The organism is Limnobaculum eriocheiris (assembly GCF_021010575.1).
Classification (GTDB): Bacteria; Pseudomonadota; Gammaproteobacteria; order Enterobacterales; family Enterobacteriaceae; genus Limnobaculum; species Limnobaculum eriocheiris.
Window position 1 is genome coordinate 57672 of sequence record NZ_JAJNAG010000001.1, and the last position, 115343, is coordinate 173014.

The window sequence follows — 115343 nt, forward strand, 5'->3', positions numbered from 1 at the left end:
GTGGATTGCTGGTTTAAGCCTGCTGGAAAAGCCGTTATTACAACTCCATACCCAATACAGTAATGAAATCCCATGGGGCACCATTGATATGGATTTCATGAACCTGAGCCAAACCGCTCACGGTGGTCGTGAGTTTGGTTTTATTGGCGCTCGTATGCGTAATGAGTACACCGCCGTTGTGGGCTCATGGAAAGATAAAGAAGTGCATCACAAGCTGGATCGCTGGATGCGCGTTGCTGCCGGTATTTATGAAAGCAAAAACCTGAAAGTTGCACGTTTTGGCGACAATATGCGTGAAGTAGCGGTCACTGAAGGTAACAAAGTTTCTGCACAGATCAAATTTGGTTATGCGGTAAACGGCTACGGCTTAGGTGATTTAGTCTCAGTCGTGGATGCCGTTTCTAAAGGTGAGATTGATGCGCTGGTTGAAGAGTACGAAGCTACTTATCGTCTGACTGATGTGGTGAAAGTTAATGGCGCTAAACGTAGCAATCTGCTGGAAGCAGCCCGTATTGAACTGGGCCTGAAAAAATTCCTGGAGCAGGGCAAGTTTGGTGCTTTCACCACGACCTTTGAAAACCTGTATGGCTTAAAACAACTGCCGGGATTATCAGTACAACGCTTAATGCAACAGGGTTATGGCTTTGGTGCTGAAGGCGACTGGAAAACTGCTGCACTGCTGCGCATTATGAAAGTAATGGCAGGCGGTATGAAAGGCGGCACTTCCTTTATGGAAGACTACACCTACAACTTTGCTGCGGGTAACGATCTGGTTTTAGGTTCTCACATGCTGGAAGTTTGTCCATCTATCGCCAGTGAAGAGAAACCACTGCTGGATGTGCAACATTTGGGAATTGGTGGCAAAGACGATCCGGCTCGTCTGATTTTCTCGGCGCCGGCAGGGCCAGCACTAAATGCCAGCCTGATTGATATGGGCGGCCGTTTCCGTCTGCTGGTGAATACGGTTGATACCGTTAAGCCACCACACGATTTGCCTAAGCTTCCGGTTGCGCATGCAGTCTGGAAAACGCATCCATCACTGGACGTAGCGGTTGAAGCCTGGATTCTGGCGGGGGCGCGCACCATACGGTGTTCACTCAGGCGCTGGATGTTGAGCATCTGCGTATCTATGCTGAAATGTGCGGTATTGAGATGCTGGTTATTGACCAGAGTACCGAGATTCCGGCGTTTAAGAACGAAATTCGCTGGAATGAGGTTTACTACAAGCTGTGTCGCTAAGACATAGAGATAACCTGAATGTCGTCGCTGATAGTATCGTACCAGAACAGGCACGGTGCTAACGATGAACTCTAAGCCTCTGGCATTGATGTCAGAGGCTCTCCTCTTTCAGTTATCGGTTAATTCTAACGGTTTATTGAGAAAGAAAAGATGAGAAGGCAAAACACTATGTACCAGCAACTGAAAAAACAGGTTTTAGAAGCTAATCTGGCTTTGCCCCGTTACCATTTAGTGACCTTTACCTGGGGAAATGTCAGCGGAGTCGATCGTGAGCGCGGTGTGATTGTGATTAAGCCGTCAGGTGTTGAGTATGAACATATGACGGCTGACGATATGGTGGTAGTGAGTCTGGAAACCGGAAAGGTTGTTGAAGGTAACAAAAAGCCGTCATCGGATACCGAAACTCATCTGGCGCTGTATCGGGCATTCCCTGAGATTGGTGGGATTGTGCATACTCATTCTCGTCATGCCACTATTTGGGCGCAGGCCGGGCGCGATTTATCTGCATGGGGAACTACCCACGCAGACTATTTCTATGGCCCCATTCCTTGTACCCGAAGAATGACACCGGCAGAAATAGCCGGAGAGTATGAACTGGAAACCGGTAATGTGATTATCGAAACGTTTAAAGTTCTGGGTATCAACGCTAAAGATGTGCCGGCTGTATTGGTTAATTCTCACGGTCCTTTTGCCTGGGGAACCGATCCGGATAATGCCGTGCATAACGCCGTAGTGCTGGAAGAGATCGCCTATATGAATCTGTTTACCCGCCAGCTAACGCCAGATTTAGGTGAAATGCAGCAGGAGCTATTGGATAAACACTATTTGCGTAAGCATGGTAAGAATGCTTATTAGGGGCAGTAACCGCATTATCAGCGCAATTAAAAAGAGCTGTCATTGATATGACAGCTCTTTCTGTTAATTTCTTACTTCAATCTCTAACTAACGGATTTCAATTGCGCTTTCCTGATTGAATAATAATCCAACCAGCAGCCTATCAAGATACCCATCAGACACAGCAGCCCGCCAATATTTAACAGCGCTTCTTTTATATAGTAGAGCGTACTGAACTCAGTTGCGGACCAGAGCAGTAATATCAGCCATATACCCAACATGCTTGCACCGGCGATAACTAATCGGATAGCCGACTGGTACTGACGGGAAAAATGTATTCTGGGCATAAAGCTGTTTGTTTGTTGGGTATATTCCAGAGTCTGACGGCATAGTGCCAGCAACAGCAATCCGGGAATCGCCATTACAATGGTAAACAGATAGAACATAGGCCAGTTGTAATGTTCAACAAACCAACCGGCAACCGGGCCAACGTAAACACGACCAACGGCAGACAATGCTGAGAGCAGGGCAAATTGGGTTGCAGAGAATGATTTATTACACAGGGTCATCAGCAGGGCAACAAAGGCTGCGGTACCCATTCCTCCACACAGATTTTCGAAGAAAATTGCGCTGCCCATGGTGATAATATTTTTGTCGGTTACCGCCAGAATCCAGTGACCAAAGTTGGATACCGCCTGCAAAATACCGAACAGCATCAGCGAGCGAAACAGCGTTAGCTTTTGCATCAAAATGCCGCCGATCAGTACGCCAATAATGGTGGCGAACAGGCCCAGCGTTTTATTTACCAGACCTACTTCACCGGCGTTAAAGCCTACGCCGCGAATCAGGAAAGTGGTACTCAGGCTACCTGCAAAAGCATCACCCATTTTATACAGTACGATCAGCAACAGAATCAGCCAGGCATTATTACGGCCAAAGAAATCTTTTAGCGGTTCAACTACCGCCTGTTCAATGGTTCTGGGCGTTGACGCCATGGTTTCAGGCTCTTTTGCCCATAAGGTGGCGATAATACCGATAACCATCAACAGCGCCATTAGCCAGTAGGTCGCGCGCCAGCCCAAATAGTAATGGGCAATCCACAGCGCCAGACCACCAGAAACTAACATGGCTAAACGATAGCCTAATACTGAAATAGCAGCACCGTTTCCCCGCTGGTCCGCCGTCAGTACATCGGTTTTATAAGCATCAAACACAATATCCTGGGAGGCGGAGAAGAAGGCAATCATTACCGCCAGTGCTGCCATGAGCCATAAATCGTGTTGAGGGTTCAGGCAGCCAATAGCAAAAATCAAAATAACCAGTGCAACCTGGGTTAACAGCATCCAGCCACGACGGCGGCCAAGAAATGGCAGACTGTAGCGGTCCATCAACGGTGACCAGAGAAACTTGAAAACGTAGGCTTGCCCAACTAAAGAGAAGAAACCAATGGTGGTTAGATCCAGACCCGCTACGGTCATCCAGGCTTGCAGGGTTCCGGAAGTTAAAGCCAGAGGCAGCCCGGATGCAAAACCAAGCAGTAACAATACCGCGGTATTACGTTGAGTAAACGCTTTAAAATAGTGATTAGTCATAGGCTCAGAAACCCCTGCCGGTTTGAGCAGGGGTTAATACTGGATTAATTACGTGCATTTTGACGGATAAAGTCGCTGATGCTGGTATCCTGCGCCATTTCATTAATGGTGTCGGTTAACGCCGCATTGATAACATCTTCGATGTTTTTGTTGCTGGCGGTGAAGGCACCTTTAGTATTGTGGGTGGTGCGGAAGTTTTTAGTTTGCTGCTGGCCATTTTTGGCCTGGCTGATAATCGAAATATTAACTTTGGTGACGATGTTATAGCGTAAGTCACCTTCCTGAACGTCCGCGTACAGGTTATTGATAATAATCTGTACGTTAACGCTGCCTTCCGGGCCTACCATATAACCACGGGCACGCAGTTGCTTCTCCAGGGCCTCCTGTAGCAGGAAACGCACATCCCGCGATGGGGTCAGCGTTAACAGTTGACCGTCACGATTTACTTTAGCTAAAGCACTATCCTGACGCTGGTCTGCACTGGTGAGGCTGATGGTTGCTCCCATCAGCGATGGATCTTGCTGAGGAAGGTTCATGGTTGGGTTGATATTTAATGTCGTATCCGGGCGGGCACAACCGGCCAGAATAAATAACGCCATTAAGGGAAAAAAAATACGCTGTGGCAGAGTCATTTTAATCACGGTAAACCTTTAAATTCAATTTATTATCCATGTACCGCCTCGATGATGGCATCATCAACGAATACCTGATCCTAATCAGAGGTCAGAGCGGCTTGTGTGTTGGTTTAGTCACCTGCATTGTTAATTATATTGCCGAGATAAACCGTGGTACAAATAAGACCGGCACCTATCATATCATTGCTCTGGTGATGGGGAAGAGGGGAAATGATAATATCGTACAGGTTAATGTGTTTTTTATAGGGATTGCCCGTCGTCGGTTTTTGATCGCTCATTCGGGCTCAACTCAGTTAATCTACCGCGTTGATTTATTTTTAAATAAAAGTGCGCTTTTCTCAGGCAAAACCATTGATGCTGTACTTTAATTGCATGGGTAATAAAATGTTGATGCTGAACAGAGCAAGAATTAATCATCAGGAAGCCGGTTGGATAACTAAATCATGATGCAAGAGATTATTAAAAATAAGTTAGCGGTGCTGGAGCCGGTATTTATTGGTGTGGTGAACGAAAGCGATCAACACAATGTGCCAGCGGGTTCAGAAAGCCACTTTAAAGTTGTTATCGCTTCAAGTCACTTTGAAGGGCAGCGCCTACTGGCGCGTCATCGTATAATTTATCAGCTGTTAGAACAGGAGATGCAACAACCAATTCATGCGCTGGCATTGCATACCTATACGCCTGACGAGTGGCAGAAACAGCAGGACTCAGTGCCGGATTCACCCGAGTGCCGTGGCGGTAGCCGTTTTTCATAGTTATTGAATCAGGATGAAAATCGGGCCTGATATCCATAAAAATAGGCTAATAACCATCGGTTGGGTAAAGTTTCGGGAACTGAATCACGATTTATCTGGTACTAACTCCCTCTCTTTTCTCGACTCATCATCAATGCGCGGCTATAATGCTGCGTCTAATTTTCCGGACTTTATTCGGGATGCTTCCGACAATAAGGGATAGGGTACCGTAAGCGCGGCCGTCCCGGTCTTAAGAAACGTTTTCAAATTTGCCTGGTGCAACATTGAAAATCGCTTCTGGAGTTGACCGAGCACTGTGATTTTTTGAGGTAACAAGATGCAAGTTTCCGTTGAAACAACTCAAGGCCTAGGGCGCCGTCTATCAATCGCTGTTGCGGCTGACGTGATTGAAGAAGCAGTAAAAAAAGAGCTGGTAGATATTGCCAAGAAAGTACGTATCGACGGCTTCCGTAAAGGAAAAGTACCAATGAATATTATCGCTCAGCGTTATGGTGCTTCTGCGCGCCAGGACGTGCTGGGTGAGCTGATGCAGCGTCATTTTATTGATGCCATCATCAAAGAAAAAATCAATCCGGCTGGCGCACCGAAGTATGTACCGGGCGAATACAAGCTGGGTGAAGACTTCAACTATGCGGTAGAGTTTGAAGTGTATCCGGAAGTAGAACTGAAAGACTTAAACACCATCGAAGTTGAAAAGCCAGTGGTTAACGTGGGTGAAGCCGACGTTGAAACCATGCTGGATACGTTACGCAAGCAGCAGGCAACCTGGAAAGAAACTGATGGCCAGGCTAAAGCTGAAGATCGCGTAACGGTAGATTTCACCGGTTCTATCGACGGTGAAGAGTTCGAAGGTGGTAAAGCCTCTGATTTCGTTCTGGCCATGGGCCAGGGCCGTATGATTCCAGGCTTTGAAGAAGGCATTCTGGGTCATAAGAAAGGTGAAGAGTTTACTATCGATGTTAACTTCCCTGACGATTACCATGCAGAAAACCTGAAAGGTAAAGCGGCTAAGTTTGCTATCGTTCTGAAGAAAGTTGAAGAGCGTGAACTGCCAGAATTTACACCAGAATTCATTTCTCGCTTTGGCGTAGCTGACGGTACGCTGGATGGCTTAAAAGCGGAAGTTCGTAAAAATATGGAACGTGAGCTGAAAGGCGCTATCCGTAATCGCGTTAAGACTCAGGTTATCGATGGTCTGATCAAAACGAATGAGGTGGATGTTCCTGCTTCACTGGTTGACAGTGAGATCGACGTGCTGCGTCAACAAGCGGCACAGCGTTTTGGTGGCAAACAACAGCAAGCGATGGAATTACCTCGCGAACTGTTCGAAGAGCAAGCTAAACGTCGTGTTGTCGTGGGTTTACTGTTAGGTGAAGTCATTCGTAAGAATGAACTGAAAGCTGACCAGACTCGCGTTAATGCACTGATTGAAGAAATGGCTTCTGCGTATGAAGATCCACAAGAAGTAATTGAGTTCTATAATAAGAACAGTGAACTGATGAACAACATGCGCAACGTTGCTATGGAAGAAGAAGCAGTAGAAACACTGCTGGCTAACGCTAAAGTAACTGAGAAGGCTATGTCATTCAGCGAGCTAATGAATCAGACTCCAGCTGCATGATAATGCTTTGAGAGCAGACAGAAAGTTGACTTAGTCGCTATTCTTCTGCAAATATGGCTCGGAGGCTCTGTTTCCGGGCCATTTTTCTATCAGGAGACCCCAATGTCCTACAGTGGCAAGTTAGATAATTTTTCATCAGATATGGAACAGCCTATGGCACCTCACATGGCGTTAGTACCAATGGTGGTTGAGCAGACTTCCCGTGGAGAGCGTTCTTACGATATTTTCTCTCGTCTGTTAAAGGAGCGTATCGTTTTCCTTAACGGTCAGATTGAAGATCATATGGCGAATCTGATTGTGGCTCAGTTGCTGTTTCTGGAAGCTGAAAACCCGGAAAAAGATATTTTCATGTATATCAACTCACCGGGTGGCGTGATCACTTCTGGTATGTCTATTTATGACACCATGCAGTTTATCAAACCTGATGTTAGCACTATGTGTTTAGGTCAGGCTTGTTCAATGGGTGCGTTTCTGTTGACCGCTGGTGCTGCGGGTAAACGTTTATGTTTACCGAATGCTCGCGTCATGATCCACCAACCATTAGGTGGTTACAGAGGCCAGGCTTCAGACATTCAGATTCATGCGGAAGAGATCCTGAAGATCAAAGCTAAAATGAATCAACTGATGTCCCACCATAGCGGAAAACCACTTGAAGATATCGAGCGTGATACTGACCGTGACAGATTCCTGTCCGCTCAGGAAGCGTTGGAGTACGGTTTGATCGATGAAATCGTTACCTCAAGGGTATAATCATTATCCCTGACATTGAGTCTGTTTAGCGCCTACACTTATAGAAACAGGTAGGCGTCAGGGGAAGTGAAGCAGGATGCGCAAAGAAAGTTTAAATTTATGAGGTTTACTGATGACAGATAAGGGCAAAGACGGTTCAGGAAAGCTGCTGTACTGTACCTTCTGTGGTAAAAGCCAGCACGAAGTTCGCAAGTTAATCGCTGGTCCGTCAGTGTATATCTGCGATGAATGTGTCGACTTATGTAACGATATTATTCGCGAAGAGATTAAAGAATTAATCCCACACAGAGAGCGCAATGCACTGCCTACACCACACGAAATTCGTCAGCATCTTGATGACTATGTGATCGGACAAGAGCAGGCTAAAAAGGTTCTGGCGGTTGCGGTTTACAATCACTATAAGCGTTTACGTAATAGCGATAGCAGCCACGATGTTGAATTAGGTAAAAGTAATATTTTGCTGATTGGCCCAACGGGTAGCGGTAAAACATTACTGGCGGAAACGCTGGCGCGTTTTCTGGATGTGCCATTTACTATGGCGGATGCAACCACATTAACGGAAGCGGGATATGTGGGTGAAGATGTTGAAAACATCATCCAAAAACTGCTGCAAAAATGTGATTACGATGTTGAGAAGGCTCAACGCGGTATCGTTTATATCGATGAAATCGATAAGATTTCCCGTAAGTCAGACAATCCGTCTATCACCCGTGATGTATCCGGTGAAGGGGTGCAGCAAGCACTGTTGAAGCTGATTGAAGGTACTATTGCTGCCGTTCCTCCGCAGGGTGGACGTAAGCATCCACAGCAAGAGTTCTTACAGGTAGATACCTCTAAGATCCTGTTTATTTGTGGTGGTGCGTTTGCCGGGTTGGATAAAGTTATCGGCATGCGTATTGAAACAGGTACCGGTATCGGCTTTGGCGCAACGGTGAAAAAAGCATCGGATAAAGCCACCGAAGGCGAGCTGTTTAAGCAGGTTGAACCGGGTGATTTGATCAAGTACGGTTTGATTCCGGAGTTTATTGGTCGTCTGCCGGTAGTGGCTACGCTGGGTGAACTGGATGAGCAAGCGCTGATTCAGATTCTGAAAGAGCCTAAAAATGCGTTAACTAAACAGTATCAGGCGCTATTCCACCTTGAAAATGTTGAGCTGGAATTCCGTGATGAAGCGCTGGAAGCCATCGCTAAAAAAGCGATGTCACGCAAAACTGGTGCTCGTGGTCTGCGTTCAATCGTTGAGGCGGCATTGCTTAACACCATGTATGACATTCCTTCAATGGAAAATGTGGACAAAGTGGTGATCGATGCTTCGGTTATTGAAAATAATACCGATCCACTACTGATTTACAGCCAGGCTGAAGCTCAGGCATCAGGTGAGTAATCAATAAAACCATCGCCAGATTTTAATAAAATACGGTTAAAAGTGGCGTTGTAATCAGTGATAAAAGCAGGGGGATAATATCCTCCTGTTTTTTTATCTTTATCTACCGTTGAATGTAATTGAATAGTCCCCATATACTCTTTCATGTACTACGTTAATAACGTATCCCCCATTTCCGTTAATGTTTTTGGTTGGCGGAAAACGAACAAAGAGAGAGCTCTATGAATGCTGAGCGTTCCGAACGCATTGAAATCCCTGCGCTGCCCTTAAGAGACGTGGTGGTTTATCCACACATGGTTATTCCACTGTTTGTTGGAAGGGAGAAATCTATTCGTTGCCTTGAGGCGGCGATGGATCAGGATAAAAAGGTTCTGATGGTCGCGCAGAAAGACGCCACCATGGATGATCCTGGTGTTAACGATCTGTTTTCGGTGGGAACCGTTGCCTCTATTTTACAAATGCTGAAGCTGCCTGACGGTACGGTAAAAGTACTGGTAGAAGGGTTACAGCGTGCTCGTATTACCATGCTGGCCGATAACGGCGAGCATTTCTCTGCACAGGCAGAATATATGCCGAGTGCCACTATTGATGAGCAGGAGCAGGAAGTTCTTATCCGCACCGCTATCAATCAGTTTGATGGTTACATCAAATTAAATAAAAAGATTCCACCAGAAGTCCTGACTTCCCTGAATGGCATCGAAGATCCTGCTCGTCTGGCGGATACCATTGCTGCACATATGTCTCTGAAGTTAAGCGACAAGCAAACCGTGCTGGAAATGGTGGATGTGGGTGAGCGTCTGGAATTCCTGATGGCGATGATGGAGTCTGAAATTGACCTGCTACAGGTTGAGAAGCGCATCCGTAATCGTGTTAAAAAGCAGATGGAAAAAAGCCAGCGTGAGTACTATCTGAATGAGCAAATGAAAGCCATTCAGAAAGAGCTGGGGGAGATGGACGATGCGCCGGACGAGATAGAAACCCTTAAGCGCAAAATTGAAGCGGCAAAAATGCCAAAAGATGCGCGGGAGAAAACCGAAGCTGAATTGCAGAAGCTGAAGATGATGTCTCCGATGTCCGCTGAAGCCACGGTAGTGCGCGGTTATATTGAGTGGATGCTTCAGGTGCCATGGAATTCCCGTAGCAAAGTGAAAAAAGATCTGAACAAAGCACAAGAGACTCTGGATACCGATCACTACGGTCTTGACCGGGTGAAAGATCGTATTCTTGAGTATTTAGCGGTTCAGAGCCGGGTCAGCAAAATTAAAGGGCCGATTCTGTGCCTGGTTGGGCCTCCGGGCGTAGGTAAAACCTCCCTGGGCCAATCCATTGCTAATGCGACCGGGCGTAAATATGTCCGTATGGCACTGGGTGGCGTGCGTGATGAAGCCGAAATTCGAGGCCACCGTCGTACCTATATCGGTTCAATGCCGGGCAAACTGATTCAGAAAATGGCCAAGGTTGGAGTGAAAAACCCGCTGTTCCTGCTGGATGAGATTGACAAGATGTCCTCCGACATGCGCGGTGACCCGGCTTCAGCGCTGTTAGAGGTACTGGATCCGGAACAAAACGTGGCGTTTAACGACCACTATCTGGAAGTGGATTACGATTTGTCCGATGTCATGTTTGTTGCCACATCGAACTCCATGAATATTCCTGCGCCGCTATTGGACCGTATGGAAGTGATCCGCTTATCGGGTTATACCGAAGATGAAAAACTGAATATTGCTAAACAGCACCTGTTGCCAAAACAGCTTGAGCGTAATGCGTTGAAGAAAGGTGAGTTAACGCTAGATGATTCAGCGATTGTTTCTATGATTCGCTATTACACCCGTGAGGCTGGCGTTCGTAGCTTAGAGCGTGAAATCTCTAAAGTTTGTCGCAAGGCAGTTAAAACCTTGCTGATGAACAAGAACGTGAAACACATTACGGTGAATGCGGATAACCTGAAAGAGTTCCTGGGGGTTCAGCGCTTTGACTATGGTCGTGCGGATAATGAAAATCGTGTAGGCCAGGTAACCGGTTTGGCGTGGACGGAAGTCGGCGGTGACTTACTGACGATTGAAACCGCCTGTGTACCGGGTAAAGGCAAGCTGACTTACACCGGTTCATTAGGTGAGGTTATGCAAGAGTCTATTCAGGCTGCTCTTACCGTTGTGCGTGCTCGCGCAGAGAAACTGGGTATTAACGGTGATTTTTACGAAAAACGTGATATTCACGTTCACGTACCGGAAGGGGCTACACCAAAAGATGGCCCAAGTGCTGGTACCGCCATGTGTACCGCGTTGGTTTCCTGTTTAACCGGTAACCCGGTGCGTGCCGATGTTGCCATGACGGGCGAAATTACATTGCGCGGTCAGGTTCTGCCAATTGGTGGTCTGAAAGAGAAGTTACTGGCAGCGCATCGTGGTGGTATTAAGACGGTACTGATTCCGGCAGAAAATAAACGCGATTTGGAAGATATTCCGGAAAACGTGATTGCCGATCTGGATATTCATCCGGTAGAGCGCATCGAAGAAGTGCTTGCACTTGCGCTGCAAAATCCACCGTTTGGCGCTGCGCCAGTGATAGTAAAGAAGCCAACAGCGGCGATAAAAGCATCAAAAAAGTGATGTAGAGCAAATATTCTTGATAAAACTAGGGCTGGCAAGGGATTTCTCTCTTGCCACTTTTTTTATGTACCGTTAAATTAGTGCCCAGGCTGACTTGCTATCGCTTGTTTTGCTTGATATAACGGCAGTGGCGTCGTATCCCTATCGATGATCAGGGACGACAATTTATCGTAAAGGGGATTTTATAGTGAATAAATCGCAACTGATCGACCGAATTGCTGCGGGAGCAGATATTTCTAAGGCCGCAGCTGGCCGCTCATTAGACGCAATCATTGATGCAGTAACTGACGCTCTGAAAAATGGCGATCAAGTTTCTCTGGTTGGTTTTGGTTCATTTGTTGTTCGTGAGCGTGCTGCCCGTACCGGCCGTAACCCACAAACTGGCAAAGAAATCAAAATTGCAGCAGCAAAAGTTCCGGCATTCCGCGCAGGTAAAGCGCTGAAAGATGCCGTTAACTAAGATTTTTTTGGTTTTTGCCATGTAAGGTATTACCTTAAGGCAATGAACTGATAGAATAGAGGCGCATCGGATGATGCGCTTTTTTTACGCCTTTTTTTGAAGGTTAATATAAACTTATAGCCATCTGTCAGATAAGCACCAATTCTGGCGGTAAACATATAGACCCGTTGGTAAATCGTCAGATGGCGGTCAACCATATCTATGTTTCATGGTTTAGCTCTATTACAGCGGAGAGTTGTCACCCTATGATGGACAATCTACGCGCGGCCTCGAATAGTGTCGTGCTTAAAGTTATCCTTGCTTTGATTATGCTATCGTTTGTTTTGACCGGCGTGGGTAGTTACCTGGTTGGCGGTTCAAAGTCTTACGTTGCCGAAGTAAACGGACAAGAAATTGATCGCGCCCGGTTTGAGCAGTCGGTCATGAATGAACGTGCTCGTTTACAACAACAGCTTGGCGAACAGTTCTCTCAACTGGCAGGCAATGAAGCATACGTGAAGCAGATGCGTCAGCAGGTGCTTAACCGCATGATTAACGATCTGTTACTTGACCAATATGCCGCTAAGATTGGCATGGCGATTGGTGACGATCAGGTTAAACTTTCTATTCAGACATCACCAGAGTTTGCTACCGACGGCAAGTTCGATAACAGTAAGTATCGTGACTTACTCAATCGCTTCCAGATAGCGCCTGAACAATATGCAGAAATGACGCGTAAACAATTGCTGAGTCAGCAGCTGTTAGCGGCATTTGCCGGCACCAATTTCTCTCTGCCGGCTGAAACCGAATCTGTTGTCGCATTGATTCAACAGCAGCGCAATGTTCGTGTTGCCAATATCGATATGAAAGCGCTGGAAGCCAAGCCTGAAGTTACTCCGACGGCAGAACAGGTCAAAACCTTCTACGATCAGAATAAGAGCCGCTTTACCGCACCAGAAATGGCTCGCGTTAAATATATTGAAGTCGATGCCGCAAAACTGACAGATGATATCCGCGTTAGCGATCAGGAAGTTGCCGATTTCTATACCAAGAATAAGCCGCTCTATGTTCAGGCACCCCGCAGCAATTACAGTATTATCGTACTGTCTAAAGAAAGCGATGCTAAAGATGTACTGGCACAGCTGAAAAGTGGTGGTGATTTTGCCGCATTAGCGAAAGAGAAATCACTGGAAAAAGATTCCGGCGCTAAAGGCGGCGAATTAGGCTGGTTGGAAGCCGCAGCGGTTCCTGATGATATTGCAAAAGCGAAATTAATCGAAAAAGGCCAGTTGTCTGATGTGATCCACTCTGATATGGGTTATCTGGTCGTTCGTCTGAATGATATTCAGGCGGCAAAAGAGAAACCTCTGGAAGAGGTGAAAGCTGAAATTACTAAAAACCTGTTACAGGATAAATCTTATAACAAGTTTGAAGATATTCAGACCAGGTTAATGGATGGCGCAGCCAGCAATAACCTGTCTCTGGATGCAGCAGAAAAATCATCAGGTCTGAAAGCCGCTGAAAGTGGCTGGTTATCTCGCGATAATATGCCGAAAGAGCTGGCTTATCCTGAAGTGGTTCAGGCCATTTTCAGTGGGGATCTGCTGGGTGTGAAGGGTGCTCCGGGTCCTAACTCCGATCTGATTACGGTAGAAGGCGATCGTGCATTTGTTCTGCGTATTGTTGAGCATCGTCCGGAAGCCGTACAGCCGTTTGAAGAAGTCTCTGCGGATATTACCGAGTTGCTAAAACGCCAGAACGTTATCAAGCTGGCGCGCGAGCAAGCTGAACAACTGGTTGCTGCACTAAAAACGGATAAAGGTGATGAAGCACTTCAGGCTGCCAAAATTAAGTTTGGTGACAAGAAAGTAATTACCCGTATGTCTGAAGATGCACAACTGGCTGAAAGCGTATTTGCGTTACCTCTGCCAAACGATGGCAAACCTTCATACGGTGTATCCAGCGATAAGAGTGATAATATCGTTTTAGTTGCTCTGGACTCGGTTGAACCGGGCAAAATGGATGCTGCTGCATTAAAAGCATTTAGTGCCCAAATGGCTAATCAGGATAGCGGTGTAGTACTGGATGCCCTGATCAGCAACCTGCGTCAGCAGGCAAAAATCAAAATGGGTGATTTAGCCAACGTTCAGTAATACGTGCGGCATACATCGCATTTAGATGTAACATCTCATCATAATCAAAGGCCGCTTTCGCGGCCTTTTGCATATCTGAAAAACCTGAATTTAACTGAATCACAGAGACGGGCAATCTGTTATGGCTGTGACCATAAGGCACAGTTTAATAACCAAAGGATATGCATATGAAAGAATCAGTTCTGACTTTACGCCACTGCCTGTTCCTCGGCGCATTGTTGCTACCACTTAGCGGTCCGGTTTTTGCCGATAAAGCGCCGTTAAAAGAGAGTATTCCGCCAGCAGCGGCAGTAGCTGTACCAGCACCCGAAGCGGTGTCGGTTACCAGTAAAGGGAAAAAAGCGTCAGATAACGTTCAGGTGAATATTAATCAGGCTACTGCGGAGCAACTGGCAGAGGTCATGTTGGGAATAGGGCTGAAAAAGGCCCAAAGCATAGTGAGTTATCGGGAACAGCACGGGCCCTTTGTCAGCATTGAGCGGCTTCAGGATGTACCCGGTATTGGCGCCGCAACAGTTGAACGTAACTTAACGCGTCTGCAACTTTGAGTTCTGGTAAACGTTGATAAAACCCATAATGACACCACGCCGGTATGGCGTGGTGTTTATCAGAAGAGCTTAACTTAATACCAGTTTACTTTTTAACTGAGCCATAACCTGCTGGCGGTTATTCTGATAAGTATTTAGCCCATTAGTACGCAAATGGCAGGCCGGACACTCTCCGCAACCATCGCCCTGAATACCGTTGTAGCAGGTTAATGTCTGGTGGCGGATTAATTCCAGCTTGCCGTAATAGTCGGCCAGAGCCCAGGTTTCGGCTTTATTTAGCCACATCAGAGGGGTTTCAAAGTTCACCGGGTAATCCATGCCTAACGCAACCGCATGGTTTAGCGCTTTGACAAATTCATCACGACAATCCGGATAGCCAGAAAAGTCGGTTTCACATACGCCGGTAATCACGGCCTGTGCTTTGATCTGATAGGCATAAATCGCTGCCAGAGTCAGAAACAGGATATTTCTACCGGGTACGAAGGTATTCGGAATGCCATCGTCAACGTCGGTAGGGACGGGAATATTGTCGCGGGTTAAACTGCTGATAGCCAATTGATTTAATAAACCGACATCCATCACTTTATGAGCGGTAGCTCCAAGCTGTTTAGCAAGGGTTCTGGCAACCTCAATTTCAGCCTGATGGCGTTGACCGTAATCGAAGGTCACGCAATGAACTTCATCATACTGAGTCAGAGCCTGAATCAGACAGGTTGTTGAGTCCTGGCCACCGCTAAAAACAACCACTGCACGCTTCATAATCACTCCATCAACTGTTTCTGTCTGATATCGCCGTTATCGGGGGAAATAGCATATACATTCGGGGTATTCTTCATTACATTGTTCTGAATTGTCTGACTGACAATATGGCAAATATAGTGATATCAGGGATACCCATAATCGGCAAAGCAGCTAATAATAGTGATTCACCGGTGATGTTGCCATGTTTATTATGGAAGCCTTCAATCCGAACCAACGATTTCTGCTGAGGCGGAACAGATAAGAGAAAAATAACGTGAAAATACTGGCTGATGAAAATATGCCTTATGCCCGTGAACTTTTCGGGCAGTTGGGAGAGGTAAGTCTGGTTGCCGGACGGCAGTTAAATACCGAACGATTAGCGGATACTGACGTGTTAATGGTACGTTCAGTCACCAAAGTTAACGCTGAGCTGTTAAGCGGTTCTCAGATTCGCTTTGTGGGTACAGCTACGGCGGGTACTGATCATGTTGATGATGTCTGGCTTAAACAGCACGGCATTGGTTTTTCAGGCGCGCCGGGTTGCAACGCTATCGCCGTTGTTGAGTATGTTTTTTCTGCGCTGTTAATGCTGGCTGAACGTGATGGTTTTCAACTCAGAGATAAAACCGTCGGTATTGTTGGCATCGGAAACGTTGGTTCACGTTTAAATCACCGGCTAAAAGCATTAGGTATCAAAACCCTGTTATGCGATCCACCCAGAGCACGCAAAGAAAAAAACGCGGAGTTTTTACCGCTGGAAACGCTGGTGCAGCAGGCTGATATTTTGACTTTCCACACGCCGTTGCATAAAGATGGGGAGGATAAAACTTTCCATATGGTGGATGATTCCGTACTGGCCGCCATCGCGCCGGGACGTATTTTAATTAATGCCAGTCGTGGTGCGGTAGTCGATAATATTGCTTTACTGCGGGCGTTGGAGAAAGGAAAACCGCTGAGTACTATCCTTGACGTCTGGGAACCTGAGCCGGATTTACTCCTGCCGTTGTTGGCGAGGGTCGATATTGGTACTCCACATATTGCGGGTTATTCGCTGGAGGGTAAGGCGCGCGGCACCACCCAGATTTATCACGCACTGAGCGAATATATGGGGCAGCCGAAAAGTATCGAGCTTTCCTCCTTGCTGCCACAGGCGGAGTTTAACCATATTACTTTTAATGGTGAATTGGACGAACACAGGTTAAAACGATTAGTGCATCTGGTGTATGATGTGCGCCGGGATGATGCGCCGCTAAGAAAAGTAGCAGGCCAGCGCGGTGAGTTTGACCGTTTACGTAAAGAGTATGTCGAACGCAGAGAGTGGTCCTCTCTGACCGTTGAGTGTGACAATGCGGATACTGCCGCTCAGCTTCAACAGCTTGGTTTTAGCGTCAGATATCGATAACACCTGATTTAAAATGATTTTACAGCCCGCTCTTTTTTCAAAGGAAGACAGAGCGAGCTGTGATGCGCATATATGTAATGATTTGGAGAGTTCAGCATGACTGATGGTTGGCAAGTTGCGGTACTTGGGGCGACAGGGGCAGTAGGTGAAGCCCTGCTTGAGCTATTACAGGATCGCAATTTCCCCGTAGGAGAACTGTATCTTTTAGCCAGTGAACGTACAGCCGGTGAAACGCTGCGTTTTAATGGTAAAAGCATTGTGGTACAGAATGCGGCTGAATTTGACTGGTCGCAGGCCCAACTGGCTTTCTTTATTGCCGGAACCGAAGCGGCAGTACGTTATGCAGATGAAGCGGCGAACAGTGGATGTCTGGTCATTGATAACAGCGGGGCATTCTCCCTTGAGCCGGAAGTGCCTTTAGTGGTGCCGGGAGTGAATAATCATGTGCTGTCTGAATACCGTAATCGTAATATTGTGGTCGTGGCGGATAGCTTAACCAGTCAGTTACTGACGGCTATTAAGCCGCTTTCTGAAGCGGCTGGTCTGTCGCGACTTCAGGTCACCGCCATGTTATCCGCCTCTGCACATGGTAAAGCGGCTGTGGACGATCTGGCCGGTCAAAGTGCCCGTTTGCTTAATGGATTACCGGTAGAAGAGGGTTTCTTTAATAAGCAACTGGCGTTTAACCTGCTGCCATTGTTACCCGACGCAGAAGGAAGCGTGCGGGAAGAGCGCCGTATGGTGGATGAGACCCGTAAGGTGTTGCAGGATGATGGGCTGGCGATTTCTATTTCTTGCATTCAGTCACCGGTGTTTTACGGTAATGCGCAGGTGGTGCATATGGAAGGGCTGCGTCCACTGTCGGCTGAAGAGGCTTATGATGAACTATCTAATGCTGAAGATATTCAACTGAGTGAGAATGACGATTATCCCACTCAGGTTGGTGACGCTACCGGTAATCCTCACTTAAGCGTTGGTTGTTTACGTAATGATTATGGAATTCCTGAGCAGATTCAGTTCTGGTCAGTAGCGGATAATATCCGTTTTGGCGGTGCATTAATGATGGTTAAAACGGCGGAGAGCCTGACTCAGGAGTATTTTTACTGATGTCAGAAGCGGGAAAAACCAGGGTTGCATTAGGTATTGAGTATGATGGCAGCGCTTATTATGGCTGGCAGCGCCAACAGGAAGTTGCCAGCGTTCAGGGGCATCTGGAGCAGGCATTAACTCAAGTAGCTAACCAGCCAATATCCGTTTTTTGTGCCGGGCGCACCGATGCTGGCGTGCATGCTACTGGTCAGGTAGTTCATTTTGAAACGGATGTTCAACGACAGGATGTTGCATGGACAATGGGCGTAAATGCCAATTTACCAAAGAATATTGCTGTACGTTGGGTAAAACGCGTTGATGAGGGTTTCCATGCTCGTTTCAGTGCAACCGCTCGTCGATACCGCTATATTATTTATAACCATCGTTTTCGCCCTGCCATTTTAAGCAGTGGCGTTACCCATTTTCATTTGCCGCTGGACGAAGCTCGTATGCATCGTGCCGGTCAGTATTTACTGGGTGAAAATGATTTTACCTCTTTCCGGGCAGTGCAGTGTCAATCGCGCACTCCGTGGCGGAATGTAAATCATTTAAATGTCACGCGACAAGGGGCTTATGTAGTGGTAGATATAAAGGCCAATGCGTTTGTGCATCATATGGTTAGAAATATTGTTGGCAGTCTGTTGGAAGTCGGTTGTGGCAATCAAGGTGAGCGCTGGATGGCAGAGCTGCTGGTTGCGAAAGACCGAACGCTGGCTGCTGCAACGGCAAAAGCGGAAGGTTTGTATCTGGTATCCGTGGATTACCCGGAGCGCTTTGCATTACCAGACTTACCCTTAGGCCCGCTTTTTTTAGATAACAACCTTTGTGGATGAATAACACCTACTATGGATTACATTACTTATATAATTGATTTCATTCTCCATATCGATGTGCATTTAGCGCAGATTTTTGAAAATTATGGTATGTGGGTGTATGGCATCCTGTTTTTGATTCTGTTTTGTGAAACAGGCCTGGTGGTAACACCTTTCCTGCCGGGGGATTCACTACTGTTCGTTGCCGGTGCGCTATCTGCTCTGCCGGGGAACGATATTAATGTGCATGCCATGGTGGCATTGATGATTACTGCCGCTATTTTAGGCGATGCGGTAAACTACACCATTGGTAAACTGTTCGGCGAACAACTATTTAGAAATCCGGATTCTAAAATATTTCGTCGAAGCTATCTGGTGAAAACCCATGAGTTTTATGAACGTCATGGTGGAAAAACCATTATTTTGGCTCGATTTGTTCCGATCGTCAGGACATTTGCCCCCTTTGTTGCCGGTATGGGGCATATGAGCTATCGCCATTTTGCCGCTTATAATGTTATTGGAGCACTGCTCTGGGTTGTGCTGTTCACCTATGCAGGATATATTTTCGGCGATTTAAAGATCGTGCAAGATAACTTAAAGTTATTGATAGTAGCGATTATTATTATTTCCATTATGCCTGGTGTGATTGAGGTTATTCGCCACCGTCGTGCGGCAGCAAAAAATAAAAATACCTGATAATTCATATCATTATAATTTTTGCTGCACAGAATGAAGGGTTCCGATAAGTTTTTAGTCCACTCTATCGGAGCGTTATGGTTTAATGGGCGATTATTTGTGTCATATACCTGTGTCAGACAGTGGCTGTCATTATCACGGGAAGATATCCGTCTGAATAACAGACCAGCAGTATGCTCGGTTTAAACAGAAAGGTCATCAATGAGCTGGATTGAAAGAATTTTAAGTAAGAGCAGCGCTCCAACGCGCAAAGCTAGCATCCCTGAAGGGGTTTGGACCAAGTGCGATAGCTGTGGTCAGGTGCTTTACCGCGCTGAACTGGATCGTAATCTGGACGTTTGTCCTAAGTGCGACCACCATATGCGTATGAGCGCTCGGGTACGTCTGCATAGCTTCCTGGATAAAGGCAGCGAAGTGGAGCTGGGTAGTGAGCTTGAACCTAAAGACCTGCTGAAGTTTAAAGACTCTAAAAAATATAAAGACCGTCTGTCCACAGCTCAAAAAGAGACTGATGAAAAAGATGCGCTGGTAGTAATGAAAGGCACTCTGTGTGGAATGCCGGTCGTGGTTGCATCATTTGAATTCTCTTTTATGGGTGGTTCAATGGCGTCAGTGGTTGGTGCCCGTTTCGTTCGTGGTGTTGAACAGGCGCTGGAAGATAATTGTCCACTGGTTTGTTTCTCTGCCAGCGGCGGTGCTCGTATGCAGGAAGCGCTGTTCTCCCTGATGCAGATGGCTAAAACCAGTGCTGCATTAGCTAAAATGCAAGAGCGCGGTTTGCCTTATATTTCGGTATTAACTGACCCAACCATGGGCGGAGTTTCTGCCAGTCTGGCAATGCTGGGCGACATTAACGTGGCGGAACCAAAAGCCCTGATTGGTTTTGCGGGTCCACGGGTAATTGAACAAACGGTACGTGAAAAATTACCGCCTGGCTTCCAACGCAGTGAGTTCCTGATTGAGAAAGGGGCAATTGATATGATTGTCCGCCGTCCTGAAATGCGTCAGCGTTTAGCTGGCCTGCTGGCAAAAATGACCGGTCAGCCTTTACCTCCTGAGGGTGAAATTCAGGGCGAACCTTCAGAGCCCGTGCAAGACGCGGAAGAGTAGCTCTGAACGGCGATTTACTAATGATATATTGCACAATCCGGCCTTTTGGCCGGTTTGTGCAAAATAACACCGTAGCTAAGTGAACGGGAATCATGAAAGATCTGGAAATACCACAAGCCACGTCGCCTCTTGCCTCGTGGCTTTATTATCTCGAGCACCTGCATAGTAAGGCTATTGAATTAGGTCTGGAACGGGTTCGTTCCGTTGCTGAACGCCTTGAACTGCTTAAGCCGGCCCCCTATGTGTTTACCGTTGCCGGAACTAACGGCAAAGGAACGACCTGTCGAACTCTGGAAGCTATCCTGATGGCTGAAGGCTATCGCGTTGGTGTTTACAGCTCCCCCCATTTAATTCGTTATACCGAACGGGTACGTATTCAGGGACAAGAACTGACTGAAACTGACCATACGCAGGCTTTTTCTCTGGTAGAGCAGGGAAGGGGAGAAATCTCTCTGACCTATTTTGAGTTTGGTACGCTGTCCGCGTTCCAACTGTTTAAGCAAGCTAAACTGGATGTGGTCATTCTGGAGGTTGGACTGGGTGGTCGTCTGGATGCAACAAACATCGTTGATGCCGATGTAGCGGTAGTCACCAGTATTGCGCTGGACCATACCGACTGGCTGGGTTTTGATCGCGAAAGTATTGGCCGTGAAAAAGCGGGCATTTTCCGTTCTGCGCGTCCTGCGGTGGTTGGCGAACCGGATATGCCGCAAAGTATTGCCGATGTTGCCCGTCAGCTTAATGCACCGATCTATCGTCGCGGCTATGAATGGTCATTTGATCTGAATCCCGCGGGTGATAGCTGGAGCTGGCAGACCAATGGGGAACAATTAACCTCTTTGCCATTACCTAACGTGCCATTAGCGAATGCAGCTACAGCGATGGCAGCCCTGCATTACTCTTCCCTGAATCTGGGCGATGACGCCATTCATCAGGGGCTAAAACAGGCCTCCCTGCCTGGGCGTTTTCAGACGATTGGTCAGTCGCCGCTAAGAATTCTGGATGTAGCCCATAACCCTCATGCAGCAGGCTATTTAGCCGGGCGTCTGGCAGCATTACCTAAGCAGGGGGGGAAAGTATATGCAGTGGTCGGTATGCTGTCGGATAAAGATATTGAAGGCACTTTAGCATTACTGAAACCTCAAGTAGATATATGGTATTGCGCCCCTCTGGAAGGGCCTCGCGGCGCAACAGCAGAACAGCTGGCGCAATATTTACCGCAACCACATATCTTTTCTGATGTTAAACAGGCCTGGAATCAAGCGTTGCAGGATGCAGGTAGTCAGGACACCATTATTGTCTGTGGTTCCTTCCATACGGTTGCACAGGTGATGGAAGTGCTGGAGTTATGCACAGGAGAACAGGATGGCTAGTCAATTTCAGAACCGGTTGGTGGGGGCAATCATTATTGTCGCCATTGGGGTAATCGTTATTCCCAGCCTGTTTGATGGTAAGAAAAAACATTACGAAGATGAGTTTGCATCGATCCCTTTAGTACCTAAAGAGGGAGACGATCAAAATACAGAAATTTTACCTTCGGTAAATCACAATCTACCGCCGGTAAATACGGGCGCTACGGTCCCGGAGTCAGGTAACGGTTCTGAAGCGGGTGCTATAGCCCCGCCACCGTTAGCAAACGGCAATGGCGGAGCAACCACGCCTCCGGGCGTGGTTGCTCCAGTTCAGAAACCAGAAGTTAAGCCTGAGCCAAAACCAGAGCCTAAGCCAGAGCCAAAACCGACGGTGAAGCCTGCGGATCCTAAACCAGAACCAAAGCCTGAACCTAAGCCAACGGTTAAACCCACCGAACCTGCTAAACCGACAGAGCCAACCAAGCCAGTGGAAAAACCACCGGTTGGTCAGGCCTATATCGTTCAGCTTGGCGCATTAAAAAATGCCGATAAGGTCAATGAATTAGTGGCAACGTTACGTTTGTCCGGATATCGGGTGTATACGATCCCAGCTACACCGGTTCAGGGGCAGATTACACGTTTAGTGGTTGGTCCAGATCCTTCAAAACAGAAGCTTGAAGCATCATTATCAGATTTACATCGACTGACTGGCCTGAGTGGACAAGTTAAAGCATATAGTACCGGACGATAACGTTTGCTTAAGTGGAAAAACGATACGCAAACGTTTTCTTTTTCTGTTAGAATGCGCTGCAAATCAGACGGCGTAGCATTTATATAGGCTGATTTTATGAAGTACCACATTATGAATACATGGACGTACATATGTTGAACTGGGTTGACTATGCCATTATCGGCATCATTGTTTTTTCAGTGCTGGTTAGCCTGATTCGGGGATTCGTTCGTGAAGCCTTGTCATTAGTAACCTGGGTAGCGGCGTTTTTTGTAGCCAGCCAATTTTACCCTTACCTGACAATTTACTTTACGCAGTTTCAGGACGAGTTGGTACGTAACGGAATAGCTATCGCCGCGCTATTTATTGCGACATTGATTGTGGGTGCTATTGTTAACTATGTGATAGGTTCTTTGGTAAAACATACCGGACTTTCCGGCACAGACCGCGTTTTAGGCATCTGTTTTGGTGCGTTAAGAGGCGTGTTAATTGTGGCGGCGTTACTGTTTTTCCTTGACTCATTTACATCATTTTCTCAAAGCGCAGATTGGGTGCAGTCCCAGTTGATTCCGCAATTTAGTCATATTATTAAGTGGTTCTTTGACTACTTGCAAAGTTCGTCGAGTTTCTTGCCTCACGTTACGCAATAGACATTTTCGTCAGGGTGGGCGTGGGGTGATACTGATGAGGAAAAGACAGCATGTGCGGTATTGTCGGTATTGTTGGTTTTACACCAGTCAACCAATCCATCTATGATGCGCTCACGGTGCTTCAGCATCGTGGGCAGGATGCAGCGGGCATTGTTACTATTGATGAGAATAATAACTTTCGCTTAAGAAAAGCCAACGGCCTGGTCAAAGACGTGTTCGAGATGCGGCATATGCAGCGCCTGCAGGGGAATATGGGTATCGGACATGTTCGCTACCCTACGGCAGGCGGCTCCAGCGCTTCAGAAGCTCAACCGTTTTACGTTAACTCTCCTTATGGTATCTCTCTGGCGCACAATGGCAATCTGACCAACGCCCATGAGTTAAAGCATAAGATGTTTGAAGTGGCCCGCCGCCACATTAACACCACCTCTGATTCTGAAGTTCTGCTGAATATTCTGGCCAGCGAGCTGGATAACTTTCGCCATTATCCGTTAACGCCTGAAGATATTTTTACGTCGGTCCGTAATACCCATAAATTAATCCGCGGCGCTTATGCCTGTGTGGCAATGATTATTGGTCACGGCATGCTGGCGTTTCGCGATCCTAACGGTATTCGTCCGTTAGTGATTGGTAAACGTAAGCTGACCGATGGTCGTATCGAGTATATGGTGGCTTCTGAGAGCGTAGCGTTGGATACCCTGGGGTTTGAGTTCCTGCGCGACGTGGAGCCGGGAGAGGCCATCTACGTATCAGAACAGGGGCAAATGTTTACCCAACAATGCGCCGATAATCCGCAAAGTCATCCTTGTCTGTTTGAATATGTCTATTTTGCTCGTCCGGACTCTTTTATCGATAAGATTTCCGTATACAGCGCCCGCGTTCGTATGGGGAAAAAGCTGGGGGAGAAAATCGCTCGTGAGTGGGATGATTTGGATATTGATGTCGTCATTCCTATTCCGGAAACCTCTTGTGATATCGCTCTGGAAATTGCCCGTATTCTCGATAAGCCTTACCGTCAGGGGTTTGTGAAAAATCGCTATGTTGGCCGGACCTTTATCATGCCTGGTCAACAGGCGCGTAAACAGTCGGTACGTCGCAAACTTAACGCCAACCGCGCAGAGTTTCGTGATAAGAATGTACTGTTAGTGGATGATTCCATTGTGCGCGGCACCACTTCAGAGCAGATCGTAGAAATGGCCCGTGAAGCCGGAGCCAAAAAAGTCTATCTGGCATCGGCGGCGCCTGAAGTGCGTTTCCCTAACGTTTACGGTATTGATATGCCAACCGCCAATGAGCTGATCGCTCATGGTCGTGAAGTGGCGGAGATTAATCAAATCATTGGTGCAGATGCATTGATTTTCCAGAATCTGGACGATTTGGTTGAAGCGGTTCGTGAAGATAACCACGATATTGAGAAGTTTGAGAGCTCGGTATTCGATGGCATTTATGTTACACGGGATATTGACCAGAACTACCTCGATTATCTGGATACTCTGCGTAATGATGACGCTAAGGCGGATAAAGATCATCATAACGCTGAGAATCTGGAGTTGTATAACGAAGGGTAGACTGGCAGTTATTAATGGTTGAACTTCGGAAATGCCGTGCTGATGTTTTTGTTTTAGTGCGGTATTTGAGACTGCTGGCAAACCTAATAATCAGCATCTGTGAATATTCCGGCCGTAAAAACGATGTGGCTCAAATCACTTTCGTGCTCGGCCGGAAGACCATCTGTACTTAGCTGTAGAGCGCGTCGGGCCTAGATTCCCTAGGGGCGCTCCGGCAGCTAAAGCTGCTACGACCCCAACGGCAATCTCTCCCTCTGATTGGCTATGCTAAAACACAAAACCAATATAAAACTAAATTATATGACTTTGTTATCAGTCTGAAATGCCGTGCTGATGTTTTAGTGCGGCATTTTTTATTCATAAGTGTTATTACCCAATAGGATTCTGATTGATAAAGTGTCCTGATTACGGCAAAGTCCTGTCATTATTCAGCGAATGCAAAGAGTTTTCTTATGAAACGTTTGATTGTCGGTATCTCTGGCGCCAGTGGTGCGATTTATGGCGTTCGCCTGTTGCAGGTTCTGCAAGGTTGTGCGGAAGTGGAAACCCATCTGATAGTCAGTAATGCTGCCCGTCAGACGTTGGCGATGGAAACGGATTATAGTCTGCGGGATGTCACCTCACTGGCTTCTGTGGTTCATGATGTGAGGGATATTGCCGCCTCGGTTTCTTCCGGTTCGTTTCGCTGCCACGGTATGGTGATTTTGCCATGCTCGATGAAAACTCTGTCGGCTATTGTAAACAGCTATACCGATGACTTATTAAGCCGGGCGGCGGATGTGACACTAAAAGAGCGTAAACCGCTGGTGCTGTGTGTGCGGGAAACACCGCTACATTTGGGGCATTTGCGATTAATGACGCAGGCGGCGGAGCTGGGGGCGGTGATTATGCCTCCGGCTCCGGCGTTTTATCATCGGCCCCAAAGCGTGCAGGATATTGTTGATCAAACGGTAAACCGAGTGTTGGATCAACTGGATATTCAGTTAGAACAGGATCTGTTTGAGCGCTGGCAGGGCAGTAAGCTATAGCGTTCTTCTGCTGGTGGAAAATCAGGTTATTTCAGTAACCATTAATCCTGAAATAACCCTCAATTATTTACTCATCATACAACCCGTCATTACGCACTGCGGTATGGCTCTTATTCGGGCGAATACGGCGTACCGACTCCCGTATTACCAGCGTTCCGTTTAGCAATAAGTTTCCGGTAGATGCCTGTGGGCGAATCAGGCGCTGCTGAAGAATATGAACAGCTTCTTCACCCAGTTGATCGCGGGGTACATGAACAGAGGTTAGGGGGACATCATGTATCGCCGCCAGATTGAAGCCATCAATACTCATCACTGAAATATCATTAGGAACCCGCAGCCCGGCTTTTTGTAGCGCGCTGACGGCACCTGCGGCCATAAAATCTCCCCCCACCAGTAAGGCGCTGGGCAATTTATCCCGCGGGGTGACGGCGAGATAGTCACTGATAAGTTGTTCACTCTCTTTCGAGCTAAAGCTTTGGGCGGTAATCAGATGCTGATTATCATCAAACGGAAGATTATGGGCTTCCCATGCATCACGAATTCCTGCAAGGCGAAGCTCCATAGTATGGCGTCGCAGGCATAGCAGGTTGACTACCGCCTTATGCCCCTGTTCGAAGAGGTAGCTTGCGGCATATTCACCAATAAGCTGATTATCAGGAGAAACCCCCGGCAGGCGCATTTTGTGGTCGCGGCAGTTTATCAGCACGCAGGGTTTACCTATATCTACAGCTAAATCGTGAATATGAGGATCGTCAATACCCAGCAGGATCACCGCCTCAGTATCCGGCTCATTCATTTTTGTCAAAAACAGATTGGTGTCGCTATCCAGCTCCTCCAGTGCACAATAGCGTAATCGTACCTCATGGGTACTCAGTGCTTTGCTGATGCCCTGAATAACCCGGTAATAAAAGACATCCAGACGCTCATCAAAGGCCCGTTGGGGAGCGAATACCATCAGGTTATTAAGCAATAAGCGTCCTGCTGCCATTCCTTGCAGTACCCCGTTTTGTTGTGCACAAGCCAGCACCCGTTGTTTTGCCACTTCACTGGTATTGGCTTTTCCTGCCAGCACTCTTGAAACCGTACTGATTGACAGTCCGGTTTGGGCAGCAATTTCGCCTATTTTTAGCTTTTTACTCATTCTGTGATCTATGCCCATTTTGCAAATGAAAGATTTTTCATCATTGAGTATTCACCATTTTTAAAGGCGTTTAACTAAATGTTTAACTACCTTTTTTTGGCTGATGAAAATTATTGCAGCGAATCTACTATTGGCCGATTTATAACTCATTTAGGCTCAATTTGTCGAATTGCTTTTAGCTTTTCTACGCAAAAATTTAAATAAAAAAACAACTAATCAGATGGTTAAAGAGAGTGGCTGCCGGAAGGTTGTCATACCAGTCCTGATTATTATCGCTGCAAGGAGGAGAGCAAGATGAGTTCTGAAATAAATCAGGATGTAACCGCAGTGAAAGCCACGCGAACCATCCGTAATTTACGTTGGTGGGTATTGGTGCTGTTTTTGATGGGGGTTACTGTTAACTACATTACCCGTAACTCCCTTGGTATTTTAGCGCCGGAATTAAAAAATAGTCTGGGTATTACCACCGAGCAGTACTCATGGATTGTTGGTGCATTTCAGTTGGCCTATACGGTTTTCCAGCCAATATGCGGTTGGCTCATTGATGTGATAGGTCTGAAGCTGGGCTTTCTGGTATGTGCCATTGTGTGGTCAGTTGTTTGTATGATGCATGCAGGCGCGGGAAGCTGGCTACAATTGGCTATTTTACGCTTTATGATGGGGGGAGCCGAAGCGGCAGCAACGCCCGCTAACGCTAAAACTATTGGTGAGTGGTTCCCTAAAAAGGAGCGTCCGGTTGCTGCCGGTTGGGCAGGGGTAGGGTTCTCGATTGGTGCGATGCTGGCTCCGCCGATTATCTATTTTGCACATGCCTCTTTTGGCTGGCAGGGTGCATTTATGTTTACCGGTGTGTTGGCGATGCTATGGGTTATCCTGTGGTGGCTGTTTTACCATAATCCCGAGCAGCATCCGAATTTGAGTAAAGAAGAGTTGGCATTTATCAAGCAGGATAATGAAGCGCCAGCGGTAAAGCTGCCTTTCTTTACTGCACTGAAAACCGTGTCTAAAAACAAACGTTTTTACGGTATCGCCATTCCGGCATTTATGGCAGAACCGGCCTGGGCAGTAATGAGTTTCTGGGTTCCACTGTATCTGGCTAACGAACGGGGTATGGACTTAAAGCAAATTGCTATGTTTGCCTGGTTGCCATTCCTGGCTGCTGATTTGGGCAGCGTTGCCAGTGGCTATCTGACCAAACTGTATGTTCGTTGGTTTGGTTGTTCCCGTACTAATTCTGTGGTGGCCAGTTCCGTTACCGGTGCATTTTTGATGATTTCGCTGGCTCTGGTTGCGATAACAAAAGATCCCTATATCGCTATCGTATTAATCTCTATTGGGGGTTTTGGTCATCAGATTATCTCTTGTATGTTGAGTGCGCTGGTCGTGGACTCTTTTGATAAAGGTCAGATGGCAACGGTTAACGGCATGCGTGGCTCTACCGCCTGGATCGCCAGTTTTCTGTTCTCATTACTGATTGGCGTTACCGCAGACAAAATAGGTTTTAACCCGCTGTTTATTGCTATGGGGTTCTTTGATCTGATTGGTGCAATATTCCTGGTTTCTTTGATTGCGGAACGTCGTACTAAACGGGCCTGAATGGGGTAGCCAATACCTACGAATGTTGGGTCAAACGTAATAATCTTTACTGTACACCTATAAGCGTGTCCTGGCGCTTATAGGTGTTAATCGACTTCAGGACAATTGTCGCAGCGCGTTTCTCTGTATTTAATCTTTTGGAAACAAATCATCAAACGCCTTCTCTAAATCACTAAACTCAAAATGGTATCCCGCTTCTTCCAGCCGCTTTGGTAACGCATGTTGCCCACTGAGCACCAGTAGCGCTGATTCCCCCATCAGTAAGCGAATAACACATGCCGGAGTGCGGAAGAAATGCGGCCTGTCGATAGCCGAAGCCAACAGGTCGGTGAATAGTTCATTGTGTACCGGATAAGGAGAAACCATATTAAATGGACCTTCCAGTTTCGGCGTAGTCAGCAAAAACAGGATGGCATTCACCATATCCTTAATGTGAATCCATGGCATATATTGCAGCCCGGAACCTAATGGACCACCTAAGCCCATCTTAAATATGGGGAGCATTTTGGCCAGCGCTCCGCCTTCCGCCGATAGCACAATACCAGTACGCAGCAGGCAAACCCGAGTATGAGCGCTTTTTGCCAGCAGGGCTTCTTCCTCCCAACGTTGACAGAGCGTATGGGTAAATTCCGGGTGTGGTGGTTCGTCTTCGGTGACTACGCTTTGACCCTGATCGCCATAATAACCAACGGCAGAGCCGGAAATAAATACTGACGGAGGCGTATGACTATCATGGAACAGTTTGCTGAGATGGGCGGTTAATTGCCAGCGACTGTTGCACAGGCGCCTTTTTTGCACGGCTGTCCAGCGTTTATCGGCGATAGGCTCTCCCGCCAGATTGATCACGGCGTTAAAATTATCCAGATTTTTTAGATTATCCAGCGCATTGAGATAGTTGACGCTGTCACCAAATAGCGTTCTGGCTTTTTCAATGCTGCGGCTAACCACAGTAATAGTGTGGGACTGCGATAACAGGCTTTTGGTCAAATGACGACCGATAAGCCCGGTAGCACCGGTAATAAGTATATGCATGGGCGATCTCCTGAAGCAGTCGTAAGGAACAAAACCGTCTTGCATCTACTTATCATAGCGGATAGTTGCCACAAAATATTATGATCGCTCACAACTTTGTGTTTTTACTCCATTTTGCCTTTTAGCTGCCATTCGGTATCTATTCGCCGGGCGATAACCACTGCCTGTCGTTTACTGATTCGCTGATACCAGTTGTTGACGGCCGGGTAATTCTGCAAATCAATACGCTGTTTTTGATAAGCATCGATCAATGGATAAAGCGCAATATCAGCAATACTGTAGCTGTCGCCGGCAATATACATATTTTTGGTCAGGCTTTGATTAAGTGACTGATAAACAGCGGTAGTTTCATGCTGATAAAGCTCAATAGTAGAGGGAATGATGCGCTTAGAGTGATGACTGAAATATTCCATATTCTCCAGCGTTGGCATCAATTTGTTTTCTACCCAAAATAGCCATTGCAGTACATCATAACGATGACGAAGCCCAAAAGAGGACAGATGACCGCTCTTTTCAGCCAGATACACCAGAATGGTGCTTGCGCCATGGAGCGTTAAAGGTGGTTCACCGGTATGTGGCCTGGGGTCAATAATTATTGGGCCTCTCTCTTCCGGAGATAATGCCGTCAGTGTCTGCAAGGGGTAGTCAACATTACTAAGCTTGAAGGGGTGTATGCTGTAAGACAGTTCAAGCTCTTCAAGAAAGATGGCGATCTTTTTTCCATCAGGAATTGGAGTGTAATAAAATTTAATCATAGTTCCCTCCATGTCATAAATTTTACTGGCTTAATGACGTGACTGATTTTTCTCAGCGATTAACGGGTATATTATGCCGTGAGATGCCTTTTTTATTCAGTAAAATGTGCGGTAATCTGGGCTAATATTTTTAACATACTGTGACTGGTCAAATTTCAATCTTGGTTGATCTTATATTCAGGAATATTCACTGATGAAATTGATGTTTGCATCTGATTTACATGGTTCTTTATCAGCAACTCGACTGGTGTTAGAGCGTTTTGAGCATTCCAATGCCGACTGGTTAATTTTATTGGGGGATTTGTTATATCACGGACCACGTAACCCCTTGCCGGATGAGTATAATCCTGCTGAAGTAGCGCTGTATCTCAACCGGTTTGCTGATAGAATCATGGCGGTTCGCGGGAATTGTGATAGTGAAGTAGACCAAATGCTATTACACTTTCCAATAGAGGCAACCTGGCAGCAGGTATTACTTGAACAACATCGGTTGTTTTTAACTCATGGGCATCATTATCATCCTGATAAGCTCCCTGCATTACGTTCCGGGGATGTGTTTGCTTATGGTCACACGCACATACCTCAGGCTGAAAAGCATGGGGATATTTACTTATTAAATCCGGGATCTGCCAGCCTGCCTAAAGGTGGATATCCGGCTAGTTTTGGTATACTGAACGATGGTGTGTTACAGGTTTTAAGCTTGCAACAACAAGAGCCCATCGTTCAGGTATCTTTAGAGAAAAGGTTTTAACAGATGGAAGAACAAAAGCAAGCCGAACAAGTCGAGTGGGTTGATGTTGTTGATGAAAATAACAATGTCATGGCTCAAGTGACCCGCCAGCAAATGCGGCAGAAGAATTTGCGCCATCGGGCAACCTATATCGTGGTTCATAACGGCATGGGCAAAATTTTGGTGCAGCGCCGTACCGACAATAAAGATTTCTATCCGGGCTGGCTTGATGCTGCGGCTGGTGGTGTTGTTCAGCAGGGGGAAGACATGCTGGTTTCAGCCCGCCGGGAAGCGGAAGAGGAATTAGGTATTGCCGATGTGCCATTTGCCGATCACGGTACTTTTTACTATGAGTCGGATAACTGTATGGTTTGGGGGGCACTGTTTAGCTGTGTTACCCATGGTCCATTCGCCTTGCAGGAAGAAGAGATTGAGAGCGTTCATTGGTTGACGCTGGAAGAGATCAATCAACGAGCCGATGAGTTTACTCCGGACTCGGTGAAGGCGCTTAATTTATGGGTGACGCGTAATCCGGAACAGCAAGAAATGGCGGAGAGCGTAGAACATCAGGCCTGATGTCAGGAGCTTTTATCAGCATGAAGTGATTTCACTCAATAATAATGCCGGGTATGAGACCCGGCATTATTTTACCCAAAAACGAGAGCATTAACCTTCGTTTTGCGCAGCCTGAATAGCCGTTAATGCGATGGTGTACACGATATCGTCGACTAACGCACCACGAGACAGGTCGTTAACTGGTTTACGCATACCCTGTAACATTGGCCCAATAGAAACCAGATCTGCTGAACGCTGAACCGCTTTATAGGTCGTGTTACCGGTGTTCAGGTCAGGGAAGATGAATACCGTGGCTTTACCCGCAACCGGCGAGTTTGGCGCTTTAGATCTTGCTACATCTTCCATAATTGCCGCGTCATACTGTAACGGACCGTCAATCACCAGGTCAGGACGTTTTTCCTGAGCCAGACGCGTTGCTTCACGTACTTTATCAACATCACTACCGGTACCGGAATTGCCGGTAGAGTAGGAGATCATCGCAACGCGAGGGTCAACGCCGAAGGCCGCAGCAGAGTCAGCAGACTGAATAGCAATTTCAGCCAGTTGTTCTGCGGTTGGATCCGGGTTAATCGCACAGTCACCGTATACCAGAACTTGTTCAGGCAACAGCATAAAGAAGATTGAAGAAACCAGAGAGCTGCCCGGTGCAGTTTTGATTAACTGTAGCGGTGGACGAATCGTATTTGCTGTGGTGTGAACCGCACCAGATACCAGACCGTCAACTTCGTTTTGCTCCAGCATCATGGTACCCAGTACCACGTTGTCCTGCAGTTGCTCACGAGCAACCACTTCGGTCATGCCTTTGCTCTTACGCAGCTCAACCAGACGAGGAACATAGTTTTCACGCACTTCAGCCGGGTCAACGATTTCTACGCCTTTACCCAACTCAACGCCCTGAGCTTCAGCAACACGTCTGACTTCTTCCGGGTTACCCAGCAGAATACATTGTGCAATACCACGGTCAGCACAGATAGCCGCAGCTTTAATGGTACGAGGTTCATCACCTTCAGGCAGAACCACACGCTTGCCAGCTTTACGTGCCAGTTCAGTTAACTGATAGCGGAATGCTGGAGGAGACATACGGCGAGAACCTTCGCTGTTTGCCGTCAGGGTATCAATCCATTCGCTGTTGATATGGTTAGCGATATAGTTTTGTGCTTGTTCAATACGCTGATGGTCATCCGCCGGAGCTTCCAGACTGAGGCTTTGCAGCGACAGGGAAGTTTGCCAGGTGTTGGTATCAACCATGAATACCGGTAAACCGGTTTCAAAAGCCTGTTCACACAGCTTATGTACGCGCTCATCTATGGCATAGCCGCCGGTTAACAGCACGGCACCGATCTCTACCCCGTTCATCGCTGCCAGACAGGCAGAAACCAGAACATCAGGGCGATCCGCTGAAGTCACTAACAGTGAACCCGGACGGAAGTGTAATAACATATTAGGGATGCTACGCGCACAGAACGTCACGTTCTTAATACGACGGGTACGAATGTCACCTTCGTTGATAATACGCGCTTTCAGGTGGTGAGCCATATCGATTGCACGGGTGGCAATCAGATCCAGGTTCCACGGAATGCAGCCTAAAATTGGCAGGGAAGAATTGGTGAACAGCTGGGCAGTATCAACCACGCTAATTGCCGGTTTGCTTGCTGAATCATCAAACATCTCTGACAGGTCAGGGCGAGTACGACCCTGCTCATCAACTGGCGCGTTTAGCTTGTTGATGATAACGCCGGTGATGTTCTCATTTTTGCTGCCGCCGAAGTTAGAACGCGCTAAATCAATACGCTCTTTCAGTTGGGCAGGGGAGTCGTTACCTAATGCCATCACAAAAACAATTTCTGCACCCAGTGTTTTAGCGATTTCATAGTTCAGGGCATTAACGAATTGATGATGAGAAGTAGGAACTAAACCTTCAATCAGAACGACTTCAGCGTCCTTAGCGCACTCCTGGTAACGTTCAACGATCGTTTCCATCAGCACGTCTTGTTTGTTGTTACTCAACATGCTCTCAACCTGAGCCATGCCCAGAGGTTCCGCCGTGACGGCGTTAGAGTTAGCACGCAGAATAGTAGTAGTCTGGTCCGGCACATCGGCACCCGAACGGGATTGTGCAACAGGCTTAAGTACGCCTAAACGAACGCCTTTGCGCTCCATAGCGCGAACGACACCAAGGCTGACGCTGGTCAACCCGACGCTGGTACCGGTAGGAATTAACATAATTGTACGAGACACGACGAAACCTCTTTAGGTTATGCTTTGGCTAAAACAACACCGCCAGCCTGAGCTGACGGTGTTGTTGTCGTTATTTACGCGGTCAGACGAGACGCGTCCTGAGCGATCACCAACTCTTCGTTGGTTGGAATGATCAGCGCAGCACGGGTGCCATCTTTTGCGATGTTTCCTGACTTACCAAAGCGGGCTGCCAGGTTACGCTCGTGGTCGACTTCAAAGCCTAACAGAGCCAGTTTACCCAGTGCCAGTTCACGAACCATTGCAGCGTTTTCACCAATACCGCCGGTGAAGATGACTGCATCTAAACGACCGTCCATCAGTGCCGTGTAAGCACCGATATATTTTGCTAAACGGTGGCAGAATACATCCATTGCACGTTTGGCATCTTCTTTCTCCGCATAGTTATCTTCAACATAGCGGCAGTCGCTGGTCACTTCGGTCAAGCCTTGCAGACCAGACTCTTTGTTCAGCATCTTATTGATCTGTTCCATGCTCATTCCCATCACATCATACAGATGGAAAATGATCGCAGGGTCGATATCACCGCTACGGGTACCCATAACCAGACCTTCCAGCGGGGTCAGACCCATAGAGGTATCTACACACTCACCGTTACGAATGGCAGAAACAGAACCGCCGTTACCTAAATGACAGGTAATAACGTTCAGTTGTTCTACCGGTTTGTTCAGCATTTTTGCTGCTTCACGGCTGACATAGTAGTGGCTGGTACCGTGGAAGCCATAACGACGAATACCGTGTTCTTTATACAGGCTGTACGGTAGAGCATACAGGTAAGATTCAGCAGGCATTGTTTGATGGAAAGCGGTATCAAAAACGGCCACGTTTTTATTTTTAAGAGATGGGAACGCTTTGAATGCTTCTTCAATGCCGATTAGGCCAGCCGGGTTATGCAGCGGTGCGAATGGAGAGGCAGCCTGAATACCTTTCAGCACATCAGCATTGATTACAACCGACTGAGTAAATTGTTCGCCACCGTGTACAACACGGTGACCGATAGCGGTCAGGTTGTTTGACAGTTCTGGTTTTTTAGCCAGAATAGTATTAACGATGAATTTCAGAGCTTCGCTGTGTGCAGCACCTGCTCCAAGGGCTTCTTCGTGTTTGCTTCCGTCCATTTTCCATTTGATACGGGCTTCCGGAAGGTGGAAACACTCGGCTAAACCAGAAAGGTGTTCTTCGCCATTGGCAGCATCAATGATGGCGAATTTCAGAGAAGAACTACCGCAGTTAAGAACCAGAACCAGCTTACTCGACATGAGAAGTACCTATTTAATGTGGTGATTTGAAAAACGAAAATAGGGCAAGCGTAGCGTTAACCGGTAAGGCCGAACTTTTATCACCAGGTTTGCTAGCGTACCCGCGTTTTATTATTGTACACAATTGCCTGAAAACAGGTTATTGGTATTGTTTTATCCCTAACAAAAAAATTGGCCGTAAGGCCTTAGCCAGAATAATACCTGGCTAAGTAAAAATAAAACAGAAATGCAAATTAAATTGATATTTATTAAACTGCATCAAGTTATTTGTGTATTTGTTTTAAAATTCACATGATTTTTTGAATGTACATTATAATCCGGATCGAAACATAATGTACATATCGATAGATCTGGAATCAAAGGCGGCAAATTAAATGCTACGTTCATCAGGTCCTATCCGTTGGATTCAGATATTTCAGCGCGGGCAGACTTACATGAAAACCTGGCCAAACGAAAAGCGTTTGTCTGCGGTGTTCCCTGAAAACCGTATCACCACGGCAACGCGCTTTGGCGTTCGCTTTATGCCGCCCGTTGCCATCTTTACCCTTGCCTGGCAAATTGCTATGAATGGTCAATTGGGGCCCGCAGTTGCCACGGCGATTTTTGCCTGTAGTTTACCTATGCAGGGGTTGTGGTGGTTAGGCCAGCGTTCCATTTCAATACTACCACCATCGCTAAAGCAGTGGTTTTTGCAACTGCGGGAGAAACTGGCGGAAGCCGGGCAGGAGTTTGCCCCTTTAGAGCAAGAGCCAACTTACCAGCATCTGGCGGAGCTGCTTAAGCAAGCTTTTAACCTGCTGGATAAAACTTTTCTGGATGAGCTATAACTAAATGCGCGGCTTCTGATTCTGTTCAGAAGCTACGCTGTTGATTGATTTTCCTTCCTCTATACCTCCTCTTCCTGAGTAAACAAAAAATTACACTGAATGGGTATCACTCTGTTGCGCAATATGCCATTCTCTATCTATTCGTGATGACGTTTATTCACATACAGAATTCTTTTTTGTTTTTGAATCTCAGGAGTTGTTATTGTGGAAATGACTAATGCCCAACGGCTAATCCTTTCAAACCAATATAAAATGATGACCATGCTGGATCCGGATAACGCGGAACGTTATCGCCGGTTACAGACCATCATTGAGCGCGGTTTTGGTTTACAGATGAAGGAACTGGAGCGCGAGTTTGGTGAACTGTCAGAAGAGACCTGTCGCACTATTATCAATATTATGGAAATGCATCACGCTTTAAGAGTCTCCTTTGAGAATATGCGTGAAAATCTGAAAGATAAGGCTGAAATTGATGAACGTCGTATCAATTTTCTTGGCTTTGATGCCGCGACAGAAGCCCGTTATCTCAGCTATGTTCGTTTTCTGGTGAATACTGAAGGTCGCTATACCCATTTTGATTCAGGAACCCATGGCTTTAACTCACAAACTAAAATGTGGGATAAATATCAGCGTATGCTGGCCATCTGGCAATCCTGTCCGCGCCAGTATCACTTATGCGCCATTGAGATTTCTCAAATCATCAATGCCTGATGTTTTCCCTTCGTTATGCAGAGTGGTCGGTGAATACCGGCCATTTACTTTTCTGTTTTGTCAGTGAGAATATTAATTTGAATTGCAAAGGTTTTCTTTTTGATTTGGACGGTACGCTGGTTAGCTCTTTACCAGTTGTTGAACGTGCCTGGTTAGGGGTTGCCGAACGTCTGAATGTTGCACCGCAGGAAATGCTCGATTTTATTCACGGTAAGCAGGCAATCACTTCACTGCGCCACTTTATGGCGGGTCAGAGTGAGGATGCAATCAAAAAAGAGTTTGATCGACTGGAACAAATTGAAGCTACCGATACCGAAGGCGTAGAGGCTCTGCCGGGAGCCATTGAGTTACTCAATCATCTGAATGAACTGAAGGTGCCTTGGGCAATTGTGACTTCAGGCACCATTCCTATTGCTCATGCGCGTAGTAAAGCGGCAGGAATTCCTTTTCCTGACGTGTTTGTTACCGCTGAACTGGTTGCCAGAGGTAAGCCTGAGCCTGATGCCTATCTGCTGGGAGCGGAACGTTTGGGGTTAGTTCCATCAGATTGTGTGGTAGTTGAAGATGCCGCAGCAGGTTTGGCTTCCGGGCTGGCAGCGGGTTGTCAGGTGATTGCAGTAAATGCACCACTAAATACCCCTGAACTGGCTCGGGTGGATAAATCGTTAAAAACGCTGCAACAATTACATGTCAGTTATGCAGATAACATTGCCAGAATTCAATTTGATTAATTAAATGAATGATTAACGGCATAAAGATAAGAAAGCTCCATAATTTGGGGCTTTTTTATTAACATGCTAATGACATATCTGGCTAATCTCCTTGTTTCTACTGAATGTTTCGCTTTTTAATTGATATAAGGTTGGTGATGTGCTTTATTCTGTTTTAATCGGTTAAATCGCATATATTGTTCCTTTATTGAGGGAAAAATAGAGTAACTTTACATGCAGGCTGAAAAAACATCTCAAAGCGAATATTTTATCACGATTAGTATTCGATAATATCTTGTATAGGGCAAAAACGTTCAGATAACCAGATAAGGGAACCACAGTGTTCGAGCGATTATTGACAGCGATGGGTATGCTAGCCAATAGCCAACTTTTTTGGGTGGTGTGCTTTCTATTTATTGCAATAATCCTGTTTATATCCAATAAAGTGCGGATGGATGTGGTTGCTTTGTTATTGATTACCGTTTTTGTTACCAGCGGTATTCTGACTTTATCTGAAGCCATCTCCGGTTTCAGCGATCCCAACGTTATTCTGATTGCGCTACTGTTTGTGATTGGTGAGGGGCTGGTGCGCACCGGTATTGCCTATCAGGTAGGGGACTGGCTGGTTCGGGTTGCGGGTAGCAGTGAGTCCAAACTGTTGGTGCTACTGATGTTAGCGGTTGCCGGGTTAGGTTCAGTAATGAGTTCTACCGGTGTTGTCGCTATCTTTATCCCGGTGGTGATGAGCGTTTCATCACGCATGGAGAGAGAGCCGGGCCGCCTGATGATGCCGCTGGCTTTCGCCGGATTAATCAGCGGTATGATGACGCTGGTTGCCACACCGCCAAACCTGGTGGTGAACAGCGAATTACAACGTTATGGTGTAGGGCAGTTTGATTTCTTCAGCGTTACGCCGATTGGTATTGTAATTCTGGTCATGGGGATAGGTTATATGCTACTGGTTCGCCCGTTACTGGTGAAACCGGCGACTCAGGACAAAGCCAAATCCCGTACTCGCCGCACTATGCGCGATCTGATTCATGACTATAAGCTGAGTGGCCGCGCCCGACGCCTCTCTATTCGCCCGGGATCGCCATTAATTGGTCGTACTCTGGATGAACTGCATCTGCGTTCCCGCTATAGCGCAAACGTGGTGGGGATTGAGCGCTGGCGTAAATTTCGCCGGGTGATGATTGGGGCTTTTGCCGCCACGGAACTTCGGGTGCATGACATTCTGCTGGTGGATATGTTTGATCCGGAAGCGGACGTTCGACACTTCTGTACCGAAGAGCAACTGGAACCAATGATTTTGCGCGGTGAATATTTCTCCGAACAGGCACGAGAAGTGGGAATGGCGGAAGTGTCGCTGGTTCCTGAATCTGAATATATAGGTAAAACGTTGCGACAAATGGGGTTCCGCACCCGTTATAATCTGAATGTAATTGGTATTCGCCGTAACGGTAAACTGATCGAAACCAGCCAGATTGATGAAGAACTTAAAGTTGGTGATATGATGCTGGTGATTGGCGACTGGCGTCAGATTCGTCAATTACAAAGCAATACCCGTGACTTCCTGGTTATGAACCTGCCCGCCGAGGTGGACGAAGTTGCGCCGGCCACCAGTCAGGCACCTCATGCGCTGTTGTGTCTGATTCTGATGATTTTTCTGATGGTGACGGATATTGTGCCTAACGTGATTGCGGCGCTCCTGGCCTGTTTGCTGATGGGTAAATTCCGCTGTATTGATATGGAAAGTGCCTATAAGTCTATCCACTGGCCGACCCTTATTCTGATTGTTGGTATGTTGCCTTTTGCCCATGCGTTACAAAAAACCGGAGGTATCGATCTGGTGGTTCAAGGGTTAATGGGGGCCGTCGGCGATATGGGGCCAAGGGTAGTACTGCTTAGTCTGTTTGTCCTGTGTGCAGTAATAGGATTGTTTATTTCCAATACGGCCACTGCGGTATTGATGGCTCCGATAGCCATTGGTGCGGCGAATCAGATGGGCGTTTCTGCCTTACCGTTTGCTATGGTGGTGGCAATTGCCGCTTCAGCAGCCTTTATGACACCGGTTTCTTCACCGGTAAATACGATGGTGCTTGGGCCTGGCGGCTATAAATTTAGTGATTTCCTGCGTATTGGTGTTCCATTTACCTTGCTGGTCATGGTGGTAAGCGTGATCGTTATTCCTTTGCTGTTTCCATTCTGAGACATAAATTGGACATATATCGTTCATAAAATTGACATTCAGTCTGAGTAATCTGCTTCTGAAAAATAAAAATCAGGAGAATATTATGAAGGCAAGTTGGTTGATTCCTCTCACTTTTGCGTTAGCCCCTGTGGTGATTCCTGCTACGGCATCCGCCGTGAATATCTATCCTATCGACCGTGCAACGATGCTAACCGGCGGCAAATTTGACTTTAAGGTTGAGTTTGACAAGCAGGTGGATCCGGCTCAGGTCAGCATCAAAATTAATGGAAAAGCATACCAACAGGTATGGAACCAAAAAAGCGAGTTTATTAAAGATGAAGATGGTCAGAATGCCTCATCGCTGGTGATAAAGAATGTCGATATTGCTACGCCGGGTGATTATAAAGTTGAAGTTTCGGCTGGTGATGAAAAAGGTACGGTAAGCTGGAATGTTTACCAAACGCCGGAAAAGCGTCAGGCTAAAAACGTTATTCTGTTTATTGGTGATGGCCTGTCGGTTGCTCACCGAACCGCTGCCAGAGTGATGTCAAAAGGCATTACCGAAGGGAAAGCCAATGGTCGTCTGGCTATTGATGACCTGACCAATATGGCATTTATCGGCACTTCAAGTACTGACTCCATTGCTGCGGATAGCGCTAACACCATGAGTGCCTATATGACCGGCCATAAATCCGGCGTTAATGCGCTGGGGGTTTATGTCAGCCGGGCTAAAGATTCGCTTAATCATCCCAAACAGGAAACTTTGGGTGAGTTGATTAAACGCACAACCCGCATGTCAGTGGGTATAGTCAGTGATGCCGAACTGGAAGACGCCACACCAGCAGCGGTACTGTCTCATACTCGCCGCCGTGCCGATAAAGCGGAAATCGTCAGTATGTTCTATGACGTTAAGCCGGATGTATTGCTGGGCGGTGGCTCGGCCTATTTTCTACCGGAAACGACACCGGGCTCTAAACGTAAAGATAACCAAAACTATGTTGAGCGCTTCCAACAGGCAGGCTATCAACTGGTGACCAATGCTGAACAGTTGAAAAAGCAGGGCTCCGGTGCGGATAAGCTACTCGGTCTGTTCCATACCGGTAATATGGATGACGTGCTGGACCGGCGCTTCCTGAAAAATGATGTCACTAAAAAGTTTCCTGACCAGCCCGATCTGACGGACATGACCCAAACCGCACTGGATGTGCTATCAAAAAATCAGGATGGTTTCTTCCTGATGGTTGAGTCAGCGCTAATTGATAAAGCCTCACACCCACTGGATTGGGAACGTGCAGCCTATAACACCATTATGCTGGATCAATCCGTAGCTATCGCTAAAAAGTTTGCCGAAACCCATCCTGATACGCTGATTATTGTTACCGGTGACCATACTCACGGCATCTCAATAGTCGGCACCGTTGATGATGATAAGCCGGGTGACGATATGCGTGAGAAAGTCGGCGTATATGAAACCGCAGGCTATCCAAACTATCAGGATAAAGATGGTGATGGTTATCCGGACAGGGTTGATGTCTCTAAACGTCTGGCGGTGTTCTTTAATAACTTCCCTGACCATTATGAAACCTTCAGGCCTAAGCTCGACGAACGCTTTGTACCTGCCATTCAGAATGAGAAGGGGGAGTATATTGCCAACGCCATATACAAAGATATACCGGGAGCGGTATTAAGAACCGGTAATATTCCGCGTAACACTGATACCGGGGTGCACTCTGTCGATGACATGATTGTTCAGGCATCGGGCCCGGGCGCTGAACGCATTCATGGCTATATGGATAACACAGAATTATTCCGCGTGATTGTTGACTCTCTGTCGTTAGGCCATGGTAAGCAGGGGTGATAATGGCAAGATACAGAGCACTGAACTGCCGGAGGTTTCCCGGCGGTTTTTCCGGTTGGTGTAATTGCCAATGGTTGCTGCTGATACTGTTTATCGCATCACCGTTAAAAGCAGAGCCAACACTAACCTTTGAGCAGTTTTATAGCAAAGTAAGCGTGCTGGGGCTGGAGTTTTCTGATCCTGTAAAGCAGTTGTCAGGTAAAAGAATCGAAATAACCGGTTTTATGGCTCCTCCTATCAAGGCGGAGTCCCAGTTTTTTGTCTTAACCAAAATGCCGATGGCAATTTGTCCGTTTTGCTCTTCGGACGCCGACTGGCCGGAAGATATTCTGGTGGTCTATCTCACCAAACGCCAAACCTTTGTACAAAACAACAGCATGATAAAAGTAACGGGAACGCTGGAGTATGGAACCTGGCACGATAAAGAGACGGGATTTGTCAGCCTGCTGCGCCTGAGAGATGCGCAATTTAGCGAACTTTAATCGGGAGTCTGTATATGTCAGAACTGTTTATTAATCAGTTACAGGTCAGGTTTAACGGTAGCGTTCAGGCAGCATTAAGTATTCCTCAGTTGGTGATATCTACCGGAGCGCATGTGGCCGTTACCGGCGCTTCCGGCAGTGGAAAAACTACGCTGGTTAATGCCATTAGTGGTCTTGAGCGTAGTGGCAGCGGCAAAATTTTCTGGAATGGTAAAGATATTGGTCGTATGTCAGAACGCCAGCGGGATTGCTGGCGGGCGCATCATGTTGGTTTAGTTATGCAGGACTTCCATCTGTATCCCGGATTAAATGCACTGGATAACGTTTTATTACCGGCGCGCTTTCACTACTGGCGCTTGCCGACATCGTTAAAAACACGCGCGGCTGAGCTACTGGAGCAGGTGGGTATTCGACAACACCGGCAAGTGGTAGATACCTTATCGCGCGGCGAAAAACAGCGGGTGGCCATAGCCAGAGCGTTATTGAGTAAACCGGAAATTGTTATTGCTGATGAGCCTACCGCCAGCCTGGATGCGAATAACGGGCTGGAAGTGATCCGTTTGCTCACTCAGTTTGCAAAGTTGTCGAAAGCGACCCTGATATGCATTACACACGACCCTCGTTTAAGTGATGAAATGCGTCGGCGAATTACACTGGAAAATGGTCGCCCGGTTAAAGATGTCACCACGGGAAGAATATTATGATTCCTTTTAAAATTATCTATGCCGATTTTAAGCGCCTGTGGGGTGGAACACTGACCCTTACCCTGCTGATTGCCGCCGCCGTGGCTTTCAGTATGGTGGTCAATCTGCAAGAAAGAGCGTTGCGGGAAGGGAGTGCCAGAGCAGCAGATCGCTTTGATTTGATCGTTGGTGCCGCAGGCAGTGAGACTCAACTGGTACTATCCAGCGTATTTTTACAGCCTTCGCTGTTGCCGTTGTTACCTCATCACTATCTGGATGGACTGAAACAGCACCCATTAGTAGAGTCAGCATCACCATTAGCCTTTGGTGACAGCTATAAAGGTATGCCGATTATTGGAACTGATGACGATCTGTTGCGTGGCAGGGATATACAGTACGGTAATAACAGTCAGAACCATAAAAACTCAGTATTTGGTAGTGATTATGGGGCAATTGTTGGGGCGGCAACTGGGCTTGTTGTGGGTGATAAAGTTATCCCTATTCATGGTCAGATTGGCAGTGAAGGCGTTCACCAACATGAGGCGGTCAATTATACCGTTACCGGCGTATTGCCAACTTCTGGTGATGCCTGGGATAAAGCAATTCTGGTACCTATCACTGCCGTATGGGCGGTACATGGTGAGGAAGAACATGAAAGCAACGCCGGGGCTGAAAAATATCATCATGAGGGCGATGTCTCTGCGGTGGTGGTTAAACCCAAAAGTATTGCCGGTGCCTATCAGCTCCGGTCCCAATATCGTTCCGGCCAGAGTTTAGCGGTATTTCCCGGTGAAGTATTGACGCGTTTATACGGTACGCTGGGTGATGCTCGTCAGGTTCTTTCTCTGATGGCGACAGGAACACAGGTTCTGGTGGTGATCGCAATCCTGATGGTGATCGTGGTTCATCTGGAGCAACGCAAGCGCCAGCTTGGTGCACTGAGAGCCTTTGGCGCACCGCAACGGGGTATTGTGGCATTAATCTGGTCAGGCCTGATGTTAATGATGACCATTGGAATTCTGTTGGGCGTTATTGCGGGTTATCTGGCGACGCTATGGGTATCTCAGTGTATATCTTCACTGTATGGCATGAAACTGCCGGTCACCATCCAACCTGAAGATGCTCTGCTGATAGCGGAGATATGGGGTGTTATCGGCGTGGTATTACTACTGCCAGTAATGTTGACGTATCGTTATTCTCCTGCGGAGGCTTTGAAACTTTGATTCTGTGTACGTTTCGCCGCCTTAAGAATTGTGTACAAATTGGCTCCGAAGCTTGCGGCGAGCAGAGGGTATTAGGGCGAATACCCTCTGCACACCCGCGCCTTTGCGCAGAATGTTGACCGCCGCGTTGCGGCGGCAACCTCAGTCAACCCAAAGGCTTAACGCACCGGCATAGAGCCGCTCCCGGCGTCGCTATGCCTCTCGCCGCATCCATGCGGCTCGTGCTACCTTTGGTCTTCCTTCGGCAACATTCCGACGCAGTTTAAGGTCAAGGGCTATGCTATAGCTGACTATCCCCACTAATCTCATCCAGCGACAAACTAAAACTCGGTACAAATACGTTAATGAAATAGTCCATTTCCGGGCTATGGCGGAGTTTTAACGTTTTTTCCAGTCGCTGTTTTGCCAGCGTGAATTCATTATTTCCGGCGGATAATTCTTCCAGGCTTTTCAGGTAGGCACAAAGCGCATCGGCTTGTTTAACGACCAGCTTTTCATCTTCACTGTAGTAGTTATCATCCAGAACAGAGCGAAAATCCTGCTGTAACTCTTCGGGTAACATTTCAATCAGCTTTAACTGTGCCACTTTCTCTATTTTCTTATATTCGTGAGCAATTTGCGGATTGTAGTATTTGATAGGTGTAGGCATATCGCCGGTCAGTACTTCGCTGGCGTCATGATACATGGCTAACAGTGCGATTCGGTCAGGATTCACATTACCGTTAAATTTACGATTTTTGATTACCGCCAAAGCATGGGCGACAAACGCTACTTGCAGGCTATGTTCAGAAACGTTTTCAGTGCGGACATTACGCATCAGGGGCCAGCGGCTGATCAATTTCAGACGCGATAAATAGGCAAAAAAGTGACTTTGGTTTTGGCTCATGATGGTTTACCTCTGTTGGTGCAAAAAACAAGGCTAGATTGTGGGGAGTTATCGCGTTGAGTGCAAACTGAATGTGTGAATATTTAGAAAACAGTCGTCAACACAGAGAAAAATAATCAGAGGAGAAATATGAATGGCGGTGGGGTACACCGCCATCAGCAGATAATTACTGTTGTTTATAGGTTTCCAGGAACTTAGCAAACTTACCGATAGCCATTTCCAGCTCATCCACCCGAGGCAGGGTTACGATACGCACATGGTCCGGATAAGGCCAGTTAAAGCCTGAGCCCTGAACCAGCAGAACCTTTTGTTGTAGCAGCAGGTCAAGAACCATCTGCTGGTCATTTTTTATATTGAATTTTTTAGCATCAATTTTCGGGAACATATACAGCGCACCTTTTGGCTTCACGCAGGAAACCCCCGGAATTTGATTAATCAGCTCCCAGGCTCGGTTACGCTGTTCATACAGACGTCCACCCGGCTGAATAAATTCATTAATGCTTTGGTAGCCGCCAATGGCGGTTTGAATCGCATGCTGCATCGGCACGTTAGCGCACAGGCGCATGGATGCCAGCATCTCTAAACCTTCGATATAGCCTTTTGCATGCTCTTTCGGGCCGCTTAATACCATCCAACCCTGACGAAAACCGGCAACGCGATAAGTTTTAGACAGACCGTTAAAGGTGATAGTTAACAGATCGGGCGCTAACGCTGCGATAGAGTGATGCTGTGCTTCATCATAAAGAATCTTGTCGTAGATTTCGTCAGCGAAAATAATCAGATTATGTTCACGAGCGATCTGAACGATTTCCAGCAGCAGCTCTTTACTGTAAACCGCACCGGTTGGGTTGTTCGGGTTGATAATGACAATACCGCGGGTGCGTGGCGTAATCTTTTTACGAATATCATTTAAGTCCGGGAACCAGTCTGACTCTTCATCACACATATAGTGCACGGCTTTACCACCCGACAGGGAAACTGCTGCCGTCCAGAGCGGATAGTCCGGAGCAGGGATTAACATCTCATCGCCCATATTCAGCAGCGCCTGCATGGCCTGTACAATCAGTTCAGATACCCCGTTACCGATATAGATATCTTCTACGGTGATATCCCGAATGCCTTGTGCCTGATAGTGTTGCATAATGGCTTTACGGGCAGAATAGAGGCCTTTGGAGTCGCTGTAACCCTGTGCCGTCGGCAGATTACGGATAACGTCTACCAGAATTTCGTCAGGTGCTTCAAAACCAAAGGGGGCCGGGTTACCAATGTTTAGCTTAAGAACTTTATTGCCTTCTTCTTCCAGACGCTTGGCTTCTTTCAACACCGGGCCGCGAATGTCGTAACAAACGTTATCCAGCTTTCGGGATTTCTCGATAACTTTGTTTGAGCTTGGTTCACCTGATGGCTTAATGATTTTTGGTGTAGTCAGGCTTTGTTCTGCGGCATCCAGCATGGCGTTAACCATAGGATCGTCGCTTTTTGGCTCCGTCTGGTTTTCATCTGAAGCAACAATAATACCGGTATTATCCGAGAGCAGACGCATAGTCGCGCCTGATGCAAAAGCGGGAGCAGCATCTAAAAGTTCTTTTTTTAGGCGTAACGCCTGAGAGTTACCGCTTTTGAAGGATGTCAGATCGATCCATTCATTTGACCCTGTCATGCCACACCGCCTTAGTACGTTATAGGTTGTATATTGTTGTGTAAGTTTTTGTATATGGCGAATCCTACTATTGGATATACTTTATGGCAAGGGGGGGTTAATAAAATTCATTAAAAAAATGTTTATAGATGTTTTTGTGGGGAGTTATGGTGAGTGTATATACATTTTGGGGAGAGGTGTTGATACCGGGGGAGGTATTCAGCATTGGTGTACGCCGGGCAATGCCCGGCGTTTGGTCATAAAAAAGCAGCGTTACCCCTGCCTTTTGGTGTTTATATACATCAGTCATTAGCCGTGAGCGGTTTTCTTCTTCCCGGGAATCAGGAATACCAACAGCATCACGATAACTGTCGGTAGAACCCAGGCCATACCCTGAGCGGCCAGCGGCATATACTCAGTTTGTGCATCCAGCAGGGATTTAATCCAACCTACATTTTGTAAGCCAGCAATGCCGCGCATACCATCCAGCAGGCTGAAAATCAGTGCCACAAACATCACAGTACGGAAAGCATATTTAGGGTTTGGTAACCACGGACGAATAAACGTCAGGGCAACCAGTGCGATAGTCAGTGGATACAGGGCTAATAATACCGGTACAGACAGTGCGATTAACTGGCTCAAACCTACGTTGGCAACCAGCGCACAGATAATGCACAGCACAATAACCCATTGGCGATAGCGCAGCGGTGTCAGGGTAGCGAAGTAATCAGCACAGGCACTTACCAGCCCAACAGCCGTAGTCAAACAGGCTAACAGCACCACACCGGAAAGGATCCACTGCCCCGGTTGGCCGAACAGAGCTTGTACATAAGCCGCCAGAACCACGCCGCCGTTTTTGGCATCCGGCGCAACGGTTGAGGAGGTTGCACCCAGCCAGAACAGCGAAATATAAACAAAGGCTAAACCTGCAGCAGCGATCAGACCGGCAATCACCAGATACTTATAAGTGGCTTTAGGTTCTGTTACACCTTTACCGCGCAGTACGTCTACCAGCAACATACCAAACATCAGTGCAGCGAAGGTATCCATGGTGTTATAGCCACCGATGAAGCCTTTAGTAAAGGAGTCATCCTGATAGCTGGCAGTAGGGGCAGACAGTGCACCCTGAGGAGCAACTACCACACCAATAGCCAGACAGATCAACAACAGGAACAGGGCAGGAGTCAGTATCTTACCGATGTTATCAATCAGCTTACCGCGGCTCCAGGAGAAGATCAGGGTGATAACGAAAAACAGACTGGTAATGATAGCCTGTGTTTTATCGAGAATAATATCGGCAGACAATGTCAGTTGGTTATCTTCCAGCGTGCCGATCAGCGGTTTGATTGCCATCTCATACGCGACCAGACCGGTACGAGGTGTAGCAAAAGCCGGGCCGATAATGATAAACAGCAATACAGCGGCAAAAGTACCGGTGCCTCTTGGCAGGTCAGTGGTCATGGAAGGTAAACCACCACCAACGCGCGCAACGGCAATAATCGATACCAGCGGCAGGCCTACCGCAGTCAACAGAAAGCCAAACATGGCATACAGTACATTAGTACCTGCCAACTGGCCTTCCAATGGAGGGAAGATAATGTTGCCTGCGCCTAAAAAGAAAGCGAAGGTCATTAAGCCTAAGCCGATGGTATCGGCGCGGCTCAAACGTTGGTTCATGTGTCATTCCTTGTCTTAAATAAAAACCGATAACTTATTGATTATTTTTATAAAATAAATAAATTTTAAAAAGCCAAGTCCGGTTAAATAATAGATTAATGTGTGGTAAAAAACGCGCAAATTGCATTTAAATTCAGTTTTAATGAATAAACCCAATTTATTCACTAAAACTGAGTCAATTATCCAGCGGATTACCATTCAATGGGGATACTCTATGATTGGCGGCCTTTACGCAATAGCAGTAGCATAAAATATGCAAAAATTTGGTGCTGAAACCAAATTATTGGATTTAATAGCTGGTTTATTGCTCATTAATGGATGTTTAGTCTAATTAATTCGCTTAATTGTGGTTGTAAGGGCAGTCAGGTTGCGCGTTAAAGGTTAAATATAACGATTTGGCAAATATTGGTTGACTAAAAATCAATCAAACGGCGCATTGATTTAATCAATTCGAGGTAATAAATATGTGGAATATGATTCAATCAGAATAATTTGTTGAGTCATTTTATCTTCTTTTTTACTAAAAGCGTATTTTTTGGCGAATGCCAGTGGCTATATCAACTTTGCGCTTGGTATGGGAGTAGGATAAGGTAATCCAATTCTGGTTGTCATTGGCGTGATTTAGCGATGATCAACTAACAGAGTACGCCCGGTAGTTCTGTGGAGAAATGAAAGAGTTACACTATGGTAAATCTGAAACGTCCAATTCCTAATCTTGAGCTTGATCTGTTACGAACCTTTGTTGCTGTGGCCGAGGGTAATAGTTTTGCCGCCGCAGCGGAGTCGGTGCACCGTACACAATCTGCCGTTAGCCAGCAGATGCAACGTCTGGAACAGTTGGTTGGTAAAGAACTATTTGGTCGCAGCGGACGAAATAAATCGTTGACCGAACATGGCGTAAAAATGTTGGGCTATGCCCGGCGTATATTGCGTCTGAATGATGAAGCATGTCTTTCATTAATGTATGACGATGTGGATGGTGTATTACGTATCGGTTCACCGGATGATACGGCCAATACTATTTTACCTGAGCTACTCTCCCGTTTTTCTAAAGCATATCCACGGTTGGTGATTGAAATTGTCGTTAAGCGCAGCCCGTTTCTGATGGAGATGCTGAAAAATGACGTAGTGGATATGGCTATCTCCACGGTAGAAAGCGTCGATTATCCCAGTCTGGTACTGCGGGTTTCTCCCTCTTTATGGTATTGCGCCACTAACTATGAACTAAATATTGATGAGCCATTGCCGCTAGTGGTGCTGGATGAGCCCAGCACTTATCGCAATATGGCGATTAATCATCTGGAGCAGGCGGGTATTGCCTGGCGAATCGCCTATGTGGCCACCACGCTCTCGGGGGCCAGAGCGGCAGTTCGGGCAGGATTAGGAATAATGGCGCGTTCCATTGAGTTATTGGGTGATGATTTAAGAATTCTGGGGGAGGCGGATGGCCTGCCGCGGTTGCCGGATATTAAATATAACCTGTATATGCGGAGTAATAGTCCGCAGAAGGCGGCGAAGGTGTTGTTTGAGTCGCTGAAGGGGGATGATTATCATTTGGAGGATGGAGGAATATAGTTATGTGTCAGTTTCGCCCACCAATAGTGCCGTGTTTGAATTGACTGCCGTGCAGGTGGCCGAGCAAAGGGCGCTGGGGCGAGCGCCCTCTGCACTCCCGCGCCTTCGCACACGAATCCAGGTCGCCTGACGGCGACTTCCCTCCGCCTTCATTCGGGCTTACGCACCGGCATGGATTCGGTTTATTCGCCTCATCCATGAGGCTAACCCCTACGGGGCCAGCACGTTGTGCTGTTCAAAATTGCAGGAGCAATTTTGTCAGACGAAGCCATGCCTCGCCAAACATCCCTGTTTGGCGTGCTACCCTCTCTCAGTTGTCGGCTGAATTCCAGTGCTCTTTGTTGAAGGGCCAGATCAAGGGCAGTGAAAAGGACAAAGTTAAAAGAAAAGCGATATTTTTATTACTCATGGACAGAAGAATAAAAAAGGCCCTTATCACGGTTAGAGTGAGATAAGGGCAAGGGGTATACAAGGAAATAATATTTTTTATTATTAGAATGACTTCACTGTGTCAGTGAGGAGTTTTGCCAGCTCGGTGATTGACTGATTTTCCAAATCGCTGACCAGTTTAATGACTTTTTCAGTGGCTTCCGGCGTCAATATGCCGGCTACGTTGTCGCGAAATTTGCGTTCTACGTCGCTGCGCTGCATTGGGTTATCCGGATTACCATAGTTAATATCCAGACGTTTGCTGACTTTGGCACCGTCTTTCAGCGTCACATCAATGTAACCGGGGAAGTAGGTCGGGAAGGGGATCTCTCCCGGTTGGCAATAACGGTAAGAGACCTTTTTTGCCATCTCTAATACTTCCGGACGGGTTAACTGCTGCGGCTGGAATGATGAAAGATTCAGGCCATCATCGTAGATGCCGCTGGCGACCAGATATGGCAGGCTGAATTTCGCGGCATAAGGCGTTTGTGGAGCAAACTTGTTTTCTAATGGTTCGCAAATCAGCGCGGCGGCGATGGGGTCCACTACACAGTGAATACTTTCGATGTTATCCGGTGCGATACCATCCTGGCGTAACATACGGGCGCAATCTACGGTGGCGTGAGCAAAATGACAGCATGGGTATGGTTTAATGGAAACATGCATCATCTCCCAACGCTGGCCTAATTCAGCATACACTTCTGTCGGTTTGGCATTTTCTTTTATACCGTGAGTGACATATAGCCCGTAACGGCCTTCAAAAATGGTCAGTGGTCCTGTCATACCGCTTTGGGCCATATAAGCTGAAATCAGTCCGGAATGGGCAGACCAACCGGCATGGAAGCATTTAGCCGAAGAGCTGTTGGTCAGGTATTCCGCTACGCCGGAGGCCTGACTGCCGGTTAAGCCAATGGCGTGAGCACAGGCTTCCGGGTTTAGTTTTAGCAAATGGGCGGCGCTGCTTACAGCACCAAATACGCCGGCAATAGCGGTGGAGTGGAAACCGCGCTGATGAAATGAGCCTTTAGAGGCAATACCTACCCGGGCAGCGACTTCCCAGCCAATCACATAGGCAGCCAACATAGTGCGACTATCAAGCTTCAGATCTTCGGCCAGCGCCATAACTAAGGGTGCCAGCACTGCACTACCGTGAACAATAGAGTCGGTATGCGTATCATCAAAATCCAGCACGTGCGAGGCAATACCGTTTGCTATTGCCGCATAAGCAGGAGAAAGGGTGAAGGGGCTTCCCCATATCCGACATGTTCCCTGCGTGTGTGGCATTTCAACCAGACTGGTACGGCTGTTGATGCCGTTAGCCTGAACAGAGCCCGCCAGCGCAACGCCAAAGGTATCCAGTAAGTGAAGTTTGGCCCGCTCAATAACCTGAGGGGGAATAGACTGAAAATTTTGTTGGGTAATAAACTGACTTAAATATTCACTGTGGGTCATGATTGTGTTTCCAGATGCTTTCGAGTGGTTCTCAGGGCTTATCTCACTAAGACCGCTTACTGAGATGGGCTCTGTCGGGCTGAATCAGTGACAGAGGTTTAATGATTTCCCCTGTCACTGATGAGGTAATTACTTCAGCCAGCCGCTGGCTTTAACTTCAGCGACTACGCGGTCAACTTGCTGTGGCGCGTTGCCAACATAGGTGGTTGGATCGAGAACCGCATCCAGTTCTTCTTTGGTTAACGCGGCTTTAATGCGTGGATCGTCTGACAGCGCCTGACTGAAAGTTCCGCCATCTTCTAAGCCGTGCATTGAGGCTTCATATACCAGTTCATGGGCCGTTTGCTTACCCAGTTTTTCCGACAGTTCAAACATCACGCGCTCTGCCAGCATAAAGCCACCGAGAATATCCAGATTGCTGCGCATCTTCTCTTTCTTCACTTGCAGGCCGGAAAGGGTGAACTTCATGTTATCCATAATGACGGACAGCATCAGGCAGATTTCCGGTAACAGTTTCCACTCCATTTTCCAGATAGCGCCATCGCGTTCATGCTGATGCTTCATCAGATCTAACAGAATAGAGACGTTGCCTTTTAAGGTGTTACTGACGCAGGAAGCGTTTTCAGTAATTGCCGGGTTACGTTTATGAGGCATGGTCGAAGAACCTACCTGACCTTTAGCAAAAGGCTCGGCAACTTCATCAAATTCGTTATGGGCCAGCAGCAGGATTTCATTGGCAATTTTGCCCAGCGTGGCGCTAATCATACCCAGTACCATGCCGTACTCGCAGAAGCGGTCGCGGGCAGGCTGCCAGGAAATTTCCGGCGTGCCTAAACCGAGGCGAGTCAGTACGCGCTGTTCCAGTTCATCAGCCCCTTCGCCAAATGAGGCTTTGGTACCTACGGCACCCACTACGCTACCTACAAACAGACGCGGTTCCAGCTGTACCAGACGCTCATGATGGCGCATCATTTCTGCCAGCCAGATTGCGGTTTTATGACCAAAAGTAATAGGGATTGCCTGAAGGGCTAATGTTCTGCCAGCCATTGGGGTATTGCGGTGCTCTTCGGACAGTTTTAGTAATGAACGACCAATCTCTTTCAGATCGCGCAGGAAAATTTTATGCGCCATTTTAAATTGTAATACCATACCGGTATCCATCACATCCTGAGTAGTGGGACCAAAGTGAACATATTCACCAAAACCGTTAGCACAAGCATGTTCAAGGCCGCGAATAGTAGGTACCAGCGGATGCTTAGTTAAACGAACCTGCTCAAGGATAAAATCCATATCCAGACGTTCAAGTTTGGCGCAGGCGACGATCTCATCGGCCGCTTCCTGAGGAATAATTCCCATTTTGGCCTGTTCAATGGCCAGTGCTGCTTCATAATCCAGCCACATCTGCATACGCACATCGTCAGAAAAAACCTGACGCATCTCTTCGGTGGACCACAGGTTCTTCAGTAATACTGAGTCAAAAACGCTGGTAGACATAATTTTAGCTCCTAATTTAAATAGGGTTTTAGTAATACGAAGGAATAGATAACACTCATTAGGTGTTATTATTTTTTTAAATATTCTGTAATTAATTTGTAAATTCAAATTATGGTCTTGTTTTAATCTTCCAATAACGAAAGAAGATAAACAAGGTGTTTTAGACTAATATTCCATTAGTAATATTAATCCATTGTTAAATAATTTTAATGTATCTAAAAATGCTCTTATCACTGACTTAAACAAAAAGTTAATGTGATTATTTAATTGTGGTTTTTATTTGCATCTATTTGTTTTTGTTGAATTAAATTCTCATATAAATTTAGCTTCAACACTGTTTAGAATAATTAATGTATTAAATTGAGATCGCGATCAATATTTCAATTTATTTGGATTTTTTAGTTAATTTTTAGGTGGTAGTTTCAATTCAGGTAGCAAGGATATATTTGAATGAAAATTGAGCTGAGATGATTTATCTTTTATATATCGAATGAATTTATAACCCGTTCAATTATCTATTTCATTAATTCTCTATTTCTTAATTTGTAGTGAAAAATAAAGAAATATATCCGGAAATATTCTTTCTAAGGAGTAAATAATAATGACTCAAACGCGCAAAACTCGTCTTATTCATGGTGGCAGAGGACCAGCACGGGACATTGGTCCGGTAAATCCGCCGGTAATGCGGGCCAGCACCATTCTTTTTGATTCAATCACTACCTGGCGTGATGCCCGTAAACGCAGAGAAACTGAGCGTTTACTGAGCTACGGTGCCCGGGGTACTGAAACCGCCTTCGCATTAGAACAATTAATTACTGAACTGGAAGGTGGTTATCGTGCCCAGCTATTCCCTACCGGGTTGGCCGCTATTGCTGTCACTATCATGGGCTATGCCCGGGCCGGAGGCCACGTACTCTTTGCTGACTCGGTGTATGAGCCGGTGCGTAAAATCTGTAGCCACTTATTAAAGCCAAACAATATTAGCTACGACTTCTTTAAAACTGATGGCAGCGATTTTGAAGCCAAACTTCGTCCGGAAACTCAACTGGTATTCGCTGAATCACCGGGTTCACTGCTGTATGAGATGTTGGATCTGCCTGAAATCTGCCGTATTGCTCATGAGCGCAATATACCGGTAGCCGTAGATAACACCTGGGGTTCTGGCTGGTTATATAACCCGCTGGAACTGGGGGCCGACGTTTCGGTAATTGCTGCAACCAAGTATCTGTGCGGTCACTCCGACGTGATGATGGGTATTGTTGTCGCCAACGAACAGGCATGGAATCAAATCGGCGAACTGCCGGAAGCGCTGGGTCAGGTAAGCAGCCCGGATGATGTCTCTCTGGTTCTGAGGGGAATGAGAACGCTGTCTACCCGTCTGGCGGTACATGGTCAAAACGCGATGACCGTAGCCAAGTGGTTACAGCAGCGTCCGGAAGTGAAAAAAGTCTATTTTCCGGGTCTGGAAGACCATCCTCGCCACGATCTCTATCAACGCGACTGTAAAGGATTAAATGGCCTGCTAACCATTGAGCTACACCCTCAATACACCCTGGCTCAGGCTGAAGCCTTTATTGATGCGCTGGATCTGTTTGGCATTGGTGCTTCATGGGGTGGCTATGAAAGTCTGGTGTTGCCGGCCAACGTTAAAGGGGCACGCAGCGCAACGGACTGGAGCCAACACGGGCAATTCATTCGCTTCCATATCGGTCTGGAAGAGGTGAGTGACTTGCTGGCGGATTTAGAACAGGGAATTCAGGCGCTGAAAGTCTGATGTTATCCGACGGGCGAGTCGTGGAGTCATCGCCTGCCGGAACCTGACTGTTCAGACCATTTTAATGAGGAAAAATTATGCTTGGCGTTATTCTTGCCTTATTGGTGACGGTGCTGGTGATTTATATGCTGGCGAAGGGGTACAAGCCACAACCGGTTCTGTTGCTGGGTGGTTTATTGTTGATGGGGTTAACGGTCGCTTTTGATATCGGGCCCTTATTACCGGAAAAGACCACCACTAACTTTGAGTTTTTTGACATCTTTAAGGTCTTTAGCAATTTATTAAGTTCAAGGCTTGCAGGATTGGGCCTGACCCTGATGGCGATTGCCGGTTTCTCGCGCTATATGGACCATGTGGGTGCCAGTAAAGCGCTGTTTGCGGTGTTTGAGCGCCCGTTAAAAGCGGTGCGTTCTCCTTATATTCTATTAGTGGTTTCCTTTCTGGTGACTCAGGTTCTGGTTATCTTTATTCCAAGCCATGCCGGGCTGGGAATGCTATTAATGGTGACCATGTATCCTATTCTGATTCGTACCGGCGTTAGTCCTCTGTCGGCGCTGGCGGTGATTGGTACTTGTCAGTTTATTGACCACGGCCCAGGCTCCGGTAACGTTATCATGGCGGCGAAAACGGCAGGGCTCGATCCGGCGGTTTACTTTGTCCACCATCAGTTACCGGTGACCATTCCGATTATTCTGGCGGTAGCGGTTACCCACTTTATTGCACAGCGCTGGTGGGATAAACGTGAAGGCTACGTATTTAATCAGGAAACGATGGACAATATTGACCATAACGATCACAGCCGTCCGCCACTCATCTATGCACTCTTACCGGTGGTACCTTTAGTTCTGATCATTGGTTTTAGCCCGATTTTCCATTCCAGCATTAAGATGGATGTCACCACGGCGATGATTATCAGTACCATTGTGGCGCTGGTGTTTGAGTACTTCAGATTGAAGAGTGCCAAAGCGGTGATGGACAGTTTTATGCTGTTCTTCGAGGGAATGGGTAAACAGTTTGTTCTGGTGGTTTCACTGATTGTATGTGGTGAAGTTTTTGCTAACGGTTTACTGAAAGTGGGCGCGGTAGATACGCTGATTACGGCGGCGCAGAATGCGGGCTTCGGCGTAGGGGCAATGATCATCGTCATGAGCTTTATTCTGGCGCTGGCGGCATTCCTGATGGGTTCCGGTAATGCGGCATTCTTCTCTTTTGCAGCCTTAACGCCAAAAATTGCGGCCTTCCTGAAAGTGGACGTAGTAACACTGATCCTGCCAATGCAAATTATGACCAGCTTTGGACGAACGGTATCACCCATTACCGCCGCCATTGTGGCTATCGCTGGTATTGCCAACGTTTCCCCATTCCAGGTGGTAAAACGTACCGCAATTCCTATGGCGGTGGCGGCCATTGTGAACCTGGTGATGACCTTTATTTACCTCGGGTAACTATTTCAACCGATGTTACAAACTTGTGTTAAAGGCGACTTATTAGTCGCCTTTTTCGTTTTCAGGAAAAAGTCTTTCTTAATCGCCTTATTGGCTATACGAATATCTGGCTGAAAGCTATGCTTACCAAAGGCCGTGTGGCGAAAAGAAGCAACACTAATATTTCCAGGATGTACCAGAAATGTTTCATGATGTGGGAATGTCAAAGAAAAACTTCTGTTACAACGGTGGTAAAAATATCTATTTCTGTCAGAATAGCCGCTTGATTGAGTTCAGTTATTTTTATGCTGACTCGATTTAGTTAGATCGAGCAGTTTTATCTCTGTTTTGTGATTTGTATTAGTAAATGTTTGGTTGATGTTGACAAATTGTTGTAAAAAAGAGTAAAACTCCACGTTAATCATTGCGTAAGACAATGAAGCCCAACCAAGGCGCAGGCGTTTTATTTTTCCTTTTAATTGTCGTAGTCATCGGATTGGCTCTCCTGAGAACAAGCCGGTAAATACTATTTTTTCTAAGAGTAGTAAGAGCATATGCCTACAAGCACTGAAGTTTTCGCCCATAACTGGGCTTTTGCCGTATTTATTGTTATTGCGTTGGGGCTGTGTGCCTTCATGCTTACCGCCGCCTATTTCCTGGGGGGGCGTGCCAGAGCAAGAACCAAAAATACGCCATATGAATCAGGTATCGATGCCGTAGGGTCCGCACGTTTGCGCCTCTCTGCTAAATTCTATCTGGTTGCCATGTTCTTCGTTATCTTCGATGTTGAAGCCCTTTATCTGTTTGCCTGGTCTGTTTCTGTTCGTGAAAGCGGCTGGATAGGTTTCATCGAAGCAGCCATTTTCATTTTTGTTCTTTTGGCCGGATTGTTTTATCTGGTGCGCATCGGTGCATTGGACTGGACGCCACAGCGTTCCAAACGGCAGCTTAAGAACAGCGCAAAAATTCCCAGTAACTTGCAGTAACAGCGAGGCTTGAAGATGAAATATACGCTCACTCGCGTAGATCTCGACGGTGAAAACGATCGTTATCCTCTACAAAAACAGGAAATTGTCACCGATCCCCTGGAACAGGATGCTCAAAAAGGCATCTTTATGGGCAAGCTCGATACTGCCCTGAACGATGTCGTTAACTGGGGGCGTAAAAACTCGCTCTGGCCTTTTAACTTCGGTCTGTCCTGTTGCTACGTTGAAATGGTGACCTCGTTTACCGCGGTTCATGACGTTTCTCGCTTTGGTGCGGAAGTACTGCGTGCTTCTCCGCGTCAGGCCGACTTTATGGTGGTTGCCGGAACCTGTTTCGTCAAAATGGCGCCGGTTATTCAGCGTCTGTACGATCAGATGCTGGAACCTAAATGGGTTATCTCGATGGGTGCGTGTGCCAACTCTGGCGGCATGTATGACATCTATTCCGTAGTACAAGGCGTTGATAAATTTATACCGGTTGATGTGTATATTCCCGGTTGTCCGCCGCGTCCGGAAGCCTACATGCAGGCACTCCTGTTATTACGTGATTCTATCGGTCAGGAACGTCGTCCGCTCTCTTGGGTGGTTGGCGAGCAGGGCGTGTATCGCAAAGAGATGCAGTCAGAAAAAGAACGCAAGCGCGCTGAGCGCATTGCCGTCACGAATCTGCGCACCCCTGACGAAATTTAACTTTAGCCAAAGCACCTGCCCGTTAATGCGGGTGTTTTAGCAACAGAATATTATTTGAGTAATGAGCGGCGAAAACAACTATGACAGAACCGATGACGCAGGCGAGCGACCAACCCGCCTGGCAAACACGGGATCATCTCGATGATCCGGTAATAGGTGAACTGCACAACCGTTTTGGGCCAGACGCCTTTACCGTTCAGCCTACCCGTACTGGCGTGCCGGTGGTGTGGGTTAAACGTGAGCAGCTTCTGGAGGTAATGACCTTCTTACGTAAGCAACCCAAGCCTTATGTCATGCTATTTGATTTGCATGGTATGGATGAACGTTTACGTACTCACCGCAACGGTTTACCGGCTGCGGATTTTTCCGTTTTCTACCACCTGATTTCTGTTGAGCGTAATAAAGACATTATGCTGAAAGTCGCTCTGGTGGAGAACGACCTGCATGTGCCGACCGTGACCGGCATTTTCCCTAACGCCAATTGGTATGAGCGTGAAACCTGGGAAATGTTTGGTATCACTATCGATGGTCACCCAAACCTGCGTCGTATTATGATGCCGGACACCTGGGAAGGGCATCCGCTGCGTAAAGATTACCCGGCACGTGCGACAGAATTCGATCCTTTTGTCTTAACCAAAGCGAAAGAAGATCTGGAGATGGAGTCACTGACCTTCAAACCTGAGCAATGGGGTATGAAGCGTGGAACCAAAAATGAGGACTTTATGTTCCTCAACCTGGGTCCTAACCATCCATCTTCTCACGGTGCATTCCGTATCATTATGCAGTTGGACGGTGAAGAGATTGTCGATTGCGTACCGGATATCGGTTACCACCACCGCGGTGCAGAAAAAATGGGCGAGCGCCAGTCATGGCACAGCTACATTCCTTTTACCGACCGTATTGAATACCTGGGTGGTTGTATCAATGAAATGCCTTATGTACTGGCGGTTGAGAAGCTGGCAGGCATTGAGGTTCCGGACAAGGTGAAAACCATCCGGGTGATGCTGTCTGAGCTGTTCCGTATTAACAGTCACCTGTTGTATATCTCTACCTATATTCAGGACGTTGGTGCGATGACACCAGTGTTCTACGCCTTTAGTGACCGTGCCCGTATTTATGACATCGTTGAAGCTATTACCGGTTTCCGTATGCACCCGGCCTGGTTCCGTATTGGCGGTGTGGCTCACGACCTGCCAAAAGGTTGGGAGAAGCTGCTAAAAGAGTTCCTCGACTGGATGCCGAAGCGTCTTGACTCTTATGTTAAAGCTGCGCTGCAAAACACCATTCTGAAAGGCCGTACCGTTGGTGTGGCTCAGTACAGTGCAGAAGAAGCGCTGGCCTGGGGTGTTACCGGTGCCGGATTGCGCGCAACGGGTATCGACTTTGATGTGCGTAAAGCGCGTCCATACTCTGGCTATGAAAACTTCGAGTTTGAAGTGCCCATCAGCTATAACGGCGACTGTTATGACCGTGTGATGCTGAAAGTGGAAGAGCTACGCCAGAGCCTGCGGATTCTGGAGCAGTGTATGAATAACATGCCTGAAGGGCCGTTTAAAGCAGACCATCCACTGACTACGCCTCCACCGAAAGAGCGTTCATTGCAGCATATCGAAACCCTGATTACTCACTTCCTGCAAGTGTCCTGGGGTCCGGTAATGCCAGCGAACGAATCGTTCAGCATGGTGGAAGCCACCAAAGGGATCAATAGCTACTATCTGACCAGCGACGGCGGCACCATGAGCTACCGTACCCGGGTTCGTACGCCGAGCTATGCGCATCTGCAGCAGATCCCGTCCGTCATTCGTGGCTGCCTGGTATCAGACTTAATTGTCTATCTGGGTAGTATTGATTTTGTTATGTCAGACGTGGATCGCTAGTTATGACCGATAAAGAAATTTTCACGCTGAGTGCGGAAGAGCTCGAAGCCATTGAGCACGAGAAACACCATTACGAAGATCCGCGCGCGGCATCGATTGAAGCACTGAAGCTGGTGCAGAAGAAACGCGGCTGGGTTCCTGATGGTGCCATTGGGGCAATTGCTGATGTATTAGGCATTCCTGCCAGTGACGTAGAGGGTGTGGCCACCTTTTACAGCCAGATTTATCGTCGCCCGGTTGGCCGTCATGTGATTCGCTACTGCGACAGCGTAGTGTGTTATATCAATGGCTATCAGGGGATTCAGGCAGCGCTTGAGAGAAAGCTGGATATCAAGCCGGGCCAAACCACCTTTGATGGACGTTTCACCCTGTTGCCAACCTGCTGTTTAGGTAACTGTGACAAAGGGCCAAGTATGATGATCGATGAGGACACTCACGAACATCTGAAACCGGAAGATATTGAGAAACTACTGGAGCAATATCAATGAGCGGGCCAACATTTTTAGGTACTCAACGTATCCTGACAGAAGAGCAACATCCTCTGACCTGGCGCCTGCGAGCTAACCAGCAGCCGGTATGGTTTGATGAGTACCGTAGCAAAAGCGGTTATGTCGGTGCGGAAAAAGCCCTGAAGGGAATGGCGCCGGATGATGTGGTTTCTACCGTCAAAGACTCAGGCTTAAGCGGTCGCGGCGGCGCAGGTTTCTCCACGGGTCTTAAGTGGAGCCTGATGCCGAAAGACGAAAGCATGAATGTCCGTTATATCCTGTGTAACGCAGATGAGATGGAACCGGGCACTTATAAAGACCGTCTGCTGATGGAGCAACTGCCTCACCTGCTGGTTGAAGGTATGCTGATTGGCGGTTTTGCGCTGAAAGCCTATCGCGGTTATATCTTCCTGCGTGGTGAATATATTGAAGCAGCCGACCATCTGCGTCGTGCCATTGAAGAGGCTAAAAAGGCCGGCTTCCTGGGTAAGAACATTTTAGGCAGTGGATTTGATTTCGAACTGTTTGTTCATACCGGTGCAGGGCGTTATATCTGCGGTGAAGAAACTGCATTGATTAACTCGCTGGAAGGCCGTCGTGCTAACCCTCGCTCCAAGCCACCATTCCCGGCCACTTCCGGTGCATGGGGTAAACCAACTTGCGTAAATAACGTAGAAACCCTGTGTAACGTGCCTTCTATTGTTCAGCATGGCCCTGAGTGGTATCGCGGGCTGTCTGCCGGCAAGAGCCAGGATGCGGGAACTAAACTGATGGGCTTCTCTGGTCGGGTGAAGAATCCGGGCCTGTGGGAGTTACCTTTCGGGATTACCGCGCGTGAACTGCTGGAAGATTATGCTGGCGGTATGCAGGATGGTTTGAAGCTAAAAGCCTGGCAGCCGGGTGGAGCAGGAACCGATTTCCTCACTGATGCACATCTCGATTTACCAATGGACTTTGCCAATATTGCAAAAGCCGGTAGCCGTTTAGGTACCGCGTTGGCGATGGCCGTTGATGACAAAATTAGTATGGTTGGATTGACTCGCAATCTCGAAGAGTTCTTCGCGCGCGAATCCTGCGGCTGGTGTACGCCATGCCGTGACGGTTTACCGTGGAGCGTGAAAATTCTGACCGCACTGGAAAAGGGCGAAGGCCAGCCGGGTGATGTTGAAACCCTTGAGCAGCTGTGTCGTTTCCTGTCGCCGGGCCACACTTTCTGCGCACTGGCACCGGGAGCGGTTGAGCCGTTACAAAGTGCGATTAAGTATTTCCGTGAAGAGTTTGAAGCGGGTATTAAGGTGAAAACCTTTAATAACCTGAATCCAATCGCCGGGATCCAGCCAAACCTGTTGAAGCAGCGTTGGTAAGCGTCATTGATATATAAAGAAACGACGACGATCCGGGAACGAATTTTTTAAGTTATATGCCCGCTGTTGCGGGCTACAGGAAGCATGCTGACTATGGCAACGATTCATGTAGACGGCGAAGAATACGAAGTTGATGGTGCTGAGAACCTGCTGCAGGCATGTCTCTCACTGGGCCTCGATATTCCTTACTTTTGCTGGCATCCGGCGCTCGGTAGCGTCGGCGCTTGCCGCCAATGTGCGGTAAAGCAGTTCCAGGGGCCTGATGATAAACGCGGGCGTCTGGTGATGTCATGTATGACACCGGCATCTGACGGTAGCTATATTGCTATTGAAGATGAAGAAGCCAAAAAATTCCGCGAAGCCGTCGTGGAGTTCTTAATGGTAAACCACCCTCACGACTGTCCGGTCTGTGAGGAGGGCGGAAACTGTCATTTACAAGATATGACCGTTATGACCGGTCATAGCTTCCGCAAATATCGCTTTAATAAGCGTACGCACAACAATCAGGAGCTGGGGCCTTTCATTAACCATGAAATGAACCGTTGTATCGCCTGTTATCGCTGCGTTCGTTATTACAAAGATTATGCGGGCGGTGAAGACTTTGGCGTATATGGTTCCCATGACAACGTGTACTTTGGGCGTCCGGAAGACGGCACCCTGGAAAGCGAATTCTCCGGTAACCTGGTGGAAGTCTGTCCTACCGGTGTGTTCACCGATAAGACACACTCTGAGCGCTACAACCGTAAATGGGATATGCAGTTTGCCCCAAGCATTTGCCAGCAGTGCAGCGTCGGCTGTAATACCAGCCCGGGCGAACGCTATGGTGAATTGCGCCGCATTGAGAACCGTTACAACGGCACGGTAAACCACTATTTCTTATGTGACCGCGGTCGTTTTGGCTACGGTTACGTTAACCTGAAAGACCGTCCACGCAGTCCGCAACAGTTACGCGGTCAGGACTGGATTCACCTGAATCCGGAACAGGCGATGGAAGGTGCCGCAGACGTATTGCGTCAATCTAAGAAAACCATCGGTATTGGTTCACCGCGTGCCAGTCTGGAAAGTAACTATGCGTTACGCCAACTGGTTGGCGCTGAGAACTACTCCAACGGTATTGAAGCCGGCGAATTAGCCCGGGTTCAACTGATGCAGAAAGTGCTGCGTGAAAGCGGTTTATATACCCCTTCACTGCGCGAGATGGAAGGCTATGATGCGGTGCTGGTACTGGGTGAAGATGTCACTCAAACCGGTGCGCGTATCGCTCTGGCACTGCGCCAGGCAGTGAAAGGCAAAGCTCGCGAGATGGCGGCTGCCCAGCGCGTTGCCGACTGGCAAATTGCTGCGGTACAGAACATTGGTCAACATGCGAAATATCCGCTGTTTGTGACCAATATTGATAGCACCCGTCTGGATGATGTTGCTGCCTGGAACTACAGCGCTTCCGTTGCCGAGCAGGCTCGTTTAGGTTTTGCCATTGCTCATGGCATCGACAGTTCTGCCCCAGCGGTAGCGGATTTACCGGCATCGTTAAAGAGCAAAGTGGACATCATCGTTCAGGCGTTGTCCGGTGCCAGGAAACCATTAATTGTTACCGGCAGCGGTGCTGGCAGTGAAGAAATTATTCAGGCAGCAACCAATATTGCACTGGCTCTGAAAAAGCAGGGGCTGGAAACCGGTATCACCTTTGTTGCGGCAGAAGCCAACAGCATGGGTGTGGCAATGATGGGTGGTAGTTCCATCGATGATGCATTGACTCAAATCGAAAGCGGTGAAGCCGATACCTTAATCGTGATGGAGAATGATTTATATCGTCATGCTTCCAGAGCGCGTATTGATGCGGCACTGGCCAAAATTGAAAATCTTATCGTTGTTGACCATCAGCGTACTGAAGTGATGGATAAAGCGACCCTGATTCTTTCTGCGGCAAGCTTCGCAGAAAGTGACGGTACGCTGGTGAATCAGGAAGGCCGTGCTCAGCGCTTCTTCCAGGTTTATGAACCTTCGTTTTACGATAAAGATGCTGCTCATAAGAGCTATATTCTGGAAAGCTGGCGCTGGCTGCATTCGCTGGACAGCGTGTATAACAGCCGTCGTCTTGACTGGACGCTGTTGGATCACGTGGTTAGCGCGGTGGCTCAAGAGTTCCCGCAACTGGCGGGTATCGTTAACGCCGCACCGGATGCGTCATTCCGCATTAAAGGTCTGAAAATTGCCCGTGAACCTCACCGTTACAGCGGTCGTACCGCAATGATGGCTGATGTCAGCGTGCATGAAAAACGTCAACCTCAGGATAATGACACTGCGTTTGCTTATTCAATGGAAGGCTATAGCGCACCTGAAGCCGATCGTCAGCAGATTCCGTTTGCCTGGGCGCCGGGCTGGAACTCCCCACAGGCGTGGAACAAATTCCAGTCTGAAGTGGGCGGGAAACTGCGTTCTGGCGATCCGGGTGTGCGTCTGATTGAGAAAGCGGAAAGCGGCGAACTGGCCTATTTTGATGCGGTAGTGAATGTAGCCGCTAACGGCGAAAACAGCTGGCAGGTAGCGCCTTATTACCACCTGTTTGGCAGTGACGAAATGTCACAGCGTTCCGATGTGATTCAGCAACGTATGCCAGAGGCTTATGTGATGTTGAATCCACAAGATGCCGCCAAACTGAGCGTCAATACCGGTTCCGTCGTGGCTTTCAGCTGCGAAGGCTCCGACCTGAAGCTGCCGGTGAGAATCAGCGCTGCGCTGGAAGCAGGTTTTATCGGTCTGCCTCTGGGCTTACCGGGCATTTCTCCTGCTCTGGTTGGCAAGCGCGTTGACAACCTGAAGGAGACGACGGTATGAGTTGGCTGACTCCGGAAGTGACGGATACTCTGATTGCTATCGGTAAAGCAGTGGTGATCCTGCTGGTAGTGGTAACCTGCGGTGCACTGATGAGTTTCGGTGAACGTCGCCTGTTATCTCTGTTTCAGGATCGTTATGGACCAAACCGCGTAGGGCCGTTTGGTTCACTGCAAATCGTGGCGGACATGATCAAGATGTTCTTTAAAGAGGACTGGGTTCCCAACTTCTCTGACAAAATGATCTTTACTCTGGCGCCGATTATTGCCTTCAGCTCAATGCTACTGGCTTTCGCTATCGTACCTGTTACCCCGACCTGGGGCGTATCTGACCTGAATATCGGCATTCTGTTCTTCTTTATGCTGGCAGGTCTGGCGGTATATGCGGTGCTGTTCGCCGGTTGGTCAAGTAACAACAAATATGCTCTGTTAGGTGCCATGCGCGCCTCGGCGCAAACCCTGAGCTATGAAGTGTTCCTGGGCTTGTCGCTAATGGGTATTGTTGCGGTGACCGGCTCGTTTAACATGCGCGACATCGTAGAAGCGCAGGCTGACGTCTGGTTTGTTATTCCTCAGTTCTTTGGCTTTGTCACCTTTGTGATAGCGGGCATCGCAGTATGTCACCGTCACCCATTTGACCAGCCGGAAGCGGAACAGGAGCTGGCTGACGGTTACCACATTGAATATTCCGGTATGAAGTTCGGTCTGTTCTTCGTGGGTGAATACGTCGGTATCGTAACCATTTCTGCCTTAATCGTGACGCTGTTCTTTGGTGGCTGGCAGGGGCCGTTCTTACCACCGATTGTGTGGTTTGCACTGAAAACCGGCTTCTTCATGATGATGTTTATTCTGGTGCGGGCATCATTGCCTCGTCCACGTTATGACCAGGTGATGTCTTTTGGCTGGCGCGTTTGCCTGCCGTTGACGCTGTTGAACCTGCTGGTTACCGCGGCCATCATTCTGATCAAAGCGCAATAAGGGAGAGATAACCATGACATTAAAAGAGTTAGTGGTTGGTTTCGGTACCCAACTGCGCAGTCTGTGGATGATTTTCCTGCACGCGTTTCATAAGCGTGACACGAGAATGTACCCGGATGTACCTATTTACGTCCCGCCTCGTTACCGTGGCCGTATTGTTCTGACTCGCGATCCAGACGGAGAAGAGCGTTGCGTAGCCTGTAACCTGTGTGCGGTTGCCTGTCCGGTTGGCTGTATTTCGCTGCAAAAAGCCGAGATGCAGGATGGCCGTTGGTATCCGGAGTTTTTCCGCATTAACTTCTCACGCTGCATTTTCTGCGGTATGTGTGAAGAGGCTTGCCCGACTACGGCCATTCAGCTAACGCCAGACTTTGAAATGGCTGACTTTAAGCGTCAGGATCTGGTGTATGAAAAAGAAGATCTGCTGATTTCTGGTCCGGGTAAATACCCTGAGTATAGCTTCTACCGTATGTCCGGTATGGCGATTGACGACAAGGGTAAAGGCGAAGCGGAAAATGAATCTAAACCAATCGACCTGAAAAGTCTTTTACCCTAAAGGAGCGGAACGTGGAAGTTGCATTTTATATTTCAGCGGCCATTGCCGTTCTGGCAACGCTAAGGGTGATTACACATACCAATCCGGTGCATGCGTTGCTGTTTTTAATCGTCTCGCTGCTGGCTATTTCCTGCGTGTTCTTCTCGCTGGGAGCCTACTTTGCCGGTGCGCTTGAAATTATCGTTTACGCCGGGGCCATTATGGTGCTGTTCGTGTTCGTGGTGATGATGCTGAATCTTGGCGATTCAGTCACCCATCAGGAGCGCGAATGGCTGAAACCTGGCGTATGGCTTGGCCCTGCAGCACTGTGTCTGGTGCTGTTAGTTATCCTGTGTATTGGTATCTATAGCGCAGCGGGTCAACCAATTTATGGGGATATGGTAGACGCGAAACGAGTAGGTGTGAGCCTGTTCGGTCCTTACGTTCTTGCCGTTGAACTGGCTTCTATGCTGCTGTTAGCAGGTCTTGTTGTTGCTTACCACTTAGGTCGTGAGAACAAGAGTGCTGAAGCGTCGATTAACAAAACGGAGGAACAAGCATGATCCCATTGGAACATGGTCTGATACTGGCGGCGATTCTGTTCGCGCTGGGTCTGACCGGGCTGCTGATCCGTCGTAATTTGTTATTCATGCTGATCAGCCTGGAAATCATGATCAACGCCGTAGCGTTGGCGTTTGTAGTGGCGGGTAGCTTTTGGCAACAGCCGGATGGACAGGTGATGTACATTCTGGTGATTAGCCTGGCAGCGGCAGAGGCCAGTATTGGTCTGGCGCTGTTATTACAGCTTCATCGTCGTCGTCAAACCCTGAATGTCGACTCTGTCAGTGAGATGCGCGGATGAACCAGAACCTACTATATCTAACAATTTTGCTACCGCTGCTGGGCTTTTTGCTGCTGGCATTCTCCCGCGGTCGCTGGTCTGAGAACACCTCTGCTACGGTGGGTGTGGGTTCTATCGGTCTGGCAGCTCTGGTTACGGCGTGGATAGTTTATAGCTTTGTCTCTCAGGGCAATCCGGCAGAAGTATCTCAACAGGTACTCTGGACCTGGATGAAAGTGGATAACTTCGATATCAGCGTGACGTTAACGCTGGATAGCCTGTCGGTCACCATGCTGTCAGTGGTGGTAGGCGTTGGCTTCTTCATTCACCTGTATGCCTCATGGTATATGCGTGGTGAAGAGGGGTATTCCCGTTTCTTTGCTTATACCAACCTGTTTATTGCCAGCATGGTGGTTTTGGTACTGGCCGACAACTTACTGCTGATGTATCTCGGCTGGGAAGGGGTAGGGCTGTGTAGTTACCTGTTAATTGGTTTCTACTATACCAATCCAAACAATGGCGCAGCGGCCATGAAAGCCTTTATCGTGACCCGTGTGGGTGACGTGTTCCTGGCCATTGGCCTGTTTATCCTGTTCCGTGAACTGGGTACGCTGAATATCCGTGAGATGCTGGAACTGGCTCCGCAGAAATTTGCGGCAGGTTCAACGGCGCTGAACTGGGCAACCCTGATGTTAGTGGGTGGTGCAGTGGGTAAATCAGCACAGTTACCATTACAAACCTGGCTGGCCGATGCGATGGCGGGTCCAACACCGGTTTCTGCTCTGATCCACGCCGCGACCATGGTTACCGCGGGTGTCTATCTGATTGCCCGTACTAATGGTCTGTTCCTGCTGACGCCAGAGGTACTGAATCTGGTGGGTGTTATCGGTGGTGTGACATTGTTGCTGGCAGGTTTTGCAGCACTGGTTCAAACCGATATTAAACGTGTTCTGGCCTACTCAACCATGAGTCAACTGGGTTACATGTTCCTGGCGCTGGGCGTACAGGCATGGGACGCAGCAATCTTCCACCTGATGACGCACGCTTTCTTTAAAGCGCTGTTATTCCTGTCATCCGGCTCGGTGATTCTGGCCTGCCATCATGAGCAAAACATTTTCAAAATGGGTGGATTACGTAACAAGATCCCTCTGGTGTATGTTTGCTTCCTGGTGGGCGGTGCGGCGCTGTCTGCATTACCAATGGTGACTTCCGGTTTCTTTAGTAAGGATAAGATCCTGTTTGAAGCCTATGCATCAGGCCACTTTAACCTAATGCTGGCAGGTTTAATCGGGGCATTCCTGACCTCGCTGTATACCTTCCGCATGATCTTTATTGTGTTCCACGGCGAAGCGAAAACCGAAGCGCATTCAGTGGGTGGGATTTCTCACACTTTACCGCTGGTGGTGCTGCTGGTGTTATCAACCGCTGTGGGTGCTTTCCTAGCGCTGCCGCTGGACGGTGTGTTACCGGTTCGCGAATGGCCAGAAGAAGGCAAACTGATGTTAGAGATGATCTCCGGTGGTGTGGCGATTGTTGGTATCTTACTGGCGGCGGTGCTGTACCTTGGCAAACGTCAACTGGTGACCAGCATTGCACAAAGCGGACCGGGCAAACTGCTCTCTACCTGGTGGTATAACGCGTGGGGCTTCGACTGGCTGTATGACAAGGTGTTTGTTAAACCTTATCTGGCGGTGGCGAAACTGTTACAGCATGATCCACTGAACTCTCTGATGAACCTGACGGCGATGTTTGTCCGCTTATGTAACCGCACGATGGTGGTTAGTGAGAATGGTCTGTTGCGCTGGTACGCCGCGTCAATGGCTTTGGGGGCAGTGGTCGTCTTGGCTCTGTTATTGTGGGTTTAACTGAATAGCTTAACGAACGAAAAATTTTGAAGTTTTTCAAATAGAGTTTATTCAAATAAAGCTTATTCAAATAAAGGACATAAAACGCCATGCTACTACCTTGGCTAATACTTTTACCCTTTATCGGCGGCTTTCTCTGCTGGCCGTGCGAGCGCTTAGGTAAACAAGTACCTCGCTATGTTGCGCTGATATCGATGGGGTTAACGCTGGTTCTTTCCCTGTATCTGTGGATGGAGAGCGGTTTTACCGTCACTTCTCCGCAGAACATGTGGCTGGCTGAACCATTCCGCGTAGACTGGATCCCAAGCCTTGGCATTCAGATCCATCTGGCATTAGATGGTCTGTCACTGCTGATGGTTGTATTGACGGCTTTTCTGGGGCTGCTGGCTATTCTCTGTTCATGGACAGAAGGTCAACGCTCTCAGGGTTTCTTCCATTTAAACCTGCTGTGGATTCTTGGCGGGGTGATGGGGGTGTTCCTGGCGGTCGATATGTTCCTGTTCTTCTTCTTCTGGGAGATTATGCTGGTTCCGATGTACTTCCTGATTGCTCTCTGGGGGCATAAAGGATCTGACGGTAAAACCCGCATTAGCGCAGCGACTAAATTCTTTATTTATGCGCAGGCCAGCAGCCTGTTCATGTTGATTGCCATCGTTGGTCTGGTATTTGTTCACTTCAAAGCCACCGGCGTGATGACCTTCAACTATGAAGACTTGCTGAATACGCCAATGTCTTATGAAGTACAGTTCTTGCTGATGCTGGGCTTCTTTATCGCTTTTGCGATGAAAATGCCGGTAGTGCCGCTACATGGCTGGTTGCCGGATGCTCACAGTCAGGCACCAACCGCAGGTTCCGTTGACCTGGCCGGTCTGCTGTTAAAGACTGCGGCTTATGGTTTACTGCGCTTTAACTTGCCATTCTTCCCGGAAGCCTCTCATGCATTCGCGCCAATCGCTATGTGGTTGGGTGTGTTGGGGATCTTCTACGGTGCATGGATGGCGTTTGTTCAGACCGATATTAAACGTTTAATCGCTTACACCAGTATTTCCCATATGGGCTTTGTGATGATAGCTATCTATAGCGGCAGCGTATTGGCTTATCAGGGTGCGGTGGTGCAGATGATTGCTCACGGTCTGTCGGCTGCCGGTCTGTTTATCATCAGTGGTCAGCTGTACGAGCGCCTGCACACTCGCGATATGCGTGAGATGGGCGGTTTGTGGAAGCGTATTCGTTATTTACCAGCGCTGTCGCTGTTCTTTGCCGTAGCGACGTTAGGTATGCCGGGAACCGGTAACTTCGTTGGTGAATTTATGATTCTGTTTGGAAGCTATCCGGTAGTGCCGGTTATTACCGTGGTGGCAACGTTTGGTTTGGTATTCGCATCAGTTTACTCACTGGTTATGATGCAACGTGCTTATTACGGTGCACCAAAATCTGATAAACCCATTGCAGGCATGAACGTGCGTGAGCTGTCCATGGTACTGTTACTGGTGGTGTTGCTGGTACTGTTAGGCGTTTACCCTCAGCCGGTTCTGGATACGTCACACTCTGCGGTGAGCACCATTTCTCAATGGTATAACGCTGCGGCTTCCGTATCTCCAGACATGTCTATAGGAAAGTAAATCGCCATGACACTAACTGCACAACATATGCTTTCTCTATTGCCGCTGTTAATCGTTGGATTGACCGTGGTGGTTGTGATGCTGTCCATTGCGTGGCGACGCGATCACTTCCTTAATGCAACGATTACGGTTATTGGCCTTAACGTTGCGCTGCTTTCGCTGTTTATTGTTGCACAGCAACCGGCAACGGATGTGACACCGCTGTTACGAATTGATGGATTCTCAATCTTTTTCACCGCACTGGTGCTGCTGGCGAGCCTGGCAACCTGTACCTTTGCTTACCCATGGCTGAGTGGCTACCCGGATAATAAAGAAGAGTTTTATCTGCTGGTGCTGATCGCTGCATTGGGTGGGGTGGTATTGGCTGGTGCTAACCATCTGGCATCGCTGTTTATTGGTATTGAACTGCTTTCACTGCCGCTGTTTGGTCTGGTGGGTTATGCCTATCGCCAGCGCCGCTCACTGGAAGCGTCCATTAAATATATGGTGTTGTCCGCTGCGGCTTCTTCATTTTTACTGTTCGGTATGGCGCTGCTGTATGCGGGAACCGGTGGTTTGTCTTTCGCCGACCTGGGTCACAGCATGAGCGATAAAGTGCTGCATCAACCGCTGTTGATTGTTGGTCTGGGCATGATGCTGGTTGGTTTTGGCTTTAAGCTGTCGCTGGTGCCGTTCCAACTCTGGACGCCGGACGTTTATCAGGGTGCTCCGGCTCCGGTATCAACCTTTCTGGCAACGGCCAGTAAGATCGCTATCTTTGGTGCGCTGGTGCGGATGTTTATGTACGCGCCAGTGGCTGACGGTGAGTCGGTTCGTATCGTGCTGGGGATTATTGCCTTCTGTTCCATTCTGTTTGGTAATATTCTGGCACTGACTCAAAGCAACATTAAGCGGATGCTGGGTTACTCCTCTATCGCTCATCTGGGTTACCTGCTGGTAGCGCTGATTGCGGTTCAGGGGCATCAACTGTCAATTGAAACCATCAATGTTTATCTGGCGGGTTATCTGTTTGCCAGCCTGGGTGCCTTTGGTGTGGTCAGTCTGATGTCCAGCCCGTATACCGGCCCGGATGCTGAATCTTTGTATGCTTATCGCGGTCTGTTCTGGCATAAGCCAATTCTGTCTGCGGTGTTAACCGTGATGATGCTGTCGCTGGCCGGTGTGCCAATGACTTTAGGCTTTATTGGTAAGTTCTATGTTATCGCAATCGGTGTGAGCGCTGACCTCTGGTGGTTAACCGTTACGGTAGTGGTGGGTAGTGCCATTGGTCTTTACTACTATCTGCGTACCATGGTCAGCCTGTATCTGGAAGCGCCGCAAGAGCGTCAGCGTGATACGCCAAGCAACTGGGCGTTAACCGCCGGTGGAGTGGTGGTTCTGCTGTCGGCGTTGGCGGTGCTGTTCTTCGGTCTGTATCCGGAGCCGCTGATTAAGTTGGCGCGATATGCGTTTCCGATGATGTAATTGGTAGTTAGTTGTATTGATGAAAATACCGGCGATGTTTGCCGGTATTTTTAATTTATAGGTATCAGTTTCAGTGGATATTCCGACCGTAAAGACTATGAGCGTATATTGACGTTGTGCCCGGTCGGAAAACCATCAGTCTTGGCATTAGCGAGCGTCGGGCATAGATTCCCTCGGGGCGGTTATGAAACACCTTGCGGTGTTTCGCCCTTCGGGCCAGCGCAAGCGCTGTTCAAACAGGCTTTGCCTGTTTGTCGTTGGCTTACGCCAAGTCGACCCCAACGGCAATCTCTCCTGATGTTTGAATTTGCTGATAGCTCAAGACCAACTGATGGTGAAACATTTTTATCTGATTTTCCATTCAATCCACCGTATAATCCGTTGTTTTAAGTTTTATCTCCGAGAGGTTGTAGTGAAGCAAATATCTGAACTGGTGAAGCAGCTGCATAAGCGCCTGCAAGAAGTTGCTCGCCCGGAACCAGGTCGGGAGCGTATTACCGTTTCCCTCACGCTTCAGCAACGTACCTCGTTACTCAGCTGGCTTGCGGCTCAACCTGTTTTCCCACAGTTTTACTGGCGTCAGCGTGATGATTTGGAAGAGGCGGCGGTATGTGGTGAGGTGATCCGGTTTAACGATGCGGATTCCGCCCGTCAATTTTTGGTGGTGAATAATGTCGCCGATATGCGTATCTGGGGGCTGAATACCTTTGATCAGGTAGAGACGCCATCCTTAAATACACCCAAAAGTGCGTTATTTTTGCCACGTATTGAGCTATTACGGGATATGGACAGCGGCAAGCTGGTGGTCAATCTGTACAGCGAAACGTCGCTGGCTGATGATGTGGCTATTGCGCAGGCAATGATTGAGCAGTTAACCACTTCCAGACCTTTACCGGTACTTAACGTAAAGGTTAATTCGGTACAGCATCAGCCAGAAAAGCAGGGGTGGTGCGATCTGTTAAATCAGGCGTTGGAATCTATTCAGCAGGGGCAGTTTGAAAAGGTAGTATTGGCGCGTAAGTCGACGCTATCGCTAAATGAACCGCTGAATCCGGCGGCTTTTCTTAATGCCAGCGAGAAAGTAAACCACCACTGTTTTCATTTTATGATGCGCATGGATGATAAAACAGCGTTTCTGGGGTCGTCCCCCGAGTGTCTGTTTTTGCGGGTAGGGCAGCATCTGACCACCGAAGCGCTGGCGGGTACGGTAGCCAGTTCATCGGATAACCAACAGGCTAAACAGCTGGGTGACTGGTTAATGCAGGATAAAAAGAACCAGCATGAGAACCTGCTGGTGGTTGATGATATTTGCCAGCGCTTGCAAGGCGGTATTCTGGCTATTGATGTTCTGCCAGCGGAGATTGTTCGTTTACGTAAAGTACAGCACCTGCGTCGCTGTATTCATGCGGATCTGGCGGCTGCCAACGATGCGGACAGCCTGCAACGGTTACAGCCCACGGCGGCAGTGGCAGGGCTTCCTCGTGAACCTGCTCGTCAGTTTATTCTGCAACATGAACCCTTTACCCGAGACTGGTACGCTGGTTCCGCCGGGTATATCTCTTTGAACCAAACTGAGTTTGCTGTTTCTCTGCGTTCTGCGCTGGTGGAGGGCAGTAATATCCATCTGTATGCCGGTGCTGGTATTGTGGCGGGCTCCGACCCTGAGCAAGAGTGGCAGGAAATAGAAAACAAAGCGGCGGGGTTAAGAACGCTGCTGGAAGAGTAAAGGACCCGCGATGAAATGTTCTGTTCTGGAGTTGCGTTTTCCACCGCCGATTGTTTTTGCCGTATCCCTGTTGTTGATTGGCTTAATTAACCGGTGGTTTCCGGCATTCAGAATTGAAACTACGCTGATGCTGGTCGTGTCTGGTATCTGTTTTCTGGCATCCGGTATTATTGGTTTATCCAGTCTGGCAATGTTCTACCGGGAGAAGACCACGGTTAATCCTGTCAGGGTAAATTCAGCCACGACTCTGGTTGATAGTGGCCTGTATGCCTTTTCCCGTAATCCGATGTATCTGGCATTGGCTTTATTGTTGCTGAGTATCTGCTTCTGGTTGGGAAATTTGCTGGGGTTGGCAGGCGTTGCGCTGTTTATTGCATTTATCACCCGTTTTCAAATTATTCCGGAAGAAAGGGCGTTAATGGTACTGTTTGGTCAGCGTTATCAGGATTATCAACGCAAGGTACGGCGCTGGCTCTGATAAAGCCTTTGTTTATAGCCTTGCTCTTTAATTGACCTTTCCCGGAAGAACAGCCAGTATTCGCTGCCTGCTGCGGAAGTAGTGATCTGCTTCCATGTCTTGTACAACCTGCTGCGCTGTATTTTGATGCTGAAGCGGGGGTAGCCAACTGTCAGATTTGTCAGTGATGGTAAAGGTTTGTCGAGTCCATTGATTCAATAGTGGTATCTGGATAATTTGTGGGAAATTTCTGCTTAATCAACGTCCCGTAAGTTAAAGGAATCGCTATGAGCGTTAATTATCCGACAGCCTATGAAGTAGGCGATGTGGTATTTACCTGTATTGGCAATTTGTTGTTTCGTCAGGTTTCTGCCGCATCGGCCTGCTGGAGCAACCACGTTGGGATTATTATTGGCCACGACGATAAGGATTACATTGTGGCGGAGAGTAAAGTTCCTCTGTCCCAAACCACGACGCTGACTAAATTTGTTTCCCGCTCGGTAGATGGGCGTTACGGCGTGCGTCGTCTGGAAGGGGGATTAACCGAGCAGCAAAAACAGGCGCTGGTTGAGAAGGTGCCTGAGCGTTTAAAAGTGCTGTATCACACCGGCTTTAAGTATGAGTCTTCCCGGCAGTTTTGTTCCAAATTTGTATTCGATTTATATCGTGAAGGGCTGTCGATTTCCATAGGGAAAATTGAAACCTTCGACGCACTGCTCAGTAGTAATCCCGAGGCGAAGTTACAATTCTGGCACTTTTGGTTTTTAGGGGCGATACCCTGGGATCGTCAAACCGTAACCCCAGCCAGTTTGTGGTTCTATCCAACCCTGGTTCCTGTATTTAACAGCCACCCTGATGCAAATGAAACCGAGCCTGACTGGTATTACCATTAAATTATTAACCTGTACTCTATGGATCGGAGATATCCGCTTTGGATAAAAACAATCAGGCCTCGTTTAATGAGGTGCTGCTATTTGTCAGACATGAAGTTAGCCAGTTTATTGATGCTCATCCCGGGGAGGTGTTCTCCGGGTTTGCTTTTGACTGTAACATTTGGGAAGGCGTTGAACTGAATCTATGCCTGACGACTCAAGGGTATCTGAATGAGCTCCTGCATTACTATCAAACGGGGGCGCGAGGAGACTACTATCGGACGGATGAAGGTATTTTAAGCCTGAAATATAATTCCGGCGACTGGAAGTATCAGTGCTTTAGCAGTATGAATTGCGTTAAAGATGAGGATTGCAGCTATTTCGATACGGATGATAACCAACAAAAGTATCAGTACTGGATCCATCTGCTGGCTCAAGTGATGAATGAGTTTCTGCAAACCCCGGAATATGCTGCTATTCCCAAGCTTTTGGATTTTAAAGTGTTGGTCTACGATCATGATGAAGAGCCGGAAAGCAGTGAACAGCGGCTGATTGCTTTTAGCGATAGGCCAATGTTTCGTTTAAATTAGATGATATTAGTACAGCACTAATTTTAGTCATCTGTAATGACCTGAAACTAAATGTATCTTAATGTTTCTGATTTCCTCCTGTTGCCATAATTAATAACAATCATGTTACAGAGCCGACGGTTGAAAGGTTGCCACTGAATGTGGATTAACTTAAAAATCAATGCGTTTGTGAACAAATCCGCACCATTCGGGCATTTCATTGTTCCCATTGCCGGGTTAGTGTAATATATGTGGCAATTATGGATTCTATTTTTCAGTTAAATCAATAGATTAAACTGATCTTCGGTGAGCTCCCCATGTCGATAAGTGTGTTTAACCGCCGTTGGGCGGCAGTGCTATTAGAAACATTAACCCGCCACGGGGTTCAACATGTCTGCATTGCGCCGGGTTCCCGTTCTACCTCTCTTACGCTGGAAGCGGCGGCCAACGCTAAAATAACCTGCCATACCCATTTTGATGAGCGCGGCCTTGGTCATTTAGCTTTAGGTATTGCTAAAGTCACCGGCCAGCCGGTTGCGGTAATTGTGACTTCCGGTACGGCGGTAGCAAACCTTTATCCTGCGCTAATTGAAGCTAGTCTGACGGGAGAGCGTCTGGTGCTACTGACGGCCGATCGCCCTCCGGAGCTGATTGACTGTGGTGCTAATCAGGCGATTCGTCAGCAGGGCATTTTTGCCGACCATCCGGGCCAATCGTTGTCGCTCCCCCGACCTACACCAGATATTTCAGCCGCATGGCTGGCTTCGACTCTCGATCAGGCGTTAAGCGAACAGCGACATGGAGCATTACATATTAACTGCCCGTTTGCGGAACCTCTGTATGGTGGCGATGCGTCTGCCTATGCTGACTGGTCTGAAACATTGGGCGACTGGTGGCAAAGTGATAAACCCTGGTTAATCAGCGATAACCAACGCACAGTGACACAGCAACCTGACTGGCCCCAGTGGCGGCAACGGCGTGGTGTGGTGATTGCGGCGCGCATGGGCGCAGAGCAGGGGAAACAGGTAGCGGCCTGGGCTAAACAAGCCGGCTGGCCACTGTTAGCGGATGTGCTCTCCAGTACCGGGCAGCCGTTACCCTGTGCCGATCTGTGGCTAAATAATTCTAAAGCGCAGGAGATTCTGGCGCAGGCGGAAATCGTGGTGCAGTTTGGCGCCAGCCTGACGGGTAAACGTATGCTGCAATGGCAAGCCAGTTGTTGCCCAAAAGAGTACTGGTTGATAGATAACATGAGTGGACGTCTGGATCCGGCTAATCATCGCGGTCGCCGTTTAACGGCAGATATTAGCGAATGGTTGAAACTACATCCGGTAGCATCTCACCAGCCATGGGCGGATGAGCTTAATACTCTGGCCGCCCGGGCGCGCGCTCATGTTACTGATTATCTGCAACATCAGTTTGGTGAAGCCCAACTGGCCAGCCATTTAAGTGAACTGTTGCCGTCAAACGGCCTGTTTTGGGCGGGAAACAGCCTGATTGTGCGATTGATTGATGCATTGGCACAACTGCCCGTTGGCTATCCGGTATACAGCAACCGCGGTGCCAGCGGCATTGATGGTTTATTCTCGACCGCAGCGGGGGTTCAACGTGCGGCTGACAAACCGATGCTGGCGGTGCTGGGAGATATTTCTGCACTGTACGATTTAAATTCTCTGGCGTTAATGAAACACTGCACTGCGCCGGTGGTATTGATAGTGGTGAACAATGATGGCGGGTCAATTTTCTCGCTGTTACCTACGCCAGAAGCAGAAAGAGAACGCTTTTATCGTATGCCTCATGGCATAAACTTTGAGCATGCGGCGGCCATGTTTGGTTTATCCTATGCCAACCCCAAAAGCTGGCAGGCAGTTAAACAGACGGTAGATGCTCACTGGCAACAGCGGGGTGTCTTGCTGCTGGAGTTACAGGTAGCCCCACATGATGGTGCAGAAACCCTGCGCCAGCTAGTCAGTGATGCGGTGAGCTTTTAATGCTGGCGGTAACCCGTTATCCATTAGTTGAAGCAGATAACAACCGGCCCTGGCTGGTGTTTCTCCACGGGCTATTGGGTGATGGACAGGATTGGGAAGCATTATTGCCCCATCTTAATCACTGGCCTTGTATTACCATTGATTTGCCGGACCACGGTAACTCGCAAAATATCAGTGTGGATGACTTTGAGCAGTTAAGTCAGCAACTGGCTGAAACTCTGCAAGCCTGTAATATTAAACGCTATATTCTAATTGGTTACTCTCTTGGTGGTCGCAGTGCGATGTATCATACCTGTTTTGGTGAGAGTGATGGCGTAGTTGGACTGGTGGTCGAAGGGGGAAACCCTGGACTAAGTTCTGAAGCGGAACGACAGGCGCGTTTGCTGCACGACAGCCGCTGGGCTGAACAGTTTCGCCATCAGCCGCTGCCAGAGGTGTTAGCTCAATGGTATCAACAGCCGGTATTTGCCAACCTGAGCGATGAAAGCCGCCAGCGCTTGATTGTGCGTCGCGGTCACAATGGGGGCAATAATGTGGCGCGGATGCTGGAATCTACCTCATTGGGCCGTCAGCCCCGATTGGCTGACATATTAAATACACAGTTAAAACGCCGAAATATACCTTTTTGTTATCTCTGTGGTGAACAGGACGCAAAGTTTCAGCAAATTGCGCTTGAAAATCACTTTCCGCTGCGTATTGTAGCCGCAGCAGGTCATAATGCACATTCGGCAAACCCTGAAGGTTTTGCCAAACAGTTGCTTACATTTTTGAAGGAATGCTAATTATGCTTTATCCAAGTGAACAGGAACTCTACGCCCCTATCGAATGGCAGGATTGCTCTGAAGGATTTCAGGATATTCGTTACCATAAATCAGCCGACGGTATTGCAAAAATTACTATAAACCGTCCTGAAGTGCGTAATGCATTTCGTCCTCTGACCGTGAAAGAGATGATTCAGGCGTTAGCAGATGCCCGTTATGACGATCATATCGGTACCATTATTTTGACCGGTGAAGGTGATAAAGCGTTCTGTTCCGGCGGTGACCAGAAAGTGCGCGGCGATTACGGCGGTTATAAAGATGACAGCGGTACTCACCATCTGAACGTGCTGGATTTCCAGCGCCAGATTCGTACCTGTCCTAAACCCATTGTTGCCGCCGTAGCCGGTTACTCAATCGGTGGCGGTCATGTGCTGCATATGATGTGTGACCTGACTATCGCCGCAGAGAACGCGGTTTTCGGTCAGACAGGCCCTAAAGTGGGTTCTTTTGACGGTGGCTGGGGCGCTTCTTATATGGCTCGTATCGTTGGTCAGAAAAAAGCCCGTGAAATTTGGTTCCTGTGCCGTCAGTACAATGCTCAGGAAGCGCTGGATATGGGACTGGTTAACACCGTGGTTCCTGTTGCCGATTTAGAGAAAGAGACGGTTCGCTGGTGTCGTGAAATGCTGCAAAACAGCCCAATGGCGTTGCGCTGTCTGAAAGCGGCTCTGAATGCTGATTGTGACGGTCAGGCGGGTCTGCAAGAGCTGGCGGGTAACGCCACTATGCTGTTCTATATGACTGACGAAGGTCAGGAAGGGCGTAATGCATTTAATGAGAAACGCCAGCCGGACTTCAGCAAATTTAAGCGTAATCCATAATGCGTAAAGTTGAACTCTACCGTTTTAGCCTGCCGATGGAGGCAGGGGTTATTCTGCGTAATCAACGGCTAAAAACTCGTGATGGTTTGCTGGTTTGCCTGACGGAAAATGGTAAACAGGGGTGGGGAGAGATCTCTCCGCTGCCTGAGTTTTCTGAAGAGACGCTGGAAGAGGCGGAAGCCTCTACGCTGGGTTGGTTACATAGCTGGGTCAACGGCGAGCAGGCGTTTGAAAGCGCATTGCCTTCCGTGGCTTTTGGTTTGAGCTGTGCGCTGGGAGAGCTGTCAGGTTTTCTGCCGCAAAAAGCAGATTACCGCAAGGCTCCGCTGTGTAATGGCGACCCGGATGAGCTGTTTGCCGTCTTGGGTGCGATGCCGGGCGAGAAAGTGGCAAAAGTTAAAGTCGGCCTGTACGAAGCAGTTCGTGACGGCATGATTGTTAACCTGCTGCTGGAAGCCATTCCTGATTTAAAACTGCGGCTGGATGCCAACCGTAGCTGGGCCCGGGCAAAAGCCGATGGTTTTGCCAAATATGTTCAGCCTCAGTTCCGGGATCGCATTCAGTTTCTGGAAGAGCCGTGCAAAACCCGTGATGAATCCCGCGATTTTTCCCGTGAAACGGGGATTGCCATCGCCTGGGATGAGAGCGTGCGTGAAGCAGACTTTGTGGTTGAAGCAGAGCCAGGGGTTGCCGCAATAGTGATTAAGCCAACGCTGGTGGGTAGCATTCAACGCTGTCATATGTTGATTGAACAGGCGCACAAAGCGGGCATGATGGCGGTTATCAGCTCATCCATTGAAAGCAGCCTTGGTCTGACCCAGTTGGCAAGAATGGCAGCATGGCTAACGCCGGATACCATTCCGGGGTTAGATACGCTATCACTGATGCAATCACAACTGGTACGCCCGTGGCCTGATAGTGAACTCCCTGTGCTGGATGTTGATGCGCTGGAAGTGGTATGGCGTCGTTAACTTCAACTGTTTTTAGCAACTGGCCGTGGCAGCAGTGGGCAACTGAACAGCCAAACGCCACGGCAATTATCAGAGAACAGCAGTCGATCAGTTGGCGGTGTTTAGCTGACGAGGTTAATGCTCTTTGTCACCTGTTTTATCAGCAAGGTGTTCGCGCCGGACAGGGTGTGGCACTGAGTGGTAAAAGCAGTCCTGAGCTGCTGCTGGGGTATCTGGCAGTGTTACAATTGGGAGCCAGAGTATTACCGCTCAATCCTCAATTACCTGAAGCATTGCAGGCTCAACTATTACCTGTTCTGAATATTGACTGGGGTTGGAGTAACTCGCCTTTGGCGTGGCCGGACAGCGTTAAGCCACTACCGTCATTTATTATGAAACAACTCTCCATTGATAGTCCTGATACTCAATTAATGACTGACTGGTCATCGGCACGTCCATTGACCATGACGCTAACCTCCGGTTCCAGTGGTCTTCCTAAAGCCGCAGTACATACACCACAAGCCCATCTGGCCAATGCGGCCGGGCTGTTGCAGCGAATGCAGTTTGAAGCGGGTGACAGTTGGTTGCTCTCTTTACCGCTATTTCATGTTTCCGGACAAGGAGTTATATGGCGCTGGCTGCAAAAAGGGGCGACGCTGGTACTGCGTCATATGCATCCTTTGGAGCGGGCACTGGCGGGCTGTACTCATGCTTCACTGGTACCAACTCAGCTTTGGCGTTTGCTGGAGCAGGATGCCGATAAGTTAGTGCTTAAGCAGGTATTACTGGGTGGGGCTTCGATTCCGGTTGAGCTAACTGAACGTGCACGACAGGCTGGAATTAGCTGCTGGTGTGGATATGGCATGACAGAAATGGCCTCTACCACCTGTGCCAAACCCGCTGATGCAAGCACGGGCGTTGGCGTGCCATTGCCCGGCAGAGAGCTACAGCTGGTGGATAATGAAGTCTGGCTGCGGGGTAGCGGTCAGGCGCTGGGTTACTGGTTACAGGGTGAAATCAGGCCGTTAAGCGATAGTCAGGGCTGGTTTCATACCCGGGATCGCGGTGAGATGAGAAATGGAGAGCTGTATATCTGCGGGCGTATGGACAATCTGTTTTTCAGCGGTGGGGAAGGAATTCAGCCGGAAGACATTGAGCGAATACTGGTAACCCATCCTCTGATTGAACAGGCGTTTGTAGTACCGGTGGATGATGTGGAGTTCGGACAGCGTCCGGTGGCGGTGATTGATGCACTACCCGGGCTGGATTTATCTCAATTATCCGTATGGCTGGAAGGAAAGATCACCCGTTTTCAAATCCCGGATAGTTACTATGTTTTGCCTGTTGAGTTGAAGCAGGGGGGGATTAAGATTTCGCGGTTGGCGGTGAAGGAATGGGTTAAGTCGCTGAATAATGATGTGGTGAAGTAGGTTAACGAATAAATCAGAGATTATTAATCAATCAGCAACTGTGCATATTCCGGCCGTAAAAACGATGTCGCTCATATCACCTTGGTGCTCGGCCGGAAGACCAGTTGCACTTAGCTATAGAGTGCGTCGGGCCTAGCCGGGCTACGGGCAGTTATGAAACACCTAGCGGTGTTTCACCCTGACGGGCCAGCGCTAGCGCTGTTCAAACAGGCAAAGCCTGTTTGTCGTTGGCTTACGCCAAGTCGACCCCCACGCCCGTCTCTCCCTCCGATTGGCTATGCTAAAACATAAAACTGAATCATCCGACTTTGTCATCAATCTGAAACAGACTTTTCTCTGTTTGAGCTGCGCTGGTCTGACGTGCTCCGTAGCTGAGTCATAGACGGTTTACCGACCGCTCTCGATATAAATTGAAGTGCATTATTTTTACGGTCGGAATATTTACAGTTGCTGATTTATTAGGTTTGTCGATCATAATAGTTAATTTACCGTTCCGGTGTTAATTTCAATCATCCTGCCACACCACTTCCCGCCACCCTCTAACACTATTAATAAACCCAATCTTCTGCGCCTGCTTTAACTGTGCTTTGCTCAGAATCGCTTCCCGGATGGTTCCCGCCTGCAATAATGCCTGCCGTTCGGTTCCCGGCAAGAGACCACAAGAGATTGCCGGGGTTAGCCACTGTCCATCAATCAATAAAACCACATTACCATTTACAAACTCGGTGATTTCATCCCGCTGGTTATACAGCAAAAACTCGTTGTCCAGCGTAGCCGCAGGGTAGTGATCCCGCAGCGTGGTTTTATGGTAAAGCAGGTTATTATCGCTGTGTACCGCAAAAGGAGCCCAGCGGGCAAGCAGAGGTTGAGTCAGTGGTGTAACGGCGTCGCAACTCAGCGTTGCTTTACCGTTTTGTTCCAGCAACAGGCGAACTTTATATTCGCCCCGTTGATGGGTGGTAGCTAACTGTTGTAATTGCTCGGTTAGCTTATCGGCAGCAAACAAAAAGTTAAAATAGCGGGCAGAAGCGGATAAACGCTTAAGATGTAATGTTAACAGATGGTATTCCCCATTCCTTAACAGCAGGCTTTCCAACAGTTGCTTTGGCAGAGTAACACCGCGCAAAACCTGAGCTTTATTAATTACTTCCTGATACTCATTCTCTGCGGTGGAATCCCAGGTGATACCTCCACCCACGCCATAACGAGCGATATTCTGTTCACTGTCGACAATAACCGTGCGGATTGGCACGCTAAACAGCGCCTCTTTGTCTGGAGTGATATAACCGATAGCGCCGCAGTACACTTCCCGGGCCTGTGGTTCAAGTTGGGCGATTAGCTTCATGGTGCTGGCCTTAGGCGCTCCGGTAATTGAACCGCAGGGAAATAGCGCACGAAAAATATCGGTAAGGCTGGTTTGTGGACGCGTCTTAGCGCTAATCGTTGAGGTCATTTGCCAGACGGTAGGGTACTGTTCAATATCAAACAGCGCCGGTACTTTAACGCTGCCGGCTATCGCCACCTGGCTCATGTCGTTGCGCAGTAAATCAACGATCATCACGTTTTCCGCCCGGTCTTTTTCTGAGGCTCTTAGCTGTTCCTGACGCATCAGATCGTCCTGAGCATCCAAACCTCTTTTGGCGGTTCCCTTCATGGGTTTAGCGGTGAGCGTTCCCTGATGCCAGTGAAAAAACAGTTCCGGTGAAGCGGACAGAATTTTGAAACGACCAATATCCAGACAGGCGGCATAATCAGCCTGCTGGGCACTAAGTAGCTGTTGGTATAGTTGATTATATGCCTGCTCATCAGGTGTCGTTACTTTAGCTTCCAGCCGAATGGTGTAATTGGTTTGATAAGTATTACCCGCTTCAATTTCTGATTTGATACGCCAAATCGCCTGACGGTAAGCTTCCGTGGAGGTGGTGGGTTGCCACTCTGTCAGAATATTTTCGAATGTTTCACCGGGCGTATCTGAAGAGTCGTCAGTACATGGTTGCTGATACAAGCCAAACCACAAAAGTGGCATATCGCCCTGCGGAGGCGTTTGGTAATAGGGCTGAAATGCGGCGGCAGCTTCATAGGACAGATACCCGGCTGCATACAATCCGCTGTCTACCGCCTGTTCAACTTCCGCCAGCTTTGTCGTTACTTCACCGAGTAGGGAGGTCGTAATGATCTTTAATGGGTGTTCAAACAGCTGAACCTGACGATTAAAATCAAAGCGTAATGTCATAATCAGGCTCCTTCATTGGTGTAAGTGGTCACAAATTGCTGTAACAGCTTTAAACCGCTTTCAGTCAGAATCGCTTCAGGATGAAACTGCACCCCTTCAATCGGCCACTGTTTATGACGTAGCCCCATAATAATACCCTCGTGGGTTATCGCCGATATCTCCAACGCTTCAGGTAATGAAGCGGGCTCTACCATCAGAGAATGGTAGCGGGTGACCTGTAGCGGGCTGGGAAGATGATTAAACAGCGTGCGGCCATCATGGGTAATTAATTCGGTTTTGCCGTGGGTTGGTACCGGGCACTTAACAATGCGGGCGCCAAATGCCTGCGCAATGGCCTGATGGCCAAGACAAACACCTAATAGAGGAATGGTACCGGCAAAACTTCGAATCACGTCCAGAGTGATACCAGCATCTTCCGGGGTTCCCGGACCGGGAGAAAGAATAATAGCCGAAGGGGCTAAGGCGGCTATTTCATCAAGCTGTAACTGGTCATTCTTAACGATCTTCACTTCAGGATAAGATTGGCAAAGATAATCGTACAGGTTATAGCTGAAGGAGTCGTAGTTATCGATGAGCAGAATCATAAGTCAGGTGTTACCGCTGATGGCAGAAGGGCGAAGTGGGTTATTCTAACCGATAGCGAGGGAATGGGAAGCCTGAAAAATAAACCCGCCGGATTGTGCCAGCGGGTTCATATTGTCAGATTTGAGGTTTAAGAAAATTATTTCATCTTCTTCAGTGCTTCAACGATACCATTGCCGTAGTCAGGATGAACTTTGGTAAACAGATCGATTTGACGCTGACGAATGTTTTCAGGGATTTCACACAGTTCACCGGCAATGCGTTTAAACATACGCTGATGCTCTTCTTTACTCAGCAGGTTAAACAGTGCACGTGGCTGGCTAAAATAGTCGTCATCTTCACGATGATTCCAGTGGTCTGCCGCACCTTCTAAAGTGAGTGGTGGTTCACTAAAGTTTGGCTGTTCTTTAAAGACGCCAAAGCTGTTTGGCTCATAGGTAGCGCCGTTGCCACTGTTACTGTCTACACGCATAGCACCATCGCGGTGATAGTTATGGAATGGACAACGTGGAGCATTAACCGGAATTTGATGATGGTTAATGCCTAAGCGATAGCGATGGGCATCACCGTAGGAGAACAGACGACCCTGTAACATCTTGTCCGGTGAGAAGCCTACGCCAGGCACCACGTTTGCTGGGTTCATTGCTACTTGTTCAACTTCAGCAAAGTAGTTGTCCGGGTTGCGGTTTAGTTCCAATACACCCACTTCAATCAGTGGGGCATCTTTATGTAACCAGACTTTAGTTAAGTCGAATGGATTGTAAGGCAGTTTGGAAATTTCATTTTCCGGAATAATCTGAACAAACAGCTTCCAGCGAGGGAAGTTACCGGCGGCGATGTTGTCATACAGATCGCGCTGTGAACTTTCACGATCTTTACCAACCAGTGCTTCAGCTTCTTCGTCCATTAAATTCTCAATGCCTTGCTGGCAACGGAAATGGAATTTAACCCAATAACGTTGGTTATCTTCGCTGATAAAGCTGAATGTATGGCTGCCGAAACCATGCATATTGCGGTAAGACTTTGGTAATCCACGGTCGCTGAAGTCGATGGTTAACTGATGCAGTGATTCAGGTAGTTGAGAGAAGAAGTCCCACTTATAGGTTGGATTACGCAGGTTGGTGTGCGGATCGCGTTTCACCACGTGGTTTAAGTCCGGGAATTTTAGCGGATCGCGCAGATAGAATATGGGGGTATCGTTACCTACCAGATCCCAGTTGCCTTCTTCGGTATAGAATTTAATGGCAAAACCACGGATATCACGTTCCGCATCTGCCGCACCGCGCTCACCGGCGACGGTAGAGAAGCGAACAAAAAGATCGGTTTTTTTGCCAATCTCGGAGAAGATTTTGGCCCGGGTATATTTAGTAATATCATGTGTAACAGTGAAAGTACCATAAGCACCGGAACCTTTAGCATGCATACGGCGTTCAGGAATGACTTCACGGTCAAAGTGAGCCAGTTTTTCAAGGAACCAGATGTCCTGTAGTAACATTGGTCCTCTTGGGCCCGCTGTCATCACATTATTATTATCAACTACCGGCACACCAGATGCCGTGGTGAGTTTCTTATCGCTCATTACTTTCTCCTGTTAAACACCAAAATATCATCGTCATACTGACAAAGAGCTAAAACATCATTATTGGTCCTGCTACTGTTACTATTAGTAAAGTGATAGGCCCAATATAGCCAATTGTTACTGCCTATTATGGCTATTTGTGTAGCCAATATAGGGAAGTACTGAACCTGACCGGCGTAAGTAAAAGTATAGACAGATTCATATCAGAGCCCTGTGGTACGGGCTTCTGTTACCAATATTGCATTAACGAGGTGGTTTATAAGGTATTGCGAACGTTTATTTTTATAGCTGCCAAAAACAAGAAATTATCTTCTGTGAATTTTTAGCAGTAATTGGCATCATCAAAGAGTCACACATCTATGATTAAACCATTGCTGTACTGATTTAGTAAGAGGTTGGGCAAGTAATTATTTGTTTAAAATCAAAGTTGTGTTAATTAAAGCTGTCAGGCTCACTATTTTAATTTGAAATATTTTATTCAGGTTATCATTGTTTTTTATTTGAGATATAAGTCCCAAGTTTTTCATCAAATAAAGATGTAATCACTGGCGGGATCTCTATCTCTGATAATGGCCTGAAAGTGACAATGTTGGATTTGCCGATGGAAAACGGATGTTCATAGTGACCCGCAATCACGCTGGTTTTGCCGTTTGGTTACCGGTAAGCGATAAAAAAATAGGCCATCAGTACTGACCGATAGCCCATATTTAACAGATGACCTGTATCGATGATTAAGTCTGCGGCAGCCAGCCAAATACAATACCAAACTGAATCAGAATAATGGCGAAGCCGAAGACCAGCGCAAGAAACAGCCCTAATGAACCACCGGGAACACGATAGCCACCTTTGTTCTGTTTACGGGATTGCATCACTAACATAGCCGGTATCAGCAGTGCCAGAATAGATAAGGCAATAGCAGCATAGCCCAGTGCCATAATGAAGCCTTTCTGATAGAACAGGGCAAATATTAAAGGAGGCAAAAAGGTAATCAGCCCGGTTTGCAAACGGCCGGATGTATTATTGGCGCGCTTAAACAGATCCGCCAGATAATCAAACAGCCCTAGCGCAACACCGAGGAAGGAAGTGGCCAGCGCCAGAGCAGAGAACAGACGTACTGAAATCTCAACGCTTGGGGTGTTTACTACTTCTTTAACCGCTTGCAGTAAACCATTTAAACCGGATTCGGCGGCAATAATGCCCACAAAGGTACTGGAGCTGATAGCTCCCAGAGTTGCCAACTGCCATAAGATGTAGGCAATCAGAGGAATGGCGCTACCGATAATAAAGATTTTGCGCAGTTTAGCCACATCGCCATTCATATACTTAACAATGCTGGGAATACTGCCGTGGAAACCAAAGGAGGTAAAAATCAATGGAATTGCAGAGATTGCCAAACCTTGTTCCAGCGGTAATGTGGTCAGGTTAACCGCCTGAACGTGTGGAATCATCAAAGACAGCATGATCACCAGAAACACAATTTTTGCGCTAAACAGAATTCGGTTAATCAGATCGACGGAGTGAGTACCAATACAGACAACGCCACCACCAATAATAGCAAACAGCAGAGGGCCGGAAACCGGAGGAAGATCCAGCCCCATAGAGTCTTTCAGGCTGACAAACAGTAGCTCACCGCCGCCGCTGATATAGGCAGCAACCAGAGCATACATTAAAAACAGCATGGCGAAACCGGTAAGAAGATGGCCTTTAGCGCCCAGATAGCGTTTCGCCAGCGTGCCAAGACCGTCATCAAAATGGCTGTGCTGATAAACTTCCACCAGCAATAATGCGGTGTAACACATCATCATCCATAAGATAACCAGCATAGCAAAGGTAACGCCAAAACCGACGCCTGCCGCTGCCAGAGGCATAGCTAACATCCCTGCGCCGATAGTGGTACCGGCAACGATAAATATACTACCCAGAGTGCGATTCCTCACACGGACCTCGATTTATTTTAGTTATGTTAATCGGCTAGATAAGCACCAGTCAGGCGGCACTTTCTTATTACACAGCTATCAAAAACAGACGACAGCCGGAAGACGAAGGTAGGGTATGTGAGATGAATGTAGGTGTCAAATTATTGATACGAGATGTAATTTTATCTTTACAGTCAAGGGGCGATTTGAATTAAATTTGTTCAGCTTGCCGGTTTTATCAGCGCATTCGCCGTAATAAGGCCACTATGCTATTTTTAGCTGATAAGCGAGTTCATCAGGCGTAACATAGTCGATATTATTTGCAGATAATACAAAGAATAACTATAAACGGGAGCCATCGGATGTTAATGGTAGAAATGTTAAGTACGGGAGACGAAGTTCTTCATGGGCAGATCGTGGATACGAATGCCGCCTGGCTGGCCGACTGCTTTTTTCAGCATGGGTTACCGCTCAGTACCAGAACAACGGTGGGTGATAATCTGGACAGCCTGGTGGATGTGTTGCTGGAACGCAGTCTGTATGCCGACGTATTGATTGTTAATGGTGGATTAGGGCCAACCAGTGACGATTTGAGCGCTCTGGCTGCGGCGACGGCGGCCGGCGAGTCTCTGATTGAGCATCCTGAGTGGATTACCTATATGGAGAGCTATTTTGCCGCTCGGGGGCGGGTGATGTCGGATACTAACCGTAAACAGGCGATGATCCCCGAAAGTGCAGAACTGGTTGATAACCCGGTAGGTACCGCCTGTGGCTTTGCGTTAACCATTAATGATTGCCTGATGTTTTTTACCCCCGGCGTGCCGTCAGAATTTAAAGTCATGGTTAACGATCAAATTCTGCCCCGTTTACGCCAGCGCTACCCTTTACCACCATCACCACTCTGTTTACGTTTAACCAGCTTTGGTCGTACCGAGAGCAGCCTGGCTCAACAGTTCGATGTTCTGACCCTGCCGGAAGGTTGCGTAATGGGCTATCGCTCTTCCACGCCGATCATTGAGTTAAAACTGACCGGGCCGGAAAGTCAGCGTCAGGAGATGCTAAGAAACTGGCAGATTGTTAAGCAAGGGGTCGAGGAAAATATGTTGTATGAGGGAACAGAAGGGCTACCGGCTATTATCTCTCGTCAACTGACAGAACGTGGTCTAAAGGTTGTGCTGAGTGAACAATTCAGTGCCGGATTACTTAGCTGGAATCTGTTTTCAGCTCAGGCTCCGATCCTTCAGTCTGAAGTTCAACCTTCAACCGATACCATGAGCCTTGAGCAACTACTGGAAAAAGCAAAACGGATGGCAACACAACAACAGGCGGATATCAGTATGGTTATCGGATCCCACCATGATGAGTGTCTGTCATTAGCGTTAGCCACCCCAAATGGCAGCTATGCCCAGCGAGTTCGCTATATGCCTGGTAACCACAGCATTAAAGTGCAGCAGGATGTTAGCGCAACGCTGGCGTTAGATATGTTGTCGCGCTGGTTCAATCAGCGGAATGTTTTTGGTCATTATGAATGGCTGGAACAGGCGGAAACGCTGGCGCACTAGAATCCATCATATCCCGCTGTGAAATACCAACGGCGGGCATTTATCCGTTATTCAAATTCTTGGGCATATTGTTTTTCAGAATACTCCAGAACAGTTCCGCCGTTTTGTTCAGACGAGTATCCATTCTGTATATATAAGCCTGAATAGGAACGGTAAGTTCAGGCGTATCCAGACATACCAGTTTTTTCTCTTTCAGTTCATTTACGACCGAATAGATAGGTAGCCAGGCAATGCCGTGGCCATCCAGCGCCATGTGTTTTAGCAGTTCACTCATGGAGGACATAAATAAAGTGCGTGGTGCTATGGCCCCGACTTCCCCCAGACGACGATTTACTAATCGTCCCATATAAGAAGCGCTGGTGTAGTTGAGCAGCGGCACTTCAGGCTGGTAGATATCAAACAGTGGCTTGCCCTGCGCATCAGCCGCGCAGACTGGATAAAGCTCAGATTCAAACACCTTCAGACAGCAAAAAGGAGATTGCATCAGGTCTTCATCGTAGAATGAGATAATAAAGTCGCTTTTCCCTTCACGCAGGGTATTAACCACCTGAACCACGTCAATGGCTTCAACATGATAAACAAATTCACCACCGTAATCTGACAGGGAGTGAACCAGTTTAGGTAGCAGCGTCAGAGACAGGGAGTGCGCCGCGGCAATTTTGATATTGGGAATACTTAATAAGTTATGACCGGAAAGCTCGCTAAGATTGCACTCCAGCTGTTGAAGCAGGCTGCGGGTTTGAGAGTGAAATAGCTTTCCCTCCTCCGTTAGCTGTAGTGGTGTCGTGGTTCTGTCAAACAGCTCCACGCCAATGGATGACTCCAGCGCTTTTATCCGACGACTAAAGGCCGGTTGTGAAATATTTCGCTGTTCAGCAGCATGAGAGAAATGACGGCAGGCTTCGAGGGTTAAAAAGTCATACAACCATTTTGTCTCTATATTTTTCATTTTATCGCCTGCTGCATAATTTATTTTTTAATGGTTAATGTGTTTTCTTTGTTAATTAAGTTCAGTTTTTGTTATCGCAAATAGGCTTTTTTATTCGGGGTATAGTTATCAGTTCATTATTTCAGTATTGATTGCTGATTATTTTAGATTGTCAAAATAGCTAGTATTGGCATCAATACATATTCCGACCCTAAAAAGCGAGTGCCTGAATCTGTAGCGAGATCAGCCTTGTGCCAGGTCGCCCACCGCGAGAACCTCTCTCTCCGATTAGTTATTCTAAGGCATAAAACTGGACCTTCAGGTTTGATCATCATACTCAAAATTACCTGTCGTTATTTGTATTTTGCATAGTCCCTTCGTTTTTAACATCAGACTGATATTGTAATGATATGCACCATACTTGATGTTATGGGTCTTTATGTACTTATACTGGCATTAAACACCAATGTGCGCTATAGCAAAAAACTAAATTGTGATGTGTCTTTATGCAGATTTTGCATCATACCATACATACTTGCATTTCTCTTATCTGAATACAGCTGTTAAATATTGATTATCAAATTCCGGGCTAATGAAATATTAGTCATTAGCATAAAAGATAAATAACAGTTAATAACGTTAATTATTATCAGTAATAGGCAGTTTAATCATGATTGCGGGTAATAATTAATTAAAGTTATTAAGGGATATTCATTGTGAAAGGTTTAATTGGTGTATTAGGTGGAATGGGACCGGCTGCCACCGTTGATTTATTCAATAAGTTTGTTACTTATACGGCAGCGCATAACGATCAGGAACATATTCCATTAATTATCTCTTCGATTCCCGATATTCCGGATCGAACCGAAGCGCTAATGCACCATGGAAAATCACCCCTTCCGGTTATGCAGGATTATCTGAAAAGGCTGGAGGATGCGGGCGCTGAATGCATTGTTATTCCTTGTAATACTGCACATTTCTGGTTTTCAGAATTAAAAGGCTCCTGTCATGTGGACATGCTCAGTATTGTTGAAACCACCATGGAAGAAGTGATTGCTTCAGGTAAAAAAAAGGTGGGACTGCTGGCAACCAATGCCACTTTGTATATGGAGCTATATCAAAAGGGTATTGAAGAACGGGGTTTTGAATGTATCAGACCAGATGAAAAGAACCAGATTAAAGTGATGGAAAGTATTTATGCTTTAAAATCGGGTGATAATGAACTGGCTGAATATTTAATGAAAGAGCAAGAGGAGCAATTATTTAATCAGGGTGCTGAAATAATTGTTTTAGGATGTACCGAAGTACCAGTAATACTTGCAAATGAAGTAAGAAACAATCCAAATAAATATATTGATTCAACAGGAGCGTTAGTGCGTGCCGGAATTAAATGGTACGAAAATCGTGTGGGCAAAAATAACTTATTAATTTAAAAATGGCTGATTAATTAATCACATTGTCAGCCTGATAAATAATGCCGACAAAATAATAACACATTTAATTATTTATAATTATCAATGACAAATAATTGTCTATTGGAGCCTGTTATGGTTTGGTTAGAGATTATTGTTGTATTAGGTGCGATATTTTTTGGTATCCGCATGGGTGGTATTGGTATTGGTCTGTGTGGAGGTCTGGGATTAGCTATATTAACCTTAGGTTTTGGATTATCCATCGGCTCACCACCGGTTGACGTTATTCTGATTATTATGACCGTGGTAGTAGCAGCTTCTGCTTTACAGGCCGCGGGCGGTATGGATTATTTGGTTCGGGTTGCTGGCGCATTTATGCGGCGCAATCCTAAATATATCAATGTTATTGCGCCAATCATCACCTGGACCATGACGATTATGGCAGGAACAGGTTTTATTGTTTTCTCAACCTTACCGGTTATTGCTGAAGTGGCAAAAGAGTCCGGTATTCGTCCTTCCAGAACGCTGGCCGGTTCGGTGGTTGCATCTCAGATAGCGATTTCCGGTTCACCAATCAGTGCCGCGATGGCGGCAATGCTGACCATTATGGAAGGTAACGGCGTTACCTTTATTCAGGTGATGGCGGTATGTTTACCGGCCTCTTTTGTGGCTGCGATGGTGGCGGCGTTTATCGCTTCCCGTCAGGGCTGTGAACTGGAAGACGATGAAGTTTATCTGGCACGTTTGCAACAAGGTTTGGTGCGTAAATACGAAGAGAAGAAAGGGGAAGATACCAAGGGCGCCAAACTGTCTGTTGGTCTGTTCCTGTTGGCAACGGTAGCCATTGTTATTCTGGCAGCATTTCCACAATTGCGCCCCGGATTCGATATTGGTAAACCAATGGGAACCCGGGACATCATTATTATCTGTATGATGAGCGCCGCCTGTTTGATGGTGGTATTTTGTAAAACCTCGACTACCTCAATTGTTCTGGCGCCAACCTTCAGGGCCGGTATGAGCTCAGTCGCCGTTATTCTTGGTATTGTTACTTTGGGTACCACCTTTGTGGATGCCCATATGGTACAAATCAAGGAGATTGCCGGTGACGTGTTAGCACAATATCCGATGTTGCTGGCATTAGTACTATTTGGCACCTGTGCACTACTCTATTCTCAAGGGGCAACTACGCCGCTGATTATTCCGCTGGCGGTGGCATTGGGGGTTCCTACCTGGGCTATTCTTGCTTCTTATGTAGCGGTTACCGGGGTATTTGTATTACCAACTTATCCTACTTCGCTGGCGGCAATGGAGTTTGATACTACCGGCACCACCCGGGTTGGAAAATATGTATTGAACCACCCATTTATGTTGCCGGGCCTGGGAGGAATCATCGCCGGTGTCGCTTTTGGATTTATGCTGGCACCGATGGTGGTATAACCCACCGGGCTTCTACTGGTATCCAATTGAATTTAAAACACCGTGTAATGGACTGCACCCCAAAAGTTGGATACCAACTGAGTAAGGTGCAGTTTTTTATGAAAAAGTGTGGAAATTTGATGTTAACTACGGAAATATTCCGATTGCTAAACTATCATACTGAAAGGTTTAATTTTTAATTTGAGATACAGGGGGAAAGGTGAAAGGAATCGATATGTTATGTATCGGAGGTGTTTGCCTGATGCTGATGGCCTGCGTGGCGAAACAGGAGGTTTCCGTTTTATCACCAACGGTACCGGAAGCGGAAGAGGCAGTAAAAGCAGCATTTTTGCAGGATGCACAACAAAACAGTACTCCCGTAGCCCTGGATATGGTTAAAACCGATATTAGTCGAATGCATGTTACTGCCGTTGATGATTGTGAAGTTCAGGAAGATCAGACGCTGATTTGCAATGTCTACTCTGATTTTCAGCCAGAAGGCTCTGATGAGGTTCGCAGCAATCTGGATAAGATTGGCTTTATGAAATCGGAAGAGCAATGGGTGGCGATGCTGTTTCAACCATAAAAATGGCCTGTCTAAGACAGGCCATTTCAATACCAGACAGAACAAAATGTTTTAAAGCTCAAAATCACTCAAATCGTCAGCGTTCACTTCAGAGTCAATCTGACCAACCAGATAAGAACTCACCTCAACTTCCTGCGGAGCTACCTGAACGTTATCAGAAACCAGCCAGGCGTTAATCCATGGAATTGGGTTAGAGCGGGTTTCAAACGGTAGTGACAGACCAACCGCCTGCATACGAATATTGGTAATATATTCCACATACTGGCAAAGAATGTCTTTGTTCAGGCCAATCATCGAGCCATCGCGGAACAGATAGCCTGCCCACTCTTTTTCCTGCCGGGCGGCCAGAACAAACAGGTCATAGCACTGCTGTTCGCACTCTTTAGCAATTTCCACCATTTCCGGATCGTCATTACCGGAGCGCATCAAATTAATCATATGCTGAGTGCTGGTCAGGTGCAGCGCTTCGTCACGGGCAATGAGTTTGATAATTTTGGCGTTGCCTTCCATCAGCTCACGTTCAGCGAAGGCGAAAGAGCAGGCAAAGCTCACGTAGAAACGAATGGCTTCCAGCGCATTTACACTCATCAGACAGAGGTAAAGCTGTTTCTTCAGCGCACGTAAACTCACGGTGACCGACTTGCCATTAACCTGATGGGTGCCTTCTCCCAGCAGATGATAATAGTTGCTCATGGAGATCAGGTCATCGTAATAACCGGAAATATCTTTGGCACGCTTCAGAATCTCTTCGTTAGAAACGATATCATCAAACACAATTGCCGGATCGTTCACGATATTACGAATAATGTGTGTGTAAGAACGTGAATGAATGGTTTCAGAGAAAGACCAGGTTTCTACCCAGGTTTCCAGCTCAGGAATTGAAATCAGCGGCAGGAAGGCTACGTTAGGACTACGGCCCTGAATAGAGTCCAGCAGGGTTTGATATTTCAGGTTGCTGATAAAAATATGCTTTTCATGCTCAGGCAGAGCCTGATAGTCAATACGATCGCGGGAAACGTCAACTTCCTCAGGGCGCCAGAAGAAGGAAAGCTGCTTCTCTATCAGCTTTTCAAATAGTTCATGCTTTTGTTGATCGTAACGCGCGACGTTAACCGGTTGGCCAAAAAACATCGGTTCTTTAAGCTGATCGTTTTTTGTCTGCGAAAATGTAGTGTAGGTATGCGGCATAATATATCCCTGTAATCGGGGGCAAATGCCCCCCTGAAAATGATTAAATCTTACATGCGCCGCTTTCGCAGCCATCATCTTCTTGTTTAGCTGGTAATAAATCTTCCTGAGAATCCTCTGCACCATCGCGAGTGTTTTGATAATAGAGAGTTTTCACGCCATATTTATAGGCGGTCAGCAGATCTTTCAGTAGCTGTTTCATCGGCACTTTGCCACCCGGGAAACGGGTTGGGTCATAGTTGGTATTTGCTGAAATCGATTGATCGATAAATTTCTGCATTAAACCAACCAGATGCAGGTAACCATCATTGTTTGGCATATCCCATAACAGTTCATAGGCGTTGTTCAGCTTTTCATAGTCAGGCACTACCTGACGCAAAATACCGTCTTTTGACGCTTTGATACTGATGTAACCGCGCGGTGGCTCAATACCGTTAGTGGCATTGGAAATTTGCGATGAAGTTTCAGACGGCATCAGGGCTGAGAGCGTGGAGTTACGCAAACCGTGAGTTTTGATGCTCTGGCGTAAGGCTTCCCAGTCATAGCGCAGCGGCTCATTGCACAGGGAGTCCAGATCCTTTTTATAGTTATCAATTGGCAGAATGCCTTGAGCATAACGGGTTTGATCAAACCACGGGCATGGGCCTTGTTCACGCGCCAGCTCATTAGAGGCTTTCAGCAGATAGTACTGAATAGCTTCAAATGCTCTGTGGGTCAGGCCGTTTGCGCTACCGTCAGAATAACGAACGCCATTTTTTGCCAGATAGTACGCATAGTTAATTACGCCAATACCCAGAGTACGGCGGCCCATGGAGCCAAGTTTAGCCGCCAGAATTGGATAATCCTGATAGTCCAGCAGGGCATCCAGCGAGCGTACTGCCAGCGTTGCCAGCTCTTCTAACTCATCCAGACTGTCAATGGCACCCAGGTTAAAGGCCGACAGGGTACAAAGGGCGATTTCACCGTTTTCATCGTTGATGTCGTTTAGCGGTTTGGTTGGCAGTGCAATTTCCAGACACAGGTTTGACTGGCGCACTGGCGCTACGGTCGGATCAAACGGGCTATGGGTATTACAATGGTCAACGTTCTGAATATAAATACGACCGGTTGAAGCACGTTCCTGCATCATCAGTGAGAACAGCTCGACCGCTTTAATCTGACGCTGACGAATGGATGAATCTGCTTCATATTTTACATACAGACGCTCAAACTCATCCTGATCGGCGAAGAAGGCATCATACAGCCCCGGTACGTCAGACGGACTGAACAGGGTAATGTTTTCGTTTTTCACCAGACGCTGATACATCAGTTTGTTTAACTGAACACCATAGTCCATGTGACGAACGCGGTTCTCTTCAACACCACGGTTATTTCTTAATACCAGCAGGCTTTCTACTTCTAAATGCCATAATGGATAGAACACCGTTGCCGCACCACCGCGCACGCCGCCCTGAGAGCAGGATTTAACCGCGGTCTGGAAGTGCTTATAGAATGGGATACAGCCAGTGTGGAATGCTTCGCCATTACGGATTGGGCTACCCTGGGCGCGAATACGTCCCGCATTAATACCAATACCGGCACGTTGAGAAACATATTTCACAATGGCGCTGGCGGTGGCGTTAATGGAATCCAGACTATCACCACATTCAATCAGTACACAGGAGCTGAATTGACGGGTAGGGGTACGAACTCCCGCCATAATTGGCGTAGGGAGTGAAATTTTAAAGGTTGAAATCGCATCGTAGAAACGTTTGACGTAATCAAGGCGAGTTTCACGTGGGTAGCGGGAGAACAGGCAGGCTGCCACCAGAATATAAAGGAACTGTGCACTTTCATACACTTCACCGGTCACGCGGTTTTGTACCAGATATTTCCCTTCCAACTGCTTAACCGCCGCGTAGGAGAAGTTCATATCACGCCAGTGATCGATAAAGGCGCCCATCTGCTCAAACTCTTCCTGACTGTAGTCTTCCAGCAGATGTTTATCGTATTTTCCTTTCTCAACCATGCTCTTGACGTGAGTATACAGTGCAGGTGGTTCAAACTGACCATAAGCCTTTTTGCGCAAATGGAAGATAGCCAAACGGGCGGCCAGATATTGATAGTCCGGAGAATCACGCGAAATTAAGTCCGCTGCAGCGCGGATAATCGTCTCATGGATGTCAGAGGTTCGAATACCATCATAAAATTGAATGTGTGAACGAAGCTCAACCTGAGAAACGGATACGTTGTGCAGACCTTCTGCTGCCCAATCAATGACTCGATGAATTTTATCGAGATTAATGCGTTCCTTGCGACCATCGCGTTTGGTGACTAATAGACTTTGATTCATAGCGTAATACTACCTTTCCGTGAGAATGTATGGCTTACACCAACATGAGTAAAACCTTTCAGGTGTAATTGCACGATAAAAACACAATATATAGTGGATGTCGTGTGCATGAGCTACAAGATAGTGGTCTGAGAGAATTTTTGCAAGTGAACAAAATAGGGGAATTATGTGGATAACTTTTGGGATAAACCTGCTAAGTTCCCGTCGGGTCTTGGGTTATTATTATATTGGATGGTAAATAAATATTTAACGGTTTGATATAAAAATTTTTCAAACCGTTGTTTTCTTAATCAGTCAAGAAATAAAAATGTTTTACAGAGTAAATGTATTGTTTAATAACCCTGCTATATCAATGGCTATGCCTCGATATCATTAGTGCAATGCAGCATATAGTTCACATCAACGTTACCACCCAGTTTAAAGGTCTGTAACAGCGGATTATAGTGAAGACCAGTAATATGACGGTCGCGAAGTGTGGTGCTATCAACCCAGCTAATCAGTTCTGAAGGTCGAATGAACTTATTGGCATCATGAGTTCCTTTCGGCACCATATTCATCACATATTCAGCACCGACAACTAGCATTAACCAGGCTTTTGTATTGCGGTTGATGGTAGAGAAGAAGACATGACCACCCGGTTTAACCAGTTTGGCACAAGCCCGAATCACCGAGGCAGGGTCGGGCACATGCTCCAGCATCTCCATACAGGTAACAATGTCATAATGACCCTGATTTTCCAGTGCATGGGCTTCAACGGTTTGCTGAACATATTCTACGGGAACACCGCTTTCTATGGCATGCAAGCGAGCCACTAGCAGGGGTTCTGAACCCATATCTAAGCCGGTAACGTTGGCACCTTCTTTCGCCATGCTTTCAGAAAGAATACCGCCACCGCAACCAACATCGAGAATTCTTTTACCAAAGATGCCATCGGCCCGTTGCTGAATATAGTCCAGGCGCAGAGGGTTAATTTGATGAAGGGGTTTAAACTCACCTTCAAGATCCCACCAGCGTGAAGCTACGGCTTCAAATTTAGCAATCTCTTTCTGGTCAACGTTTTCTGATGAGTGCATAGGAGTTATCCAACTATTCGCTACAGGGTTGGCAATTATACATGAGTTTATGAGGAATGGGTTAGGTGCATCGGTCGTTGACGCTTTTCATCATCAGGCGTGATCTATTTTTGCATTAACGATTTAGCGGCCTTTTTTGATGCAACATATGACTGGGGCGGCTGGCGGAACATCAGAAATAGATTAGACACCCGTATCTATACCTTTTCGGGCAAGATAACGCGGTGAAAATTAGAAACAGGCCGCGAGATATGATATAATTTTGCACCTTTTCCGGGCTGATAATAATAGAGGGATAGCGGCTCCATGAGCGACCTTGCCAGAGAAATTATGCCGGTCAACATCGAAGATGAGCTTAAAAACTCTTATCTTGATTATGCAATGTCCGTAATTGTCGGACGCGCATTACCTGATGTTCGAGACGGCCTGAAGCCAGTACACCGCCGCGTATTGTTCGCTATGAACGTACTTGGTAATGACTGGAACAAACCATATAAAAAATCGGCGCGTGTAGTTGGCGACGTAATCGGTAAATACCACCCACATGGTGATAGCGCGGTCTACGATACCATTGTTCGTATGGCTCAACCGTTCTCACTGCGTTATATGTTAGTTGATGGTCAGGGGAACTTTGGTTCCATTGACGGCGACTCAGCGGCGGCGATGCGTTATACCGAAATTCGTATGTCTAAAATGGCTCACGACCTGTTGGCGGATCTGGATAAAGAGACCGTTGACTTTGGGCCTAACTACGACGGAACAGAACAGATCCCAACGGTATTACCAACCAGAATCCCTAACCTGCTGGTTAACGGTTCTTCCGGTATCGCCGTTGGTATGGCAACCAACATACCTCCGCATAACCTGGTGGAAGTGATTAATGGTTGCCTGGCCTTTATTGAGGATGAAAATATCAGTCTTGAAGGGCTGATGGAACACATCCCGGGTCCTGACTTCCCGACGGCAGCCATTATCAATGGTCGTCGCGGTATTGAAGAAGCCTACAGGACGGGCCGCGGCAAAATTTATATTCGTGCCCGTGCAGAAATCGAAGTGGATGAAAAAAGCGGTCGCGAAACCATTCTTGTTCACGAAATTCCTTATCAGGTGAACAAAGCCCGGTTAATTGAAAAGATTGCCGAGCTGGTAAAAGATAAGAAAGTTGAGGGTATCAGCGCATTACGTGATGAGTCTGATAAAGACGGCATGCGTGTTGTGATTGAAGTTAAGCGCGATGCCGTAGCGGAAGTGGTACTGAATAATCTGTATTCACAAACTCAGCTTCAGGTCACGTTTGGCATCAACATGGTGGCACTCCATCAGGGGCAGCCAAAGCTGTTGGGCCTGAAAGAGATGCTGGAGGCGTTTGTTCGCCACCGCCGTGAAGTGGTTACCCGCCGGACTATTTTTGAACTGCGTAAAGCCCGTGAACGTGCTCATATTCTGGAAGGTTTGGCTATCGCATTAGCTAACATCGATCCGATTATTGAGCTGATCCGTGCTGCGGCAACGCCTGCCGATGCGAAAATTGGATTATTGGCTCGCCCGTGGGAATTGGGTAACGTAGCTTCCATGCTTGAGCGCGCCGGTAACGATGCGGCTCGTCCTGAGTGGCTGGAGCCAGAATACGGTATTCGTGACGGTAAATATTATCTGACCGAGCAACAGGCTCAGGCGATCCTTGAATTACGTTTACACCGCCTGACCGGTCTTGAGCATGAAAAACTGCTGGATGAGTATAAAGAGCTGCTGACACAAATTGCGGCACTGCTGTTTATTCTTGAAAGCCCGGAACGCCTGATGGAAGTTATCCGTGAAGAGCTTGAAGCGATTCGCGATCAGTATAACGATCCTCGCCGTACCGAAATTACTGTCAATACTGCCGATATTAATATCGAAGATCTGATCACTCAGGAAGATGTGGTTGTCACCTTGTCCCATCAGGGCTATGTGAAGTATCAACCGCTGTCTGACTATGAGGCGCAGCGTCGCGGTGGTAAAGGTAAGTCAGCAGCACGTATTAAAGAAGAAGACTTTATTGAGCGTCTGCTGGTGGCTAACACCCATGACACTATTCTGTGCTTTTCCAGCCGTGGTCGCCTGTACTGGCTGAAAGTGTATCAGTTACCTGAAGCCAGTCGCGGTGCACGTGGTCGTCCGATCATTAATATTCTACCGCTGGAACAGGATGAACGTATTACCGCCATTCTGCCGGTGCGTGAATATGAAGCCGGTCTGAATGTCTTTATGGCGACCGCCAACGGTACCGTGAAGAAAACTCAACTGACCGAATTTAGCCGCCCACGCAGTGCCGGTATTATCGCCGTCAATCTGAATGAGGGCGATGAGCTGATTGGTGTTGATTTAACTGACGGTACTAATGAGATCATGCTGTTCTCTGCGGAAGGGAAAGTTGTTCGCTTCCTGGAAGAAGAGAAACTGGAAGATGGTACCATTAAAGGCGTGCGCCCAATGGGCCGTACCGCTGCCGGTGTACGTGGTATCAAACTGAGTGATGACGATCGCGTTGTTTCACTGATTGTTCCACGCGGTGAAGGTGAAATTCTGACCGTGACGCAAAACGGCTACGGTAAACGTACTGAACTGTCTGATTATCCTACCAAGTCTCGTGCGACTCAGGGCGTAATCTCTATTAAGGTGAGTGAACGTAATGGTCGTGTAGTCGGTGCGGTTCAGGTGGATCAGTGCGATCAGATTATGATGATTACTGATGCGGGTACTCTGGTTCGTACTCGTGTGTCAGAAGTCAGCGTAGTGGGTCGTAACACTCACGGTGTTACTCTGATTCGTACCGCTGAAGACGAGAATGTTGTTGGCTTACAACGTGTTGTTGAGCCGGAAGAAGATGATGATGAAAGCCTCTGCGGTGATGAAAATACCGAAGAGATGCAAAATCAGCCATCAGATGATGCAACGCCGGAAACTGATGAAGAATAATCCTCAGGATTAACCGCTTCAGACAGATCAAAAGCCCCCGATTTCTGATAAAGAATAGGGGGCTTTCTATTTATTACTGGTAAGCTTCGAACCAGTCGTCAGCGCTTTCCCAGGTTTGTTGTAATATTTCAGTGACCAGCTCTTTGTCAGTTTTCATTCCGCCTAATACGGTCACGTCGTTAGCGCTACCACGCCGGACTCTGACGCGAACATCGGCAAAATGACATAGCAGACGTTTTTCCAGCTCTTCTTTTAATGCGGCTTCTGCTCCACCCGGTAACGGGTCTTCTTTACGAATAGAAATTTCAACTTGCATTTTGAACCTCAGTAGCATTCATATAATACTGTATATATATATAGTACATTGGGGCGATTTTGCAATGCAACGGAAATTTTTATGGAATCGTTTCGGACAGTCAAAAAACATAGCGGTGAATATAGAAAAGCTGTGATAACAGGGAATTATCTGTCAGATATATTCTTGTTATGATTAGGGCGATACAAAATATACGGAATAAAGAAAAATGGAATTGAATAAAAGAGTAGTGCCATGGGCAATGCCAGTCAGTTGATTAACTGACTGGCATTACCCGCTCTTCGGCGGTTTTTTTGCATCTAACGATGGCGGTTATCAGGCTCGGGCCTGAGATTCCTCTCGTAAAATGCGGTATAGCTCATCTTTAAGGCGCAATTTTTCCTTTTTTAATGTGGCTATTTTATCGTTAAGACGGTTTCCATTCTGGGCCTCTAAACGGAGGATTTCGTGGTCGAGGTCGTTATGTTTATCAAACAATGAATGGAAACGAGGGTGGGTTGTTTTAAGCTGAGTGATTAAATCACGGTACTCTGGAAACATAGTACATCCCTATTGTTAGCCTAACCGAAATTTAATTATACGAGTTCAAATTGCAGGTAAATCAGAGGGCGGTCACATAGTGAACGGATGATAATAACTATTTAAAAAGTTTTCGGACCGGCTGATAACTGACCGATACTTTTTTTACTGGCTGCTAAAATAGTAGTAATCCCCGACAGATACATGAGGCGTGCGATGAAAAGAGATCTTAAGTTATTAGAAGTCATTTTATCGAAAGTTGAACAGCAACCGCACGGCGTTCCCTTTGTTACCAATAAAGATTTTCCAAACCGCGATCCAGCATTGGTGGCGGCCCATATTCAACTGCTGTGTGATAAACACTATGTTCTGGCGGCACAGAATGGCGATGATAAATGGTCAATTTCTCGCATTACTTTTGATGGGTATGATTATCTGGAGCTGTTGCGGGAGAGTACCTTGACTTGATGTCAGGTATTTAGTTTTCATATTCAGGCAGGGAAGGTTGTGCAGGCTGTATATGTAGCCGCTTTAGTATTTACACAAGATAAGGCAAGAAAGGCAGTCAAGAAGGAATGAATCACTTTTGCGTTGTCTACGGGGCTGATACATGCTTTGTGCCTTTTCCCTGTTTTCCTGATGGCAGAAAAGATGGGCTATTATAATTTTGATGGGATTGCTGAAATGGTTAAGATGAGCATTCAATTTTTAGTCGTATCAATCATTATAAATCCTGTCGTGTTTTATATTTTCACGCCTTATAAAATTAACAAACTGGATTGATGCAGTTCGAAGAGAATGTCGGGTAATCCTGTTTTGTTATCAATAAAATACAGGCAATAAAAAACCAACCGTAGCAGGTTGGTTTTTTATTGGAGGAATTTGGTCGGCACGAGAGGATTTGAACCTCCGACCCCCGACACCCCATGACGGTGCGCTACCAGGCTGCGCTACGTGCCGAAACTGGAGACTAATACTACCTTTTCTTGCGTCTAATGCAAGACCCGGAGATTACGTTTGCTTTAGTTTTAATCAGTTAGCCATAAAACGCTTAACGTCTGTTAGTACTTGCAACAATAAAGATAAACTTGGTTTTTCTTTATCAATCTGCTGGAAGTTCGCGTCATAGGTTCTGTAACGACCATTGGCACTGATGAGAATGGTCTCGTCTGGTGTAATAACCACCAGCTGTTTAGCATCACCGGCGGTTACCCAAGGATAGCGGCGCTGGGCGGTAAACAGGTCTTCACCCTGAGAGTAGGTGCTGGTGGCATTTTTAACATGCAATAACCGCTGCATCAGGGTTGCCATGATGTCCGTATGGCCGGTCATTTTATTAATTTTTTGTGCAGGGGTTCCCGGCCAGTGAATAACCAACGGAACCTGCAATTGGTAACGGCTATAGTTCTGACCAAAGCCCTGAACGTTTTGCCGGGTATCATTAAATTCAACGCCGTGGGCCGCGGTAATAACCACCACGGTTTTTTCCAGTAAACCTTTATCAGAAAGCGTTTGCATCACACTATCGATTTGCTGGTCTATATCATTAACAGAATTATGGTACTTGTTAATGAAGTCTGTCGGTGCTTTATCAGCATTAGCATTCAGAATGCTATTGTTACTGTACTGAATATAAGAGAACCATGGATTATTTTCGCCCGGCGAATTGACCCATTCCTGCCACTGTTCTGTGGTTGCGCTATTGCTTTGTGCAACCATTGGCGGCAAGGTGAAGTCGGATAGCAAGGCCTGACGATAAAGAGGGCTTCTGAATCCGGAGGCGGAGAACAGGCCGAATTGATAGTTCTGTTGGCTTAATGCTGTGATTAAGGCCGAAGATTTTTTGCCTGCCAGAATACTATCAATATAGGTAGGCGATATACCGTAGAACAGGCCAAATAGTCCGGTATCCTGCATATTTCCGGAGCTGTAATGGCGAGTGAATTGAATATTTTTATCAGCCAGGGCAGACAGCTTTGGCATGTCATCCGGCATATCCTGATTACGGATGCCATCAACCACAATAACTAACAGATTGTATTTGGTTGCGCGTTCGTCATAACTCAATTTAGCCAATGGATATTCAACATCAACGGCTTCCGGATTGCCTTGTTGAATTAGCCTATCCTGATAAGCCTGAGCATCCAGTAATCCATATTTTTCCAGAAACCGACGGGCGGTCATTGGATAAGAAAGTGGTAGGTTGGCCCGCTGCATGGTAATAGGCCGATAGAAGTTAGCATCCGCCCAAATGTAAGCCATATGGGTAAAAATAAAGGCGGTGATAAATATTGCAGCCAGCGGTTTACCAAATGTCTGCCGGTTCAGGCTGCGTAATTTCTGCCAGCTCCAGGTACCAAACAGCAGTTCAATCAAAAGAATAACAGGAATACAGATAAACAATAACTGCCAGTCACGAACCAGTTCGGTTTCGTCCGGGTTTATCAGCAAGCCCCAAACCGTGGGGTTAAGATGCAGACGGAAACGGAAGAAGACCTCTGTATCAATAATTAATAATGTGAGCCCGGCCGTTGCCAGAATGGCCGAAAGAACCCTCATCAACCGCTGAGACATAATAATAAACGTCAGCGGAAATAGAATAAGAAGATAGACGGCAAAGGTGATAAAACCAAAATGCCCCAGCCAGCTGACCAGCGCATAGATGCGCCCCAGTAGCGTGCCGGGCCAGTCGGTAATAAACAAATAGCGACTGCTGAGTACCAGGCTGAGAATAATATTAAAGAGAGCAAACCAATGCCCCCAGCTAATCATCTGGGAGACTTTCTCTTTATATTGCTGACGGTTTGTCACCATATTCACTTTAGGATAAACAAATTAATGGGCTTTATCGTCTCTGATTGAAGCCTGTAATGCTTCAACAAAAGATCGGACGATAGCTGGCCGGGCCGCAGGGGCAACGCTGGTATTAATCAGGTTGGTTACCATGTTACCTAAAACCATGAGTGACAGGTCGGTAGGTGTCTGATTCTTTTCCAGAACCTGAACCAGTTCGCTTAATAACTTTTCTACCAGTTCATCACTGTAACGGGAAGCTTGTGGCATAAATTTGTGCTTAGTGTATTTGTCAGGTGATTTAATGGCGCCTATCTTACCGTATCGATTGATTATTTTCTGTAGTTTATACAGAAAATCTTGTTTCTCTTCCGCGATTTTGCGGGGAAGTACGAATAATAGCGCTTCAAATGGTGAAACAACAACCCCACAAACTATATAGTCTATAGCGCGAAGGGATGTGAAGCATTTGGTCGTTGCCAGATTTTTGCTATTACCTTGAAAGATGGCTCCTGCTATTATATTCCCATTATCACTGGGTATTTAACCCCCGGTGTATATTCAGTCGTACAGAGGAGTCGTTATGAGTCTGGATCTTAACCAGATCGTTTTACATCAGTTGATTAAGCGTGATGAACAGACGCTTGATGTTGTGTTACGTGATTCTCCATTAACCAATAATCAGGCTACCGAAGAGATGGTAACAGAGTTGCACCGGGTATATAGCGGAAAGAGTAAAGCTTTTGGGCTATTTAACGGTGAGAGCCAGTTTGCTGATGCGCTGAAAGGTTGCCGTAAAGGTGAAGAGAGTTTTCTGGATTTTACTCGCAACAGCACGGAGATGTTACGTAACGAATTAGCCAAATATCCGTTTGCCGAAGGCGGTATTGTGGTTTTCTGCCAGTATCGTTATCTGGCCGTTGAGTATTTACTGGTGGCGGTACTTACCAGCTGTAGCAGTATGCTGGTTAATGAGCAGTTGGATATTTCTACCACACATTATCTGGATATCGATCGGGCTGATATCGTTGCCCGTATTGATTTAACCGAGTGGGAGACAAATCCCGAGTCGGTTCGTTATTTAACCTTCCTGAGAGGGCGGGTAGGCAGAAAAGTATCTGACTTTTTCATGGATTTTCTGGCGGCCAGCGAAGGTCTGGATGCTAAAGCGCAGAACCGCGGATTACTTCAGGCGGTTGATGATTATTGTGCTGAAGGCCAACTGAATAAAAATGAACGTCAGTCATATCGTCAGCAGGTATACACCTATTGTAATGGGCAACTGCAAGCCGGTGAGGAAATTGCCATTGATGAGCTGGCAAAAGAGTTGCCAACCGTTGGTGAAAAAGATTTTCGCCAGTTTACTAATGAGAATGGTTATGAGCTGGAAGAGCATTTTCCGGCGGACCGCAGCACGCTGCGCCAGCTAACCAAATTCTCTGGCAGCGGTGGTGGTATTACGCTGGGGTTTGATGCATTACTGTTGGGTGAGCGGATATTTTGGGATCCGGCAACGGACACGTTAACCATCAAAGGGCTGCCGCCAAACCTGCGCGACCAGCTTCAGCGCCGCTTAAACGGTGGTGATAATTAATGGCTTGAATGAGAGCTATAAAAAAACGCCGCTATGCGGCGTTTTTTACGTTCACTGCTGATAATCAGCAGCACTCATGACGGTTGGCAATTAAGCGCGAACGAAGTCGATATGAGTGAATTTTGGTTTGAACGGGTGACGTTGAGCAGCCTGAATTTTAACTTTGGCTGGTTTACCGTCGATAACCAGAGTCAGAACTTCTTCATAGAAGCCTAGTTTGGTTTGCATGTTCATCAGAACATCTTGATCCAGAGCAACAGCTACTGGCTTCTCAGTTCCACCGTAAACGATAGCCGGGAACTTGTTAGCATGACGCAGGCGGCGGCTCGCACTCTTTCCCTGCTCGGTACGTACTTCAGCATTAATAGTAAACATTTTATTTTCTCTTAAAGAAATTAACTCCCGTTACAGGCGACCCAGCAACGAGGTGAGTGATCTGCTTATAAAGCGGACGGGATTCTAACGGAATTCACCGGTGACAGCAAACAAAACCGTTATTTTTACAGTTCATTGGCCCGACGATATCGGCCCTGATAGTCAAACATCTTTTCGCGCACTCGCCAAAACTCGCCCCGTAAGTAAGCGATAACAAAATCGGGGTGACGTAATAGTTCCTGCTGGCGAATGACATCACTGGCGTTATTCCAGAGAAAAGGTACGCCCGGCACCCGTTGATGAGGGCGAATAAATAGTTGTTGAAATGCGGTTCTCTGAGCCGGTGTTTTTAGCCGAAAGCGTTCTGTTACATCGGCACCGTCTTCATCATAATAGGTAACACTGAGCCATTCGCCTTTATCGTCCTGTCCTCGCTTTAACTGCATACCACTACAGCGTAGTACTCTGGCATTCTTCAGACGCAAGGCATCTTTCAACATATCATCAGGATCCACCAGTATCACCTGACACTGGTGACAGCGTCTTGCGGCGATATCGTTTTCTGCTCCGCAGTGGGGGCAGGTTTTAAAACGGAATCGATAGTCGCACTGCTCCCTGTGGCCTTCATCATCTTCCAGAATCCCCTGACAGCGGCGGCCAAAGTGTTCGATGATTTCCCCTGATGGCGTGCACTTTCCCCAGAATGTATTGGCAAAACCACAGCCAGGGCAGAATATTTGTACCGGTTGACTGTCACTTTGTGACCGACTGCTGCCCACTTCCGGTGTAAACAGATCGTAGGGGTTACCGGCATAGTCCAGAACCAGGCAATCTTCTTTTCCCGGCGAGAGGCGTAGTCCACGGCCAATAATCTGCTGATACAGGCTGATAGATTCGGTAGGGCGCAAAATAGCAATCAGATCCACATGTGGGGCATCAAAGCCGGTAGTCAGAACGGCCACATTCACTAAAAAATGCAGTTCCTGCTGTTTAAATTCCTCTATCAGGTGGTCGCGTTCATACCCGGGGGTATCTGCGCTAATAAAGGCTGCACGACCGGCAGGAAGCAGACCATATATCTCTTTGGCATGTTCAACGGTTGCGGCAAAAATCATCACTCCCTTACGGGTTTGGGCATATTCCATAATTTGGCTGACGATATGTGGCGTAATTCTCTGCTGTTGTTTTAGCTCGCGATTAAGATCAACTTCCCGGAATAGCCCGTTACTACCTGCTTCCAGACGGCTGAAGTCATATTGAACAATGGGCATATCTAATCTTTCCGGCGGTACCAGAAAGTGATGTTTTATCATGTAACGTAGCGGCAGTTCATAAATGCAGTCGCGAAACAGGCAGTTTTCATCACCGCGAATCATACCGTGATAGTGATATTGGTAGATCCATCCCTGACCCAATCGATAAGGGGTAGCGGTTAACCCCAATAGACAAAGCTTAGGATTTTGTTGGCGTAAGTGACCGATAATTTGCTGATACTGACTGTCGCTGTCGTCACTAATACGGTGACATTCATCTATAATTAATAAAGAGAAGGTGTCGCTAAACGAATCCAGATTTCTGGCAACGGACTGAATACTGCCAAATACCACTTTGGCTGAACTCTGCTTCTTGTTTAGTCCGGCGGAGAAAATGTCTGCATCCAATCCATATGCGCAATATTTAGCATGGTTTTGGGCTACCAGCTCTTTCACATGAGCTAATACCAGTACTTTTCCCCGGGCCAGTCTTGCCAGTTCGGCGATCACCAGACTTTTGCCAGCACCCGTAGGCAAAACGATAACTGCCGGTTCCTGATGGGTGCGGAAATAGTTCAGGGTAGCCTCAACCGCTTCCTGTTGATATGGCCGCAGGGTAAATGCCATTAGTGGTTGCAGATTTTATCAGCGTGAGTGGTAAAGCCGTTATCGGCAGGAATAAATTTTCCTTTGGATGCTAAAAAATCAACCAGTTCAGCAGCGGTTAAATCTTGCTTTGAGCAGGTATGAAAACGGGCATCAGAACCAAAACGTTGAGTGATGGCTTCGATAAGACTGCCAGTAGTATAGGGTTGTTCGGATGTAATCATCATCTCTAAAACTTGGTGACCGTGAACAGAAGGCATTTTTTTCTCTTAAGATGTTAACCATAAACTGAGCATATTATGCCTTTAGAGATTATTGAGGGCGAGTCTTTATGCTCAGGTTTGGTATACTGCACCGCCATTTTAACATCAGGTAGCTATTGCATGCGTTTGGATAAGTTTTTGTCACAGCAGTTAGGGATCAGTCGCAATTTAGTGGGGCGGGAGCTAAGAGCCGGTCTGGTAACGATTAATAATGAGATTGTTAAAAGCGGTGCTTATAAAATACTGCCGGAAGATGAAGTCGCCTATGATGGGAATCCGCTGGTGCAGCTAACCGGACCGCGTTATTTCATGCTAAATAAGCCAGAAGGCTATGTCTGTTCCACCGACGACCCGGTGAATCCAACGATTCTCTATTTTATTGATGAGCCAGTGGCGGATAAGCTGCATGCCGCAGGACGACTGGATATGGATACCACCGGTCTGGTATTACTGACGGACGATGGGCAGTGGTCGCACCGGATTACTTCTCCACGCCATCACTGTGAAAAAACTTATCTGGTTACTTTGGAGCACCCGCTGGCGGACAATACCGCTGAGTTGTTTACCGCCGGAGTTCAGCTTCATGGTGAAAAGCATCTGACCAAGCCAGCTTTGCTGGAGCCGGTTGATGAAATGACCGTTCGTTTGACTATTTCAGAGGGGCGTTACCATCAGGTCAAAAGAATGTTTGCTGCTGTGGGTAATCACGTTGTAGCGCTGCATCGTGAACGTATCGGTAATATTTTATTGGGCTCAGATTTGGCGCCGGGAGAGTACCGGGCGCTAACTCCACAAGAAGTCGATAGCGTTGGTTCTACCCGATAAACGGATTTTAATTATGTTTCTGGTTGGCGATGGCTTGCCGGAAGATTGTTACATTACTTAATACGTTAATAGCGGGAGATGATTCTGCGTGTCTAATTCTGTGTCCCAGCCCGACCCTCAATCAACAACAATTATGCCGCCAGAGGTTTCTAAACGCTGGCTGATATTTATTCTCGGTCTGCTGTCTATGCTGATGCCGCTGTCCATTGATATGTATTTACCGGCGATGCCGGGCATTGCGGCGGATTTTGGTGTCGGTGATGGAATGGTTCAGCTTACCTTAAGTGCCTACATTATTGGCTTTGCTATTGGTCAACTGTTTTATGGTCCAATGGCCGATAGCCTTGGGCGTAAGCCGGTCATTATTGGTGGCGTACTGGTTTTTTCCGTAGCGGCAGCGGGTTGTGCTTTATCACAGAGCGTTGAGCAATTAATTTTGTTGCGCTGTCTACATGGCCTGGCGGCGGCGTCTGCCAGCGTCGTCATCAGTGCATTGATGCGGGATATGTTCAGTAAGGATGAGTTTTCACGCATGATGTCTTTTGTGACATTGGTGATGACGATTGCTCCGCTAATGGCTCCGATTATTGGTGGTTTTCTGCTGGTGTGGATGAGCTGGCATGCTATTTTCTGGGTGCTTAGTGCCGTAGCGTTAGTTGCCGTCGTAATGGTGAAATTCTGTATTCCTGAGACGTTGCATAAACAGAATCGACAGAAGTTTAACTTTATGACGACGCTACGTAATTTTGCCTCGTTGTTTCGCCATCGCTGGGTTATCAGCTACATGTTGGCCAGTGCATTTTCATTTGCCGGTATGTTCTCTTTTCTGAGCGCCGGGCCTTTTGTTTATATTGATTTAAACGGCGTATCGCCGCAGCATTTTGGCTATTACTTTGCTCTGAATATCTTTTGCCTGTTTGTGATGACCACCATTAACAGCCGTCATGTTCGGCGGTTAGGTACAGCCAGGATGATGCGATTGGGGCTGATGGTCCAACTGGTGATGGGAATATGGCTGGTGTTTGCTCAACTGGCCGGACTGGGCTTTTGGGCGATGGTGGTTGGTGTGGCTGGCTATATGGGATGTATTTCAATGATCTCTTCTAATGCCATGGCAATTATTCTGGAAGATTTTCCGCATATGGCTGGTACTGCGGCTTCACTGGCCGGAACGCTAAGGTTTGGCGTAGGTGCAGCAGTTGGCGGAATACTGGCGTTAGTGACATCTCAATCAGCCTGGCCAATGGTTATCTCCATGGCTTGCTGTGTTATTGGTGCGGTGTTTTTCTATTGGTGCTCTTTGGCTAATACACACATTAATTTAACGAAAGTTTAAAAATTACCTCCCAAAAATGCCGTCATGATAGCGGCATGACCATTACAAGACCTTTAATTGCCCTTTCATATTGTTCACTCTGTATTTATTTCAGATGAAGATTGTTTTAGGAAAGTTTGGCATTGTTTTGTGCTTAATAAAATGTAGATAAATTGAAGTATTAAGTGAAAAAATTTCTTAAAATTTGGTGGTTAGTGTTTTCTTGATATGAAGGGTATACGACATTGGAGCCTATCAAACAAGCAGGGAATATTTAGACAAAAATCGTAGAATAAAGGCTAATACGCTTTACCATGTGAGTAATTTGTGAAAAAATTGTATATTGTTTACAGTCACGTTGAGTGAGTACTATGAAGCTATCTGTTCTTCAGCGTTTACCTCAGTTTTACCATTGGTATGCCGGAGAGATAGGAAGCAGGGTGGAGCCCGCATTATTACCTGAATTATCTGCGGAGACAGGTAATGATGATAGTCTGGTTGGTTTGAAGCTCCTGAGCTATCCGGATCATCAGGCGTGGGCAGTGATGCATAAGATAAGTCAGTACCTGAATGGAATTGGTATTGAAAACAGCATCATTGAAAATGAAGGGGAACCTTGTCTGTTTATAAATTCTCAGGATGAGCCAATCGCACTATGCCGTTTGAAAAATATTGGTATTGCCATCGCTGATTTTATTCCAGTCAACTCTTCCTTTTAATTGCTACTTTGCTGCCGGTTTATCTGCCAATCTTTGGTTAACTGAAGGCGATATATCTGCTGTTAGCGTGAATCTTCCAGCAGGTTTTGTGTGTAGGGGTGTTGTGGTGAATCAAATACAGTTTCACACTCTCCCTGCTCAACAATTTCTCCCTGACGCATCACAATAATTTGATGACAGAGCGAACGAATCACCTGTAGATCATGGCTGATAAACAGGTAGGTTAGCTGATGTTGTTGTTGCAGTTTTTTCAGCAGCTCCAGAATTTGAGCCTGTACTGAACGGTCCAGTGATGAAGTCGGTTCATCAAGGATCAGCAGCTCAGGTTGCAAAATTAACGCTCTGGCAATTGAAATTCGCTGCCGCTGCCCACCGGAAAATTCGGTTGGGTAACGATGGCGCGTCGTCGGATCCAGTCCAACTTCCTGCATGGTTGCAATAACTTTTGCTTCCCGCTCCTGTGGCGTGAAGTGATGGTGCACTTCCAGACCTTCAGCAATGATTTGGCTGATGCTCAGTCGTGGATTGAGTGCAGAAAACGGATCCTGAAAAACGATCTGAATTCGACTGCGATAAGGCAGCATCTGGCGCATATTCAGGGTATGTAGCGGCTGCCCGTCAAACCAGATCTCACCCTGAGATTTTAACAGACGAAGCAATGCCAGACCGGTGGTGCTTTTTCCTGAACCGGATTCACCAACCAGCCCCAGGCTTTCACCTTTGCGAATAGTAAAGCTGATACCGTTAACCACAGTATTGTTAATCTTTGGTCTGAATAAGCCAGCAGGGCGAGGGAAACCGATAGTCAGGTTTTTTATTTCCAGCAAGTTACGGTTGTTTTCCTGTGCCGGGAAAGGGCGCCCTTTAGGTTCAGAGTCCAGTAGCTTTTGAGTATAGGCGTGCTGAGGACGGCTAAATAACATATCCCGGGAGTTTTGCTCAACCAGTTTGCCCTGACACATAACGGCGACATTATCCGCCAGCTTGCGCACGATATTCAGGTCATGGGTGATAAACAGTAAACTCATGTTCATCTCTTGTTTGAGTTCTTTCAGTAACAGCAGGATCTGTGCTTGAACCGTGACGTCCAGTGCGGTAGTGGGCTCATCGGCAATCAGTAATTTGGGTTTAGTCAGAATCGCCATGGCGATCATTACCCGCTGGCGTTCTCCGCCGGAGAGTTGGTGAGGATAAGCATTGAGCCGTTTTTTAACATCCCTTAGCCTGACGCGTTCCAGTACTTCCACAATTTCGTCTCTGGCGGCCTGTTTCGCCATACCGCGATGAATCAGCAAGACTTCAGATAACTGTTTTTCGATGGTGTGTAATGGATTCAGCGAAACCATCGGTTCCTGAAAAATCATTGAGATGCTGTTGCCCCGATGGTGACGTAAAGTTTTATCATCTGCGCGCAGCAAAGACTCACCATTAAACAGAATGTCTCCCGTCGGGTAGGTCACGGGTGGGGTGGGTAGCAGCCGTAAAACTGACAGCGCCGTTACGCTTTTTCCTGAACCGGACTCACCCACCAGCGCCATGGTTTCACCCGCAGCAACCTGCAAAGAGATTTGATCAACAACTCGATTTTCCTGCCCGTTCTGTTGAAAGGCGATGCTCAGGTTTTGAATATCCAGTATTGGCATAGTGGTCATATTAGTAGGCCTTAGCAGGGTCGAATGCATCACGAATGGCTTCGCCGATAAAGATCAGCAGAGAGAGTAACAGTGCCAGAACGATAAAACCGCTGATGCCTAACCACGGAGCCTGAAGGTTATTTTTACCCTGTAACAGTAATCCGCCTAATGAAGGGGAACCCATTGGCAGGCCAAAACCCAGAAAGTCGAGAGAGGTTAACAGGGTAATAGATGCACATAGCGTGAACGGTAAATAGGTCAGGGTCGCTACCATGGCGTTAGGCAGAATATGGCGGCCCATAATTATTCGGTCTTTTACACCCATTGCTCTGGCGGCTCTGACATAGTCAAAGTTACGGGTTCGCAAAAACTCGGCCCGCACAATACCTACCAGACCCATCCAGCCAAACAGTACGGTAATGGCTAATAGCCACCAGAAATTAGGCTGGATGACGCTGGACATCAGAATAATCAGAAATAGTGTGGGCATTCCAGACCAGACTTCAATTAACCGCTGACCGACTAAATCAACCTTACCACCGTAGTAACCTTGAGTAGCACCAACGGCAATGCCTATCAGGCTGGAGATCAGCGTTAGCGATAAGCCAAACAGAATGGAGATGCGAAAACCATAGAGCACATTGGCCAGAACATCTTGCCCACGATCGTCAGTTCCTAAAAGATTCGACGTGGATGGCGGAGCCGGGAAAGGATAAGGGCTCTGGAAGTTAATTGTGTCATAACTAAAGCGAATCGGCGGCCAGATAGCCCAACCGTGGTTATTAATCTGATTAACCAGATAAGGATCCCGATAGTCTGCTTTGGTGCTAAATTCTCCACCAAAGGTGGTTTCGCTATAGTTGACCAGAAATGGCGTATATAGCTCGCCTTTATAACTAACCAACAGCGGTTTATCATTGGCAATCAACTCAGCGGCCATGCTGATAACAAACAGAATGGCAAAAATCCATAGTGACCAATAACCGCGGCGATTACGTTTAAACTTAAGCCAGCGGGTTTGATTGATAGGGCTTAATCTACTCATCCGCGTGCCTCAAAGTCGATTCTTGGATCTACCAGCGTATAGGTAATATCGCTGATGATACTTAGCACTAAACCGATTAGGGTAAAGATATACAGGGTTCCGAACATGACCGGATAGTCTCGCTGTAAGGTCGCGTCATAGCCCAGTAATCCCAGCCCGTTGAGAGAGAAAATCACTTCAATCAGCAATGAACCGGTAAAGAACATTCCAATGAAGGTGGCCGGAAAACTGGCGATCACCAGCAGCATCGCGTTTCTGAACACATGACCATACAGGATGCGTTTTTCTTCCAGACCTTTGGCTCTGGCAGTGATGACGTACTGCTTATGGATTTCATCCAAAAATGAGTTTTTAGTCAGCATGGTAAGTGTGGCAAAACCGCCGATTACCGTCGCCAGAACTGGCAGTACGATATGCCACAGATAGTCAGTCATTTTACTGTACCAGGGCAGGCTATCGAAATTATTGGAAACCAGACCGCGCAGTGGAAACCAGTCAAGATAACCGCCTCCGGCAAAGACAATAATCAGTAAAATCGCGAACAGGAATGAAGGAATGGCATAACCGATAATAATCAGGCTGCTGCTCCAGATATCAAATGCAGAACCGTTACGTACCGCTTTTTTAATACCCAAGGGTATAGAGATAAGATAGGTGATTAGCATGCTCCATAGCCCAAGGGTAATGGAGACCGGCATCGACTGTTTGATTAATTCCATTACTGATGCACCGCGAAACAGACTGTCACCAAAGTCAAAACGGATATAGTTCCACAGCATTTCGAAATAGCGCTGGTGTAATGGTTTGTCAAAACCAAAACGTTTCTTAATTGCTTCGATGACTTCCGGATCCAGACCTCTGGAGCCCTGATACTGGCGATCCCCAACCGGTACCTGACCCATTTTTCCACCACCGGTGAGATTAGGACCGGAACCGCCGCCAAAACCGCTTTGATGCCCCAGCTCAATGGTAGCAATCGCCTGATCTACCGGCCCGCCTGGGGCAATCTGCACAATAAAAAAATTG

Annotated in this window: 98 protein-coding genes, 1 tRNA gene and 1 pseudogene (2 of these 100 cut by a window edge); 67 read left to right on the forward strand and 33 right to left on the reverse strand. The window is 47.4% G+C overall.

Annotated features, from left to right (window positions below):
* Window positions 1-1239 (forward strand): annotated as a pseudogene (araA, locus tag LPW36_RS00270) (L-arabinose isomerase) (it extends 263 nt beyond the left edge of the window).
* A gap of 168 nt (window positions 1240-1407) precedes the next feature.
* Window positions 1408-2094, forward strand: coding sequence for an L-ribulose-5-phosphate 4-epimerase (gene araD, locus LPW36_RS00275; RefSeq protein ID WP_230607521.1), 687 nt, complete (start codon window positions 1408-1410; stop codon window positions 2092-2094).
* A gap of 83 nt (window positions 2095-2177) precedes the next feature.
* Here the strand turns inward: araD and ampG are convergent, their stop codons facing one another.
* Window positions 2178-3665, reverse strand: coding sequence for a muropeptide MFS transporter AmpG (gene ampG / locus LPW36_RS00280; RefSeq protein ID WP_230607522.1), 1488 nt, complete (start codon window positions 3663-3665; stop codon window positions 2178-2180).
* Window positions 3666-3709: 44 nt separating this feature from the next.
* Window positions 3710-4297, reverse strand: coding sequence for a lipoprotein (locus LPW36_RS00285; protein WP_420844693.1), 588 nt, complete (start codon window positions 4295-4297; stop codon window positions 3710-3712).
* A gap of 38 nt (window positions 4298-4335) precedes the next feature.
* Here LPW36_RS00285 and LPW36_RS00290 point away from each other — a divergent pair, with 38 nt between their 5' ends.
* The 5 genes from LPW36_RS00290 to clpX all read left to right on the forward strand — a co-directional run bounded on the left by LPW36_RS00290 (window position 4336) and on the right by clpX (window position 8810).
* Window positions 4336-4668: a hypothetical protein gene (locus tag LPW36_RS00290; protein WP_230607523.1), complete on the forward strand. Its 333-nt coding sequence runs from the start codon at window positions 4336-4338 to the stop codon at window positions 4666-4668.
* A gap of 75 nt (window positions 4669-4743) precedes the next feature.
* Entirely contained in the window at window positions 4744-5055 is a 312-nt protein-coding gene (locus tag LPW36_RS00295; RefSeq protein WP_230607524.1) for a BolA/IbaG family iron-sulfur metabolism protein, read from the forward strand.
* A 316-nt stretch (window positions 5056-5371) separates the two neighbouring features.
* Window positions 5372-6676, forward strand: coding sequence for a trigger factor (tig, locus tag LPW36_RS00300; RefSeq protein WP_230607525.1), 1305 nt, complete (start codon window positions 5372-5374; stop codon window positions 6674-6676).
* A 102-nt stretch (window positions 6677-6778) separates the two neighbouring features.
* Window positions 6779-7426: an ATP-dependent Clp endopeptidase proteolytic subunit ClpP gene (gene clpP / locus LPW36_RS00305; RefSeq protein ID WP_130591009.1), complete on the forward strand. Its 648-nt coding sequence runs from the start codon at window positions 6779-6781 to the stop codon at window positions 7424-7426.
* Between the two features lie 112 nt (window positions 7427-7538).
* Window positions 7539-8810 carry an ATP-dependent protease ATP-binding subunit ClpX gene (clpX, locus tag LPW36_RS00310; RefSeq protein WP_218468012.1) on the forward strand — a complete coding sequence of 424 codons (1272 nt, stop codon included), beginning with the start codon at window positions 7539-7541 and terminating at the stop codon, window positions 8808-8810.
* Here clpX and LPW36_RS00315 read toward each other — a convergent pair.
* A complete protein-coding gene (locus tag LPW36_RS00315) occupies window positions 8792-8956 on the reverse strand; it encodes a hypothetical protein (protein ID WP_230607526.1) in 165 nt (54 codons plus the stop codon). The genes clpX and LPW36_RS00315 overlap by 19 nt on opposite strands.
* Before the next feature lie 75 nt (window positions 8957-9031).
* Here LPW36_RS00315 and lon point away from each other — a divergent pair, with 75 nt between their 5' ends.
* The 4 genes from lon (at window position 9032) to LPW36_RS00335 (ending at window position 14559) form a co-directional block, all read left to right on the forward strand.
* On the forward strand, window positions 9032-11419 hold the full coding sequence (gene lon / locus LPW36_RS00320) for an endopeptidase La (protein WP_230607527.1): 2388 nt from the start codon (window positions 9032-9034) through the stop codon (window positions 11417-11419).
* 187 nt (window positions 11420-11606) lie between these two features.
* Window positions 11607-11879 carry a nucleoid-associated protein HU-beta gene (gene hupB / locus LPW36_RS00325; RefSeq protein WP_218468014.1) on the forward strand — a complete coding sequence of 91 codons (273 nt, stop codon included), beginning with the start codon at window positions 11607-11609 and terminating at the stop codon, window positions 11877-11879.
* A gap of 245 nt (window positions 11880-12124) precedes the next feature.
* Window positions 12125-14011, forward strand: coding sequence for a peptidylprolyl isomerase (ppiD, locus tag LPW36_RS00330; RefSeq protein ID WP_230607528.1), 1887 nt, complete (start codon window positions 12125-12127; stop codon window positions 14009-14011).
* Window positions 14012-14178: 167 nt separating this feature from the next.
* Window positions 14179-14559: a ComEA family DNA-binding protein gene (locus LPW36_RS00335; RefSeq protein ID WP_230607529.1), complete on the forward strand. Its 381-nt coding sequence runs from the start codon at window positions 14179-14181 to the stop codon at window positions 14557-14559.
* A 69-nt stretch (window positions 14560-14628) separates the two neighbouring features.
* Here LPW36_RS00335 and queC read toward each other — a convergent pair whose 3' ends face one another.
* A complete protein-coding gene (queC, locus tag LPW36_RS00340) occupies window positions 14629-15318 on the reverse strand; it encodes a 7-cyano-7-deazaguanine synthase QueC (protein WP_230607530.1) in 690 nt (229 codons plus the stop codon).
* Between the two features lie 256 nt (window positions 15319-15574).
* On the opposite strand from queC, the gene pdxB reads away from it, so the two are divergent.
* From pdxB to LPW36_RS00390, 10 genes are all read left to right on the forward strand, one after another.
* Window positions 15575-16702, forward strand: coding sequence for a 4-phosphoerythronate dehydrogenase PdxB (gene pdxB, locus LPW36_RS00345; RefSeq protein WP_230607531.1), 1128 nt, complete (start codon window positions 15575-15577; stop codon window positions 16700-16702).
* Between the two features lie 96 nt (window positions 16703-16798).
* On the forward strand, window positions 16799-17809 hold the full coding sequence (locus LPW36_RS00350) for an aspartate-semialdehyde dehydrogenase (protein WP_230607532.1): 1011 nt from the start codon (window positions 16799-16801) through the stop codon (window positions 17807-17809).
* Window positions 17809-18624 carry a tRNA pseudouridine(38-40) synthase TruA gene (truA, locus tag LPW36_RS00355; protein WP_230607533.1) on the forward strand — a complete coding sequence of 272 codons (816 nt, stop codon included), beginning with the start codon at window positions 17809-17811 and terminating at the stop codon, window positions 18622-18624. The genes LPW36_RS00350 and truA overlap by 1 nt, the downstream gene beginning before the upstream one ends.
* Window positions 18625-18636: 12 nt before the next feature.
* Entirely contained in the window at window positions 18637-19299 is a 663-nt protein-coding gene (locus LPW36_RS00360; RefSeq protein ID WP_230607534.1) for a DedA family protein, read from the forward strand.
* A gap of 201 nt (window positions 19300-19500) precedes the next feature.
* The gene (gene accD, locus LPW36_RS00365) at window positions 19501-20409 is read left to right on the forward strand and encodes an acetyl-CoA carboxylase, carboxyltransferase subunit beta (protein ID WP_230607535.1); all 909 of its coding nucleotides are present in this window, start codon (window positions 19501-19503) and stop codon (window positions 20407-20409) included.
* A 92-nt stretch (window positions 20410-20501) separates the two neighbouring features.
* Window positions 20502-21782: a bifunctional tetrahydrofolate synthase/dihydrofolate synthase gene (folC, locus tag LPW36_RS00370; protein WP_230607536.1), complete on the forward strand. Its 1281-nt coding sequence runs from the start codon at window positions 20502-20504 to the stop codon at window positions 21780-21782.
* Complete coding sequence (gene dedD / locus LPW36_RS00375; RefSeq protein ID WP_230607537.1) at window positions 21775-22512, forward strand: cell division protein DedD; 738 nt, start codon at window positions 21775-21777, stop codon at window positions 22510-22512. Before folC ends, dedD begins: the two co-directional genes overlap by 8 nt.
* A 134-nt stretch (window positions 22513-22646) precedes the next feature.
* Complete coding sequence (gene cvpA, locus LPW36_RS00380; protein WP_230607659.1) at window positions 22647-23141, forward strand: colicin V production protein; 495 nt, start codon at window positions 22647-22649, stop codon at window positions 23139-23141.
* Window positions 23142-23191: 50 nt separating this feature from the next.
* Complete coding sequence (gene purF / locus LPW36_RS00385; protein WP_230607538.1) at window positions 23192-24709, forward strand: amidophosphoribosyltransferase; 1518 nt, start codon at window positions 23192-23194, stop codon at window positions 24707-24709.
* A gap of 452 nt (window positions 24710-25161) precedes the next feature.
* Window positions 25162-25737: a UbiX family flavin prenyltransferase gene (locus LPW36_RS00390; protein ID WP_230607539.1), complete on the forward strand. Its 576-nt coding sequence runs from the start codon at window positions 25162-25164 to the stop codon at window positions 25735-25737.
* 67 nt (window positions 25738-25804) lie between these two features.
* Here LPW36_RS00390 and LPW36_RS00395 read toward each other — a convergent pair whose 3' ends face one another.
* Window positions 25805-26878, reverse strand: coding sequence for a LacI family DNA-binding transcriptional regulator (locus LPW36_RS00395; protein ID WP_230607540.1), 1074 nt, complete (start codon window positions 26876-26878; stop codon window positions 25805-25807).
* 294 nt (window positions 26879-27172) lie between these two features.
* On the opposite strand from LPW36_RS00395, the gene LPW36_RS00400 reads away from it, so the two are divergent.
* Complete coding sequence (locus LPW36_RS00400; RefSeq protein ID WP_230607541.1) at window positions 27173-28474, forward strand: MFS transporter; 1302 nt, start codon at window positions 27173-27175, stop codon at window positions 28472-28474.
* Between the two features lie 129 nt (window positions 28475-28603).
* Here LPW36_RS00400 and LPW36_RS00405 read toward each other — a convergent pair whose 3' ends face one another.
* Entirely contained in the window at window positions 28604-29506 is a 903-nt protein-coding gene (locus tag LPW36_RS00405) for a TIGR01777 family oxidoreductase (protein ID WP_230607542.1), read from the reverse strand.
* 104 nt (window positions 29507-29610) lie between these two features.
* Window positions 29611-30261, reverse strand: coding sequence for a glutathione binding-like protein (locus LPW36_RS00410; protein ID WP_230607543.1), 651 nt, complete (start codon window positions 30259-30261; stop codon window positions 29611-29613).
* A gap of 193 nt (window positions 30262-30454) precedes the next feature.
* On the opposite strand from LPW36_RS00410, the gene yfcE reads away from it, so the two are divergent.
* Window positions 30455-31012 (forward strand): phosphodiesterase, encoded by a 558-nt coding sequence (gene yfcE, locus LPW36_RS00415; RefSeq protein WP_230607544.1) that lies wholly within the window; start codon window positions 30455-30457, stop codon window positions 31010-31012.
* 3 nt (window positions 31013-31015) lie between these two features.
* Complete coding sequence (yfcD, locus tag LPW36_RS00420; RefSeq protein ID WP_230607545.1) at window positions 31016-31567, forward strand: NUDIX hydrolase YfcD; 552 nt, start codon at window positions 31016-31018, stop codon at window positions 31565-31567.
* 90 nt (window positions 31568-31657) lie between these two features.
* Here yfcD and pta read toward each other — a convergent pair whose 3' ends face one another.
* Window positions 31658-33805, reverse strand: coding sequence for a phosphate acetyltransferase (pta, locus tag LPW36_RS00425; RefSeq protein WP_230607546.1), 2148 nt, complete (start codon window positions 33803-33805; stop codon window positions 31658-31660).
* 74 nt (window positions 33806-33879) lie between these two features.
* Window positions 33880-35082, reverse strand: a complete 1203-nt coding sequence (gene ackA, locus LPW36_RS00430; protein ID WP_230607547.1) for an acetate kinase — start codon at window positions 35080-35082, stop codon at window positions 33880-33882.
* Between the two features lie 374 nt (window positions 35083-35456).
* On the opposite strand from ackA, the gene yfbV reads away from it, so the two are divergent.
* From yfbV to LPW36_RS00470, 8 genes are all read left to right on the forward strand, one after another.
* Window positions 35457-35909, forward strand: coding sequence for a terminus macrodomain insulation protein YfbV (yfbV, locus tag LPW36_RS00435; protein WP_230607548.1), 453 nt, complete (start codon window positions 35457-35459; stop codon window positions 35907-35909).
* Between the two features lie 204 nt (window positions 35910-36113).
* Window positions 36114-36620 carry a YfbU family protein gene (locus tag LPW36_RS00440; RefSeq protein ID WP_230607549.1) on the forward strand — a complete coding sequence of 169 codons (507 nt, stop codon included), beginning with the start codon at window positions 36114-36116 and terminating at the stop codon, window positions 36618-36620.
* 77 nt (window positions 36621-36697) lie between these two features.
* The gene (locus LPW36_RS00445; protein WP_230607550.1) at window positions 36698-37351 is read left to right on the forward strand and encodes a sugar phosphatase; all 654 of its coding nucleotides are present in this window, start codon (window positions 36698-36700) and stop codon (window positions 37349-37351) included.
* 349 nt (window positions 37352-37700) lie between these two features.
* Window positions 37701-39539, forward strand: a complete 1839-nt coding sequence (locus LPW36_RS00450; protein WP_230607660.1) for an SLC13 family permease — start codon at window positions 37701-37703, stop codon at window positions 39537-39539.
* 85 nt (window positions 39540-39624) lie between these two features.
* Window positions 39625-41379, forward strand: coding sequence for an alkaline phosphatase (locus LPW36_RS00455; protein WP_230607551.1), 1755 nt, complete (start codon window positions 39625-39627; stop codon window positions 41377-41379).
* 2 nt (window positions 41380-41381) lie between these two features.
* A complete protein-coding gene (locus LPW36_RS00460; protein ID WP_230607552.1) occupies window positions 41382-41861 on the forward strand; it encodes a hypothetical protein in 480 nt (159 codons plus the stop codon).
* 14 nt (window positions 41862-41875) lie between these two features.
* Entirely contained in the window at window positions 41876-42565 is a 690-nt protein-coding gene (locus LPW36_RS00465) for an ABC transporter ATP-binding protein (protein WP_230607553.1), read from the forward strand.
* A complete protein-coding gene (locus LPW36_RS00470) occupies window positions 42562-43767 on the forward strand; it encodes an ABC transporter permease (RefSeq protein ID WP_230607554.1) in 1206 nt (401 codons plus the stop codon). Before LPW36_RS00465 ends, LPW36_RS00470 begins: the two co-directional genes overlap by 4 nt.
* 280 nt (window positions 43768-44047) lie before the next feature.
* Here the strand turns inward: LPW36_RS00470 and yfbR are convergent, their stop codons facing one another.
* From yfbR to brnQ, 3 genes are all read right to left on the reverse strand, one after another.
* Window positions 44048-44653 (reverse strand): 5'-deoxynucleotidase, encoded by a 606-nt coding sequence (gene yfbR, locus LPW36_RS00475; RefSeq protein ID WP_230607555.1) that lies wholly within the window; start codon window positions 44651-44653, stop codon window positions 44048-44050.
* A 166-nt stretch (window positions 44654-44819) separates the two neighbouring features.
* Complete coding sequence (locus tag LPW36_RS00480; protein WP_230607556.1) at window positions 44820-46313, reverse strand: pyridoxal phosphate-dependent aminotransferase; 1494 nt, start codon at window positions 46311-46313, stop codon at window positions 44820-44822.
* A 288-nt stretch (window positions 46314-46601) separates the two neighbouring features.
* Window positions 46602-47969 (reverse strand): branched-chain amino acid transport system II carrier protein, encoded by a 1368-nt coding sequence (brnQ, locus tag LPW36_RS00485; RefSeq protein ID WP_230607557.1) that lies wholly within the window; start codon window positions 47967-47969, stop codon window positions 46602-46604.
* A 684-nt stretch (window positions 47970-48653) separates the two neighbouring features.
* On the opposite strand from brnQ, the gene LPW36_RS00490 reads away from it, so the two are divergent.
* Window positions 48654-49544, forward strand: a complete 891-nt coding sequence (locus tag LPW36_RS00490) for a LysR family transcriptional regulator (RefSeq protein ID WP_230607558.1) — start codon at window positions 48654-48656, stop codon at window positions 49542-49544.
* A gap of 492 nt (window positions 49545-50036) precedes the next feature.
* Here LPW36_RS00490 and LPW36_RS00495 read toward each other — a convergent pair whose 3' ends face one another.
* The gene (locus LPW36_RS00495) at window positions 50037-51425 is read right to left on the reverse strand and encodes an MmgE/PrpD family protein (protein ID WP_230607559.1); all 1389 of its coding nucleotides are present in this window, start codon (window positions 51423-51425) and stop codon (window positions 50037-50039) included.
* A 129-nt stretch (window positions 51426-51554) separates the two neighbouring features.
* Window positions 51555-52919, reverse strand: a complete 1365-nt coding sequence (gene purB / locus LPW36_RS00500) for an adenylosuccinate lyase (protein WP_130590937.1) — start codon at window positions 52917-52919, stop codon at window positions 51555-51557.
* A gap of 601 nt (window positions 52920-53520) precedes the next feature.
* Between purB and metC the strand changes: the two genes are divergently transcribed.
* The 24 genes from metC to menE all read left to right on the forward strand — a co-directional run bounded on the left by metC (window position 53521) and on the right by menE (window position 81295).
* Window positions 53521-54693 carry a cystathionine beta-lyase gene (gene metC, locus LPW36_RS00505; RefSeq protein ID WP_230607560.1) on the forward strand — a complete coding sequence of 391 codons (1173 nt, stop codon included), beginning with the start codon at window positions 53521-53523 and terminating at the stop codon, window positions 54691-54693.
* 77 nt (window positions 54694-54770) lie between these two features.
* Window positions 54771-56138 (forward strand): C4-dicarboxylate transporter DcuC, encoded by a 1368-nt coding sequence (dcuC, locus tag LPW36_RS00510; protein WP_230607561.1) that lies wholly within the window; start codon window positions 54771-54773, stop codon window positions 56136-56138.
* A 533-nt stretch (window positions 56139-56671) separates the two neighbouring features.
* Complete coding sequence (locus LPW36_RS00515) at window positions 56672-57103, forward strand: NADH-quinone oxidoreductase subunit A (RefSeq protein ID WP_108901847.1); 432 nt, start codon at window positions 56672-56674, stop codon at window positions 57101-57103.
* Window positions 57104-57118: 15 nt separating this feature from the next.
* Window positions 57119-57793: a NuoB/complex I 20 kDa subunit family protein gene (locus LPW36_RS00520; protein WP_108901848.1), complete on the forward strand. Its 675-nt coding sequence runs from the start codon at window positions 57119-57121 to the stop codon at window positions 57791-57793.
* An 80-nt stretch (window positions 57794-57873) separates the two neighbouring features.
* Window positions 57874-59670 (forward strand): NADH-quinone oxidoreductase subunit C/D, encoded by a 1797-nt coding sequence (nuoC, locus tag LPW36_RS00525; RefSeq protein ID WP_230607562.1) that lies wholly within the window; start codon window positions 57874-57876, stop codon window positions 59668-59670.
* A gap of 2 nt (window positions 59671-59672) precedes the next feature.
* The gene (nuoE, locus tag LPW36_RS00530; RefSeq protein WP_140919334.1) at window positions 59673-60158 is read left to right on the forward strand and encodes an NADH-quinone oxidoreductase subunit NuoE; all 486 of its coding nucleotides are present in this window, start codon (window positions 59673-59675) and stop codon (window positions 60156-60158) included.
* Entirely contained in the window at window positions 60155-61522 is a 1368-nt protein-coding gene (nuoF, locus tag LPW36_RS00535; protein ID WP_230607563.1) for an NADH-quinone oxidoreductase subunit NuoF, read from the forward strand. Before nuoE ends, nuoF begins: the two co-directional genes overlap by 4 nt.
* A gap of 84 nt (window positions 61523-61606) precedes the next feature.
* Entirely contained in the window at window positions 61607-64357 is a 2751-nt protein-coding gene (nuoG, locus tag LPW36_RS00540) for an NADH-quinone oxidoreductase subunit NuoG (protein ID WP_230607564.1), read from the forward strand.
* On the forward strand, window positions 64354-65331 hold the full coding sequence (nuoH, locus tag LPW36_RS00545) for an NADH-quinone oxidoreductase subunit NuoH (RefSeq protein ID WP_130590930.1): 978 nt from the start codon (window positions 64354-64356) through the stop codon (window positions 65329-65331). The genes nuoG and nuoH overlap by 4 nt, the downstream gene beginning before the upstream one ends.
* A 13-nt stretch (window positions 65332-65344) precedes the next feature.
* Entirely contained in the window at window positions 65345-65887 is a 543-nt protein-coding gene (gene nuoI, locus LPW36_RS00550) for an NADH-quinone oxidoreductase subunit NuoI (protein WP_230607565.1), read from the forward strand.
* Window positions 65888-65898: 11 nt separating this feature from the next.
* Window positions 65899-66429 carry an NADH-quinone oxidoreductase subunit J gene (gene nuoJ, locus LPW36_RS00555; protein WP_130590929.1) on the forward strand — a complete coding sequence of 177 codons (531 nt, stop codon included), beginning with the start codon at window positions 65899-65901 and terminating at the stop codon, window positions 66427-66429.
* A complete protein-coding gene (nuoK, locus tag LPW36_RS00560; RefSeq protein WP_230607566.1) occupies window positions 66426-66728 on the forward strand; it encodes an NADH-quinone oxidoreductase subunit NuoK in 303 nt (100 codons plus the stop codon). Before nuoJ ends, nuoK begins: the two co-directional genes overlap by 4 nt.
* Complete coding sequence (nuoL, locus tag LPW36_RS00565) at window positions 66725-68572, forward strand: NADH-quinone oxidoreductase subunit L (RefSeq protein WP_230607567.1); 1848 nt, start codon at window positions 66725-66727, stop codon at window positions 68570-68572. Before nuoK ends, nuoL begins: the two co-directional genes overlap by 4 nt.
* 89 nt (window positions 68573-68661) lie before the next feature.
* Window positions 68662-70194 carry an NADH-quinone oxidoreductase subunit M gene (nuoM, locus tag LPW36_RS00570; RefSeq protein ID WP_230607568.1) on the forward strand — a complete coding sequence of 511 codons (1533 nt, stop codon included), beginning with the start codon at window positions 68662-68664 and terminating at the stop codon, window positions 70192-70194.
* 6 nt (window positions 70195-70200) lie between these two features.
* Window positions 70201-71658, forward strand: coding sequence for an NADH-quinone oxidoreductase subunit NuoN (gene nuoN / locus LPW36_RS00575; protein WP_230607569.1), 1458 nt, complete (start codon window positions 70201-70203; stop codon window positions 71656-71658).
* 412 nt (window positions 71659-72070) lie between these two features.
* Window positions 72071-73384: an isochorismate synthase MenF gene (menF, locus tag LPW36_RS00580; RefSeq protein ID WP_230607570.1), complete on the forward strand. Its 1314-nt coding sequence runs from the start codon at window positions 72071-72073 to the stop codon at window positions 73382-73384.
* Between the two features lie 10 nt (window positions 73385-73394).
* Window positions 73395-73862, forward strand: a complete 468-nt coding sequence (locus LPW36_RS00585) for a methyltransferase family protein (protein WP_230607571.1) — start codon at window positions 73395-73397, stop codon at window positions 73860-73862.
* Window positions 73863-74128: 266 nt separating this feature from the next.
* Window positions 74129-74734, forward strand: coding sequence for a YebB family permuted papain-like enzyme (locus LPW36_RS00590; protein WP_230607572.1), 606 nt, complete (start codon window positions 74129-74131; stop codon window positions 74732-74734).
* Between the two features lie 38 nt (window positions 74735-74772).
* Window positions 74773-75303, forward strand: coding sequence for a DUF4303 domain-containing protein (locus tag LPW36_RS00595; protein WP_230607573.1), 531 nt, complete (start codon window positions 74773-74775; stop codon window positions 75301-75303).
* A 296-nt stretch (window positions 75304-75599) separates the two neighbouring features.
* Window positions 75600-77273, forward strand: coding sequence for a 2-succinyl-5-enolpyruvyl-6-hydroxy-3-cyclohexene-1-carboxylic-acid synthase (gene menD / locus LPW36_RS00600; RefSeq protein ID WP_230607574.1), 1674 nt, complete (start codon window positions 75600-75602; stop codon window positions 77271-77273).
* A complete protein-coding gene (gene menH, locus LPW36_RS00605) occupies window positions 77273-78055 on the forward strand; it encodes a 2-succinyl-6-hydroxy-2,4-cyclohexadiene-1-carboxylate synthase (protein WP_230607575.1) in 783 nt (260 codons plus the stop codon). The genes menD and menH overlap by 1 nt, the downstream gene beginning before the upstream one ends.
* A gap of 2 nt (window positions 78056-78057) precedes the next feature.
* A complete protein-coding gene (gene menB / locus LPW36_RS00610; RefSeq protein WP_230607576.1) occupies window positions 78058-78915 on the forward strand; it encodes a 1,4-dihydroxy-2-naphthoyl-CoA synthase in 858 nt (285 codons plus the stop codon).
* A complete protein-coding gene (menC, locus tag LPW36_RS00615; RefSeq protein WP_230607577.1) occupies window positions 78915-79886 on the forward strand; it encodes an o-succinylbenzoate synthase in 972 nt (323 codons plus the stop codon). Before menB ends, menC begins: the two co-directional genes overlap by 1 nt.
* A complete protein-coding gene (gene menE, locus LPW36_RS00620; RefSeq protein WP_230607578.1) occupies window positions 79874-81295 on the forward strand; it encodes an o-succinylbenzoate--CoA ligase in 1422 nt (473 codons plus the stop codon). Before menC ends, menE begins: the two co-directional genes overlap by 13 nt.
* Before the next feature lie 505 nt (window positions 81296-81800).
* Here menE and pabB read toward each other — a convergent pair.
* The 4 genes from pabB to tyrP all read right to left on the reverse strand — a co-directional run bounded on the left by pabB (window position 81801) and on the right by tyrP (window position 87626).
* Window positions 81801-83528, reverse strand: coding sequence for an aminodeoxychorismate synthase component I (pabB, locus tag LPW36_RS00625; RefSeq protein ID WP_230607579.1), 1728 nt, complete (start codon window positions 83526-83528; stop codon window positions 81801-81803).
* Window positions 83529-83530: 2 nt separating this feature from the next.
* Window positions 83531-84112: an anthranilate synthase component II gene (locus LPW36_RS00630; RefSeq protein ID WP_230607580.1), complete on the reverse strand. Its 582-nt coding sequence runs from the start codon at window positions 84110-84112 to the stop codon at window positions 83531-83533.
* Window positions 84113-84249: 137 nt separating this feature from the next.
* Window positions 84250-85689 carry a catalase gene (locus tag LPW36_RS00635; RefSeq protein ID WP_230607581.1) on the reverse strand — a complete coding sequence of 480 codons (1440 nt, stop codon included), beginning with the start codon at window positions 85687-85689 and terminating at the stop codon, window positions 84250-84252.
* 731 nt (window positions 85690-86420) lie between these two features.
* A complete protein-coding gene (gene tyrP, locus LPW36_RS00640; RefSeq protein ID WP_230607582.1) occupies window positions 86421-87626 on the reverse strand; it encodes a tyrosine transporter TyrP in 1206 nt (401 codons plus the stop codon).
* A gap of 341 nt (window positions 87627-87967) precedes the next feature.
* Here tyrP and LPW36_RS00645 point away from each other — a divergent pair, with 341 nt between their 5' ends.
* Window positions 87968-89167: a nicotinamide mononucleotide deamidase-related protein YfaY gene (locus LPW36_RS00645; RefSeq protein ID WP_230607583.1), complete on the forward strand. Its 1200-nt coding sequence runs from the start codon at window positions 87968-87970 to the stop codon at window positions 89165-89167.
* Between the two features lie 40 nt (window positions 89168-89207).
* On the opposite strand, the gene hypT is transcribed toward LPW36_RS00645, so the two are convergent.
* Window positions 89208-90116 (reverse strand): hypochlorite stress DNA-binding transcriptional regulator HypT, encoded by a 909-nt coding sequence (gene hypT, locus LPW36_RS00650; RefSeq protein WP_230607584.1) that lies wholly within the window; start codon window positions 90114-90116, stop codon window positions 89208-89210.
* 695 nt (window positions 90117-90811) lie between these two features.
* Between hypT and cuyB the strand changes: the two genes are divergently transcribed.
* The 3 genes from cuyB (at window position 90812) to LPW36_RS00665 (ending at window position 93509) form a co-directional block, all read left to right on the forward strand.
* The gene (cuyB, locus tag LPW36_RS00655) at window positions 90812-91528 is read left to right on the forward strand and encodes a cysteate racemase (RefSeq protein ID WP_230607585.1); all 717 of its coding nucleotides are present in this window, start codon (window positions 90812-90814) and stop codon (window positions 91526-91528) included.
* Window positions 91529-91642: 114 nt separating this feature from the next.
* Window positions 91643-92944, forward strand: a complete 1302-nt coding sequence (locus LPW36_RS00660) for an anaerobic C4-dicarboxylate transporter (protein ID WP_230607586.1) — start codon at window positions 91643-91645, stop codon at window positions 92942-92944.
* A 199-nt stretch (window positions 92945-93143) separates the two neighbouring features.
* Complete coding sequence (locus LPW36_RS00665) at window positions 93144-93509, forward strand: hypothetical protein (protein WP_230607587.1); 366 nt, start codon at window positions 93144-93146, stop codon at window positions 93507-93509.
* Between the two features lie 51 nt (window positions 93510-93560).
* On the opposite strand, the gene nrdB is transcribed toward LPW36_RS00665, so the two are convergent.
* The 3 genes from nrdB to ubiG form a co-directional block, all read right to left on the reverse strand.
* Window positions 93561-94697 carry a class Ia ribonucleoside-diphosphate reductase subunit beta gene (nrdB, locus tag LPW36_RS00670; protein ID WP_230607588.1) on the reverse strand — a complete coding sequence of 379 codons (1137 nt, stop codon included), beginning with the start codon at window positions 94695-94697 and terminating at the stop codon, window positions 93561-93563.
* A 43-nt stretch (window positions 94698-94740) separates the two neighbouring features.
* Window positions 94741-97029: a class 1a ribonucleoside-diphosphate reductase subunit alpha gene (gene nrdA / locus LPW36_RS00675; protein ID WP_230607589.1), complete on the reverse strand. Its 2289-nt coding sequence runs from the start codon at window positions 97027-97029 to the stop codon at window positions 94741-94743.
* A 356-nt stretch (window positions 97030-97385) separates the two neighbouring features.
* Window positions 97386-98102 carry a bifunctional 2-polyprenyl-6-hydroxyphenol methylase/3-demethylubiquinol 3-O-methyltransferase UbiG gene (gene ubiG / locus LPW36_RS00680; protein ID WP_230607590.1) on the reverse strand — a complete coding sequence of 239 codons (717 nt, stop codon included), beginning with the start codon at window positions 98100-98102 and terminating at the stop codon, window positions 97386-97388.
* Between the two features lie 306 nt (window positions 98103-98408).
* Here ubiG and gyrA point away from each other — a divergent pair, with 306 nt between their 5' ends.
* Window positions 98409-101060, forward strand: coding sequence for a DNA topoisomerase (ATP-hydrolyzing) subunit A (gene gyrA, locus LPW36_RS00685; RefSeq protein WP_230607591.1), 2652 nt, complete (start codon window positions 98409-98411; stop codon window positions 101058-101060).
* A 73-nt stretch (window positions 101061-101133) separates the two neighbouring features.
* On the opposite strand, the gene LPW36_RS00690 is transcribed toward gyrA, so the two are convergent.
* Together LPW36_RS00690 and LPW36_RS00695 are read right to left on the reverse strand one after the other, a co-directional pair.
* Window positions 101134-101376 carry a DinI-like family protein gene (locus LPW36_RS00690; RefSeq protein WP_218468079.1) on the reverse strand — a complete coding sequence of 81 codons (243 nt, stop codon included), beginning with the start codon at window positions 101374-101376 and terminating at the stop codon, window positions 101134-101136.
* Window positions 101377-101691: 315 nt separating this feature from the next.
* Window positions 101692-101916, reverse strand: a complete 225-nt coding sequence (locus LPW36_RS00695; RefSeq protein ID WP_230607592.1) for an HP1242/YdcH family protein — start codon at window positions 101914-101916, stop codon at window positions 101692-101694.
* A 195-nt stretch (window positions 101917-102111) separates the two neighbouring features.
* Between LPW36_RS00695 and LPW36_RS00700 the strand changes: the two genes are divergently transcribed.
* On the forward strand, window positions 102112-102363 hold the full coding sequence (locus LPW36_RS00700; RefSeq protein WP_230607593.1) for a DUF2513 domain-containing protein: 252 nt from the start codon (window positions 102112-102114) through the stop codon (window positions 102361-102363).
* Window positions 102364-102778: 415 nt separating this feature from the next.
* Here the strand turns inward: LPW36_RS00700 and LPW36_RS00705 are convergent.
* The 3 genes from LPW36_RS00705 to LPW36_RS00715 form a co-directional block, all read right to left on the reverse strand.
* Window positions 102779-102855 (reverse strand) — tRNA-Pro (locus LPW36_RS00705).
* A gap of 72 nt (window positions 102856-102927) precedes the next feature.
* Window positions 102928-104709 carry an LPS biosynthesis-modulating metalloenzyme YejM gene (yejM, locus tag LPW36_RS00710; RefSeq protein WP_230607594.1) on the reverse strand — a complete coding sequence of 594 codons (1782 nt, stop codon included), beginning with the start codon at window positions 104707-104709 and terminating at the stop codon, window positions 102928-102930.
* A 21-nt stretch (window positions 104710-104730) separates the two neighbouring features.
* The gene (locus LPW36_RS00715) at window positions 104731-104958 is read right to left on the reverse strand and encodes a YejL family protein (RefSeq protein WP_230607595.1); all 228 of its coding nucleotides are present in this window, start codon (window positions 104956-104958) and stop codon (window positions 104731-104733) included.
* Window positions 104959-105271: 313 nt separating this feature from the next.
* Here LPW36_RS00715 and yejK point away from each other — a divergent pair, with 313 nt between their 5' ends.
* Window positions 105272-106282 carry a nucleoid-associated protein YejK gene (gene yejK / locus LPW36_RS00720; protein WP_230607596.1) on the forward strand — a complete coding sequence of 337 codons (1011 nt, stop codon included), beginning with the start codon at window positions 105272-105274 and terminating at the stop codon, window positions 106280-106282.
* A gap of 90 nt (window positions 106283-106372) precedes the next feature.
* On the opposite strand, the gene rplY is transcribed toward yejK, so the two are convergent.
* The 3 genes from rplY to LPW36_RS00735 form a co-directional block, all read right to left on the reverse strand.
* Entirely contained in the window at window positions 106373-106657 is a 285-nt protein-coding gene (gene rplY / locus LPW36_RS00725) for a 50S ribosomal protein L25 (protein ID WP_230607598.1), read from the reverse strand.
* Between the two features lie 125 nt (window positions 106658-106782).
* Window positions 106783-108537: a DNA repair helicase RadD gene (gene radD, locus LPW36_RS00730; RefSeq protein ID WP_230607599.1), complete on the reverse strand. Its 1755-nt coding sequence runs from the start codon at window positions 108535-108537 to the stop codon at window positions 106783-106785.
* Window positions 108537-108776, reverse strand: coding sequence for a YecH family metal-binding protein (locus LPW36_RS00735; protein WP_230607600.1), 240 nt, complete (start codon window positions 108774-108776; stop codon window positions 108537-108539). The genes radD and LPW36_RS00735 overlap by 1 nt, the downstream gene beginning before the upstream one ends.
* A gap of 123 nt (window positions 108777-108899) precedes the next feature.
* Between LPW36_RS00735 and rsuA the strand changes: the two genes are divergently transcribed.
* The 3 genes from rsuA to LPW36_RS00750 all read left to right on the forward strand — a co-directional run bounded on the left by rsuA (window position 108900) and on the right by LPW36_RS00750 (window position 111638).
* Window positions 108900-109604, forward strand: coding sequence for a 16S rRNA pseudouridine(516) synthase RsuA (gene rsuA / locus LPW36_RS00740; RefSeq protein ID WP_230607601.1), 705 nt, complete (start codon window positions 108900-108902; stop codon window positions 109602-109604).
* A gap of 133 nt (window positions 109605-109737) precedes the next feature.
* Complete coding sequence (locus LPW36_RS00745) at window positions 109738-110940, forward strand: Bcr/CflA family multidrug efflux MFS transporter (RefSeq protein WP_230607661.1); 1203 nt, start codon at window positions 109738-109740, stop codon at window positions 110938-110940.
* 341 nt (window positions 110941-111281) lie between these two features.
* Window positions 111282-111638, forward strand: a complete 357-nt coding sequence (locus LPW36_RS00750; RefSeq protein WP_230607602.1) for a YejG family protein — start codon at window positions 111282-111284, stop codon at window positions 111636-111638.
* 62 nt (window positions 111639-111700) lie between these two features.
* Here the strand turns inward: LPW36_RS00750 and yejF are convergent, their stop codons facing one another.
* The 3 genes in view from yejF to LPW36_RS00765 are tightly spaced (at most 1 nt apart) and all read right to left on the reverse strand, a layout consistent with a single transcriptional unit that may run on beyond the window.
* A complete protein-coding gene (gene yejF / locus LPW36_RS00755; protein WP_230607603.1) occupies window positions 111701-113290 on the reverse strand; it encodes a microcin C ABC transporter ATP-binding protein YejF in 1590 nt (529 codons plus the stop codon).
* A gap of 1 nt (window position 113291) precedes the next feature.
* On the reverse strand, window positions 113292-114317 hold the full coding sequence (locus LPW36_RS00760) for an ABC transporter permease (RefSeq protein WP_230607604.1): 1026 nt from the start codon (window positions 114315-114317) through the stop codon (window positions 113292-113294).
* Window positions 114314-115343 carry the 3' portion of a microcin C ABC transporter permease YejB gene (locus LPW36_RS00765; RefSeq protein WP_230607605.1) on the reverse strand. 65 nt of this gene lie beyond the right edge of the window, so only the last 1030 of its 1095 coding nucleotides appear in the window; its start codon lies beyond the right edge, outside the window; its stop codon occupies window positions 114314-114316. Before LPW36_RS00765 ends, LPW36_RS00760 begins: the two co-directional genes overlap by 4 nt.

Excerpts from the sequence above, each read along its gene's own strand:
- LPW36_RS00465 (WP_230607553.1), top strand. The coding sequence starts at position 41,876 with ATGTCAGAACTGTTTATTAATCAGTTACAGGTCAGGTTTAACGGTAGC.
- LPW36_RS00695 (WP_230607592.1), bottom strand. The coding sequence starts at position 101,916 with ATGTTTCCAGAGTACCGTGATTTAATCACTCAGCTTAAAACAACCCAC.
- ubiG (WP_230607590.1), bottom strand. The coding sequence starts at position 98,102 with ATGCACTCATCAGAAAACGTTGACCAGAAAGAGATTGCTAAATTTGAA.
- LPW36_RS00745 (WP_230607661.1), top strand. The coding sequence starts at position 109,738 with ATGCCGCCAGAGGTTTCTAAACGCTGGCTGATATTTATTCTCGGTCTG.
- nrdB (WP_230607588.1), bottom strand. The coding sequence starts at position 94,697 with ATGCCGCATACCTACACTACATTTTCGCAGACAAAAAACGATCAGCTT.
- LPW36_RS00495 (WP_230607559.1), bottom strand. The coding sequence starts at position 51,425 with ATGACCCACAGTGAATATTTAAGTCAGTTTATTACCCAACAAAATTTT.
- menC (WP_230607577.1), top strand. The coding sequence starts at position 78,915 with ATGCGTAAAGTTGAACTCTACCGTTTTAGCCTGCCGATGGAGGCAGGG.
- nuoN (WP_230607569.1), top strand. The coding sequence starts at position 70,201 with ATGACACTAACTGCACAACATATGCTTTCTCTATTGCCGCTGTTAATC.
- LPW36_RS00360 (WP_230607534.1), top strand. The coding sequence starts at position 18,637 with ATGGATTACATTACTTATATAATTGATTTCATTCTCCATATCGATGTG.
- purF (WP_230607538.1), top strand. The coding sequence starts at position 23,192 with ATGTGCGGTATTGTCGGTATTGTTGGTTTTACACCAGTCAACCAATCC.
- nuoM (WP_230607568.1), top strand. The coding sequence starts at position 68,662 with ATGCTACTACCTTGGCTAATACTTTTACCCTTTATCGGCGGCTTTCTC.
- nuoE (WP_140919334.1), top strand. The coding sequence starts at position 59,673 with ATGACCGATAAAGAAATTTTCACGCTGAGTGCGGAAGAGCTCGAAGCC.
- nuoI (WP_230607565.1), top strand. The coding sequence starts at position 65,345 with ATGACATTAAAAGAGTTAGTGGTTGGTTTCGGTACCCAACTGCGCAGT.
- LPW36_RS00635 (WP_230607581.1), bottom strand. The coding sequence starts at position 85,689 with ATGAGCGATAAGAAACTCACCACGGCATCTGGTGTGCCGGTAGTTGAT.
- LPW36_RS00700 (WP_230607593.1), top strand. The coding sequence starts at position 102,112 with ATGAAAAGAGATCTTAAGTTATTAGAAGTCATTTTATCGAAAGTTGAA.
- yejK (WP_230607596.1), top strand. The coding sequence starts at position 105,272 with ATGAGTCTGGATCTTAACCAGATCGTTTTACATCAGTTGATTAAGCGT.
- ackA (WP_230607547.1), bottom strand. The coding sequence starts at position 35,082 with ATGTCGAGTAAGCTGGTTCTGGTTCTTAACTGCGGTAGTTCTTCTCTG.
- folC (WP_230607536.1), top strand. The coding sequence starts at position 20,502 with ATGAAAGATCTGGAAATACCACAAGCCACGTCGCCTCTTGCCTCGTGG.
- lon (WP_230607527.1), top strand. The coding sequence starts at position 9,032 with ATGAATGCTGAGCGTTCCGAACGCATTGAAATCCCTGCGCTGCCCTTA.
- yfcD (WP_230607545.1), top strand. The coding sequence starts at position 31,016 with ATGGAAGAACAAAAGCAAGCCGAACAAGTCGAGTGGGTTGATGTTGTT.
- LPW36_RS00295 (WP_230607524.1), top strand. The coding sequence starts at position 4,744 with ATGATGCAAGAGATTATTAAAAATAAGTTAGCGGTGCTGGAGCCGGTA.
- LPW36_RS00480 (WP_230607556.1), bottom strand. The coding sequence starts at position 46,313 with ATGACAGGGTCAAATGAATGGATCGATCTGACATCCTTCAAAAGCGGT.
- menE (WP_230607578.1), top strand. The coding sequence starts at position 79,874 with ATGGCGTCGTTAACTTCAACTGTTTTTAGCAACTGGCCGTGGCAGCAG.
- dedD (WP_230607537.1), top strand. The coding sequence starts at position 21,775 with ATGGCTAGTCAATTTCAGAACCGGTTGGTGGGGGCAATCATTATTGTC.
- LPW36_RS00405 (WP_230607542.1), bottom strand. The coding sequence starts at position 29,506 with ATGCATATACTTATTACCGGTGCTACCGGGCTTATCGGTCGTCATTTG.
- LPW36_RS00515 (WP_108901847.1), top strand. The coding sequence starts at position 56,672 with ATGCCTACAAGCACTGAAGTTTTCGCCCATAACTGGGCTTTTGCCGTA.
- LPW36_RS00645 (WP_230607583.1), top strand. The coding sequence starts at position 87,968 with ATGTTAATGGTAGAAATGTTAAGTACGGGAGACGAAGTTCTTCATGGG.
- yfcE (WP_230607544.1), top strand. The coding sequence starts at position 30,455 with ATGAAATTGATGTTTGCATCTGATTTACATGGTTCTTTATCAGCAACT.
- radD (WP_230607599.1), bottom strand. The coding sequence starts at position 108,537 with ATGGCATTTACCCTGCGGCCATATCAACAGGAAGCGGTTGAGGCTACC.
- accD (WP_230607535.1), top strand. The coding sequence starts at position 19,501 with ATGAGCTGGATTGAAAGAATTTTAAGTAAGAGCAGCGCTCCAACGCGC.
- LPW36_RS00585 (WP_230607571.1), top strand. The coding sequence starts at position 73,395 with ATGAAATGTTCTGTTCTGGAGTTGCGTTTTCCACCGCCGATTGTTTTT.
- LPW36_RS00630 (WP_230607580.1), bottom strand. The coding sequence starts at position 84,112 with ATGATTCTGCTCATCGATAACTACGACTCCTTCAGCTATAACCTGTAC.
- LPW36_RS00520 (WP_108901848.1), top strand. The coding sequence starts at position 57,119 with ATGAAATATACGCTCACTCGCGTAGATCTCGACGGTGAAAACGATCGT.
- clpX (WP_218468012.1), top strand. The coding sequence starts at position 7,539 with ATGACAGATAAGGGCAAAGACGGTTCAGGAAAGCTGCTGTACTGTACC.
- dcuC (WP_230607561.1), top strand. The coding sequence starts at position 54,771 with ATGCTTGGCGTTATTCTTGCCTTATTGGTGACGGTGCTGGTGATTTAT.
- LPW36_RS00490 (WP_230607558.1), top strand. The coding sequence starts at position 48,654 with ATGGTAAATCTGAAACGTCCAATTCCTAATCTTGAGCTTGATCTGTTA.
- nuoC (WP_230607562.1), top strand. The coding sequence starts at position 57,874 with ATGACAGAACCGATGACGCAGGCGAGCGACCAACCCGCCTGGCAAACA.
- nrdA (WP_230607589.1), bottom strand. The coding sequence starts at position 97,029 with ATGAATCAAAGTCTATTAGTCACCAAACGCGATGGTCGCAAGGAACGC.
- menH (WP_230607575.1), top strand. The coding sequence starts at position 77,273 with ATGCTGGCGGTAACCCGTTATCCATTAGTTGAAGCAGATAACAACCGG.
- LPW36_RS00460 (WP_230607552.1), top strand. The coding sequence starts at position 41,382 with ATGGCAAGATACAGAGCACTGAACTGCCGGAGGTTTCCCGGCGGTTTT.
- LPW36_RS00590 (WP_230607572.1), top strand. The coding sequence starts at position 74,129 with ATGAGCGTTAATTATCCGACAGCCTATGAAGTAGGCGATGTGGTATTT.
- LPW36_RS00715 (WP_230607595.1), bottom strand. The coding sequence starts at position 104,958 with ATGCCACAAGCTTCCCGTTACAGTGATGAACTGGTAGAAAAGTTATTA.
- pabB (WP_230607579.1), bottom strand. The coding sequence starts at position 83,528 with ATGACATTACGCTTTGATTTTAATCGTCAGGTTCAGCTGTTTGAACAC.
- rsuA (WP_230607601.1), top strand. The coding sequence starts at position 108,900 with ATGCGTTTGGATAAGTTTTTGTCACAGCAGTTAGGGATCAGTCGCAAT.
- yfbV (WP_230607548.1), top strand. The coding sequence starts at position 35,457 with ATGCTACGTTCATCAGGTCCTATCCGTTGGATTCAGATATTTCAGCGC.
- gyrA (WP_230607591.1), top strand. The coding sequence starts at position 98,409 with ATGAGCGACCTTGCCAGAGAAATTATGCCGGTCAACATCGAAGATGAG.
- metC (WP_230607560.1), top strand. The coding sequence starts at position 53,521 with ATGACTCAAACGCGCAAAACTCGTCTTATTCATGGTGGCAGAGGACCA.
- LPW36_RS00455 (WP_230607551.1), top strand. The coding sequence starts at position 39,625 with ATGAAGGCAAGTTGGTTGATTCCTCTCACTTTTGCGTTAGCCCCTGTG.
- purB (WP_130590937.1), bottom strand. The coding sequence starts at position 52,919 with ATGTCTACCAGCGTTTTTGACTCAGTATTACTGAAGAACCTGTGGTCC.
- queC (WP_230607530.1), bottom strand. The coding sequence starts at position 15,318 with ATGAAGCGTGCAGTGGTTGTTTTTAGCGGTGGCCAGGACTCAACAACC.
- LPW36_RS00285 (WP_420844693.1), bottom strand. The coding sequence starts at position 4,297 with ATGACTCTGCCACAGCGTATTTTTTTTCCCTTAATGGCGTTATTTATT.
- rplY (WP_230607598.1), bottom strand. The coding sequence starts at position 106,657 with ATGTTTACTATTAATGCTGAAGTACGTACCGAGCAGGGAAAGAGTGCG.
- yfbR (WP_230607555.1), bottom strand. The coding sequence starts at position 44,653 with ATGAGCCAAAACCAAAGTCACTTTTTTGCCTATTTATCGCGTCTGAAA.
- tig (WP_230607525.1), top strand. The coding sequence starts at position 5,372 with ATGCAAGTTTCCGTTGAAACAACTCAAGGCCTAGGGCGCCGTCTATCA.
- hypT (WP_230607584.1), bottom strand. The coding sequence starts at position 90,116 with ATGAAAAATATAGAGACAAAATGGTTGTATGACTTTTTAACCCTCGAA.
- LPW36_RS00315 (WP_230607526.1), bottom strand. The coding sequence starts at position 8,956 with ATGAAAGAGTATATGGGGACTATTCAATTACATTCAACGGTAGATAAA.
- clpP (WP_130591009.1), top strand. The coding sequence starts at position 6,779 with ATGTCCTACAGTGGCAAGTTAGATAATTTTTCATCAGATATGGAACAG.
- LPW36_RS00735 (WP_230607600.1), bottom strand. The coding sequence starts at position 108,776 with ATGCCTTCTGTTCACGGTCACCAAGTTTTAGAGATGATGATTACATCC.
- menD (WP_230607574.1), top strand. The coding sequence starts at position 75,600 with ATGTCGATAAGTGTGTTTAACCGCCGTTGGGCGGCAGTGCTATTAGAA.
- LPW36_RS00395 (WP_230607540.1), bottom strand. The coding sequence starts at position 26,878 with ATGAGTAAAAAGCTAAAAATAGGCGAAATTGCTGCCCAAACCGGACTG.
- LPW36_RS00290 (WP_230607523.1), top strand. The coding sequence starts at position 4,336 with ATGTACCGCCTCGATGATGGCATCATCAACGAATACCTGATCCTAATC.
- nuoK (WP_230607566.1), top strand. The coding sequence starts at position 66,426 with ATGATCCCATTGGAACATGGTCTGATACTGGCGGCGATTCTGTTCGCG.
- yejF (WP_230607603.1), bottom strand. The coding sequence starts at position 113,290 with ATGACCACTATGCCAATACTGGATATTCAAAACCTGAGCATCGCCTTT.
- nuoL (WP_230607567.1), top strand. The coding sequence starts at position 66,725 with ATGAACCAGAACCTACTATATCTAACAATTTTGCTACCGCTGCTGGGC.
- LPW36_RS00690 (WP_218468079.1), bottom strand. The coding sequence starts at position 101,376 with ATGCAAGTTGAAATTTCTATTCGTAAAGAAGACCCGTTACCGGGTGGA.
- ampG (WP_230607522.1), bottom strand. The coding sequence starts at position 3,665 with ATGACTAATCACTATTTTAAAGCGTTTACTCAACGTAATACCGCGGTA.
- LPW36_RS00410 (WP_230607543.1), bottom strand. The coding sequence starts at position 30,261 with ATGATTAAATTTTATTACACTCCAATTCCTGATGGAAAAAAGATCGCC.
- nuoH (WP_130590930.1), top strand. The coding sequence starts at position 64,354 with ATGAGTTGGCTGACTCCGGAAGTGACGGATACTCTGATTGCTATCGGT.
- LPW36_RS00350 (WP_230607532.1), top strand. The coding sequence starts at position 16,799 with ATGACTGATGGTTGGCAAGTTGCGGTACTTGGGGCGACAGGGGCAGTA.
- truA (WP_230607533.1), top strand. The coding sequence starts at position 17,809 with ATGTCAGAAGCGGGAAAAACCAGGGTTGCATTAGGTATTGAGTATGAT.
- ppiD (WP_230607528.1), top strand. The coding sequence starts at position 12,125 with ATGATGGACAATCTACGCGCGGCCTCGAATAGTGTCGTGCTTAAAGTT.
- LPW36_RS00760 (WP_230607604.1), bottom strand. The coding sequence starts at position 114,317 with ATGAGTAGATTAAGCCCTATCAATCAAACCCGCTGGCTTAAGTTTAAA.
- LPW36_RS00400 (WP_230607541.1), top strand. The coding sequence starts at position 27,173 with ATGAGTTCTGAAATAAATCAGGATGTAACCGCAGTGAAAGCCACGCGA.
- yejM (WP_230607594.1), bottom strand. The coding sequence starts at position 104,709 with ATGGTGACAAACCGTCAGCAATATAAAGAGAAAGTCTCCCAGATGATT.
- LPW36_RS00470 (WP_230607554.1), top strand. The coding sequence starts at position 42,562 with ATGATTCCTTTTAAAATTATCTATGCCGATTTTAAGCGCCTGTGGGGT.
- nuoF (WP_230607563.1), top strand. The coding sequence starts at position 60,155 with ATGAGCGGGCCAACATTTTTAGGTACTCAACGTATCCTGACAGAAGAG.
- LPW36_RS00660 (WP_230607586.1), top strand. The coding sequence starts at position 91,643 with ATGGTTTGGTTAGAGATTATTGTTGTATTAGGTGCGATATTTTTTGGT.
- menB (WP_230607576.1), top strand. The coding sequence starts at position 78,058 with ATGCTTTATCCAAGTGAACAGGAACTCTACGCCCCTATCGAATGGCAG.
- LPW36_RS00390 (WP_230607539.1), top strand. The coding sequence starts at position 25,162 with ATGAAACGTTTGATTGTCGGTATCTCTGGCGCCAGTGGTGCGATTTAT.
- araD (WP_230607521.1), top strand. The coding sequence starts at position 1,408 with ATGTACCAGCAACTGAAAAAACAGGTTTTAGAAGCTAATCTGGCTTTG.
- brnQ (WP_230607557.1), bottom strand. The coding sequence starts at position 47,969 with ATGAACCAACGTTTGAGCCGCGCCGATACCATCGGCTTAGGCTTAATG.
- nuoG (WP_230607564.1), top strand. The coding sequence starts at position 61,607 with ATGCTGACTATGGCAACGATTCATGTAGACGGCGAAGAATACGAAGTT.
- LPW36_RS00450 (WP_230607660.1), top strand. The coding sequence starts at position 37,701 with ATGCTAGCCAATAGCCAACTTTTTTGGGTGGTGTGCTTTCTATTTATT.
- LPW36_RS00335 (WP_230607529.1), top strand. The coding sequence starts at position 14,179 with ATGAAAGAATCAGTTCTGACTTTACGCCACTGCCTGTTCCTCGGCGCA.